Annotated in this window: 103 protein-coding genes and 4 tRNA genes (1 of these 107 running past the window's edge); 91 read left to right on the forward strand and 16 right to left on the reverse strand. The window is 65.5% G+C overall.

The genetic code is table 11. The features are described from left to right. Positions 1–131: 131 nt before the first annotated feature. The gene (locus GPA27_RS03550; protein ID WP_169137913.1) at positions 132–803 is read right to left on the reverse strand and encodes a GntR family transcriptional regulator; all 672 of its coding nucleotides are present in this window, start codon (positions 801–803) and stop codon (positions 132–134) included. 339 nt (positions 804–1,142) lie between these two features. Here GPA27_RS03550 and scpA point away from each other — a divergent pair, with 339 nt between their 5' ends. The 12 genes from scpA (at position 1,143) to ypfJ (ending at position 14,251) form a co-directional block, all read left to right on the forward strand. Continuing rightward, the gene (gene scpA / locus GPA27_RS03555; protein WP_169137915.1) at positions 1,143–3,302 is read left to right on the forward strand and encodes a methylmalonyl-CoA mutase; all 2,160 of its coding nucleotides are present in this window, start codon (positions 1,143–1,145) and stop codon (positions 3,300–3,302) included. 135 nt (positions 3,303–3,437) lie between these two features. Beyond that, complete coding sequence (gene meaB, locus GPA27_RS03560) at positions 3,438–4,445, forward strand: methylmalonyl Co-A mutase-associated GTPase MeaB (protein WP_169137917.1); 1,008 nt, start codon at positions 3,438–3,440, stop codon at positions 4,443–4,445. 178 nt (positions 4,446–4,623) lie between these two features. Further along, on the forward strand, positions 4,624–6,156 hold the full coding sequence (locus tag GPA27_RS03565) for an acyl-CoA carboxylase subunit beta (RefSeq protein WP_169137919.1): 1,533 nt from the start codon (positions 4,624–4,626) through the stop codon (positions 6,154–6,156). A gap of 255 nt (positions 6,157–6,411) precedes the next feature. Beyond that, positions 6,412–8,403, forward strand: coding sequence for an acetyl-CoA carboxylase biotin carboxylase subunit (accC, locus tag GPA27_RS03570; RefSeq protein ID WP_169137921.1), 1,992 nt, complete (start codon positions 6,412–6,414; stop codon positions 8,401–8,403). Between the two features lie 193 nt (positions 8,404–8,596). Then, complete coding sequence (locus GPA27_RS03575; protein ID WP_169137923.1) at positions 8,597–9,124, forward strand: GbsR/MarR family transcriptional regulator; 528 nt, start codon at positions 8,597–8,599, stop codon at positions 9,122–9,124. Between the two features lie 93 nt (positions 9,125–9,217). Beyond that, a complete protein-coding gene (locus GPA27_RS03580) occupies positions 9,218–9,574 on the forward strand; it encodes a hypothetical protein (RefSeq protein ID WP_169137925.1) in 357 nt (118 codons plus the stop codon). After that, entirely contained in the window at positions 9,571–9,822 is a 252-nt protein-coding gene (locus GPA27_RS03585) for an NAD-dependent epimerase/dehydratase family protein (RefSeq protein WP_169137927.1), read from the forward strand. The genes GPA27_RS03580 and GPA27_RS03585 overlap by 4 nt, the downstream gene beginning before the upstream one ends. Before the next feature lie 149 nt (positions 9,823–9,971). Continuing rightward, positions 9,972–10,835: an isoaspartyl peptidase/L-asparaginase family protein gene (locus tag GPA27_RS03590; RefSeq protein WP_169137929.1), complete on the forward strand. Its 864-nt coding sequence runs from the start codon at positions 9,972–9,974 to the stop codon at positions 10,833–10,835. A 186-nt stretch (positions 10,836–11,021) separates the two neighbouring features. Continuing rightward, complete coding sequence (locus GPA27_RS03595) at positions 11,022–11,828, forward strand: M48 family metalloprotease (RefSeq protein WP_169137931.1); 807 nt, start codon at positions 11,022–11,024, stop codon at positions 11,826–11,828. 84 nt (positions 11,829–11,912) lie between these two features. Continuing rightward, entirely contained in the window at positions 11,913–12,068 is a 156-nt protein-coding gene (locus tag GPA27_RS03600) for a hypothetical protein (RefSeq protein WP_169137933.1), read from the forward strand. Positions 12,069–12,107: 39 nt separating this feature from the next. Next, positions 12,108–13,274, forward strand: a complete 1,167-nt coding sequence (locus GPA27_RS03605) for a S1C family serine protease (protein WP_169137935.1) — start codon at positions 12,108–12,110, stop codon at positions 13,272–13,274. A 116-nt stretch (positions 13,275–13,390) separates the two neighbouring features. Further along, positions 13,391–14,251, forward strand: coding sequence for a KPN_02809 family neutral zinc metallopeptidase (gene ypfJ / locus GPA27_RS03610; protein WP_169137937.1), 861 nt, complete (start codon positions 13,391–13,393; stop codon positions 14,249–14,251). A gap of 8 nt (positions 14,252–14,259) precedes the next feature. Here the strand turns inward: ypfJ and GPA27_RS03615 are convergent, their stop codons facing one another. Then, positions 14,260–14,736, reverse strand: a complete 477-nt coding sequence (locus tag GPA27_RS03615) for a VOC family protein (protein WP_050417575.1) — start codon at positions 14,734–14,736, stop codon at positions 14,260–14,262. A 193-nt stretch (positions 14,737–14,929) separates the two neighbouring features. On the opposite strand from GPA27_RS03615, the gene GPA27_RS03620 reads away from it, so the two are divergent. Beyond that, a complete protein-coding gene (locus GPA27_RS03620) occupies positions 14,930–16,594 on the forward strand; it encodes a hypothetical protein (protein WP_169137939.1) in 1,665 nt (554 codons plus the stop codon). Between the two features lie 116 nt (positions 16,595–16,710). Here GPA27_RS03620 and GPA27_RS03625 read toward each other — a convergent pair whose 3' ends face one another. The 3 genes from GPA27_RS03625 to GPA27_RS03635 all read right to left on the reverse strand — a co-directional run bounded on the left by GPA27_RS03625 (position 16,711) and on the right by GPA27_RS03635 (position 20,758). Then, a complete protein-coding gene (locus tag GPA27_RS03625) occupies positions 16,711–17,445 on the reverse strand; it encodes a response regulator transcription factor (RefSeq protein ID WP_169137941.1) in 735 nt (244 codons plus the stop codon). Then, on the reverse strand, positions 17,442–19,553 hold the full coding sequence (locus GPA27_RS03630; protein ID WP_373322718.1) for a PAS-domain containing protein: 2,112 nt from the start codon (positions 19,551–19,553) through the stop codon (positions 17,442–17,444). The genes GPA27_RS03625 and GPA27_RS03630 overlap by 4 nt, the downstream gene beginning before the upstream one ends. Positions 19,554–19,663: 110 nt before the next feature. After that, complete coding sequence (locus tag GPA27_RS03635; protein ID WP_169137943.1) at positions 19,664–20,758, reverse strand: AraC family transcriptional regulator; 1,095 nt, start codon at positions 20,756–20,758, stop codon at positions 19,664–19,666. 150 nt (positions 20,759–20,908) lie between these two features. On the opposite strand from GPA27_RS03635, the gene icmF reads away from it, so the two are divergent. Together icmF and gdhA are read left to right on the forward strand one after the other, a co-directional pair. Then, entirely contained in the window at positions 20,909–24,187 is a 3,279-nt protein-coding gene (gene icmF, locus GPA27_RS03640) for a fused isobutyryl-CoA mutase/GTPase IcmF (protein ID WP_169137945.1), read from the forward strand. Between the two features lie 206 nt (positions 24,188–24,393). Then, the gene (gene gdhA / locus GPA27_RS03645; protein WP_169137947.1) at positions 24,394–25,737 is read left to right on the forward strand and encodes an NADP-specific glutamate dehydrogenase; all 1,344 of its coding nucleotides are present in this window, start codon (positions 24,394–24,396) and stop codon (positions 25,735–25,737) included. A 27-nt stretch (positions 25,738–25,764) separates the two neighbouring features. Here the strand turns inward: gdhA and GPA27_RS03650 are convergent, their stop codons facing one another. Next, positions 25,765–27,645 carry a putative bifunctional diguanylate cyclase/phosphodiesterase gene (locus GPA27_RS03650; RefSeq protein ID WP_169137949.1) on the reverse strand — a complete coding sequence of 627 codons (1,881 nt, stop codon included), beginning with the start codon at positions 27,643–27,645 and terminating at the stop codon, positions 25,765–25,767. 140 nt (positions 27,646–27,785) lie between these two features. Further along, complete coding sequence (locus tag GPA27_RS03655; RefSeq protein WP_169137951.1) at positions 27,786–28,427, reverse strand: DedA family protein; 642 nt, start codon at positions 28,425–28,427, stop codon at positions 27,786–27,788. A 257-nt stretch (positions 28,428–28,684) separates the two neighbouring features. Here GPA27_RS03655 and GPA27_RS03660 point away from each other — a divergent pair, with 257 nt between their 5' ends. From GPA27_RS03660 to GPA27_RS03730, 15 genes are all read left to right on the forward strand, one after another. Then, a complete protein-coding gene (locus tag GPA27_RS03660) occupies positions 28,685–30,706 on the forward strand; it encodes a PAS domain S-box protein (protein ID WP_169137953.1) in 2,022 nt (673 codons plus the stop codon). Between the two features lie 13 nt (positions 30,707–30,719). Continuing rightward, complete coding sequence (locus GPA27_RS03665) at positions 30,720–31,370, forward strand: response regulator (protein WP_169137955.1); 651 nt, start codon at positions 30,720–30,722, stop codon at positions 31,368–31,370. Between the two features lie 280 nt (positions 31,371–31,650). Then, positions 31,651–31,998 (forward strand): c-type cytochrome, encoded by a 348-nt coding sequence (locus GPA27_RS03670; RefSeq protein ID WP_169137957.1) that lies wholly within the window; start codon positions 31,651–31,653, stop codon positions 31,996–31,998. Between the two features lie 78 nt (positions 31,999–32,076). Beyond that, positions 32,077–33,075, forward strand: a complete 999-nt coding sequence (locus GPA27_RS03675) for a DmsE family decaheme c-type cytochrome (protein WP_169138089.1) — start codon at positions 32,077–32,079, stop codon at positions 33,073–33,075. A 17-nt stretch (positions 33,076–33,092) separates the two neighbouring features. Further along, entirely contained in the window at positions 33,093–35,258 is a 2,166-nt protein-coding gene (locus GPA27_RS03680) for an MtrB/PioB family decaheme-associated outer membrane protein (protein WP_169137959.1), read from the forward strand. Positions 35,259–35,437: 179 nt separating this feature from the next. Beyond that, positions 35,438–37,417, forward strand: coding sequence for a cytochrome C (locus GPA27_RS03685; protein WP_169137961.1), 1,980 nt, complete (start codon positions 35,438–35,440; stop codon positions 37,415–37,417). A 314-nt stretch (positions 37,418–37,731) separates the two neighbouring features. After that, the gene (locus GPA27_RS03690; protein ID WP_169137963.1) at positions 37,732–39,708 is read left to right on the forward strand and encodes an AMP-dependent synthetase/ligase; all 1,977 of its coding nucleotides are present in this window, start codon (positions 37,732–37,734) and stop codon (positions 39,706–39,708) included. An 11-nt stretch (positions 39,709–39,719) separates the two neighbouring features. Continuing rightward, positions 39,720–40,550, forward strand: a complete 831-nt coding sequence (locus GPA27_RS03695; RefSeq protein WP_169137965.1) for an ABC transporter ATP-binding protein — start codon at positions 39,720–39,722, stop codon at positions 40,548–40,550. Between the two features lie 14 nt (positions 40,551–40,564). Further along, entirely contained in the window at positions 40,565–41,494 is a 930-nt protein-coding gene (locus tag GPA27_RS03700; protein ID WP_169137967.1) for a branched-chain amino acid ABC transporter permease, read from the forward strand. A gap of 30 nt (positions 41,495–41,524) precedes the next feature. Continuing rightward, complete coding sequence (locus GPA27_RS03705; protein WP_169137969.1) at positions 41,525–42,589, forward strand: branched-chain amino acid ABC transporter permease; 1,065 nt, start codon at positions 41,525–41,527, stop codon at positions 42,587–42,589. A gap of 91 nt (positions 42,590–42,680) precedes the next feature. Continuing rightward, the gene (locus GPA27_RS03710) at positions 42,681–44,006 is read left to right on the forward strand and encodes an ABC transporter substrate-binding protein (protein ID WP_169137971.1); all 1,326 of its coding nucleotides are present in this window, start codon (positions 42,681–42,683) and stop codon (positions 44,004–44,006) included. Between the two features lie 114 nt (positions 44,007–44,120). Further along, on the forward strand, positions 44,121–44,930 hold the full coding sequence (locus GPA27_RS03715; RefSeq protein WP_169137973.1) for an ABC transporter ATP-binding protein: 810 nt from the start codon (positions 44,121–44,123) through the stop codon (positions 44,928–44,930). A gap of 241 nt (positions 44,931–45,171) precedes the next feature. After that, positions 45,172–46,404, forward strand: a complete 1,233-nt coding sequence (locus tag GPA27_RS03720; RefSeq protein ID WP_169137975.1) for a phenylacetate--CoA ligase family protein — start codon at positions 45,172–45,174, stop codon at positions 46,402–46,404. Between the two features lie 79 nt (positions 46,405–46,483). Further along, the gene (locus tag GPA27_RS03725) at positions 46,484–47,650 is read left to right on the forward strand and encodes a CaiB/BaiF CoA transferase family protein (protein ID WP_169137977.1); all 1,167 of its coding nucleotides are present in this window, start codon (positions 46,484–46,486) and stop codon (positions 47,648–47,650) included. Positions 47,651–47,724: 74 nt separating this feature from the next. Further along, positions 47,725–48,615, forward strand: a complete 891-nt coding sequence (locus tag GPA27_RS03730; RefSeq protein ID WP_169137979.1) for an AEC family transporter — start codon at positions 47,725–47,727, stop codon at positions 48,613–48,615. A gap of 52 nt (positions 48,616–48,667) precedes the next feature. Here GPA27_RS03730 and GPA27_RS03735 read toward each other — a convergent pair whose 3' ends face one another. The 3 genes from GPA27_RS03735 to GPA27_RS03745 all read right to left on the reverse strand — a co-directional run bounded on the left by GPA27_RS03735 (position 48,668) and on the right by GPA27_RS03745 (position 52,061). After that, positions 48,668–49,102: a PhaM family polyhydroxyalkanoate granule multifunctional regulatory protein gene (locus tag GPA27_RS03735; RefSeq protein WP_169137981.1), complete on the reverse strand. Its 435-nt coding sequence runs from the start codon at positions 49,100–49,102 to the stop codon at positions 48,668–48,670. Between the two features lie 89 nt (positions 49,103–49,191). Continuing rightward, entirely contained in the window at positions 49,192–51,084 is a 1,893-nt protein-coding gene (locus GPA27_RS03740) for a hybrid sensor histidine kinase/response regulator (RefSeq protein ID WP_169138091.1), read from the reverse strand. A 29-nt stretch (positions 51,085–51,113) separates the two neighbouring features. Then, positions 51,114–52,061 carry an ABC transporter substrate-binding protein gene (locus GPA27_RS03745; protein ID WP_169137983.1) on the reverse strand — a complete coding sequence of 316 codons (948 nt, stop codon included), beginning with the start codon at positions 52,059–52,061 and terminating at the stop codon, positions 51,114–51,116. Positions 52,062–52,408: 347 nt separating this feature from the next. Here GPA27_RS03745 and GPA27_RS03750 point away from each other — a divergent pair, with 347 nt between their 5' ends. Next, positions 52,409–53,038: a response regulator transcription factor gene (locus GPA27_RS03750; protein WP_169137985.1), complete on the forward strand. Its 630-nt coding sequence runs from the start codon at positions 52,409–52,411 to the stop codon at positions 53,036–53,038. Between the two features lie 54 nt (positions 53,039–53,092). Here GPA27_RS03750 and GPA27_RS03755 read toward each other — a convergent pair whose 3' ends face one another. From GPA27_RS03755 to GPA27_RS03770, 4 genes are all read right to left on the reverse strand, one after another. After that, complete coding sequence (locus GPA27_RS03755; RefSeq protein ID WP_169137987.1) at positions 53,093–53,806, reverse strand: P-loop NTPase family protein; 714 nt, start codon at positions 53,804–53,806, stop codon at positions 53,093–53,095. Between the two features lie 96 nt (positions 53,807–53,902). Then, entirely contained in the window at positions 53,903–54,658 is a 756-nt protein-coding gene (locus tag GPA27_RS03760) for a class I SAM-dependent methyltransferase (RefSeq protein ID WP_169137989.1), read from the reverse strand. An 84-nt stretch (positions 54,659–54,742) separates the two neighbouring features. After that, on the reverse strand, positions 54,743–58,315 hold the full coding sequence (locus GPA27_RS03765) for an indolepyruvate ferredoxin oxidoreductase family protein (RefSeq protein ID WP_169137991.1): 3,573 nt from the start codon (positions 58,313–58,315) through the stop codon (positions 54,743–54,745). A 108-nt stretch (positions 58,316–58,423) separates the two neighbouring features. Next, positions 58,424–59,830: an FAD-binding oxidoreductase gene (locus GPA27_RS03770; RefSeq protein ID WP_169137993.1), complete on the reverse strand. Its 1,407-nt coding sequence runs from the start codon at positions 59,828–59,830 to the stop codon at positions 58,424–58,426. A 172-nt stretch (positions 59,831–60,002) separates the two neighbouring features. Here GPA27_RS03770 and GPA27_RS03775 point away from each other — a divergent pair. From GPA27_RS03775 to galE, 47 genes are all read left to right on the forward strand, one after another. Beyond that, positions 60,003–60,087 (forward strand) — tRNA-Tyr (locus GPA27_RS03775). Positions 60,088–60,151: 64 nt separating this feature from the next. Next, positions 60,152–60,225: transfer RNA gene (locus GPA27_RS03780), tRNA-Gly, on the forward strand. Between the two features lie 27 nt (positions 60,226–60,252). Then, positions 60,253–60,327 (forward strand) — tRNA-Thr (locus GPA27_RS03785). Between the two features lie 68 nt (positions 60,328–60,395). Continuing rightward, positions 60,396–61,586, forward strand: coding sequence for an elongation factor Tu (tuf, locus tag GPA27_RS03790; RefSeq protein ID WP_169137995.1), 1,191 nt, complete (start codon positions 60,396–60,398; stop codon positions 61,584–61,586). Between the two features lie 74 nt (positions 61,587–61,660). Further along, a tRNA-Trp gene (locus GPA27_RS03795) sits at positions 61,661–61,736 on the forward strand. Positions 61,737–61,762: 26 nt separating this feature from the next. Next, positions 61,763–62,110: a preprotein translocase subunit SecE gene (gene secE / locus GPA27_RS03800; protein WP_169137997.1), complete on the forward strand. Its 348-nt coding sequence runs from the start codon at positions 61,763–61,765 to the stop codon at positions 62,108–62,110. Between the two features lie 2 nt (positions 62,111–62,112). Beyond that, complete coding sequence (nusG, locus tag GPA27_RS03805) at positions 62,113–62,646, forward strand: transcription termination/antitermination protein NusG (protein ID WP_169137999.1); 534 nt, start codon at positions 62,113–62,115, stop codon at positions 62,644–62,646. A 104-nt stretch (positions 62,647–62,750) separates the two neighbouring features. Then, complete coding sequence (gene rplK / locus GPA27_RS03810; protein ID WP_169138001.1) at positions 62,751–63,182, forward strand: 50S ribosomal protein L11; 432 nt, start codon at positions 62,751–62,753, stop codon at positions 63,180–63,182. A gap of 2 nt (positions 63,183–63,184) precedes the next feature. Further along, on the forward strand, positions 63,185–63,883 hold the full coding sequence (gene rplA / locus GPA27_RS03815; protein ID WP_169138003.1) for a 50S ribosomal protein L1: 699 nt from the start codon (positions 63,185–63,187) through the stop codon (positions 63,881–63,883). Between the two features lie 233 nt (positions 63,884–64,116). Further along, positions 64,117–64,617 carry a 50S ribosomal protein L10 gene (gene rplJ, locus GPA27_RS03820; RefSeq protein WP_050417541.1) on the forward strand — a complete coding sequence of 167 codons (501 nt, stop codon included), beginning with the start codon at positions 64,117–64,119 and terminating at the stop codon, positions 64,615–64,617. Between the two features lie 39 nt (positions 64,618–64,656). Continuing rightward, the gene (gene rplL / locus GPA27_RS03825; RefSeq protein ID WP_169138005.1) at positions 64,657–65,031 is read left to right on the forward strand and encodes a 50S ribosomal protein L7/L12; all 375 of its coding nucleotides are present in this window, start codon (positions 64,657–64,659) and stop codon (positions 65,029–65,031) included. A gap of 177 nt (positions 65,032–65,208) precedes the next feature. Then, on the forward strand, positions 65,209–69,342 hold the full coding sequence (gene rpoB / locus GPA27_RS03830; RefSeq protein ID WP_169138007.1) for a DNA-directed RNA polymerase subunit beta: 4,134 nt from the start codon (positions 65,209–65,211) through the stop codon (positions 69,340–69,342). Positions 69,343–69,383: 41 nt separating this feature from the next. Further along, positions 69,384–73,613 (forward strand): DNA-directed RNA polymerase subunit beta', encoded by a 4,230-nt coding sequence (rpoC, locus tag GPA27_RS03835; RefSeq protein ID WP_169138009.1) that lies wholly within the window; start codon positions 69,384–69,386, stop codon positions 73,611–73,613. A 131-nt stretch (positions 73,614–73,744) separates the two neighbouring features. After that, complete coding sequence (rpsL, locus tag GPA27_RS03840) at positions 73,745–74,122, forward strand: 30S ribosomal protein S12 (protein ID WP_018987817.1); 378 nt, start codon at positions 73,745–73,747, stop codon at positions 74,120–74,122. A gap of 32 nt (positions 74,123–74,154) precedes the next feature. Continuing rightward, positions 74,155–74,625 (forward strand): 30S ribosomal protein S7, encoded by a 471-nt coding sequence (gene rpsG, locus GPA27_RS03845; RefSeq protein ID WP_050417537.1) that lies wholly within the window; start codon positions 74,155–74,157, stop codon positions 74,623–74,625. 107 nt (positions 74,626–74,732) lie between these two features. After that, positions 74,733–76,832: an elongation factor G gene (gene fusA / locus GPA27_RS03850; RefSeq protein ID WP_169138011.1), complete on the forward strand. Its 2,100-nt coding sequence runs from the start codon at positions 74,733–74,735 to the stop codon at positions 76,830–76,832. Positions 76,833–76,857: 25 nt separating this feature from the next. Continuing rightward, positions 76,858–78,048 carry an elongation factor Tu gene (gene tuf, locus GPA27_RS03855; RefSeq protein ID WP_169137995.1) on the forward strand — a complete coding sequence of 397 codons (1,191 nt, stop codon included), beginning with the start codon at positions 76,858–76,860 and terminating at the stop codon, positions 78,046–78,048. A 63-nt stretch (positions 78,049–78,111) separates the two neighbouring features. Further along, on the forward strand, positions 78,112–78,423 hold the full coding sequence (gene rpsJ, locus GPA27_RS03860) for a 30S ribosomal protein S10 (protein WP_018987821.1): 312 nt from the start codon (positions 78,112–78,114) through the stop codon (positions 78,421–78,423). A gap of 115 nt (positions 78,424–78,538) precedes the next feature. Further along, positions 78,539–79,183, forward strand: a complete 645-nt coding sequence (gene rplC / locus GPA27_RS03865) for a 50S ribosomal protein L3 (protein WP_169138013.1) — start codon at positions 78,539–78,541, stop codon at positions 79,181–79,183. An 11-nt stretch (positions 79,184–79,194) separates the two neighbouring features. Beyond that, positions 79,195–79,815, forward strand: coding sequence for a 50S ribosomal protein L4 (rplD, locus tag GPA27_RS03870; RefSeq protein WP_169138015.1), 621 nt, complete (start codon positions 79,195–79,197; stop codon positions 79,813–79,815). Next, positions 79,812–80,117, forward strand: coding sequence for a 50S ribosomal protein L23 (gene rplW, locus GPA27_RS03875; RefSeq protein ID WP_169138017.1), 306 nt, complete (start codon positions 79,812–79,814; stop codon positions 80,115–80,117). The genes rplD and rplW overlap by 4 nt, the downstream gene beginning before the upstream one ends. Before the next feature lie 5 nt (positions 80,118–80,122). Further along, complete coding sequence (gene rplB, locus GPA27_RS03880) at positions 80,123–80,950, forward strand: 50S ribosomal protein L2 (protein ID WP_169138019.1); 828 nt, start codon at positions 80,123–80,125, stop codon at positions 80,948–80,950. Between the two features lie 10 nt (positions 80,951–80,960). Next, entirely contained in the window at positions 80,961–81,236 is a 276-nt protein-coding gene (gene rpsS / locus GPA27_RS03885) for a 30S ribosomal protein S19 (RefSeq protein WP_018987826.1), read from the forward strand. 9 nt (positions 81,237–81,245) lie between these two features. Further along, complete coding sequence (rplV, locus tag GPA27_RS03890; protein ID WP_018987827.1) at positions 81,246–81,575, forward strand: 50S ribosomal protein L22; 330 nt, start codon at positions 81,246–81,248, stop codon at positions 81,573–81,575. 9 nt (positions 81,576–81,584) lie between these two features. Then, positions 81,585–82,376: a 30S ribosomal protein S3 gene (gene rpsC, locus GPA27_RS03895; RefSeq protein WP_169138021.1), complete on the forward strand. Its 792-nt coding sequence runs from the start codon at positions 81,585–81,587 to the stop codon at positions 82,374–82,376. Next, positions 82,376–82,789 (forward strand): 50S ribosomal protein L16, encoded by a 414-nt coding sequence (gene rplP, locus GPA27_RS03900; RefSeq protein WP_050418483.1) that lies wholly within the window; start codon positions 82,376–82,378, stop codon positions 82,787–82,789. Before rpsC ends, rplP begins: the two co-directional genes overlap by 1 nt. Positions 82,790–82,791: 2 nt before the next feature. After that, positions 82,792–82,986 carry a 50S ribosomal protein L29 gene (rpmC, locus tag GPA27_RS03905; protein ID WP_050417529.1) on the forward strand — a complete coding sequence of 65 codons (195 nt, stop codon included), beginning with the start codon at positions 82,792–82,794 and terminating at the stop codon, positions 82,984–82,986. Next, positions 82,983–83,252 (forward strand): 30S ribosomal protein S17, encoded by a 270-nt coding sequence (rpsQ, locus tag GPA27_RS03910; RefSeq protein ID WP_076603148.1) that lies wholly within the window; start codon positions 82,983–82,985, stop codon positions 83,250–83,252. Before rpmC ends, rpsQ begins: the two co-directional genes overlap by 4 nt. A 148-nt stretch (positions 83,253–83,400) precedes the next feature. Next, positions 83,401–83,769, forward strand: coding sequence for a 50S ribosomal protein L14 (gene rplN / locus GPA27_RS03915; protein ID WP_018987832.1), 369 nt, complete (start codon positions 83,401–83,403; stop codon positions 83,767–83,769). A gap of 12 nt (positions 83,770–83,781) precedes the next feature. Next, entirely contained in the window at positions 83,782–84,099 is a 318-nt protein-coding gene (gene rplX, locus GPA27_RS03920; protein ID WP_169138023.1) for a 50S ribosomal protein L24, read from the forward strand. A gap of 9 nt (positions 84,100–84,108) precedes the next feature. Then, positions 84,109–84,648 (forward strand): 50S ribosomal protein L5, encoded by a 540-nt coding sequence (gene rplE, locus GPA27_RS03925; protein WP_169138025.1) that lies wholly within the window; start codon positions 84,109–84,111, stop codon positions 84,646–84,648. Positions 84,649–84,655: 7 nt separating this feature from the next. Then, a complete protein-coding gene (rpsN, locus tag GPA27_RS03930) occupies positions 84,656–84,961 on the forward strand; it encodes a 30S ribosomal protein S14 (protein WP_050417524.1) in 306 nt (101 codons plus the stop codon). 12 nt (positions 84,962–84,973) lie between these two features. Further along, positions 84,974–85,369 (forward strand): 30S ribosomal protein S8, encoded by a 396-nt coding sequence (gene rpsH, locus GPA27_RS03935; protein ID WP_076603152.1) that lies wholly within the window; start codon positions 84,974–84,976, stop codon positions 85,367–85,369. Between the two features lie 9 nt (positions 85,370–85,378). Next, on the forward strand, positions 85,379–85,912 hold the full coding sequence (gene rplF, locus GPA27_RS03940; RefSeq protein WP_169138027.1) for a 50S ribosomal protein L6: 534 nt from the start codon (positions 85,379–85,381) through the stop codon (positions 85,910–85,912). 12 nt (positions 85,913–85,924) lie between these two features. Further along, positions 85,925–86,278, forward strand: coding sequence for a 50S ribosomal protein L18 (gene rplR / locus GPA27_RS03945; RefSeq protein WP_169138029.1), 354 nt, complete (start codon positions 85,925–85,927; stop codon positions 86,276–86,278). Positions 86,279–86,290: 12 nt separating this feature from the next. Next, complete coding sequence (gene rpsE, locus GPA27_RS03950) at positions 86,291–86,815, forward strand: 30S ribosomal protein S5 (RefSeq protein WP_169138031.1); 525 nt, start codon at positions 86,291–86,293, stop codon at positions 86,813–86,815. A 3-nt stretch (positions 86,816–86,818) separates the two neighbouring features. Next, the gene (rpmD, locus tag GPA27_RS03955) at positions 86,819–87,001 is read left to right on the forward strand and encodes a 50S ribosomal protein L30 (RefSeq protein WP_015437566.1); all 183 of its coding nucleotides are present in this window, start codon (positions 86,819–86,821) and stop codon (positions 86,999–87,001) included. 1 nt (position 87,002) lies between these two features. Next, positions 87,003–87,440, forward strand: a complete 438-nt coding sequence (gene rplO / locus GPA27_RS03960; RefSeq protein WP_169138033.1) for a 50S ribosomal protein L15 — start codon at positions 87,003–87,005, stop codon at positions 87,438–87,440. 14 nt (positions 87,441–87,454) lie between these two features. Further along, positions 87,455–88,780 (forward strand): preprotein translocase subunit SecY, encoded by a 1,326-nt coding sequence (gene secY / locus GPA27_RS03965; RefSeq protein WP_169138035.1) that lies wholly within the window; start codon positions 87,455–87,457, stop codon positions 88,778–88,780. Between the two features lie 3 nt (positions 88,781–88,783). Next, positions 88,784–89,002 (forward strand): translation initiation factor IF-1, encoded by a 219-nt coding sequence (infA, locus tag GPA27_RS03970; RefSeq protein WP_015437563.1) that lies wholly within the window; start codon positions 88,784–88,786, stop codon positions 89,000–89,002. A 21-nt stretch (positions 89,003–89,023) separates the two neighbouring features. Then, positions 89,024–89,137, forward strand: coding sequence for a 50S ribosomal protein L36 (rpmJ, locus tag GPA27_RS03975; protein ID WP_076603157.1), 114 nt, complete (start codon positions 89,024–89,026; stop codon positions 89,135–89,137). 53 nt (positions 89,138–89,190) lie between these two features. Continuing rightward, on the forward strand, positions 89,191–89,553 hold the full coding sequence (gene rpsM / locus GPA27_RS03980) for a 30S ribosomal protein S13 (RefSeq protein ID WP_169127181.1): 363 nt from the start codon (positions 89,191–89,193) through the stop codon (positions 89,551–89,553). Positions 89,554–89,565: 12 nt separating this feature from the next. Further along, positions 89,566–89,955 carry a 30S ribosomal protein S11 gene (gene rpsK / locus GPA27_RS03985; protein ID WP_011237995.1) on the forward strand — a complete coding sequence of 130 codons (390 nt, stop codon included), beginning with the start codon at positions 89,566–89,568 and terminating at the stop codon, positions 89,953–89,955. Positions 89,956–89,969: 14 nt separating this feature from the next. Continuing rightward, positions 89,970–90,599 carry a 30S ribosomal protein S4 gene (rpsD, locus tag GPA27_RS03990; RefSeq protein ID WP_076603159.1) on the forward strand — a complete coding sequence of 210 codons (630 nt, stop codon included), beginning with the start codon at positions 89,970–89,972 and terminating at the stop codon, positions 90,597–90,599. A 39-nt stretch (positions 90,600–90,638) separates the two neighbouring features. Continuing rightward, on the forward strand, positions 90,639–91,619 hold the full coding sequence (locus tag GPA27_RS03995) for a DNA-directed RNA polymerase subunit alpha (protein ID WP_169138037.1): 981 nt from the start codon (positions 90,639–90,641) through the stop codon (positions 91,617–91,619). A 27-nt stretch (positions 91,620–91,646) separates the two neighbouring features. After that, a complete protein-coding gene (gene rplQ, locus GPA27_RS04000) occupies positions 91,647–92,051 on the forward strand; it encodes a 50S ribosomal protein L17 (protein WP_050417513.1) in 405 nt (134 codons plus the stop codon). A 104-nt stretch (positions 92,052–92,155) separates the two neighbouring features. Beyond that, complete coding sequence (gene galE / locus GPA27_RS04005; protein ID WP_169138039.1) at positions 92,156–93,175, forward strand: UDP-glucose 4-epimerase GalE; 1,020 nt, start codon at positions 92,156–92,158, stop codon at positions 93,173–93,175. A 40-nt stretch (positions 93,176–93,215) separates the two neighbouring features. On the opposite strand, the gene GPA27_RS04010 is transcribed toward galE, so the two are convergent. Together GPA27_RS04010 and uvrA are read right to left on the reverse strand one after the other, a co-directional pair. Continuing rightward, on the reverse strand, positions 93,216–93,515 hold the full coding sequence (locus GPA27_RS04010) for a hypothetical protein (protein ID WP_169138041.1): 300 nt from the start codon (positions 93,513–93,515) through the stop codon (positions 93,216–93,218). Positions 93,516–93,627: 112 nt separating this feature from the next. Beyond that, positions 93,628–96,462 (reverse strand): excinuclease ABC subunit UvrA, encoded by a 2,835-nt coding sequence (gene uvrA / locus GPA27_RS04015; protein ID WP_169138043.1) that lies wholly within the window; start codon positions 96,460–96,462, stop codon positions 93,628–93,630. Positions 96,463–96,596: 134 nt separating this feature from the next. Here uvrA and GPA27_RS04020 point away from each other — a divergent pair, with 134 nt between their 5' ends. The 13 genes from GPA27_RS04020 to GPA27_RS04080 all read left to right on the forward strand — a co-directional run. After that, positions 96,597–97,781: an MFS transporter gene (locus tag GPA27_RS04020; protein ID WP_169138045.1), complete on the forward strand. Its 1,185-nt coding sequence runs from the start codon at positions 96,597–96,599 to the stop codon at positions 97,779–97,781. A gap of 24 nt (positions 97,782–97,805) precedes the next feature. Further along, a complete protein-coding gene (gene ssb / locus GPA27_RS04025) occupies positions 97,806–98,300 on the forward strand; it encodes a single-stranded DNA-binding protein (RefSeq protein WP_169138047.1) in 495 nt (164 codons plus the stop codon). A gap of 443 nt (positions 98,301–98,743) precedes the next feature. Further along, positions 98,744–100,897, forward strand: a complete 2,154-nt coding sequence (locus GPA27_RS04030) for a hydantoinase/oxoprolinase family protein (protein WP_169138049.1) — start codon at positions 98,744–98,746, stop codon at positions 100,895–100,897. A 13-nt stretch (positions 100,898–100,910) separates the two neighbouring features. Then, on the forward strand, positions 100,911–103,235 hold the full coding sequence (locus GPA27_RS04035; RefSeq protein WP_169138051.1) for a hydantoinase B/oxoprolinase family protein: 2,325 nt from the start codon (positions 100,911–100,913) through the stop codon (positions 103,233–103,235). Between the two features lie 23 nt (positions 103,236–103,258). Then, positions 103,259–103,765, forward strand: coding sequence for an acetone carboxylase subunit gamma (locus tag GPA27_RS04040; protein WP_050417506.1), 507 nt, complete (start codon positions 103,259–103,261; stop codon positions 103,763–103,765). A gap of 193 nt (positions 103,766–103,958) precedes the next feature. Beyond that, the gene (locus tag GPA27_RS04045; RefSeq protein WP_169138053.1) at positions 103,959–104,978 is read left to right on the forward strand and encodes a WD40/YVTN/BNR-like repeat-containing protein; all 1,020 of its coding nucleotides are present in this window, start codon (positions 103,959–103,961) and stop codon (positions 104,976–104,978) included. 10 nt (positions 104,979–104,988) lie between these two features. After that, positions 104,989–107,364, forward strand: coding sequence for an efflux RND transporter permease subunit (locus tag GPA27_RS04050; protein WP_169138055.1), 2,376 nt, complete (start codon positions 104,989–104,991; stop codon positions 107,362–107,364). An 86-nt stretch (positions 107,365–107,450) separates the two neighbouring features. Next, positions 107,451–109,070 (forward strand): DUF1302 family protein, encoded by a 1,620-nt coding sequence (locus GPA27_RS04055; protein WP_169138057.1) that lies wholly within the window; start codon positions 107,451–107,453, stop codon positions 109,068–109,070. 18 nt (positions 109,071–109,088) lie between these two features. Then, positions 109,089–110,414 (forward strand): DUF1329 domain-containing protein, encoded by a 1,326-nt coding sequence (locus GPA27_RS04060; RefSeq protein WP_169138058.1) that lies wholly within the window; start codon positions 109,089–109,091, stop codon positions 110,412–110,414. A 133-nt stretch (positions 110,415–110,547) separates the two neighbouring features. After that, on the forward strand, positions 110,548–112,569 hold the full coding sequence (locus GPA27_RS04065) for an AMP-binding protein (RefSeq protein WP_169138060.1): 2,022 nt from the start codon (positions 110,548–110,550) through the stop codon (positions 112,567–112,569). Beyond that, positions 112,566–113,264 (forward strand): CoA transferase subunit A, encoded by a 699-nt coding sequence (locus GPA27_RS04070; protein WP_169138062.1) that lies wholly within the window; start codon positions 112,566–112,568, stop codon positions 113,262–113,264. The genes GPA27_RS04065 and GPA27_RS04070 overlap by 4 nt, the downstream gene beginning before the upstream one ends. Before the next feature lie 3 nt (positions 113,265–113,267). Continuing rightward, the gene (locus tag GPA27_RS04075) at positions 113,268–113,915 is read left to right on the forward strand and encodes a CoA transferase subunit B (protein WP_169138064.1); all 648 of its coding nucleotides are present in this window, start codon (positions 113,268–113,270) and stop codon (positions 113,913–113,915) included. Positions 113,916–114,278: 363 nt separating this feature from the next. Next, positions 114,279–115,343, forward strand: the 5' portion of a protein-coding gene (locus tag GPA27_RS04080; protein ID WP_169138066.1) for a sigma-54-dependent Fis family transcriptional regulator. Its footprint extends 981 nt past the window's final position; the window shows 1,065 of its 2,046 coding nt (coding positions 1–1,065); the start codon lies at positions 114,279–114,281; the stop codon falls past the right edge of the window.

The raw sequence follows: 115,343 nt of genomic DNA on the forward strand, positions 1-115,343 counted from the left end.
CCGCCGCAGCGGCGGAGCGAAGCGGAGACTCCCGGGTTGGGGTGGGGATGGGTTAAGTACGAGCGGTAGAAACCCATCCCCCTCCTGACCTCCCCCTTGAAGGGGGAGGAACAAGTGCCCTACGCCATCGTTCAGGCGACCTTGTTGCGTGCCTTGGCGATGCGTCCCAGGGCTGCGCGTCCGCTGCCGATGTGGGCTCGCATCAGCCGTTCCGCGTCGTCCGCACGGCGCGCGGTGAGCGCGGCGAGGATCTCGCGGTGTTCGGCGAGCGACTGCTCGAGGCGGCCTTCGCCGAACAGCGAGTGATGGCGCGACAGCTTGATCACGCGGCGCAGATCCTCGATCGCGTGCTGCAGCCAGCGGTTGTCCGCGATTTCCTGCAGCGCGAGGTGGAAGGCCTGGTTCGATTCGAAGAAGCCGTTGATGTCTTCCGCCGCTGCGGCCTTTTCCAGTCCGGCGTGTATCGCGCGCAGGCGGTCGAGGTCAGCGTCGGTGGCCTTCTGCGCCGTGGCCAGGGCGCACTGGCCTTCGAGCAGCGCCATCACGGCGAAGATCTCGTCGAGATCGCGCTCGGAGATCTCGGTGACGTAGCACCCGCGGCGCGGCTTCAGCGTGACGAGCCCTTCGGAGGCGAGCACCTTCAGCGCCTCGCGCAATGGCGTGCGCGAGATGCCGTAGTTGTCGGCGAGCGCCTGCTCGTCGACCCAGGTGCCGGGCGCCAGTTCGTGCGAGAAGATGAGCTGGCGCAGCCGCTCGGCGACTTCCTGGTACAGCGCGAGCGGGGCGATGCGGGTGGCGGTCATGGGTGCTGTTCGATGCGGAAATGTTGCGGGCCGGATTGTCGTCGAAATTTCGGCTCGCCGACAGTTGCATTCATAATTATGGATAAAGTATTATTCGCCTGACGGTACAAGTCAACTTCCCATGTGCGGCGTAGGATTGGGAGCTTGCGCTGGCGGACCCTTGGTCTGCTGCGCAGCGAGAGGGAGAGGGAGCTACGCCGAATGCATGGGAGCGCCGGCGACCGCCTGCAGTCTTCGGACTGCGGGCGGTCTCGTCGTCGCCAGCCAGCCGTTCAAACAGCAGTACGAGACAACGCTAACGCCGCCTGCCGCGGCCAATGGAATCGGAGAGGGTTTGTCATGCCGAACGACAAGATGCCGGCTTATCCCCAGTCGGACCTGGAAGCCTGGAACAAGGCGGCCGCGAAACATGCGCCGGGTGGCGACGTGGAGAAGCTCAACTGGGTGACGCCCGAAGGCATCGCGGTCAAGCCGCTGTATACCAAGGCGGACACGGCCGACCTGCAGCACACCGACACGCTGCCCGGCTTCGAGCCCTTCCTGCGCGGCCCGCAGCCGACGATGTACGCGGTCAAGCCGTGGACCATCCGCCAGTACGCCGGCTTCTCGACCGCCGAGGAGTCGAACGCCTTCTACCGCAAGGCGCTCGCGGCCGGCGGCCAGGGCGTCTCGGTCGCGTTTGATCTCGCGACGCACCGTGGCTACGACTCGGATCATCCGCGCGTCACCGGCGACGTCGGCAAGGCCGGCGTGGCGATCGACTCGGTCGAGGACATGAAGATCCTCTTCAACGAGATCCCGCTCGACAAGGTGTCGGTGTCGATGACGATGAACGGTGCCGTGCTGCCGATCCTCGCCGGTTACATCGTCGCCGCCGAAGAGCAGGGCGTCTCGCAGGACAAGCTGTCCGGGACCATCCAGAACGACATCCTCAAGGAGTTCATGGTCCGCAACACCTATATCTACCCGCCGACGCCGTCGATGAAGATCATCGCCGACATCTTCGGGTACACCGCGCAACACATGCCGAAGTTCAACTCGATCTCGATCTCCGGCTACCACATCCAGGAAGCGGGCGCGAACCAGGCGATCGAGCTCGCCTTTACGCTCGCCGACGGCCTCGAGTACGTGCGCACCGGCATCAACAGCGGCATGGACGTCGACACCTTCGCCGGCCGCCTGTCCTTCTTCTGGGCAGTCGGGATGAACTTCTACCTCGAGATCGCCAAGATGCGCGCGGCGCGCCTGCTGTGGTGGCGCATCATGAAGCAGTTCAACCCGAAGAGCGCGAAGTCGATGATGCTGCGCACGCACTCGCAGACCTCGGGCTGGTCGCTGACCGAGCAGGATCCGTACAACAACGTCGTGCGCACGACGATCGAGGCGATGGCCGCGGTTTTCGGCGGCACGCAGTCGCTGCACACCAACGCGCTCGACGAGGCGATCGCGCTGCCGACCGAGTTCTCGGCCCGCATCGCGCGCAACACCCAGATCATCATCCAGGAAGAGACGCACATCTGTAACGTCGTCGATCCGTGGGCCGGCTCCTACATGATGGAAAAGCTGACCCAGGACATGGTCGACAAGGCCTGGTCGCTGATCGAGGAGATCGAGGCGATGGGCGGCATGACCAAGGCGGTCGAGTCCGGCTGGGCCAAGATGAAGGTCGAGGAATGCGCGGCCGACAAGCAGGCGCGCATCGACTCGGGCAAGGACGTGATCGTCGGCGTGAACAAGTACAAGCTGGCGAAGGAGGATCCGATCGAGATCCTCGATATCGACAACCACGCGGTGCGCGAGTCGCAGATTGCCCGCCTCACCAAGATTCGTGCGACGCGCGACAGCGCTGCCGTGCAGGCGGCCCTCGACGCGCTGACGAAGTGCGCCGAGAGCGGCGAAGGCAATCTGCTCGACCTCGCCGTGAAGGCCGTGCGCCTGCGCGCGACCGTCGGCGAGATTTCCGACGCGCTGGAGAAGGTCTTCGGCCGCTACCGTGCCAATCCGCAAGCCGTGTCCGGCGTGTATGGAGCCGTCGTGGAGAACGATGCCGACTGGAAGGAACTGAAGGCCGACATCGAGGCTTTCGTCACCGAAGAGGGCCGTCGCCCGCGCATCATGATCGCGAAGCTCGGCCAGGACGGGCACGACCGCGGCGCGAAGGTGGTCGCCTCGGCGTTCGCCGACCTCGGCTTCGACATCGACATCGGCCCGCTCTTCCAGACGCCGGAAGAAGCCGCGCGCCACGCCGTCGAGAACGACGTGCATGCGGTGGGCTGCTCGAGCCTTGCCGCCGGTCACAAGACGCTGGTGCCGCAGATCGTGAACGAACTGAAGCGGCTCGGCGCGGACGACATCGTCGTCTTCGTTGGCGGCGTGATCCCGGCGCAGGACTACGATGCGCTGTATGCTGCCGGGGCAAAAGGCATCTTCGGGCCGGGCACGCCGATTCCGGCGGCCGCGCGCGAGGTGCTGAAGCAGATCCGCGCGGCGAAAGCTTGATTGGCGTGTAGGGCGGGAGGAGCAAAGCGCATCCCGCCACGCGGCGGCTGAGCCTGTTCTCACCGTTGGAATGGCGGGATACGCTGCGCTCCTCCCGCCCTACGTGAACTGCGAAGCCGTGCCATTGACGTTTCGATGCCGATGAACAAACCCGAACACTTGCCCGAACTCGACGCCGCCGACCACGCGTTGGTCGATGGCGTGCTCGCGCGCCAGCTGCGTCCGCTCGCCAAGACCATCACGCTGATCGAGTCAAAGCGCGAGGATCACAAGGCGCGCGCACGCCACGTGCTCGAAGCGCTGCTGCCGCACACCGGCGGCGCGATGCGCGTGGGCATCTCGGGCGTGCCGGGCGTCGGCAAGTCGACCTTCATCGAGGCGCTCGGCCTGTACCTGATCGAACAGGGTCTGCGTGTCGCGGTGCTGGCGGTCGATCCGTCGTCGTCCCTGACGGGCGGCTCGATCCTCGGCGACAAGACGCGCATGGAGCTGTTGAGCCAGAACCCGGCTGCCTTCATCCGCCCGAGCCCGTCCGCGGGCAGCCTCGGCGGCGTTGCCGAGAAGACGCGCGAGACGATGCTGGTGTGCGAGGCCGCCGGCTTCGACGTGATCATCATCGAGACCGTCGGCGTCGGCCAGAGCGAGACCGCGGTCGCCGGCATGAGCGACATCTTCTGCCTGCTGCAACTGCCCAACGCGGGTGACGACCTGCAGGCGATCAAGAAAGGCATCATGGAGATCGCCGACCTCATCGTCATCAACAAGGCCGACATCGACGCAGGTGCGGCGATGCGGGCGAAGTCGCAGATGAAGACGGCGCTGCATATGCTGCGGCCGGCGAGTCCGAACTGGACGGTGCCGGTGCTGACCTTGTCCGCGCTGCAGAAGCAGGGCATCGCGGACTTCTGGACGATGGTGACGGACTATCGCAAGGCGATGCAGGCCTCCGGCGAGTTCGAGGCCAAGCGGCGCCACCAGGCGCTGGCGTGGATGTGGGACCTGATCGACGCGGGGCTGCGCAGCCATTTCCGCAGCCATCCGCAGGTGAAGCACGAATTGCCCGGGCTCGCCCGCGCGGTGGAGGAGGGCACGACGACGCCCTCGGCTGCCGCGATGCGCCTGCTCGGTTATGTGGAGAAGTAGTTTCCGTAGGGCGGGAGTTGCGCAGCGCATCCCGCCACGCGGCGGTTGTAGCCGCCCCCCACCGATGGATTGGCGGGATACGCTGCGCTCCTCCCGCCCTACACGTGAAGCAGGATTTGGAGTTGAACGCCCGGTCGGCACAAGGCCGGGTCGGTAGAACAAGTCAAGGAGGTCATCAATGCAAGAGATCATTCGTCAGCTCGACGAAAAGCGCGCCAAGGCGCGGCTCGGCGGCGGGCAGAAGCGCATCGACGCGCAGCATTCCAAGGGCAAGCTCACCGCGCGCGAGCGCATCGAACTGCTGCTCGACGAAGGCAGCTTCGAAGAATGGGACATGTTCAAGGAGCACCGCTGCACCGAGTTCGGCATGGAAGCGGACCACACTCCGGGTGACGGCGTGGTGATCGGCTACGGCACGGTGAACGGCCGCCTGGTGTTCGTGTTCTCGCAGGACTTCACGGTGTTCGGCGGCTCGCTGTCCGAGACCCACGCCGAGAAGATCTGCAAGGTCATGGACCACGCGATGAAGGTCGGCGCGCCGGTGATCGGCCTCAACGACTCGGGCGGTGCGCGCATCCAGGAAGGCGTCGATTCGCTCGGCGGCTACGCCGACGTGTTCCAGCGCAACGTGATGGCCTCGGGCGTCGTGCCGCAGATCTCGCTGATCATGGGCCCGTGCGCCGGCGGCGCGGTGTATAGCCCGGCGATGACCGACTTCATCTTCATGGTGAAGGATTCCTCGTACATGTTCGTGACCGGTCCGGAAGTCGTGAAGACCGTGACCCACGAGGAAGTGACCGCCGAGGAGCTGGGCGGTGCGGTGACCCACAACACCAAGTCGGGTGTGGCCGATCTCGCGTTCGAGAACGACGTCGAGGCGCTGATGATGACGCGCCGCCTGATCGGCTTCATCCCGTCGAGCAACCGCGAGAAGGCGCCGACCGTGCCCGCGCTCGACGCGCCCGAGCGCCTCGACATGTCGCTCGACACGCTGGTGCCGAGCAACCCGAACCAGCCGTATGACATGAAGGAAGTCATCGTCAAGATGGTCGATGACGGCGACTTCTTCGAACTGCAGCCCGACTACGCCAAGAACATCATCATCGGCTTCGCGCGCATGGAAGGCGCGCCGATCGGCATCGTCGCGAACCAGCCGCTGGTGCTCGCCGGCTGCCTGGACATCAAGAGCTCGATCAAGGCCGCGCGCTTCGTGCGCTTCTGCGACGCGTTCAACATCCCGGTCGTGACGCTGGTCGACGTCCCCGGCTTCATGCCGGGTACCACCCAGGAATACGGCGGCATCATCAAACACGGCGCCAAGCTGCTCTACGCCTACGCCGAATGCACGGTGCCGAAGGTCACCATCATCACCCGCAAGGCCTACGGCGGCGCATATGACGTTATGTCGTCCAAGCACCTGCGCGGTGACGTGAACTTCGCGTGGCCGTCGGCCGAGATCGCGGTGATGGGCCCGAAGGGCGCGGTGGAGATCATCTTCCGCGGCGAGAAGGACGACCCAGCCAAGCTCGCCCAGCGCGAAGCCGAGTACAAGGCGCGTTTCGCCAACCCGTTCGTGGCCGGCGCGCGGGGCTTCATCGACGACGTGATCATGCCGCACGAGACGCGCAAGCGCGTGTGCCGCTCGCTGTCGATGCTGAAGAACAAGGAACTCGAGAATCCGTGGCGCAAGCACGGCAACATTCCTCTGTAAGCGCGCACGCGATCTCAACGTACCGTAAAGCTATGGCGAATCCCCTGTGCATTGCCGGCTGGAGTATTGCAGGCTGCCCGTTTTCGGTTCCTTCCCCTTCAAGGGGAAGGACAGGATGGGGATGGGTTTCGATAGGCGCGACCGCACGCCGGAAACCCATCCCCACCCCAGCCCTCCCCTTGAAGGGGAGGGAGCGGGCGGTGCAGTCTCTCGGTTCTGTGCGCAGGGCAAACGCCTAAGACAAGGAATTTCTTCATGTTTAAAAAGATCCTGATCGCAAACCGCGGTGAAATCGCCTGCCGCGTGATCAAGACCGCCCGCAAGATGGGCATCGCCACCGTCGCCGTGCATTCCGAGGCCGACAAGGACGCGCTCTTCGTCGAATTGGCCGACGAGGCCGTGTGCATCGGGCCGGCGGCGTCGAAAGAGTCCTACCTGCGCATGGACAAGATCATCGACGCCTGCAAGCAGACCGGCGCCGAGGCGGTCCATCCGGGCTACGGCTTCCTGTCGGAGAACGCCGAGTTCTCGCGCCGCCTGGAAGAGGAAGGCATCAAGTTCATCGGGCCGAAGCATTACTCGGTGGCCAAGATGGGCGACAAGATCGAGTCGAAGAAGCTCGCGATCGAAGCCGGCGTGAATACCATCCCCGGCTACAACGACGCCATCGCCGGCCCGGCCGAGGCGGTCGAGATCGCCAAGAAGATCGGCTACCCGGTGATGATCAAGGCGTCCGCCGGCGGTGGCGGCAAGGGCCTGCGCGTCGCGTACAACGACCAGGAGGCCTTCGAGGGCTTCTCCTCGTGCGTGAATGAGGCGAAGGCGTCGTTCGGCGACGACCGCGTGTTCATCGAGAAGTACGTCCTCGAGCCGCGCCACATCGAGATCCAGGTGCTCGGCGACTCGCACGGCAACTACGTGTACCTGAACGAGCGCGATTGCTCGATCCAGCGCCGTCACCAGAAGGTCATCGAGGAGGCGCCGAGCCCCTTCGTCGACCCCGACATGCGCAAGGCGATGGGCGAGCAGGCGGTGGCGCTGGCGCGCGCGGTGAACTACGAATCGGCCGGCACGGTCGAGTTCGTGGTCAGCGGGGCGACCAAGGAGTTCTACTTCCTCGAGATGAACACCCGCCTGCAGGTCGAGCATCCGGTCACCGAACTCATCACCGGCCTCGATCTGGTCGAGCAGATGATCCGCGTTGCCTATGGCGAGAAGCTCCCGCTCTCCCAGGCCGACGTGAAGATCAACGGCTGGTCGATGGAGTGCCGCATCAACGCCGAGGACCCGTTCCGCGGCTTCCTGCCCTCGACCGGTCGCCTGGTGAAGTTCCAGGCGCCGCAGGAGGTGCCGGGCCAGGTGCGCGTCGATACCGGCGTGTATGAAGGCGGCGAGATCTCGATGTTCTACGACTCGATGATCGCGAAACTGATCGTGCACGGCGCTAACCGCGAGCAGGCGATCGAGCGCATGCGCGACGCGCTGAACGCCTTCGTGATCCGCGGCATCAGCTCGAACATCCCGTTCCAGGCCGCGCTGCTGCAGCATCCGCGCTTCTGCTCGGGCGGCTTCAACACCGGCTTCATCGCCGAGGAATACCCGCAGGGCTTCGACGCGTCGATGGTGCCGCACGACGATCCCGCGCTGCTCGCGGCGGTCGCGACCTTCGCGCGCCTGCGCTACATCGGTCGCGCGGTGCAGATCGACGGTCAGCTCGCCGGCCACGGCCGCAGGGTCGGTACCGACTGGGTGGTCGTGATGGGCGGCAAGCAGTATCCGATGGCGGTGCAGGCTTCCGCCGACGGCTTCGACATCACCCATGCCGACAAGACCTACCGCATCGTCTCGGACTGGAGCTTCGGCGACCTGTTGTTCGAGGGCACCGTGAACGGCGCGCCGATCTGCCTGCAGATCGAGCGTCGCGGCCTGCGCTACCGCATCTCGCACTTCGGTCTGCAGGTCGAGCCGATCGTGATGACCGAGCGCGCCGCCGAGCTGCTGTCGATGATGCCGGAGAAGCTGCCGCCGGACATGTCCAAGTTCCTGCTGTCGCCGATGCCGGGCCTGCTGCGCGACATCTGCGTCACCGAAGGCCAGGAAGTGAAGGCGGGCGAGAAGCTCGCGATCATCGAGGCGATGAAGATGGAGAACGTGCTCAAGGCCGAGCAGGACGGCAAGGTCAGCAAGCTGGTCGCGAAGCCGGGCGCGAGTCTCTCGGTGGACGAAGTCATCATCGAGTTCGAGTGATCGGGACGGCCGCCGCCGCATCCGCGGCGGCGCCTGTCGGAACACCGAAAGGGCCTGCGCGAGCAGGCCCTTTCCTTTTTGAGGTGGGGCGCTGCAGTGGGGACGCTGTCGTCGCAGAGTTGGCTGCGCGGCTTTCGGTCCGCTCCGTTGATTTCTGCATTGACAGAAATAACAGAAGGTTTAGAGTTGCCCCATGGAACTCAAACCGATTGCCGAACGCTTCGTCCTCCACTGGGGGGAGATGGGATCCCGCTGGGGGGTCAATCGCACCGTTGCGCAGATCCATGCGCTGCTCTACCTCGCCGGGCGGCCGCTCGACGCCGAGGAGATCACCGAGACGCTGGGGGTCGCACGCTCGAACGTGAGCACCAGCCTCAAGGAACTGCAGGCGTGGAACCTCGCGCGCGTCGTGCACCTGAGGGGGGATCGCCGCGACCATTTCGAGACCTCGACCGACATCTGGGAACTCTTCAAGCTGATCGTCGCCGGGCGCCGTCAGCGCGAGATCGACCCGACGGCGGTCGCGCTGCGCGAATGTCTGGAGAATCCGGCAATCGCTGACGAGGACGAAGGGACGCGGCAGCGCATCGAGGAGACGCTGAAGTTCATCGAGATCATGTGCACGCTGTCGGACGAGATGTTGCGGATCAGGCCGGAAACCTTGATGAAGACGCTGGGTGTCAGCGCGAAGATCAGCAAGACGTTCCGGAAGAAGGGCTGAGCAGGCAAGCGGGACCGCGGGCTTCACCGCCCGTTTTTTTGCGGCGTGTATTTCTGTCTTTACTGAAACAACTGTCTTAAAAGGAGCGCAGCCATGGGTGTCGTGAATTTCCTCGTTGAAGTCTCCATTCCGGTCGTCATCGGGTTCGCGGTCAGCCGCTACCTGCAGGAAGTCACGACACGGCTGCTGTGCGACCTGTGCGGCACGTACGACCGGTCCGAGTTTTGGGTGCGCGTCAATGCGATCATGATCACGGGCATCCCGTTGATCCTCGCCCTCGCCTTCGGGCGCAGCAGCAATCCGGGCGTGGCGATCGAGGTGGTGGCCCGCCACGCGCTGATGATGACGGTGCTCGGAATCGTCGTGTCCGTCGCCCTCGTCGCGCGGATGATCATGCGCAACATCCCCGACCCGGCAGCGCGCAGCGAGCTGCTGGAGATCGCGCGATGAGGGTCCTCGTGTGCGGTGCCGCCGGCTTCATGGGGAAGGCGATCTGCGCACGCCTCGCGGCGGCCGGCCACGAGGTCGTCCGCGGCGTGAGGAAGCCCGTCCGGGCGGGGGGGTACCAGATTTCGATGGATCGGGTGGGGATCGCTACCCACGAGCGCGGGGATGCGCTGCCGCAGCGCTATTGGGCCTTTGCGAAACGTTGGGAACTGCTCGGCTACCCGGCGTTCGCGGCGATGATGGCGTTATGATCCTGATCGGCGTAAAGCCGCCCTGAGACATATTCCGGGTACGGTGCCGCATTGTCCGGGGGCAACGTCCGTCGCGTTCGGTCCGGTCCGCCGAGGCCCGTGGGGCGGGCTAAAATTGAAATCCCTACCCGATTTCGCCTGCCGGATCGATGAGCCGAACAACACGATTGGTTCTGCATGGTGGCGCGGGCGCAGCCGCCACCCGAGATGACAAACGTACCTGTGCGCATCTGTCAGCCTTGGGATCGCGCTGCGAGGCAATGCTCACGGGTGGCGCCGCTGCGCTGGACGTCGTCGCGTGCGCCGTCGCGGAGATGGAGGCGTCGGGGCTCTATATCGCGGGCCGCGGCAGCCGGCCCAATTGTGAAGGCGACTTCGAGATGGATGCGGCCATCATGGACGGCACCACGCGGCGGGCCGGTGCGGTGGCGTGCGTGCGCCGTGCGTTCTCGCCGATCGGGCTTGCGCTCCGCGTCATGCAGGACACCCCGCACGTTCTGCTTGCCGGTGACGGCGCCGACCGTTTCGCGTGCAAACTCGGACTGCGAACGATAGGGAGGCCAGCCGAGTACTTCGTGGCGCTTCCGGCCGCCGATGAGGAGGGATCGATGCACGGTACGGTCGGTGCTGTCGCCATTGACCTGAGCGGCGCGCTGGCGGCCGCGACATCGACGGGGGGAACGTCGGGTAAGCTCGTCGGCCGCATCGGCGACAGCGCACTGATCGGGGCCGGAACCTGGGCCGACGAGGCCGTGGCGGTCAGCTGTACCGGTGTCGGCGAATATTTCATCCGCGCCGCAGCGGCCCACGAGGTAGCTGCGCGGATCCGACTTGCGCGCATGCCGCTCGGGCAGGCGGTCGATGAGGTTCTTGCCGCGATCGCCGCTGACGGCGGAGCCGGAGGAATCATTGCTGTGTCCGCGCGCGGCGAGGCCGTTGCGCGCTGGAATACGCCCGGAATGAAGCACTACCTTGCGGAGACGGGAGAACGGCGCCATTTACCCGACAACTAGACACCGTTCGCGCTGAGTATGTTGACGCCTTGGGACGGGCATTCGATAGGCTCAGCGCGAACGGAATCGGTCGTTTCCTCTACCCGCTATGCCTCGCCGCGTGACTCGCGGATTCCCGAGATGGTCCTGGGCGATGTTCCTTGTGTATGCTGCGGGAATGAATTCGCGCATCGATTGCCCTTCCGCATGATGAACGTCGCTGCCCATGGTCGGACGTGTGCGCTGGCTTTGCTGTTGGCATTGGGGGGCGGCTGTGCGATGCAGCCGCCGGCAGGGCATCTGCCTGCTGAGAGCCCGCCGCAGCGGAGCACGGTGCCGCGCCACAACGGCCACGCGACGGCGTGGCCGCTGGCGGAGCTCGGTGCCGCTGAAGGGCGGCGGGTCGGCGTGCAGGTGCAGGGCGCCGTGCGCTGGTTCGACGCGCAGGCCTTGCGCGCGGCCTGGACGGCGGCGCGACGCGTGGGGGCAGCGACGCCGGGTGCGCGTCCTCAGTTCCTGCTGGTCGACGACCCCAGCGCCAACGCGTTCGCACTGCGCTCGGGCAAGGACGGCGTGATCGGCATCCACTCCGGCATGGTCGAGCTGCTCGGCGCGGACGAGGCCGCATGGGCGGCGCTGATCGGTCACGAGCTGGCGCACCTGAACCTGCGTCATTCGGAGCAGCGCCTGTCGCGCCGCAACGAAACCGGTGGCCTGGTGGCGATCGCGAGCGTGCTCCTGACGGTGGTGGGCTTCCCCCTGACGCCGATCTTCGCCGAACTCGCGTCCAACATGGCGGAGAATGGGTACAGCCGCGACGATGAGCGCGCCGCCGACGAGGCCGGTATCGCCTACATGCAGCGCGCGGGCTACGACCCCGCCGGGGCGGTGCGCTTCTTCGAGAAGCTCTCCACCAGCGGACAGCCGGAGCGCTTCGCCTTCCTCGGCACCCATCCGGACGGTGCCGAACGCATCGCGGCGGCACGCGCCCTGACGGAGCGCGCGCCGGACTGAAAACTTCCGCAACGCGTCCGCTCCGCAAGGCCGGGGCGCGGCTGCGCTATGATTGCGCCGCATTCCTGAACTTGTGGAGGTTACATGAAGCGCTTCTTTGCCCTGGTCGCGCTCGCGTCGCTCGTCGGCGCGTGCGCGGTGTATACGCCGGCCGGTTCGGTCGTGGTCGACCCGGGTCGCAACGGAGGCTCGGGTGGCGGTTTCTGTCCGCCGGGACAGGCGAAGAAGGGGAACTGCTGATCCCGGGCAGACCCCGAGCTCTCCTTCGTCGATGCGAACATGAGACCCGAGTACCGAGATCCTCACGCCGTGCCCGCGCGCGACCTCTTCCTGCGGCGCCTGCTCCTCGTGACCCTCGCCGTGGCTGCGCTGATGCTGTTGTGGCGGCTGCAGCCGGTCATCGAGGACTGGTTCAGCCCGAAGCTTGCAGCCGAGCGCACCGTCACGCCGCGCGGCGACCTGGCTGCCGACGAGAAGTCGACCATCGAACTGTTCGAGCACGCGCGTGATTCGGTGGTTTTCATTACCACGGCCCAGCTGGTGCGCGATGCGTGGACGCGCAATGTGATGCAGGTGCCGCGCGGCTCCGGCTCCGGCTTCATCTGGGATGACGCCGGTCACGTGGTGACGAACTTCCACGTGATCCGGGGCGCCTCGCAGGCCACCGTGAAGCTTGCCGACGGGCGCGACTACCAGGCCGCGCTGGTCGGGGCGAGTCCGGCGCATGACATCGCGGTGCTGCGGATAGGCGTAGGTTTCAAGCGGCCGCCGCCGGTGCCGATCGGCACGAGTGGCGACCTCAAGGTGGGGCAGAAGGTGTTCGCGATCGGCAATCCCTTCGGGCTGGACTGGACGCTCACGACCGGCATCGTGTCCGCGCTGGACCGCTCCCTGCCGGGCGAGGACGGCGAGACGACGATCGAGCACCTGATCCAGACCGACGCGGCGATCAATCCCGGCAATTCGGGCGGTCCGCTGCTGGATTCGAACGGGCGGCTGATCGGCATCAATACCGCGATCTACAGCCCCTCGGGGGCCTCGGCCGGCATTGGTTTCGCGGTTCCTGTCGATACGGTGATGCGCGTCGTGCCGCAGCTCATCAAGAACGGCCTGTACGTCCGTCCGGTGCTGGGCATCCAGATCGACGAGGACGTGAATGTCCGCCTGCTCGAAGAGCTCGAGCTCGACGTCGGCGGTGTCGTGGTGCTGCGCGTGATGCCCGGGTCGGCGGCGGACAAGGCCGGGCTGCGCGGCATCCGGCAGGAGCGCGACGGCAGCTTCTATCCGGGCGACATCATCGTGTCGCTGGACGGCCAGGCGGTCGATTCCGTCGCGAAGCTCACCGCCCGTCTCGACGACCACCGCGTGGGCGACACCGTGAAGCTCGGCGTGCTGCGCGAGGGCAAGGAAATGAGCCTGTCGGTGACGTTGCAGCCGGGCAACTAAGGGTGCGGGACGCGAGGCGTCCTGCCGCTCACGCCTCGTTACGCGCAGCAGGGGGCAACTGAGGTGCGCGGGTCCATAATGTAATTTTACGGGGCACTCAAAGGCGGGGACGACGCATGCTTTTTCGCAAGGGCCGCGAGAGCAACAACATCGAGGATCGCCGCGGCGCGGGAGGTTTCGGCGGCGGCCGCAGCATCGGCGTCGGCACCATCATTCTGGCGCTGGTGGCGATGTACTTCGGCATCGACCCAAGCGTGGTGCTGGACACTGCGAGCATCACGCAGCCGCCTGCGGCGGAATCCGCGCGCCCCGCAGCCCCCCGTTCGGCCGCGGAGGATGAGCTGGCACGCTTCACGTCGATGGTGCTGGCCGATACCGAGGACACCTGGGGGCCGATCTTCAGCGCTGGCGGCAAGCAGTACCGTGATCCGAGCATGGTCCTGTACACGGGGGCGACGCGCAGCGCCTGCGGTGTCGGCCAGTCGGAGATGGGGCCGTTCTACTGCCCGGCGGATCAGAAGGTCTATCTCGACCTGTCCTTCTTCACGGAACTGCAGCAGCGTTTCGGTGCGCCCGGCGACTTCGCGCAGGCCTACGTGATCGCACATGAGGTGGGCCACCACGTGCAGAACCTGCTGGGGATTTCGGAAAAGGTGCAGCAGGCGCGCGAGCGCGTGTCGGAGCGTGAAGGCAACCTGCTGTCGGTGCGCGTGGAACTGCAGGCGGACTGTCTGGCGGGTGTGTGGGCGCATCACGCCGATCGCAGTCGCCAGGTGCTGGAGGCGGGCGACGTCGAGGAAGCGCTGGGGGCCGCCACCGCGATCGGTGACGACCGCCTGCAAAAGCAGACGCAAGGGCAGGTGGTGCCCGACAGCTTCACACACGGCAGCTCCGAGCAGCGCGTGCGCTGGTTCCGCACCGGGCTGGAGAAGGGCACGCTGAAGGCCTGCGACACCTTCAGCGTCGCGCGACTGTAGGCGTCAGCTCAGCCCGCCAGCTTCGCGAAGGCCTCGACGACTTCCGCCGGGGCTTGCACCAGTTCCACCAGCACGCCTTCGCCACCGATCGGGAATTCGTCGTTGCCCTTCGGGTGCAGGAAGGTGATGTCGTAGCCCGCCGCGCCGCGGCGGATGCCACCCGGGGCGAAGCGCACGCCGTTGGCGGAAAGCCATTCCACCGCCTTCGGCAGGTCGTCCACCCACAGGCCGACGTGGTTCAGCGGCGTCGCATGCACGGCCGGCTTCTTCTCCGGGTCGAGCGGCTGCATCAGGTCGACCTCGACCTTGAACGGCCCCTTGCCCATCGCGCAGATGTCCTCGTCGACGTTCTCGCGCTCGCTGACGAAGTTGCCGGTCACTTCCAGGCCGAGCATGTCCACCCACAGGGTCTTGAGCTTGTCCTTGCTCGGACCGCCGATGGCGATCTGCTGGATGCCGAGAATCTTGAACGGGCGCTGCGTCATGGGAATATCTCCGCGGGTCGTTTGGATTAAGAATTCATAATTATGGCGGTTTCGCCCGTCTGCGTCGAGAGGGCAGCGGCGGGCGTGGCAAATGTCGCACCCGGTCGTCTGCGCTGGCGGGGCTGGTGGCCTGTATGCGTTGTCCGTGATTACACTGGCGCATCCGGCTCCTCCTCCGACAGGGTCCTCCGCGATGGCCAACAGTCAGGCTCACGATCCCGTTGTGCGGCACTTCAACCTGACGCTGCTGTGGCCGCTGCGGCTGCTGCCGGTCGAGGATCCGTCGGGAACCCGGCAGCGCCCGTGGTGGCTGCTGCAGCAGGCGGCCGCGACCTCGGCGTGGCGCGAGTACGCGCGCGAGCGGGAGCATTTCTCCGAGCGGCACTACAACGAATTCGTCACCTTCCTGCCATACGTCCAGCGCTTCCTGTACGGCGACGGGGTGTCCGGGCGCAGCGGGGAGGGCGGCTACGAGGAGTCCCCGATGCGCATCTTCGAGCGCAGCGACATCGTCGCGGCGCGCGTCGCGGTGCGCGACGGGGACGCACCGGTGCGGCTCGACCTCACGCAGATCCGGCTGCACTTCTTCTTCGATGTCGACGTCGTGCTCCTGAAGGTGGCGCTGCGGGCCGAGGATCTCCCGCTGTCGCTCGTCCAGGAACTGATGTACCGCTTCGGGCGCGCCTATCCATCCGGCTGGAATGCCGGCGGCCGACCGATGCACAGTCTCGCCCGCTTCGACTGGCTGGGCGCGGACGGCGCGGTGCTCGCGGCGTCCGACGAGCTTCGGCGCGACGATTTTCTCGGCCATGTCCGCCAGCACCGCGCGCCGCGCATCGCGGCCCACTGGGCCTACGTGCTGGAGCCGCTGGTGAGCGACCGCTCGGAGCGCGAGGGCGCCCTGCGCTACCGCCAGATCGAGTATTACCGCATGCCCCTGATGGCCTATCTCGCCGTCGACGAGCCTGCGGCCCTCGCCCGCAGCGATTTCATCCGCCTGGGGCTCGTGAGCGGACCCGCGCCGCGGGAGGATCCGCTCGCGCCCGACGGCGGCGAGCGCGATCTGTTCGCCGAGTCGGAGATCGCCGACTTCGAGCGGCGCTATTGCTACGACCGCTTCTGGAGCGACAGCGGCGCCGCGCCGTACACGCGCTACCTGTGCAGCGGTCACGCGATCGCGGTCGTCGGTGACGCGCGTTCGGCCTACTTCACGAGCCGCGAATACGGCGTGCTGGGGCAGTTCCGGCACCAGCACTTCCTGCTGTTCCTGATCGCGCATTTCCAGAAGGCGGCGCTGCTGATGTTCTCGGACCGCCTCGTCGAGGCGCTGAAGCGGCTCGATGTCGGCGATCCCGCCAGCGTGCGCCGCTTCAAGCGCGCGATCCGTGCAAGTTTCGAGGGTTTTCTGCGCTTCACGCACCGTTACTGGTTCCACGAGATCGCCGAGCAGACGCAGGCGCGTACGCTGTTCCGCATGACCGCCGCGCATCTGGAGCTCGATCCGCTGTACGCGGAGGTCAAGGAACGCATCGCCGACATGGACGACTACCTCGCCGCGGACAGCCTGCGGCGACAGGCGAACACCGTCGTGCGCCTGACGGTGGTCACGGTGTTCGGCCTGATCGGCTCGATCACCACGGGCTTCCTGGGCATGAACCTGCTGGCCGAGGCCGACGCGCCCATCGCGCAGCGGCTCGCGATGTTCGGCGTCGTCGGCACCGCCACGGCAGTGTTGACGCTGTACACGATGGCGAAGTCCAAGCGCCTGTCGGACTTCCTCGATGCGCTGTCGGACGATCGCCTTTCCGTGTGGCTGAAGGCGAAGGCGCTGGCTGCGGTGTGGCGGCGCGGCCCCTGATCTGGCAAGTCCGGCCAGCTCGGCGCCCTTCGCATCCGCCTGCCTCGTTCCGGTTACGTCGCAGCCGTCTGATTACGGCGCGCGGGCGGGCAGCATGCGCTTCCGCCCGTGCGCGACTACTCCCAATTCACCTGCGCGGCGAACAGGTAGCCCGCGCCGTACACCGTCTTGATCATCTTGGGACTGTGCGGGTCGTCGCCGAGCTTGCGGCGCAGGCGCGAGATGCGCACGTCGATGCTGCGGTCGAACGGGTCGACGTCGCGTTCGCCGAGCAGCTGCTCGCGGCTGAGGATCTTGTTCGGGCGTCGCACCAGCGTCAGGAGCAGGGCGGCTTCGGCCGACGACAGGGCGGTTTCGCTGCCGTCCGTGTGCACCAGCGAGTGGCGTCCGGTGTCGAAGCGCCAGTCGCCGAAGCGGGCGACGGTGCGTTCGGCGGGCGCATCGCTACTGGCCTCGGGCGTGGCCGAGCGCGCGTAGCGGCGCAGGATGGAACGCACGCGGGCGACCAGCTCGCGCGGCTCGAAGGGTTTGACGATGTAGTCGTCGGCGCCCAGCTCGAGGCCCAGCACGCGGTCGGTGACGTCGTTGCGGCCGGTGAGGATCAGCACCGCGCAGGGGCTGCCGTCCTGCAGTTCGCGCACGACCTGCATGCCGTCCATGTCGGGCAGCCCGAGGTCGACGATCACGAGATCGGGCGCGGTCTGGTGCGCACGCGCGAGCAGGTCGCGTCCGGTGCGCAGGTGTTCGCTGCGGAAGCCGTAGCCGGACAGCGCGCTGCAGATGATGCGCGCGATGTCGGGCTCGTCTTCCAGCACGAGGATCAGCGGCGACGAAGTCTCTTGTCCGGTCATCGGTCGGGGGCTTCCTCTCTCTGGATGGCTGCGGTTCCTGGGTGTTCGAGCAATTCGTCGAGCGCGGCGGCGAGCGTAGCCTGGTCGAAGGGCTTGCGCAGCACCGGCACGTCGAGCTCGGCGGTGCCGGCGAGGGCGTTGTCGCTCGCGTAACCGGTAATCATGAGGATGGGCATGTCGGGACGCAAGGCGCGCGTCCGCGTCACCAGTTCGCGCCCGCCGATGCCCCCGGGCATGATGGTGTCGGTGACGAGCATCGCGATGTCGGATACCGCCTCGAGCAGCAGCCACGCCTCGACACCGTCGGCCGCCTCGATCACCGTGTAGCCCAGCGCGGTGAGCTGCAGGCGGATGATACGCCGCACCTCGGGTTCGTCCTCGACCAGCAGGACCGGGCCGGACACGCTGCGACCCGCGCTCACCGCCGGGGGCGTGCCGTTCTCGTCGGCCGGCGCGGGAGCTTCCGCGCGCGGTAGCACGAAGGTGACCGTCGTGCCCTTGCCGGGCGCGCTGCGGATACGGATGTTGCCGCCGGACTGGCGCACGAAGCCATACACCATCGCCAGGCCCAGCCCGCTGCCGCGCCCGAAGGGCTTGGTCGTGAAGAAGGGTTCGAAGAGGCGCGGCAGCAGTTCCGGGTCGATGCCGCTGCCAGTGTCGGTGACGTCGATCTGCACGTAGTCGCCGGCCGGCAGTTCGGCGAGCGTGGCCACTCCTTCGTCGAGGTGGCGCTCGCCGATCGCGATCGTCAGGTCGCCGCCGTCGGGCATCGCGTCGCGCGCGTTGAGGGCGAGGTTGAGCAGCGCGTTCTCGAGCTGGTGGGCGTCGACGAAGGCGTGCAGCGGCGCGTCCGGCTGGTTCGTGTGCAGGCGCACGTTCTCGGTCAGCGAGCGCGCCAGCAGCTGCGCCATGTCCTGCACCAGCGCGCCGACCTCGACCGCGCGCGGTTCCAGCGCCTGGCCGCGCGAGAAAGTCAGCAGGCGCTTGATGAGTTCCGCGCCGCGGCGCGCGGCGTGCAGCGCCGGGTCGAGATGCTCGCTCAGGCTGCCGCCGGGCGCCTGCGTCTGCAGCGCCGACAGATTTCCGATGATGATCGTCAGCAGGTTGTTGAAGTCGTGCGCGAGGCCGCCGGTGAGCTGGCCCACGGCCTCCATCTTCTGCGCCTGGATCAGCGCGGCCTGGCTCGCCTTCTGCTCGGTGATGTCGGAAGACAGCACGAAATAGCCCTGCACCTCGCCCTGCGGCGACATCTCGGGGACGATGACGCTGCGCGCATGCACCGTCCGGCCGTTGGCGAGCTTGCGTGCGTATTCGTAGCTGACGCGCTCGCCGCGGTCCACGATCGCCAGCCGTTGCCGCACGAGCGGATAGAGCTCGGGGCCGAACACGCTCGCGATGGTGCGCCCGACGATCTCGTCCTTGTTCAGCCCGAACCACTCGGCATAGCCGCGATTGGCAAACTGATACACCTCGTTGCGGTCGACGTAGGCGATCAGCGCGGGGATCGAGTCGATGATGGTCTTGAGCTTTTCCTCGCTACGGCGCAGCGCGCCGGCGATCTCGTCGATCTCGGCGTTGGCGTGGGCGAGGCGGGCGTTGGCGTTCTCGAGTTCCTGCGTGCGCGCCTTCACGCGCGCTTCCAGCTCGAGGTTCTGCTGGTGGATCACCTCCTCGGCGCGGCGCTGCTCGGTGATGTCGGTCCACAGCGAGACGAAGCCGAGGTTGGGGATCGGCACGCCGCGGATCGCGAGGATCTTGCCGTTCGGGCGCTTGCGCTCGGCGTAGTGCGGCAGGAAGGCGCGCGCGGCCGCCATGCGCTCGGACACCAGCTTCTCCAGTTCGCCGTCGCCGTACTCGCCGCGTTCGGCGTTGAAGCGCACGAACTCCTCGAACGGGGTGCCGACGCGCACCATGCTCTCGGGAAAATCGAGCAGGCGCAGCATCGCCTTGTTCCAGGTGACGAGTTTGGGGGTCGCGTCGAACACGGCGATGGCCTGGTCGAGCAGGTCGAGGCCGGCGAGCAGCAGGTCGTAGCGCCGCAGCTCGTGCGAGGACATGCGGTGCGCAGCGGGTCTGGAGGGCTCGGGCGAGGGGGCGTTACGTAGCATCGGGCGGGTGTCTCGGCGGAGTCTGCACCATTCTAGAGCAGGTCGTGGATGTCGAAGCGGACTAGCGGAAGCGGACGAGCGCGCCCCCTCGACGCAAATGAGACGCCACCCTACGCGGGTCGGCTGCCACCCGGCTGCTGGTGCAGCTGCTGGCGGAAGCGCTCGGGCGAGAGCCCGGTCCACGCCACGCAGGCGCGGTAGAAGGCCGAGGTGTCGGCATAGCCGAGCTCGGCGGCGATGGTTGCGACCGGCAGTCGCGTCTTCGTCAGCCGCGACAAGGCGATATCGCGCCGCAGCGCGTCCTTGATCGAGCGGAAGGTCGCGCCCTCGTCCTCGAGGCGGCGGTGCAGCGTTCGCGGCGAAAGATGCAGGCGCACGGCGATGTCGTCCAGCGCGAGGCTCGCCGGCAGCGCGTCGCGCAGCAGGTCGCGCACGCGCAGCACCATGTCGCGGTCGCGCCGGTACAGCATCGTGATCTTGCCCGGCGCGCCGTCGAGGAAGGCGTTCAGCGCTGCTTCGTCGCGGCGCACCGGCAGGTCGAGCAGGTTGTCGCGCAGGCGCGCGACGAGCGTGCCGGCGTCGAAGAAGGAATGTTCCGTATAGACCAGCGCGTAGTCGTCGGCGTGGGCCGGGCGCGGGTAGGGGAAATGCACCGAGTCGAGCGCCAGGCCGCGGCCGACGAGCCAGCACGACACGGCGTGGATCAGCCGCAGCAGCCACTCGAACGCGAACACGCGTGCCGGGTCGCCGCGGTAGTCCGTGAGGCGACGCGTCTCCGAGATGCGCAGCTCGGCGCGCTCGTCGTCGGGGTCCGCGGCGCGGCGCACGCTCACCGCGAGGTCCGGCAGCACGATGCGCAGGAAGCGCGCCGCGCGGTCGAGCGCGTCGCCCAGCGTCGCGGCGCCGAGCATGCCGCGGCACAGGAACTCGAAGCTGCCGCTGCGCATCGGCTGCGCAAACAGCGCGAAGCCCTCGTCGTCGAGCGCGCGCGTGATGTCGTTGTAGAGCCGTGCGTAACGGTCGATCGGGACGCGCGTGGCGGGGTCTGCAAGGTCGATGCCGGCCGTGGCGAGAAAGGGCGCCGGATCTCGCCCCCGGCCCTGCAGGCCCGCGAGCATGCCGGTGACGAAACCCATGGCCACCGTGGCGCGCTTCGGGCGAAGCGGCGGCGCGTCGATACCGGGGGGCGGTAGGGGGACGGGCATGCGGAAGCGTCCGGAGGGTCGATGAGTGATTGGCGGATTTTGCACGATTGTCGTCGCTGCGCACAATGGCAAATACCTCTTCCGCCTTCTACCATTAAGCCCACAAACATGACCGAGCGCCGTCCGGGCGCCAACCAGAGGGAAGAAGGCATGACCAATCTCAGCGAAGCCAAGAAGCTCGTCACCTACAAGCCGCAGCACAAGGTGCGTTTCGTCACCGCCGCGGCGCTGTTCGACGGCCACGACGCATCGATCAACATCATGCGGCGGATTCTGCAATCGACCGGCTCCGAGGTCATCCACCTGGGCCACAACCGCTCGGTCGGCGAGATCGTCAACGCCGCGCTGCAGGAAGACGTGCAGGGCATCGCGATCACTTCCTACCAGGGTGGCCACGTCGAGTTCTTCAAGTACATGATCGACCTGCTGAAGGCCAACGGCGGCGAGAACATCAAGGTCTTCGGCGGCGGCGGCGGCGTGATCGTCCCGTCCGAGATCAAGGAGCTGCACGACTACGGCGTCACCCGCATCTACTCGCCCGAAGACGGCGCGATGATGGGCCTGCAGGGGATGATCAACGACCTCGTCGCGAACTCCGACTTCGACCTCACCAGCGCCGCGCCGGGTTCGGCCGACGCCGTCGTCAAGGCGCTCACCACCGGCGAGCGCAAGACGCAGCTGCGCAGCCTGTCGCGCATCATCACGGCGCTGGAGAACGGCGCCTATGGCGACGACGTCAAGAAGGCGCTCGTCGAGGCCGCCGCGAAGGTCAAGACTCCGACCCTCGGCATCACCGGCACCGGCGGCGCGGGCAAGAGCTCGCTCACCGACGAACTGGTGCGTCGCTTCCGCCTCGACCAGAACGACAAGCTGCGCGTCGGCATCGTCTCGATCGACCCCTCGCGCAAGCGCACCGGCGGCGCGTTGCTGGGCGACCGCATCCGCATGAACGCGATCGAGCACGAGAACATCTACATGCGCTCGCTGGCGACGCGCGACACCGGCTCCGAGATCTCCGCCGCGCTGCCCGAGGTCATCGCCGCCGCCAAGCTCGCCGGCTTCGACCTGGTTATCGTCGAGACCTCCGGTATCGGCCAGGGCAACGCTGCGATCGTGCCCTACGTCGACCTGTCGCTGTACGTGATGACCCCCGAATTCGGCGCCGCGAGCCAGCTCGAGAAAATCGACATGCTCGACTTCGCCGACTTCGTCGCGATCAACAAGTTCGACCGCAAGGGCGCCGAGGACGCGCTGCGCGACGTGCGCAAGCAGTACCAGAGGAACCGCGAGCTGTTCAGCACGCCGACCGACGAGATGCCGGTGTTCGGCACGATGGCCGCGCGCTTCAACGACGACGGCATCACCGCGCTGTACCAGGCGATCTTCCCGCGTCTGGTCGAGAAGGGCCTGAAAGCCAAGCCGGGCAACCTGCCCAAGGTCACGATCAAGGCCTCGAGCCGTGGGCGCGCGATCGTGCCGGCCGAGCGCGTGCGCTACCTCGCCGAGATCGCCGACAGCGTGCGCGACTATCACAAGCACGTGCAGCAGCAGGCCCGCGTCGCGCGCGAGCGCCAGTCGCTGAAGATCGCCAAGGCCTTGTTCGAGCAGTGCGGCAAGGATGCTGGCTCGTTCGCCGAGATGATCGACTGGAAGGATGGCGAGCTGACGCCGGCGGCGAAGAAGCTGCTCGACATGTGGCCGCGCACCAAGGAGCTGTACGCTGCCGACGAATACGTCGTGAAGATCCGCGACAAGGAGATCCGCACCAAGCTGACCTCCGACTCGCTGTCGGGCACGAAGATCCGCAAGGTCTCGCTGCCCAGCTTCGATGACGACGGCGAGTCGCTGAAATTCCTGATGAAGGAGAACGTCCCCGGCTCCTTCCCCTATACGGCCGGCGTGTTCGCATTCAAGCGCGAAGGCGAAGATCCCACCCGCATGTTCGCCGGCGAAGGCGATGCCTTCCGTACCAACCGCCGCTTCAAGCGCGTCTCCGAAGGCATGCCCGCGCACCGTCTGTCGACCGCGTTCGACTCGGTGACGCTGTATGGCTGCGATCCCGATCCGCGTCCGGACATCTACGGCAAGATCGGCAATTCGGGCGTGTCGATCGCGACGCTCGACGACATGAAGGTGCTGTACGACGGCTTCGACCTGTGCTGCCCGACGACCTCGGTGTCGATGACGATCAACGGCCCGGCGCCGATCATCCTCGCGTTCTTCTTCAACACCGCGATGGACCAGCAGGTCGCCAAGTTCCGCGCGGACAACGGCCGCGAGCCGACCGAGACCGAGTTCCAGAAGATCAAGGAATGGACGCTGTCCTCGGTGCGCGGCACCGTGCAGGCCGACATCCTGAAGGAAGACCAGGGCCAGAACACCTGCATCTTCTCGACTGAATTCGCGCTGAAGATGATGGGTGACATCCAGGAGTACTTCGTCCATCACAAGGTGCAGAACTTCTACTCGGTGTCGATCTCCGGCTACCACATCGCCGAAGCCGGTGCGAACCCGATCTCGCAGCTCGCCTTCACGCTGTCGAACGGCTTCACCTATGTCGAGTCCTACCTCGCGCGCGGCATGCATATCGACGACTTCGCGCCGAACCTGTCCTTCTTCTTCTCCAACGGCATGGACCCCGAGTACTCGGTGATCGGTCGCGTCGCCCGCCGCATCTGGGCCGTGGCGATGAAGAACAAGTACGGCGCGAACGAGCGCAGCCAGAAGCTGAAGTACCACGTGCAGACTTCGGGCCGCTCGCTGCATGCGCAGGAGATGGACTTCAACGACATCCGCACGACGCTGCAGGCGCTGATCGCGATCTACGACAACTGCAACTCGCTGCACACCAACGCCTACGACGAGGCGATAACGACGCCGACCGAGGAATCGGTGCGCCGCGCGATGGCGATCCAGCTGATCATCAACCGCGAATGGGGCCTGGCGAAGAACGAGAACCCGAACCAGGGCGCGTTCATCATCGACGAGCTCACCGATCTCGTCGAAGAAGCCGTGCTCAAGGAGTTCGAGGCCATCGCGTCGCGCGGCGGCGTGCTCGGCGCGATGGAAACCGGCTACCAGCGCGGCAAGATCCAGGAGGAGTCGCTCTACTACGAGCACAAGAAGCACGACGGCTCCTACCCAATCATCGGCGTGAACACCTTCCTCAACCCGAAGGGCCAGGCGCAGCAGGAAATCGAACTTGCCCGTTCGACCGAGGAAGAGAAGCAGGGCCAGCTCACGCGCCTCGCGGACTTCCACGCCCGCAACAAGGCCGAGGCGCCGAAGTGGCAGGCCAAGCTGCGCCAGACCGTGATCGAAAACGGCAACGTGTTCGAGGTGCTCGTCGATGCGGTGCGCTACTGCTCGCTCGGCCAGATCACGAGCGCGCTGTACGAGGTGGGCGGCCAGTATCGCCGCAGCATGTAAGCGGACTGCGCTCCGGTATCACGAAAGACGGCGCCCGCGGGCGCCGTTTTATTTGGTCGCAGCGCCGGATGGCGCGCGAGGCGCGCCACGGTGGGGCAAAAAGTTAATGAGAATCTAAAAAATCGTTGATTGCATGCCCAATAATGGTGCATAAATGCGGGCGAACTATCGCCGACTCGTCTGAATGCACCATTTGAGGGAATCCGATGAAATACCAGTCGCTCGAGAACTTTCTGGAACACGTCGCGGCACGCAACCCGGGCCAGCCGGAATTCCTGCAGGCCGTCACCGAGGTGATCGAAAGCCTGTGGCCCTTCATCTCCAGTCATCCGAAGTATGCCGAGCAGGGCCTGCTCGATCGCCTGGTCGAGCCCGAGCGCGTGATCATGTTCCGGGTGTCCTGGGTCGATGACCACGGCGACGTGCAGGTCAACCGCGGCTACCGCATCCAGCACAGCTCGGCGATCGGCCCCTACAAGGGCGGCATCCGCTTCCACCCCTCGGTGAACCTCTCGATCCTCAAGTTCCTCGCCTTCGAGCAGACCTTCAAGAACGCGCTCACCACGCTGCCGATGGGCGGCGGCAAGGGCGGCTCGGACTTCGACCCGAAGGGCAAGAGCCCGTCGGAAGTCATGCGCTTCTGCCAGGCCTTCGTGAGCGAGCTGTTCCGCCATGTGGGCTCGGACACCGACGTGCCGGCCGGCGACATCGGTGTCGGCGGGCGCGAAGTCGGCTTCATGGCCGGCATGATGAAGAAGTTGTCGAACCGCGCCGACTGCGTGTTCACCGGCAAGGGCCTGGCCTTCGGCGGCTCGCTGATCCGCCCCGAGGCGACCGGTTACGGCACCGTGTATTTCGCCGAGGAGATGCTCAAGCGCAAGGACATGTCCTTCGACGGCCTGCGCGTAAGTGTGTCGGGTTCGGGCAATGTCGCGCAGTACGCGGTCGAGAAGGCGATGGCGCTCGGCGCGAAGGTCGTCACGGTGTCCGATTCGAGCGGCACGGTCATCGACGAGGACGGCTTCACGACCGAGAAGCTCGCCGAGCTGATGGAAGTAAAGAACCACCTCTACGGCCGCGTCAGTGACTACGCGCAGCGCGTGAAGGCCAACTTCCTGCCCGACGTGTCGCCGTGGCACATTCCGGTCGACGTCGCGCTGCCGTGCGCGACGCAGAACGAGCTCGATGGCGAGGCCGCGCGCAAGCTGGTCAAGAACGGCGTCAAGTGCGTCGCCGAAGGCGCCAACATGCCCTCGACGGCGGAGGCGGTGCGTGTGTTCGAGGATGGCGGCGTGCTGTACGCCCCGGGCAAGGCCAGCAACGCCGGCGGGGTCGCGACCTCGGGCCTCGAGATGAGCCAGAACGCGATGCGCCTGTCGTGGCCGCGCGAAGAGGTCGATGCGCGCCTGCTCGGCATCATGCACAGCATCCACGACGCCTGCGTGCAGCATGGCCGCCGTGCGGACGGCTCGGTCAGCTACGTGGATGGCGCGAACGTCGCCGGTTTCGCGAAGGTCGCCGACGCTATGCTCGCGCAGGGCGTCATCTGACGCTCACGCACGGGCGGGGCGGCGCGCTCAGTGCAGCGCGACGTCGCCGCCCGGCGAACGGCTCCACGGCGCCTGCGCCTCCCATTCGTCGAACTGTTCGGTCGGGATCGGCCGGCCGACGAAGTGGCCCTGCGCGGTGTCGCAGTTCAGCTCCAGGAGCCGGTCCCACAGCGCCTCGCTCTCCACGCCCTCGGCGACCACGCCCAAGCCAAGGTTGTGCCCGAGTTCCACGGTCGAGTGCACGATGACCGCGGAACCCGCGTTGATCAGCATGCTGGTGACGAAGGAATGGTCGATCTTCAGTGAATCGACCGGCAGCTTCTGCAGGTAGCTCAGGCTGGAATAGCCGATGCCGAAGTCGTCGATGAAGAGTTCGACGCCGAGATCCTTGAGCTGGCCGAGCGTCTCCAGCGCGCCCGCCGGATCCTCCATCAGCGCGCTCTCCGTGAGCTCGAACTGCACCAGCTCGGGCGGCAGCGCCCAGGTCGCGAACAGGCCGCTGATGCGGTCGATCAGACGTGGATCGCGCAGGTCCTGCGCCGACAGGTTCACCGACAGCGGCCGTTTGATTCCCCGTTCGTGCCACGCATAGGACTGGCGGAAGGCGGCTTCCAGCACCCAGCGCGTGAGCGGCATGATCAGGCCGGCGTGTTCGGCGAGCGCGATGAATTCGCCGGTGGCGATCATGCCGTGCTGCGGGTGCTGCCAGCGCACCAACGCCTCCGCACCGCAGATCTCGCCGCTGCGGATGGCGACCTTCGGCTGGCAGTACAGCAGCAGCTCGTTGTGGTCGATCGCGCTGCGCAGCTCGCTCATCAGCTCCAGCCGGCGCGTGCTCTCGCGGTCTTCCGTGCCCTTGTACAGCGTGTATTTGCACGCCGTCCGGCGCGCCTGCACCGCGGCGATCTTCGCACGCCGCAGCAGTGCCTCGGGCGTATTGCCATGCCCGGGGTACAGCGAGATGCCGATATGGGCGTGCGGATCCATCGCCAGCCCGGCAAACATCACCGGGTCGCACACCTCGCGCATCGCATGGTGCGCGACGCGCATCGCCGCCTCCGCGCTCGAGCGCGGCATGATGAGCGCGAACTCGTCCTCGCCGACGCGCGCGACCGACTTGTTCGGCCCGGCGATGTGCTTCAGGCGCCCGGCCATCTCGACGATCAGGTGGTCGCCTTCCTGGTAGCCGAGCGTGTCGCTGATCTCCTGGAAGCGCCCGACCTTCAGCAGCAGCACCGCCATCGACTGGTTTTCCTGTTGCGCCTGGGCGATCTCCGCGGCGAGCGTCTCGCCCACCGAGCTGCGGTTGGGCAGGTCGGTCAACGCGTCGAAAAATGCCATGTGGCGGATCGTTTCCTCCGCTTCGCGATGGCGCTCGCGCATGCGCAGCGTCGCGATGCCGAAGGCGAGGTCGTCCGCCATCTCGGCCAGGAGCCCGGTCTCGCATTCATCGAACGCGTCCGCCTCGGCAGCGAAGATCGTCAGGTTGCCGATGGTTTCGCCCTTGATGATCAGCGGGAAGGCCGCGAGCGCCGCGTACCCGCGCCTGAAGGATTCATTGAGCGATATCGGCAGCTGTACGTCGGGGATGTTGTGAAGGTCCTGGATGACCACCGGCTTGCCGCTGCGGATCGCCTTGGCCGTCGGACCCCGCGCGTCGGGCGTGTCGCCTTCGGCCCAGCTGAAGTGGCCGAGCGTCAGGAATCCCTCCTCGACGCCGTGGTGCGCCATCGGGCGGATGGTCTGCTCCTCGTCGTGCTCGGCGTAGCCGACCCATGCCATGCGGTAGCCGCCGAGTTCGACGATCACCCGGCACATGTCGTGCAGCAGCGTTGGTTCGTCCTGCGCCCGCAACAGCGTGCGGTTGCCCGCGCTCAGCGTGCGCAGCGCGCGTTCGGCGTAGCTCATGACGCTCTCCTTTGCGCGTGCACCGCAACGGCGTCTGTCGGCCCGATCGCCGTGCCGGCGGCGCGCGCACGCGCCGCCGACAATTCATCCTAGTGCCCGGCGCGCGGCGGCGCAACGCTGCGCCGCCACTTACGTCACGCTCAGGATGCGGTCGAGCGCGCCTTCAATGCGCCGATCACCAGCGGCAGCAGCGACAGCACGATGATGCCGACGATCACCAGCGTGAGGTTCTGCTTGATCCACGGCATGTTGCCGAACCAGTAGCCGGCGAGCGTCAGCGACACGACCCAGGCCACCGCGCCGATCACGTTGAACAGCGTGAAGCGCGCGTAGCTCATGCTGCCGATGCCCGCGACGAAGGGCGCAAAGGTGCGGAACAGCGGCAGGAAGCGCGAGATCACGAGCGTCTTGCCGCCGTGTTTCTCGTAGTACAGGTGCGTCTTCATCAGCGCCGCCTTGTTGAAGAAGCGCGAGTTCTCCCAATGGAAGACCTTGGGGCCGAAGTAGCGGCCGATCGAGTAGTTGACGGTGTTGCCGAGTATCGCGGCGGCGGTCAGCGTCAGGATCAGCAGCGAGATGTCCATGTTGCCCAGCGCCGCGAGCGCGCCGGCGATGAACAGCAGCGAGTCGCCGGGCAGGAAGGGCGTCACGACGAAGCCGGTCTCGCTGAAGATCACCGCGAACAGGATCGCGTAGATCCAGATGCCGTAGGCGCTGACCAGCGCTTCGAGGTGCTTGTCGAGGTGAAGGACGATGTCGAGCAGCGGGGCGAGAAATTCCATGGACGGGTGCGCAGGTGGGAAAGGCGGGAATTCTACCCGACGCCCGGGCCGGCGACCGGAATGCCGGGCGGCGACGTCGCGGACGGATAGCGTAACCGCGCATTCTCGCAGGCGATTGTTGCAGGAAACGCCACGCTGAATTGTTTGTTTCAAACTTGCTGAGCACGGCCGCGCCTTCTATAGTCCGCCCGCACCGGCGGGCTGCGTCCGACCATCGGGTCGGAAGGGGCGTGCCGGCCTTGTCACGGGAATTCCGGATGTCAGGCCTGTTACGCAAGTTCTGGATCGAGCCGCCCGTGCGCGCGGTGATGCTGCTGACCGCGCTGATGCTGGCCGTGCTGGCCGGGGGCACCGCCTTCCTGCTGTATGACATGCGCCAGCGCGAGATCGAATACGCGCGCAGCGAGATCTCGACCCTGAGCCGCATCCTCGCCGAGCAGACCGCACGCACGCTCGACGGCGTCGCGATGGCGCTGCGCGGCGCCCAGGATCGGCTGTCCGACGGCATCGGGCTGCAGCTCGAACTCGACAGCTTCCCCGTTCAGGCGCTCCTCAAGGCCCGGGCCGAAGGCTTGCCGCAGTACTCGTCGATGTTCGTCGTCAATGCCAGCGGGGTCGTCATGAACTCGACCCTGCTGGGCTCGCGTCCCGGCTTCAACGAAGCGGACCGAGACTACTTCGCGAGTCTCGTGCGCAAGGACGAAGGGCTCTTCGTCAGCCAGATGTACCGCCGTCGCTTCGACGGCGAGTGGACCTTCTACCTCAGCGCGCGCCTCGTCGATGCCGGCGGCAATTTCCGTGGCGTCGTCGCTGCGGCGGTCGTCGCGAACTATTTCGAATCGTTCTACCGCGAGCTGGACCTGCGCTTCGGCAAGCAGATCCAGCTGATCAACGCGCGCGGCAACCTGGTCGCGAGCTTTCCCAGCGACATGGACAAGGTCGACCAGCCGGTCACGGGGCTGCCTGCGCTCACCAAGAAGGCCGCCGGCCCGACCGGCACGATCCTCGTCACCGAGACCCTCGCCGGCGAGAACCGCTTCGTCGCCTACCACCCCGTGCCGCGCTATCCCTTCCTGATCGGCGTCACCGTGGATCAGGATTCGGCGCTGGTGTCCTGGCCGATGACCGCGCGCCCCATCGTGGCGGGCGCCGGCATCGTCGCCGCGCTGCTGCTGGCGGCCTCCTGCGGTGTGGTGTGGAGCATGCGCCGGCGGGCGCTGATGGCGCGCGCGCTGCAGGACAGCGAGGAGCGCCTGCGCGAGATGGTCGAGTCGGTGATGGATGCGATCGTCACGATCGACGAGGACCTGTCCGTCGTGCTGTTCAACCGCGCGGCCGAGCACATGTTCGGCGTCCGCGCCGGCGACATGATCGGCGAGCCCTTCGACCGCCTGCTCGCGGGCGAGTCGCGCGGCGCCTATCACGCCATCGTCGGGCGGCGGCGCAACTCGGGCGAGCCGCGGCAGGCGCGCCGCGGCCGTGCCGAACTCACCGCACGCCACGCCGACGGCCGCGAATTTCCCGCCGACGCCACCTTCTCGTCCAGCGAGACCCAGGGGCAGCGCTTCGTCACCGTGGTCCTGCGCGACCTGACCGAGCGCAAGCGCATCGAGACTCACCTGCGTGAAACCAATCGCCAGCTACAGGAGTTGTCGACGGCGCTGCAGCGGGTGCGCGAAGACGAACGCGCCGGCATCGCACGCGAAATGCACGACGAACTCGGGCAGCGGCTCACCGCGATCAAGCTCGAGCTCTCCTGGCTGGGCAGCCGCCTGCCCGGCGAACGCGGCGACCTGCAGGACAAGGTCGGAGCCATCAAGGAACAGCTCAACCAGACGATCGCCTCGGTGCGGCGCATCACCTACGAGCTGCGGCCGCTGATCCTCGACGACCTCGGCCTGCGCGCCGCGATCTCGTGGCTCACCGACGATTTCTCCAAACGCACCGACATCGAACTGGTGCTGGATCTGGAAGAGGACGAACCCGAGCGGGGCAGCACGGAGGCGACGACGCTGTTCCGCGTGCTGCAGGAATCGCTCACCAACGTCACGAAGTACGCGCAGGCGAGTACCGTATGGGTGGCATTCCGGCGCGACGGCGACGACTGGCGCCTGACCGTGCGCGACGACGGCGTCGGCTTCGTGCTCGATGCGTCGAACCAGGCCGGATTCGGGCTGCTCGGCATGCGCGAGCGCATCCGCCTGGTGCAGGGAACCTTCGCGATCCATTCCACGCCCGGCGACGGCACGAGCATCGACGTCACCGTGCCCGTCAGGTAATGAGGAAAGCAAGATGGAAAAACTCAGGGTATTGCTCGCCGACGACCACGCGATCATCCGCGACGGCCTGAAGCAGATCCTCGCCGACACGGAAGACCTCGCGGTGTGCGGCGAGGCCGCCAACGGCAACGAGGCGCTGCAGCTCGTGCGCGAGCAGGAGTGGGACGTCATCGTGCTCGACATCTCGATGCCGGGGCGCAGCGGCCTCGACCTAATCCGCCTGATCCGCGACGAGAAGCCGAAGCTCCCCATCCTGATCCTGAGCATGCACCACGAGGAGCAGTACGCGGTGCGCGCGCTGCATGCCGGCGCGTCGGGCTACCTGACCAAGGAGAGCGACGCCGACCTCCTCGTGCAAGCGATCCGCCGCGTCGCGCGCGGCGGCGTGTACGTGAGCGACACCGTCGCCCAGCTAATCGCACGCGGCCTCATGCCCGCCGCGAGCGAGCTGCCGCACACCACCCTGTCGGACCGCGAATACCAGATCTTCCACCGCCTCGTGCTCGGGCAGGGCCTCACCGACATCGCCAACGAGCTGTCGCTCAGCGTCAAGACCATCAGCACGCACAAGACGCGCATCCTGCAGAAGATGGCGATGACCAACACCTCCGAGCTGATCCGCTATGCGGTCGCGCACCACCTGGTGAAGTCGACCGACGTGTAAGCCTGCGCCGCACCCGCGCGGCGCCTTCCGCTTTCTCCCCCCTATCCGGTCCCGCCGGAACGCTTGATGCACTGCCGTGCAGGCCGCGGCACGCCCGCGCGCGTCCTGCCGTTGCGTCGCAACGCGCGATCGCGGCCTGCGGTGCATTAGGAATTTTCCTACACGCAAATTAAACCCTGTCCGATATGGGGAATTGCGCGGATTCGTGACAATTCCGTCACGTCGAACCGTGCACTCGATGCGCGAAAGATGCCAGCCCAGCTTCAACAGGAGAGCCCAAATGAAATTCCGCCTCAACCGCGTGTCGCTGCTCGTTGCCGCCACCGCCGCGATCCTCGCCTCGTCCTCGTCCTATGCCGTCGATGCCGACGCCGCCAAGTCGCTCGCGAAGGACAACGACTGCTTCAAGTGCCACGCCATCGACAAGACCAAGAAAGGCCCCTCGTACAAGAAGATCGCCGCCAAGTACAAGGGCAAGGAAGTCGAAGGCTTCGAGAAGATGAAGAAGAACATCACCACCGGCCCGAAGGTGAAGCTCGAGGACGGTACCGAAGAAGAGCACAAGGTCATCAACACCAAGAACGAGGCCGAGCTCAAGAACCTGATGGAGTGGATTCTTTCGCAGTAAGCAGCGTGGCCGGAATCGCACCGCCCGGTCGGGTGGTGCGGCAATGACGTTTGGAAACAAGGGGGTAACATGAGAAAAATGCGAAGCTTGCTTGCAGTGCTGGCCTGTATCGGCAGCGTCTGCTCCGGGGCGGTGTACGCCGCGGATGCGCCCAGGGAGGCGCCCAAGGACATCGTCCTCGCCGGTGATGCGAAATGCACGTCCTGTCACGACGAGGCGGATGCCCCCGGCGTGCTGCACATCGGCAAGACCAAGCACGGCACGCGCGCCGACGGCCGCACCCCGACCTGTACCGACTGCCACGGCGACAGCGACAAGCACGTGAATCACAAGGGCAGCGACAAGCCGCCCAAGCCCGATCGCACCTTCGACAAGCAGTCCGCGACGCCCGTTGCCGAACGCAACGCCGCCTGTCTGTCCTGTCACCAGACCGATCCCAAGCGCCACCTGTGGGCCGGCAGCACGCACGAGCGCCGCGACGTCGCCTGCAGTTCCTGCCACGACACGCACGCCGCCGATGACAAGGTCCGCGACAAGCGCACCCAGGCCGAAGTGTGCTTCGCCTGCCACAAGGAGCAGCGCGCGCAGGTCAACCGTCCGTCGCACCACCCGATTCCCGAAGGCAAGATGAGCTGCTCGGACTGCCATAACCCGCACGGCACCACCGGCCCGAAGCTGCTCGTGAAGGACAGCACCAACGCGACCTGCTACACCTGCCACGCGGAGAAGCGCGGTCCCTTCGTGCATAACCACGCCCCGGTCAGCGAAGACTGCAGCAACTGCCACAACCCGCACGGCACCGTCGCTGATGCGATGCTCAAGACCCGTCCGCCCTTCCTGTGCCAGCAGTGCCATGACCCTGCCAACCACCTCGGCACGATTCCGGGCGTCGCGGCCAACACCGATCTCAGCCGCAACGTGAATGGCGTTGTCATTCCTGGTCAAGCAGCAGTGCAGAACAATGCCCTCAACTCGGTCGGCATCACCCAGGGCCGTGCTTGCCTGAACTGCCATACCGAGATCCATGGCAGCAACAGTCCGGCGAACGCCTCCAAGGCGTTGCGCTTCTGGCGTTAAGAGTCAGGGAGAGAGAAATGGACAACAATCGCATTTTCAAGCGGACCGTGCTCGCGCTGGCGGTGTCGATGGCCTTCCCCGTCTCGTCCGCCCTTGCCCAGGAAGACGTCGCCGAGCTGATCAGCCCGAACACCGCCGAGGCGAGCGTCAAGCTGCAATACCTCAACGACGTCAATCCGCTCTATCGGCAGTACTACGGCATCAATGACGATGGCGTGAATGCGAGTGCCGACCTGAAGGTCATCCGCCGTTCCGACGAGGGTCGCTGGCTGCGTATCGAGGGGCGCGACCTCGGCCTGCGCACGCAGGAGTTCGGGGCGTCGCTGGAGCAGCAGGGCGACTGGAAGATCGGCATCGATTACAACCAGATCCCGCGCTTCGCTCCGTTCGAGGTCTCTACGCGTGTGACCGGCATCGGTCACGACACGCTCAACCTCGGCACCCGCTTTGACGACAAGGACCTGAAGACCGAGCGCACCGCGACCTCGCTCACCGCCACCAAGTTCATCAGCAAGAACCTGCAGGCGAGCGTCACCTTCAAGAACGAGGACAAGAAGGGCGAGCGCCTGTTCGGCGCCAACGCCAGCGCGAACGGATTCGTCGGCCAGTTGTTCGCGCCCGAGCCGATCGACTCGAACCACAAGCAGATCGAGGCCTCGCTCGATTACGCCACCGAGAAGTTCTATGTCTCGGGCGGGTATTACGGCAGCTTCTTCGAGAACAAGGCCGGCAAGGGGCTGTTCGTCAATTACGGCACGCCGGGCGGGCTCTTCGGCGGCAGTCCGGTCGCGACCTCTGCGACCCCGACGCAGATGAGTCCGCTGTCGCTCGCGCCGGACAACCAGGCGCACCAGTTCCACCTTGCGGGCGGCTACAACTGGAGCCGCGACACGCGCGCGAACCTGAAGATCAGTAAATCCTTCGCGACGCAGGATGACAGCTTCCTGCCGAATTCCGCGCGCGTGCCGTACTACCCGGGCATGAAGCGCTCGGACCTGGGGGGCAAGGTCGATACGACCAACGTGTTCGGGTCGCTGACCTCGCGCGTCACGGACAAGCTCGGCCTGCTGGCATCGTGGGCGTACGAGGACCGCGACGACCGCACACCGCAGGTCGACTACCTGGTCGACGTGGGCCATGGCGGCGCGATCCTGCAGAACAACCCCGAGTCGCAGAAGACGCATCGCGGCAAGTTCGAGGCGAGCTACCGCCTGCCGCAGGGCTTCAACATTACCGCCGGCTACGACTATGACTTCAAGAAGTACGAAGGCATGGACGAGCTGTTCCGCGACGAGATCACCGAGAACACCTACCGGGTCGATGTGCGCAAGTCCCTCGGTGACACGGTCAACGGCAGCGTGACGCTCGCGCACAGTGAGCGTGACGGCTCGAGCTGGGGCACCACGCCGAATATGGTGAAAGATGGTTTCCACGCAGTCGGCCTGCACTGGACCGCACCGACGCAGTTCTCCGACCGTGAGCGCGACAAGCTCAAGCTGATGGTCGACTGGATGCCCATCGATCCGCTGTCCGTGCAATTCGCCTACGAGTACGCGCTCGACGACTACAAGACGCGCATGCTCGACGTCGGTCTGAACGAGGGGCGCTCCGAGCTGTTTTCGCTCGATGCGTCCTACCGCTTCAATGACCGCTGGAAGGCGAACATGTGGTACTCGCATGGCACCAACGACATCGAGCAGAAGTCCTTGAACAGCACGTTCAATTCGCTGTGCGACGGAACCTCGATTTCCAACACCTGTGTGCCGTGGGGCGCCGACCTCAAGCTGAGTTCGAATGCCTTCGGCGCCGGCTTCGACGGGCAGATCAGTTCCAAACTGTCGGTGGGCGGGCAATACCTCTACAGCCGCGACGAGAACAAGTACGACATCTCGTACGCGGATGGGGGAGCGTTCGCGTCGCCCCGCGTCGGTCCGGGAATCTCGTCGATCCGCCAGGGCGCCGGGGTACTCCCCGACACCGAGTACACCCTGAATACCCTGCGGCTATTCGCGAAGTACGCAGTGACCAAAGCCACGGCTATTCGATTAGACTATGTCTGGGATCGGCGCGAGCTGGACGACTACACGTGGTCGAGCTGGACCTACTCGGACGGGACGAAGGTCCTCGTGAATCCTGATCAGATAACGCGCGTGATTGCGGTGACGCTCTCGCACGCATTCTGATTCACGGCAGCAACGACCGGGCCGCGATCGGCCCGGTCTCGTCCGGGGACTGGGAGTCGCCGGGCAGGGGGCCCACGAGCACATATGACGCTTGCGCGTCTGAAGATTGGCGTGCGACGTGCCGGCCCCCTCATTTTGTCTGCGGCGCGCTGACTGCGCCGAGAAAAGGGAGCAATAACGTGAAAATACGCAACATTCGGGGCCTGCTGGCGGCGGTCGCGTCTGCCGCGCTGCTGTGGCCTTTGGCGGGCCAGGCGGCCGGCAGCGACGCGCCAGCCGCGCTCGATAACGCGACCTGTCTGAACTGCCACGCCGCGGGCAAGCCGGAGATCAAGGTCGAGGATTCGGAAGGGGAAGAGGTCGTTCTTCCCGCCATCGATGCGGCCAAGGTCGCGAAGGGTGTGCACGCGAAACTCGACTGCGTCGCCTGTCACACCGACATCGTCGACGCGAAGGAAAAGCACGAGAAGGCGGCCAGTGCCGCGAAGCCCGACTGCGCCGGCTGCCACGAGAAGCTGTGGGACGAGGCGAAGAAGAACAACCAGACCGCCGGTAAGGAGCGCCTGGGGGTCGTCGTCGAGAACATCGCAGCCTACAAGGAGTCGTACCACGCCCGCCCGGACGCGGATTATCCCGACCGACCGAAGGCCGCGTGCAGCCAGTGCCATGCGACGCACGACTTCGCCGTGCCGCCCGCCGGCACGCCCGAGCGCGACCTGTGGCGCCTGACGATCCCCGAGACCTGTGGCACGTCCTGTCACGAGGACCACATGGAGGATCTGGCGGACTCCGTGCACGGCCAGCTCACTGCCAAGGGCGACCCCAAGGGCGCCGTGTGCATCGACTGCCACACCACGCACGAGATCCGCAGTTCGTCGTCGGAGCTGTTCAAGCTCAAGAACGTGATCGCCTGCGGCGACTGCCACAAGGAAGAGCTGCACAGCTATCGTGACACCTACCACGGGCAGGTGAACCGCCTCGGCTTCGTGTATACGGCCAAGTGTGCCGACTGCCACGGCAGCCACAACATCAAGGCGGGCGACGATCCGAAGTCGCGCGTGCATCCGGACAACCGCCTGAAGACCTGCCAGAAGTGCCACGACGACAAGAAGCCGGGCATGGTCAAGGCCACGGCCGGCTTCGTCACCTTCGGTCCGCACGCCAACACGCACGACTTCGAGAAGTATCCGATGATGTGGATCGCCGGCACGTTCATGACGGCGCTGCTGATCGGCGTGTTCGCGTTCTTCTGGCTGCACAGCGGCCTGTGGTACTACCGCGAATGGCAGGAGCGCAAGGAACGCAGAGCCGTGCCGCATGTGCGCACCGGCGAACTGGGCCTCCATGAAGGCAAGCACTTCGTGCGCTTCGCCAGCGGCTGGCGCATCGCGCACCTGACTTTCGCGCTGGTGACGATGACCCTGGTGCTGACCGGCACGACCGTGATGTTCGCCGACAGCGCGTGGGCGCCCACGGTTGCCGCGGCGCTGGGCGGGCCGAAGGTGATGGGCATCATCCACCGTATGGCCGCCGTGCTCTTCGTCGGCATCTTCATGATCCACTTCGTGTATGTGATGTCGCGCCTGCTGCGCGACCGCAACTTCCGTTGGTTCGGGCCGGATTCGCTGATCCCGAACTGGAAGGACCTCGCCGACTGCGTGGGCATGTTCAAGTGGTTCTTCGGGAAGGGGCCGAAGCCGAAGTTCGACCGCTGGACCTACTTCGAGAAGTTCGACTACTGGGCCGTGTTCTGGGGTGTGAACATCATCGGCTGGAGCGGCCTGATGCTGGCCTTCCCGCATGTCACGGCAAGCTTCCTGCCGGGCTGGGTGTTCAACGTCGGCACGCTGGTGCACGGCGAGGAAGCCTTCCTCGCGGCAGTGTTCCTCTTCACGGTGCACTTCTTCAACAACCACTTCCGTCCCGACAAGCTGCCGCCGCCGGACGTGGTGATGTTCACCGGCACGCAGACGCTGGAGGAGTTCCAGCGCGAGCATCCGGCGCACTACCAGCGCCTGGTCGCGTCGGGCGAGCTGGAGAAGTACCTGGTCGATGCGCCGTCGCGCCAGCTGCATGTCGGCTCGGTGATCCTCGGCCTCACGCTGATCACCGTCGGCCTCGTGCTGCTGGTGATGGTGGTGACCGGATTCTTCAGCTGATCGCAGCCTGAAGGCGTAACGAAGAAGGGGAGGGCGACCTCCCCTTTTTTTCGTCCACGGCCCGGCGCGCAAGGCGCCGCGGTACGGCGTCCGGGCGGTTGCGGAGGCGTTCCGGACGACTGCAACAATTCACTACATTTCACAAACAGTTGCGCAAACTTGCCTTGCGAGACTGCACGCACACAAAAGCGCGAGCGGCAACCACGATGCTGCCGCCGACGCTGCGGCGCACATGATTGCGCCGAACCCCGGACCCGAGAACGACAAGTCCGGCCGGGCGGAGACGCAGGATGAAAACCAAAGGAGGAGATGGTATGTCCGACAGGAACGGGCTGGCCGATCAAGCGGCCGCCCTGGACACCTTTCCGCGGCTGCTGATGCGGCATGCGGCGGTGCGACCCGACCGGCCGGCGATGCGCGAGAAGGAGTTCGGCATCTGGCAGACCTACAGCTGGGCCGAAGTCGCGCGCAACGTGCGCGCCATCGCCTGCGGGCTGGCGGAGCTGGGTTTCAAGCGCGGCGACCGGCTCGCGATCATCGGCGACAACCGCCCGCGCCTGTACTGGTCGGTGGCGGCCTGCCAGTGTCTCGGCGGTATTCCCGTGATGCTGTATCAGGACGCGGTGGCCGCGGAGATGACCTACGTGCTGCAGGACGCCGAGATCCGCTTCGCGGTGGTCGAGGATCAGGAGCAGGTCGACAAGATGCTCGAGATCCTTCCCGAGGTACCCATCCTCGAGCACGTGATCTACGACGACCCGCGCGGCCTGCGCCACTATAGCCAGCCGATGCTGAAGGGCCTCGACGAGCTGCAGGAGATGGGCGCCATCCACGATCGCAACCACACCGATTTCCTCGACGCGGAGATCGACAAGGGGGCGAGCGACGACATCTCGGTGATGCTGTACACCTCGGGGACGACCGGCAAGCCCAAGGGCGTATGCCAGACCCATGCGGCCTTCATCGCCGCGGCGACCGGCGCGATGGGCTTCGACAAGCTCACCGAGCAGGAAGACATCCTCTCTTACCTGCCGATGGCCTGGGTGGGCGACCACCTGTTCTCCTTCGCGCAGGCGATGGTCGCGGGCTTCACGATCAACTGCCCGGAATCCGGCGACACCGTGATGACGGACCTGCGCGAGATCGGCCCGACCTACTACTTCGCGCCGCCGCGCGTGTTCGAGAACCTGCTCACGCAGGTGATGATCCGCATGGAGGATGCGAGCGCGCTCAAGCGCAAACTCTTCGCGCATTTCATGGACGTCGCCCGCCGCTGCGGCGCCGACATCCTCGACGGCAAGTCGGTGTCCACGGGCGACCGCCTGCAGTACGCGCTCGGCAACCTGTTGATCTACGGCCCGCTGAAGAACGTGCTGGGCATGAGTCGTATCCGCGTGGCCTACACCGCGGGCGCGGCGATCGGGCCGGATCTCTTCCGCTTCTACCGCTCCATCGGCGTGAACCTCAAGCAGCTGTACGGCCAGACGGAGACCTGCGCGTACGTGTGCCTGCAGCCGGACGGCCAGATCAAGCTCGACTCGGTCGGCAAGCCGGCGCCCTTCGTCGAGGTGAAACTCGCCGACAACGGCGAAATCCTGGTCAAGGGGCCGATGCTGCTGAAGGCCTACTACAAGCGCCCGGACGCCACCGCCGAATCGATCAACGCCGAGGGCTACTTCATGACCGGCGATGCGGGCTACTTCGACGAGGACGGCCACCTGAAGATCATCGATCGCGCCAAGGACGTCGGCAAGCTCAGGGGCGGCTCGATGTTCGCGCCCAACTATATCGAGAACAAGCTCAAGTTCTTCCAGCACATCAAGGAAGCGGTCACCTTCGGCAACGACCGTGACTGCGTCACCGCCTTCATCAACATCGACCTCGAGGCGGTCGGCAACTGGGCCGAGCGGCGCGGTCTGGGGTATTCGGGCTACACCGACCTCGCGGCGCAGCCGGCGGTGTATGAGCTGATCCGCGACTGCGTCGAGAAGGTGAATGCCGACCTCGCCGCCGATCCGCAGATGAGCGGCTCGCAGGTCAAGCGCTTCCTGATCCTGCACAAGGAGCTCGACGCCGACGACGGCGAGCTGACCCGCACGCGCAAGGTGCGCCGCAACTTCATCGCGGAACGCTATGCGGAGCTGATCGAGGCGCTGTTCGAGGGCAAGCAGACGCAGCACATCGAGACCGTCGTGAAGTACGAGGACGGGCGCGAGGGACGCGTCAGCGCCGACCTGCGCATCGAGGAAGTGAAGACCTTCGCGCCGCTGGCGGCGAAGCAGGCGGCGTGAGGGGGAGGGCGATGATGATGAACGACATGCCGCAGGCAGTGCAGGAACAAACACAGGGCACGGGGCGCCGCATCGGCGACGTGGTCCTGGACTTGCAGAACATTTCGCTGTCCTTTGGCGGAGTGAAGGCGCTGACCGACATCAGCTTCAACGTGCGCGAGCATGAGATCCGCTCGATCATCGGTCCGAACGGTGCCGGCAAGAGCTCGATGCTGAACGTGATCAACGGCGTCTACCACCCGCAGGAGGGGCGCATCCTGTTCCGCGGCGAGGAGCGCCGCAGGATGGAGCCGCACATGGCGGCCGAGCAGGGCATCGCGCGCACCTTCCAGAACATCGCGCTGTTCAAGGGCATGAGCGTGCTCGACAACATCATGACCGGGCGCAACCTGAAGATGAAGTCGGGCCTGCTCGCGAACGCGTTGTACTGGGGGCGTGCGCAGAAGGAGGAGATCGAGCACCGCGTGAAGGTCGAGGAGATCATCGACTTCCTCGAGATCCAGGACATCCGCAAGACGCCGGTGGGCGCGCTGCCCTACGGCCTGCAGAAGCGCGTCGAGCTCGGCCGTGCGCTCGCCGCCGAGCCCAGCCTGCTGCTGCTCGACGAACCGATGGCGGGCATGAACGTCGAGGAAAAGCAGGACATGTGCCGCTTCATCCTCGATGTGAATGACCAGTTCGGCACGACCATCGTGTTGATCGAGCACGACATGGGGGTCGTGATGGACATCTCCGACCGCGTCGTGGTGCTCGACTACGGCAAGAAGATCGGCGACGGCGTACCCGAAGAGGTGCGCGCCAACGAAGACGTCATTCGTGCCTATCTCGGCACGTCGCACTGAGCGGGGAGCTTCACATGGGATTCTTTCTTGAAACCTTGTTCGGCGGCTTGATGGCCGGCATGCTGTATTCGCTGATCGCGCTCGGCTTCGTGCTGATCTACAAGGCCTCGGGCGTGTTCAATTTCGCGCAGGGCGCGATGGTGCTGTTCGCGGCGCTGGCGATGGCGCGCTTCGCGGAGTGGATTCCGAAGTGGCTGGGCTTCGAGAGCCTGCTGCTGGCGAACCTGCTCGCGTTCATCGTCGCGATGGCGCTGATGGTCGTGCTGGCGTGGGTGATCGAGCGCCTGTGCCTGTCGAAGCTGGTGAACCAGGAAGGCATCACGCTGCTGATGGCCACATTGGGCATCAGCTACTTCCTTGACGGCCTCGGCCAGACGCTGTTCGGCAACGACATCTACAGCATCAACGTCGGCATGCCCAAGGATCCGGCGATGATCCTCGAGGGCACGTTCGAGGGCGGCCTGCTGATCAGCAAGGAGGACCTCGTCGCCGCGCTCATCTCCGCGGCGCTGGTGGCGGCGCTGGCGCTGTTCTTCCAGAAGACCGCGACCGGCCGGGCGCTGCGCGCGGTGGCGGACGACCATCAGGCGGCCCAGTCGATCGGCATCCCGCTGAACCGCATCTGGGTGATCGTGTGGTCGGTCGCGGGCTTCGCGGCGCTGGTCGCCGGCATCATCTGGGGCTCCAAGCTCGGGGTGCAGTTCTCGCTCTCGCTGGTCGCGCTGAAGGCGTTGCCGGTGGTGATCCTGGGCGGCCTGACCTCGGTGCCGGGCGCGATCCTCGGCGGCCTGATCATCGGCGTCGGCGAGAAACTGTCCGAGATCTACCTCGGCTCCTTCTTCGGCGGCGGCATCGAGATCTGGTTCGCCTACGTCCTGGCGCTGGGCTTCCTGTTGGTGCGTCCGCAGGGCCTGTTCGGCGAAAAAATCATCGACCGCGTCTGACGCGGCGGCACATCCCGGGAGAGTTCTTAAATGCTCTACAGAGAAAACGGCCAGTTCAAGACGAGCTACGCGGCCGACCAGCAGATCTTCCCGATCACCCAGGACCGCCTGGCGATCGGCCTGCTGCTCCTCGTCGCCTTCGTCGTGATGCCGATGGCCGGTTCGGAATACCTGTTCCGTGCCGTGCTGATCCCCTTCCTGATCCTCGCGCTCGCCGCGCTGGGGCTGAACATCCTGGTCGGCTACTGCGGCCAGATCTCGCTCGGCACCGGCGCCTTCATGGCGGTGGGCGCCTACGCGGCGTACAACTTCCTGGTGCGCATCGACGGCATGCCGCTGATCGTCGCGATGCTGCTCGGGGGCCTGACCGCGACCGTGGTCGGGGTGCTGTTCGGCATCCCCTCGCTGCGCATCAAGGGCCTGTACCTCGCGGTCGCGACGCTCGCGGCGCAGTTCTTCACCGACTGGGCCTTCCTGCGCATCAGCTGGTTCACGAACAACTCGACCTCGGGTTCGGTGAGCGTCGCCGGCCTCAACGTCTTCGGCCTGCCGATCGAGTCGCCGGTCGCGAAGTACCTGTTCTGCCTCACCGTCGTGTGCGTGTTCGCGCTCGCGGCCAAGAACCTCACGCGCAGCGCCACCGGCCGGCAGTGGATGGCGATCCGCGACATGGACGTCGCCGCCGCGGTGATCGGCATCCGTCCGGTGTATGCCAAGCTGACCGCCTTCGCGGTGAGCTCCTTCATCGTCGGCGTCGCCGGCGTGCTGTGGGCCTTCGTGCATCTGGGGGCGTGGGAACCGGCGGCGTTCAGCATCGACCGCTCCTTCCAGCTGCTCTTCATGGTCATCATCGGCGGGCTGGGTTCGATCATGGGCGCCTTCTTCGGCGCGGCCTTCATCGTGGTCCTGCCCATCATCCTCGACCAGGTGCCGCACTGGTTCGGCATCCCGCTCTCCACCGCGACGACCTCGCACCTCGTGCACATGATCTTCGGGGCGCTGATCGTGTTCTTCCTGATCGCCGAGCCGCACGGGCTGGCGAAGCTGTGGAGCATCGGCAAGCAGAAGATGCGGCTGTGGCCTTTCCCGCACTGACAGGGCTCGTCATCGGTTCAATGTAGTTGTGGTTCGGCAAAAGAACGGCAGGCACGCCGCAAGTGCCATCGAAAATAAAGGAGGAGACACCATGAATCGCAAAGCTTTCGCGCTCGTCGCCGCACTGGCGGCCTTCGGGGCCGGCACCCTGTCCGCACCCGTCGCGGCGCAGCAGGACACCGAGCAGTTCTTCCCGCTGCTCGTGTATCGCACCGGCGCATACGCCCCGAACGGCACCCCCTGGGCGAACGGCAAGCAGGATTACGTCAAGTACGTGAATGCCACCGGCGGCATCAACGGCGTGAAGATCGCGTGGGAGGAGTGCGAGACCGGCTACGCCACCGACAAGGGCGTCGAGTGCTACGAGCGCCTGAAGAGCAAGAAGCCCTCGGTGATCGACCCGCAGGCCACCGGCATCACCTTCGCGCTCACCGACAAGGCGCCGGTCGACAAGATCCCGCTGATCACGCTGGGTTACGGCCTCGCCGCCTCGCAGGATGGCGGCGTGTTCAAGTGGAACTTCCCGCTGATGGGCAGCTACTGGACCGCGGCCGACGCACTCATCCAGCACCTCGCCAAGAAGGAAGGCGGCCTCGACAAGCTCAAGGGCAAGAAGATCGCGCTCGTCTATCACGACTCGCCCTTCGGCAAGGAGCCGATCCCGCTGCTGCAGAAACGTGCGCAGATGCACGGCTTCGAACTCGTGCTGCTGCCGGTCACGGCGCCCGGCGTCGAACAGAAGGCGACCTGGCTGCAGGTGCGCCAGCAGCGCCCCGACTACACGCTGCTGTGGGGCTGGGGCGTGATGAACTCGACGGCGCTGAAGGAAGCCGTCGCGACCGGCTATCCGCGCGAGAAGCTGCTCGGCGTGTGGTGGTCGGGCTCGGAGCCGGACGTCAAGGACGTCGGCGCCAATGCCAAGGGCTACAGCGCGCTCGCGCTGAATCCGCACGGCACGGACTCCGTGCTCGTCAAGGACATCCTCAAGAAGGTGCACGACGCCGGCAACGGCAGCGGCCCGCGGGAGGAAGTCGGCTCGGTGCTGTACATGCGCGGCCTGCTGATCCAGATGCTGGCGGTCGAAGCGGTGCGCACGGCGCAGGCGAAGTTCGGCAAGGGCAAGGTCATGACCGGCGAGCAGGTGCGCTGGGGCCTCGAGAACCTCAACGTCGATGAGAAGCGTATCGGCGAGCTGGGCCTGGCCGGCCTGATCCGCCCGATCAAGACGAGCTGCACCGACCACATGGGTTCGACCTCGGTGCGCATCCACTCGTGGGACGGCGCGACCTGGAAGATGCAGCCGGACTGGTACGAGGCGGACAAGAGCGTGATCGACCCGCTGGTGAAGGAGGCTGCCGACAAGTACGCGACCGACAAGCAGCTCAAGCGGCGCGACGCGAGCGACTGCGCGGCCTGATCGGCGCAAGCGCGTGCGGCAGACCGGCTTCGGCCGCCTGCGGCACGCGCGCCTTCCGCGGAACCGGCCGTGCCTGTGCATGGCCCGAGCGAAAACGACTTACCGGATGAACCGATGGATACGTCGAACCTCCTCCTCAATGTGAATGGCATCGAGGTGATCTACAACCACGTCGCGCTGGTGCTGAAGGGCGTGTCGCTGCAGGTCCCCGAAGGCCGCATCGTCGCGATCCTGGGCGGCAACGGCGCGGGCAAGACGACGACGCTGCGCGCGGTGTCGAACCTGCTCAAGGGCGAGCGCGGCGAGGTCACGAAGGGCACGATCGAGCTCAAGGGCGAACGCGTCGAGAGCCTGTCGCCGTCCGATCTGGTGCGCCGCGGCGTCGTGCAGGTGATGGAGGGCCGGCACTGCTTCGCCCACCTGACGATCGAGGAAAATCTCCTCGCCGGCTCCTACACGCGCAAGGACAAGGGCGAGATCGCCGCCAACCTCGACAAGGTCTACACGTATTTCCCGCGTCTGAAGACCCGTCGCACCAGCCAGGCCGCCTACACCTCGGGCGGCGAACAGCAGATGTGCGCGATCGGCCGCGCGCTGATGTCGAACCCGCGCATGGTGCTCCTCGACGAGCCCTCGATGGGCCTCGCGCCGCAGATCGTCGAAGAAGTGTTCGAGATCGTGAAGGACCTGAACGTAAAGGAAAAGGTGAGCTTCCTGCTCGCCGAGCAGAACACCATGGTCGCGCTGCGCTACTCGGACTTCGGCTACATCGTCGAAAACGGCCGCATCGTGATGGAAGGCGAGGCGAAGAGCCTGGCCGATAACGAGGACGTCAAGGAGTTCTACCTCGGCATCTCGGGGGAGGGGAGGAAGAGCTTCCGCGACGTGAAGCACTATCGCCGCCGCAAGCGCTGGCTCTCCTGAGGACGGGCGATTGCGGCGCGATGCGGCGTTGCTCGGGTGCTTGTGTGCTTCAGCACACGGCGCGCCCTCGCGCCTTGCCTCGCACCACACTTGCCCGTCCTCGATCACGGCATAACGCAGTCCCCGGCCGGGCGTGTTTCGCGCCGAGGCGTCCGCCCCGGCGGGGGGCGGGCAGTCACCATTGCAGCCAACAACAACCCAGATCGCCCGGTTGGCCCTGTATTGCACCTAGGATCAAGCGATGACCTACTACGACGCCAGAGAAACCCGTGACCCCGCCGAGCGCGAGCGGGAGCTGATGGCCCGCCTGCCGGCCCAGATCGCCCATGCGAAGGCGAATGCGCCGGCCTTTGCGGGGCTGCTCGAAGGCGTCGATCCGGCCACGATCGCGAGCCGCGAAGCGCTCGCCCGCCTGCCGGTCACGCGCAAGTCGGAACTGCTCGAACGCCAGAAGGCCGCGCGCCCGTTCGGCGGCTTTGCCGCGACGACCTGGGGTGCCGGCTGCCGCCGCGTGTTCGCTTCGCCGGGCCCGCTCTACGAACCGGAAAGCGCCCGGCCGGACTACTACCGCCTTGCCCGAGCCTTCTTCGCTGCCGGTTTCCGCGAAGGCGACCTCGTGCACAACACCTTCTCCTACCACTTCACGCCGGCCGGCTCGATGATGGAGACGGCGGCGCACGCGCTCGGCTGCACGGTCTTCCCGGCGGGCGTCGGGCAGACCGAGCAGCAGGTCGCCGCGGTCGCCGACCTGCGCCCGAACGCCTACGTCGGCACGCCGTCCTTCCTGCGCATCATCCTCGACAAGGCCGAGGAACTGGGCATCGCGCCCAGCTTCACGAAGGCCTTCGTCTCCGGCGAAGCCTTCCCGCCCGCGCTGCGCGACGCGTTCGCCGCGCGCGGCATTGCCGCCTTCCAGGCCTATGCGACCGCGGACATCGGCCTCATCGCTTACGAGACGCCGGCACGCGAGGGCATGGTGCTCGACGAGGACGTGATCCTCGAGATCGTGCGCCCCGGCACCGGCGACCCGGTCGCTGCAGGCGAAGTCGGCGAGGTCGTCGTGACGACCTTCAACCCGGACTACCCGTTGATCCGCTTCGGCACCGGCGACCTCTCGGCGGTGATGCCCGGCGCCTCGCCCTGCGGCCGTACGAACGTGCGCATCAAGGGCTGGATGGGGCGTGCGGACCAGACGACCAAGGTCAAGGGCATGTTCGTGCATCCCGGTCAGATCGCGGAGGTGGCGCGGCGCCATCCCGAGATCGTGCGCGCGCGCCTCGTCGTCGACAATCCGGACCTCAACGACCGCATGACCCTGCACTGCGAGACGGCACAACCCGCCGAGGTGCTGGCCGGCGCGATCGCGGCGAGCATCCGCGAACTTACGAAGCTGCGCGGCGAAGTCAGCTTCTGCACCCCCGGCAGCCTCGTCAACGACGGCAAGGTCATCGACGACGTGCGCAAGTACGACTGAAGGCCGCGCGGGCATCGTTCCGGGCCGTCGCGCCGCGCGGACGGTAGAATCGCGCGTCCCCACCTCCGATAACGACAGCATGAGACAGAAGCCCCTCGCGAACCTGCGCGTCCTCGACCTCACGCGCCTCCTGCCCGGCCCCCTCGCGACCCAGCACCTCGCCGACTATGGCGCCGAAGTCATCAAGATCGAGGACACTGGTGCTGGTGACTACGCGCGCACGATGGGTGCGATGAACGGCGACACGAGCTTCTTCTACCAGGTGTGCAACCGCGGCAAGAAGAGCGTGCGCCTCGACCTCAAGCAGGCTGAAGGCCGCGAGCTGTTCCTGCGCCTCGTGGACACCGCCGACGTGGTCGTCGAGGGCTTCCGCCCCGGCGTGATGGACAAGCTCGGCCTCGGCTACGACGCGCTGTCGGAACGGAAACCCAGGATCGTCGTGTGCAGCATCTCCGGCTACGGACAGACCGGCCCCTACGCGCTGCGCGCCGGCCACGACATCAACTACATCGGCTACGCCGGGGTGCTCGACCAGATCGGCACCGCGGGCGGCGCGCCGGCGCTCTCGAACCTGCAGGTCGGTGACCTCCTCGGCGGCACGATGTCCGCGTTGTTCGGCCTACTCGTCGCCGTGCTGGACGCGCGCGCGAGCGGGCAGGGCCGGCATGTCGACGTCTCGATGACTGACGCCGCGCTGGCACATGCGATCTTCCCGCTCGCCGAAGTCCTCGCGCACGGCGGCGTGAAGCCGCGCGGCGAGGATCTCCTGACCGGCGGCGTGCCCTGCTACGGCGTGTACGAGACCGCCGACGGACGCCACATGGCGGTCGGTTCGCTGGAGGAGAAGTTCTGGCACCTCGTGTGCGACACCCTCGGTCGGCCTGACCTCAAGCCCGCGCATCTTGCGACCGGCGACGAGGGCGCTCGCGCGCGCGCCGAGGTCGCCGCGATCTTCCGCAGCCGCACGCAGGTCGAATGGACGGCGGTCTTCGACGGCGTGGACTGCTGCGTGACCCCCATCCTGCGCGTCGAGGAAAGCCTGGAGAACCCGCAGCTGCTCGCGCGAGGCATGGTCACCACGGTCGACGGCGTGCGCCAGTTCGGCCCGCCGGTGCGCCTGTCCGGCTTCGAGCCCGGCCCCTTCCAGCCCGCGCCGCAGGCGGGTGCCGACAATGACGCGGTGCTGGAGTCGCTCGGCCTCGACGCCGCGGAGATTGCTCGCCTGCGCGGCGCCGGCGTGATCTGATCCGCCGCGGGGACCAGGAGCAGGGGGTAGAAGCCGCAGTCGCGGCGCGGCCGGCCGCGCGATAAGCTTCACCGATGCAAAGCCTGCTCCTGCTGCTTCCCGATTTCTCGCTGATCCTCCTCGGCGCGGCCCTTCGCCGCCACCTCGTCGACGGCGAAGCCTTCTGGGCCGGCGTCGAGAGGCTGGTCTACTTCGTGCTATTTCCCGCGCTGCTGTTCAACGCGCTCGCGACCGCCGACATCGATCCCGGTCGCGCGTTGCCGCTCTTCCTGTCCGGGTTCGGCACGATGGTCGCAGGCTTCGCGCTCGGCTGGCTCGGGCGCGGCCTCATGGGGCTCGATGCAATGGGCTTCGCCTCGCGCCTGCAATGCGCCTATCGCTTCAACACCTACATCGGCATCGCGATCGCCGGCAAACTGCATGGCGCTGCGGGCATCGCGCTGATGGGCGGGCTGTGCGGCGCGATGGTGCCGTTCGCGAACGTGATGGCGGTCGGCATGCTTGCGCGCCACGGGCAGGGCCGCCTGCTGCGCGAGCTGTCGCGCAACCCGCTGGTGCTCGCGACGCTTGTCGGTCTGCTGTTCAATCTTGCCGGGCTCGATCTGCCCGGCCCGCTGACGTCCTTCCTCAAGCGCCTCGGCGATGCCGCGGTGGCGCTGGGGCTGCTTGCGGTCGGTGCCGCGCTGCGCTGGGAAATGGTGGGCGGACGCTGGACGGGCGCTGCGTGGATCGTCGCGGTGAAGCTGCTGTTCCTGCCTGCAGTGGCCTGGCAGGTCGGTCGCGCGCTGGGGGTCGAGGGCGTCGCCTTCGATACGCTGGTGCTGTTCGCCGCGCTGCCGAGCGCGAGTTCCGCCTACATCCTCGCGATGCGCATGGGGGGCGATGGCGCCGGCGTCGCGTGGCTGATCTCGGCGACCACGCTCCTCGCCGTACCCTCGCTGACACTCTGGCTGCATCTCCTGTGAAAGGCAGCGCAGCGCAAGGGGGCGGCGCCGTGGCGTCCGCCCCCGAGACGGCTTACTTCTTTTCCGCTGCAGACTTGCGCGGACCCGCGGCCGGATCGGCGCCGGCCGCGGCGGACTTCGCTGCGCCCGCCTGCGCGCCCGGAGCCTGGGCCCCGGCCATTGCTGTCCACGGCCACATCGCCGCCGACGCGAAGGGATTGGCCTGTGCTTCGGCCTGCCCCTGAGCGCCCGCCTCGCGCGCCTGCTGGCCCATCGCCTGCACGGCCGCAATCGCCGCGCGCTGCATCTCCAGCCCCTGCGTCGTCATCTGCAGCATGTTGAGGTTCAGCTTGAGCCAGTTCTCCACCGCCTTCAGGTCGGCGATGCGTTTGTCCAGTTCGCCGACGTCCAGCGTCGGCGTGATCATGCCGGGCAGAGAGAAACCCATGCTGCTCCACATGCCACGCACGAATTCGAGCGGATCTTTCGCCGAGTTGTCATTCGCCATGCCGCTCCCCCTCAAGTGAATACATTTTCATCTTACTCCTCCCGCGTATCGACCGGACGGCGACGACCCATCATCCGGCTGCGCCGCGCCTAGTCGTGGCTTCCCGGCAGCCGATTCAACAAGGCGCGCAGGCGTGCCGGGCGCACCGGCTTGTGCAGCAGGGGCAGGCCCTCTTCCTGAGCCTGACGAAGCGTGTCCGGCCCGGTGTCGCCCGTTACGAGTACTGCCGGAATCTCCGTGCCCTGCCATGCACGCAGACTGCGGATCACCTCGATGCCGTTGCAGCTGCCGTCCAGACGGAAGTCGCTGATGATCAGTTCCGGAATGGCGTCTTCCCGGTTCAGCTGGTCGACGAGCGATTCGGCGTCGCCGGCTGCTGCGACCTTGCAGCCCCATGACGTGAGCAGGCTCTGCATGCTGCCGCGTGCCAGCGGATCGTCGTCGATCAATGCCACGTGCAAGCCGCCCAGATCGCCGGGCATGCGTCCCGCCTCGCTGCCGCCCGGGGTGGCCTCGGGCTGCGCGAGCGGGACTTCGATCGCGAACACCGAGCCCCGTCCGGGGCTGGAGCGCAGCGTCAGGTGGTGACCGAGCAGTTCGGTCAGGCGCCGCACGATGGGCAGGCCGAGACCCAGGCCCTTGTCGCGGGAGCGCTCGGGGTTATGCAGCTGCACGAATTCCTGGAAGATCGCCTCGTGCGATTCCGCCGGGATGCCGACGCCGTTGTCGCGGACCTCGATGCGCAGCCGGTCGCCGCGCCTGCGGCACGCCACCAGCACGCGCCCCTTGCGCGTGTAGCGCACCGCATTGCTCACGAGGTTGCTGAGGATGCGCTCGAACAGCACGGGGTCGCTGCTGATCCACGCATCCGTCGGCCGCGCCTTCAGTTCGAGGTCGCGGGCGTCGGCCCCGGGGCGCTCGTCGGCCGCGATGCGGTCGAGCAGGGGCTGCAGCGGGAAGGCGCGCACGTTCGGGTGCACGACATTCGCGTCGAGGCGCGAGATGTCCAGCAGGCTGTCGAGCAGATTCTCCATCGCCGCCGCCGATGCGGCGATGCGCTCGACCAGTCGTTGCGCGTCCGCGGCGTGTTCGTGCTGCGCCAGCTCCGCGATGAAGAGGCCCAGCGCATGCATCGGTTGGCGCAAGTCATGGCTCGCCGCCGCCAGGAAGCGCGACTTCGACAACGTCGCCCGCTCCGCCTCGTCCTTGCTCTCGCGCAGCTCCGCCGTCGCGTCCGCGATCTGGCGGCTCATGTCGTCATGAGCGCTCGCGAGCTGCGCCGCCATCTGGTTCACGCCATCCGTCAGCGTGCGCAACGTGCCGCCGCCGACCGGTGGAACGCGGGCGGAGAACTGCCCCCTGCCGATGCGCTCAACCGTCACCGCGACCTGGCGGATCGGGCCGGTCACGCCCCGACTCATGTAATTGGCCAATACCATGCTGCCCAGGAGCACGAGCACGATCGCAACGCTTCCGGTCAGCAGCAGTTCGCGCTGGCGGTCGTCGAGGCGTGCGCGCGACATGTCGACCACCACCGCCCCCAGCATCGGTGGCGGAGCGGCTGCCTGCGCGGTGCCCGGCGAGTGTCCTGACAGGTCGTCATCGAGATCGACCGTGCTGGGAAGGACCGGCTCGATGATGCGCAGCGTCTTCGGCGTGTCGAGCAGGCGTCGCGAGGGCGTCAGATGGGAGAGCACGGGCAGCGACTCGTCCAGATACCCGCTGCGCGCCAGCACTTCGCCGCCGCGGTCAACGATCAGCACGCCGGTCACGTCGTCTTCGGCGAGCATCGCGGTTGCCAGGCGATGCAGCGTGTCGCGGTTGCCCGAAAACAGCGCGTACTCGCTCGCTGCCGCGAGCTGTCTGGCGAAGGCCTGGCCACGGGCGCGATACGCCTCCTCGTGATCGGCGACGCGCGAGCGGGTGTAGAAGGCCGTGAGCACGATGGCCAGCACCAGCATCGGCAGTACGGCCACCAGCATGACCCGTGCGCGGACTCCCCAGGTGTCGATCACGGCCTCACCTCCGGGCGTCCTTCGCGCTGGCGCAGGCGGGCGGTGATGCGCTCCGCGGATTCCAGCTCGATCGCCAGCGAGCGTGCGACATTGGGGTTCGTTGCGATCTCGAACTCGCGCGGCGCCTGCGGCGGGGGCAAGCCTCCCCCCGCGAGCACCTGGCGCACCGCATCGGCGGCCTGACGGGCGATCTGCGCCGGGGTCGAATACAGCGCCAGCAATGCTCCCGCGCGTACATAGGCGGGCGAGAATCCGACCAGCGGCGCGCGGTGGCGGTAGCTCGTCAGCAGCACGTTCTGGATCGTGTAGCTGTTGAACAGCGTGTTGTCGGGCAGAGCCAACAGGACAGCGGGTTCGGCCAGCAGGCGCTCCAGCGCGGGGTAGATCTCGTCCGCGGTGGAAATCTTCTCGACGATCGCCCGCAGTTGCTGCTCCCGCGCGACCGATGCCAGCCGGCGCGCCAGATCGTCCGAAGCAGGGCTTGCGAGCAGGGCCACGTTGGGCTTGTGCGGAAGGGCGATGTTCAGCAGCGCGATCTGCCGGTGCACGGGCTGGTCGAGGAAGATCGCCGAATACCGGTCGGCATGCGGCCCGTACTGGATGAGGTCGAACGCGTCGCGGGGAATGAGCGTGTGCAGCACGGGCACTGCCGGCATGCGGATGCCGACGGCTTTGGCCGCCTGCGTGCCTATCGTGACGACGATGCGCGCATCGGCCAGCGCCGCACGGTCGAGGTCGCGCACGCCGAACACCGCCACGTCGCCATCGGGGACGTCCGGAGCAAGCGCATTGCGCAGCGCGACGAGGGTTTCCTCGTGGGCGCCGCTGCGCTCGGCCGTGACCACCACGACGCGCGGCCCGGCGAATGCGGGCCCGCAACAGGCTGCAAGGACGGTAAGCGCCAGCAACAAGGCGCGCAGAAGGCGATGGTCGAACTGCGGCATCGGCGCGTCAGCGGGGCCACACCGTGAGCGTGCCGCCGGCTGCGCGATCATGCGCAGGCGCCGGCAATCGACGGGCTCCGTCTCCTCGCGCGGCTGTCGCGGCAGGTGTCGGCCAAAGCCCGGCCGGATGCGGAACTCGTATGCTCATCGAGTGATAATAGTTTCCGGACCCCCGTCATGACAATGCGTGATGTCCGTGTTGCGGTTGTTATGATGGGATGTCCGAATATAACAGGGCCATTTTCCCCGATTTTTTGCCGGCGAGGGGGGAGTTTGCTCCTATCATTTGCGACAGGCCCCGCATGCTATCCTCACGTCTTTAGAATTGCAGCATTGCGGAGCGCGTCGTGACCCGGATTCTCATCGTCGAAGACCACGCCCTTGTTCGTGAAGCCATGGCGCAGACCCTTGCGCGCCTCGAGCCGGACGTCGAGTGCGTGGAGGCAAAGGGTTCCGAGGATGCGCTCGCCAAACTCGAGGCCAACCCTGACTGGGATCTGGCCGTGATCGACCTGATGCTGCCCGACCTGAACGGCTTCTCGCTGCTGGGCGTGCTCGCGAAGCGCTTCCCGGACGTGCCCACGATCGTTGTTTCCGCCCTTGACGACGCGGCGTCGATCCGGCGTGCGATGAAGGGCGGTGCGTCGGGCTTCGTGTCCAAGGCGGATTCGGGTGCCACGCTGCGCGAAGCGGTGCGGTGCGTGCTCGATGGCGGCGTCTATGCGCCCGACATCGCCAACGACCCCGCCGCCAAGCGCTCCGGCGCGCCCGTGAGCGAACGCTTCGGCCTGACCGCCGGCCAGACCCGCGTGCTGGAACTCCTCGCCCAGGGAAAGACCAACCGCGAGATCGCCGACCTGCTCGGTCTCTCCGAAGGCACCGTGAAGGTGCACATGTCGGCGATCTTCCGCGCGCTCAACGTCAGCAGCCGCGCCCAGGCGCTGATCGTCATCGCCCGCCACGGCTCGCGGCTCTGATCCGCGAGGCCGGCGCAGCCCGGCCGCGCCAGTGGGTGCCGCAGCAAAGCCGCGTCAGTGGGGGCGCCGATTCGCCTGCAGGCGCATCGGCATGTCCGCCGGCGACAGCCGGCCGCTCAACTGCGGCTCGTCCTCGTCGTCCGCTGCGGTCCTCGGCTCCGCGTGTTCGATGTCCATGAGATCGAGAACCTGCCGCGCCAGCGCACGGCACGCATTCGCGACGGCCGTCGGCAGATGCTCCGGAAACTGCTTCTGCAGCAGCAGCTTGGTGCCCGACAGCGCCAGCACGGGATGCAGGATGCGGTGGCGGTACGCGCCCATCAACTGCGCGACGCTGCGATCGACCGCCTCGCGCTGCCATGCGTTGGTCGGCCACTGCGTCGGTACCGCATAGGCGCGCGGGAACATCTCCAGGTCGCGCACGACGGTGCGGATGTCCTCATGCGACTCGCGGAAGGGCAGCAGCACGATGTCCGACAACGCGTACAGCTTGCGGTCCATCTCGGTGCGATTGCCGCCGCCGTCGATCACCCCCAGCCAGCCGTCGAGCGAGCGCAGCTTGTCGACGACCTTGGTGAGCGCCTCGCGCGTGCGTGCATCGGCTGTGATGTAGCGGCGCCCCGCGGGGCTCAGCGGTTCGCGCGACGTGTCGGTCAGCACGCATGCGGCGCGGTGGCCCAACAGGCCCAGTCCCTGCGACAGCATGTGCGACAGGGTGGTCTTGCCTGTGCCGCCCTTGTTACCGATCACACAGATGATTTCAGCCATGCCGGTGTTCCTCACTCGCGGCCCCCACGCCGCACGATTGCATTATCGGCGCGGGAGGCAGCGCGCAAGGGGCAAAAAAGCGCCCGGATAAGCCCGCTATTTCGACGCCCGCGCGTCCGCCACCCGATACACGTACAGCCGCGTCGCCCGCCTGTCGCCGACCTCCACGACCTCGTCCGGTTTACGGCCGGGAATCGGAAAACTGTTGCTTACGACGAGCGCGCCGGGCGCGAGTTCCTGCTGCGCCTTGCTCCACACGCGTGCCATCGGCACCGGCGACAGGAAGGCATAGACGACGTCGTAGGGGGCCCACGACTGCGCAAAGAAGTCACCGCGCCGCACGGCGACCCGGCCCGCCGTGCGGGCGAGCAGGCGGCTCAGCAGCCACGGCGCGGGTGCCGCTTCGACGCCCTCGAAGCGGCAATCCGGGCGCAGGCGCGCCAGCCCCCGCAGCAGCGACCCCGTGCCGCTGCCCAGGTCCAGCACGCGCACCGGCCGTCCCGCCGGCAACAGGGTTGCCACCGCGCCAATGGTTGCACGGTTCGACAGGTAGAGCGGAACCTGCGTGCGAAAGCTCGTCCAATACACGACGAGCAGCAGCGCAAACACGGCGAGATACCACGCCGGAGCGATGTCCGCCCGCCCGGCGACGACCAGCAGCGGCGCGAACACCGCATGGATCGCCAGCCACCAGCGCGCGCTGCGCATCGCCGCCGCCGCGGCCGTCGCGCACAGCGCCTGCATGCCGGCCAGCGGCCAGATGCCCGACGGCAGCCATCCGCCGCCCGCGAGCAGCAGGGCGCAGGCCCAGCCGGCAATCTGGGCGAACAGGGCTTTGAGTGCAGGCGGCATCCGGGAATGGGGAAGGGCAGGGGAGCGCGATCATACCGCGCCCCCGCGCCCCCGGGGCCTCCGAGCCTCCGAGCCTCCGAGCCGTCAGGCCGCCGCGGAGGCGCCCGCCTGCCCCGCGCCGACGGGCGCGCGCCAGGCGGCCAGCAGTTCGGCCCGCCGTGTCGCCGCCTCCTCCATGTTGCGTGCCTTGATGTGACCGTAGCCGCGGATCTGCTCGGGCAGTCTTGCGATCTCGACCGCCGCCGGCAGGCGCAGGAATGACAGCGTCTCCAGCAGCTCGAGCACGTCGCGTTCGTACTGCGCGATCAGCGCCCGCTCGGCGCGTCGCTCGGTGCTGTAGCCGAAGACGTCCCAGGCCGTGCCGCGCAGGCGCCGCAGCCGCGCGAGCCAGCGGAACGCCTTCAGCATGCGCGGGCCGTAGGCCTTCTTGCGCAGCTTCCCCGTGTTCGGATCCGGGCGCGCGAGCAGCGGCGGCGCGAGATGGAAGCGCACCTCGTAGTCCCCTTCGAAGCTCGCCTCGACGCGCTCCCAGAATGCCGGATCGGTGTACAGTCGCGCGACCTCGTACTCGTCCTTGTACGCCAACAACTTGAAATAATTGCGCGCCACCGCGTCCGCGAGGCGCAGCGTCGCGCCGGTCCCGGCAATGCGAGTCTCCGCTTCCCTGACCCGTTCGACGAGACGGCGGTATCGCGCCGCGTATGCCGCGTCCTGGTATGCCGTCAGCGTCGCCTCGTGCAATGCGATCAGCCCGTCCAGCGTTTCCGCGCGGATCGGGACGACCTTCGCGGGTTCCAGCACCCGCGCAATCGCGTCGGGCTCGACCGCTGCGCGCCGCCCCCATTCGAAGGCTTTGGCATTCATCGCGACCGCCACCGCATTGAGCTCGATCGCCTGCAGCAGCGCCGCGCGCGTCACCGGCACCATGCCCCGCTGCCACGCATAGCCGAGCAGGAAGGCGTTCGTCGCGATGGCGTCGCCCATCAGCGCCGTCGCCATCCGCTGCGCGTCGATGAAATCGGCCGCATGCAGTGCCGGCCCGTCACCGACCGCCTCGCGGATCGCGCGCTCCATGCGCCCGATCGGGAAGCTCCAGTCGGGATTGCGCGCGAACTCCGAGGTCGGCGTCTCCGCGGTATTCACGATCGCCCGCGTACGCCCGGCCGCCATCTTCGCCAGTGCCTCGACGCTCGCCGTGACGACGAGATCGCCGCCGATCACCGCCTGCGCCTCGCCCGCCGCGATGCGCACCGCGTGCAGGTCCTCGGGGCGATCGGCGACGCGGATGTGGCTGAACACCGAGCCGCCCTTCTGCGCGAGCCCGGTCATGTCCAGCACCGTCACGCCCTTGCCGTCGATGTGCGCGCCCATGCCGATCAGCGCGCCGATCGTCACCACCCCGGTCCCGCCCACACCGGTCACGAGGATGCCGAAGGGCGCGGTCGTCCCCGGCAGCTCCGGTTCGGGCAGCGTGGCGATCCACGCGTCGTCGGCCGCCTGCGCGCCGCCCTTGCGCAAACGCCCGCCCTCGATCGTGATGAAGCTCGGGCAGAAGCCCTTGAGGCACGAGAAATCCTTGTTGCATGCCGACTGGTCGATCTGGCGCTTGCGCCCGAAAGGCGTCTCGACGGGAACCACCGCCATGCAGTTCGACTGCACGCCGCAATCGCCGCAGCCCTCGCACACCGCCTCGTTGATGAACACCCGCCGCGCCGGATCGGGGTAGGTGCCGCGCTTCCTGCGCCGGCGCTTCTCGGCCGCGCAGGTCTGGTCATAGATCAGCGCCGTGACGCCCGGCGACGCGCGCAGCTCGCGCTGCACCGCGTCCAGCTCGTCACGATGCCGCACCGGGACGTGCGGGATGTCCGACGGGCCGTAATGGCGATCGGTGCCGTCGGTCACGACGACGATGTTGCTCACGCCCTCGGCCTGCAGCTGGCGCACGATCTTCGGCACCGTCAGCCCGCCGTCCAGCGGCTGCCCGCCCGTCATCGCCACCGCGTCGTTGAACAGGATCTTGTACGTGATGTTCACCCCAGCCGTGACCGCCTGGCGGATCGCCAGCAGGCCCGAGTGGAAGTACGTGCCGTCACCGAGGTTCGCGAATACATGCTGTTCGTGCGTGAACGGCGCCTGCCCGACCCACGGCACGCCCTCGCCGCCCATCTGCGTGAAGGCGCCGGTGCGCCGTTCTGGCATCCACGTCGCCATGTAGTGACAGCCGATGCCGGCCACCGCCCGACTGCCCTCCGGCACGTGCGTCGACGTGTTGTGCGGACAGCCGGGGCAGAAGGTCGGCACGCGGTCGATCGCGAAGAAGCGCTCCGACAGCGCCTTCTCTTTTTCCTGCAGGAAGGCGAGCCGCGTCTCGATGCGTGCCGACGTGAAGTAGCGCCCGACGCGGGATGCGATCACCCGTGCAATCATCGCCGGCGTCAGCTCTCCCGCCGCCGGCAGCAGCCATTCGCCGTGATCGACGCCCCCGCCTGCCTGCGGGATCATCGCCCACTCGCCCTTCTCGTCGAACTTCCCGACCACGCGCGGGCGGACATCCTCGCGCCAGTTGTACAGCTCTTCCTTCAACTGGTACTCCAGCAACTGGCGCTTCTCCTCGATCACGAGGATCTCGTCCAGCCCCTCCGCGAAGCGCCGCACCCCCTCGGCCTCCAGCGGCCACACCATGCCTACCTTGTACAGCCGGATGCCGATCTCGGCCGCGAGCGCCTCGTCGATGCCCAGGTCGTCGAGGGCCTGGCGCACGTCGAGATAGGACTTGCCGCAGGTGATGATCCCCAGTCGCGGTGCCGGCGAGTCGATCACGATGCGGTTGAGCCCGTTGGCGCGGCAGTACGCCAGCGCCGCGTACAGCTTGTAGTGCAGCAGGCGCTTCTCCTGCACCAGCGGCGGATCCGGCCAGCGGATGTTCAGCCCGTCGGGCGGCAGCGCGAAGTCGGTCGGGGTTACGACCTCCACGCGGCGTGGATCGACATCCACCGACGCCGAGGTCTCCACCGTGTCGGCGAGCGCCTTGAACGCCACCCAGCAGCCCGAATAGCGCGACAGCGCAAAGCCATGCACGCCGAAGTCGATGTACTCCTGCACGCCCGCCGGTGCCAGCACCGGCATCATCATGGCCTTGAAGAAATGATCCGTCTGGTGCGGCAAGGTCGAGGATTTCGCCGCGTGGTCGTCGCCCGCCACCACCAGTACGCCGCCATGCGGCGATGTCCCGGCCGCGTTCGCGTGGCGGAACACGTCGCCGCTGCGATCGACGCCCGGCCCCTTGCCGTACCACAGCGCGAATACGCCGTCGTACTTCGCCTGCGGTGAAAGATTGACCTGCTGCGAGCCCCACACCGCGGTGGCCGCGAGATCCTCGTTCACGCCCGGCTGGAACACGATGTCGTGGCTGGAGAGATGCGTGTGCGCCTTCCACAGCGTCTGGTCCAGCCCGCCCAGCGGGGAGCCGCGGTAGCCCGACACGAAGCCGGCGGTATTCAGCCCCGCCGCACGGTCGCGCTCCTTCTGGATCATCAGCAGGCGCACCAGCGCCTGATACCCGGTTAGATACACGCGCCCCGATGCCTGCGTGTACTTGTCCTCGAGGCTGACGTTCCTCACCGTCGATGCATCGCTGCGGGGATCGGCTTCGGCCATGGCGACTCCTTGCGCAAGAACTGCGTTTCCGGAACACCGCGCGGACAGGTCGCCGCGAGCGGAGTCAGCCTAGCCCCTCGCGCCGGGCATCGCAATGGGGGGCGGCGTTCAGTCCGCGCGGACGACCTTGCCCGGATTCATCAGGTTGTGCGGATCCAGCGACAGCTTCAGCGCCCGCATCGCGTTTACGGCGGCGTCCCCGTGTTCGGCGACGAGAAAATCCTGCTTGCCGAAGCCGATCCCGTGTTCGCCCGTGCAGGTCCCGTCCATTGCCAGTGCCCGCTCGACGATCCTGCGATTGAGCGCCTCTGCGCGTGCGATCTCGTCGGGGCTTTCCGGATCGACCAGGATCACCGTATGGAAGTTGCCGTCGCCGACGTGGCCGACGATGGGCGCGATGAATCCGCTCGCCGCGATGTCCTCGCGCGCCCCGGCGATGCAGTCCGCGAGGCGTGAGATCGGCACGCACACGTCGGTGGTGACGCCGCGGCAGCCCGGCCGCAGGTTGATCGACGCGAAATACACGTCATGGCGCGCTGCCCACAGCCGGCTGCGGTCCTCCGGGTGCGTCGCCCATTCGAAGCCCTCGCCGCCGTTCTCGCGCGCGATCTCCTGCACGGTCTGCGCCTGTTCCTCCACGCCCGCCGCCGAGCCGTGGAACTCGAAGAACAGCATCGGCGCCTCGCGCAGGCTCGTCTTGCTGTAGCGGTTGATCGCCTGCACGGTCAGCGTGTCCAGCAACTCGATGCGCGCCACCGGCACGCCGAGCTGGATCGTCTGGATCACGGTGCGCACCGCGTCGTCGACGTCCGGGAAGGCGCACACCGCTGCGGACACCGCCTCCGGCAGCGGGTGAAGCCGCACCGTCAGTTCCGTGATAAGCCCCAGCGTGCCTTCCGAGCCGACCATCAGCGCGGTGAGATCGTAGCCCGCCGAGGACTTGCGCGCCCGTCCGCCGGTGCGGATCACGCGCCCGTCCGCGAGCACCACCTCGAGCGCCATCACGTTGTCGCGCATCGTCCCGTAGCGCACCGCATTCGTCCCCGAGGCGCGCGTCGAAGCCATCCCCCCGAGGCTCGCATCGGCGCCCGGATCGACCGGAAAGAACAGTCCCGTGCCGTGCAGCGCTGCGTTGAGCTGCTTGCGCGTGATGCCCGGCTGGATCACCGCATCCATGTCGTCGCCGTGGACCGCGAGCACCCGGTTCATTTGCGAGAAGTCCACGCTCAGGCCGCCATGCAGCGCGAGCACATGCCCCTCCAGCGAACTGCCGACCCCGAAGGGCACAATGGGGACGCCATGCGCATGGCACGCGCGCGCGATCTCCGCCACCTCGGCGGTCGTGTGCGGCCATACGACTGCGTCCGGCAGCATGTCCGGGAAGTGCGATTCATCGTGCCCGTGATGCGCACGCACGGCCTCCGCCGTCGAAAAGCGTTCGCCGAAGCGGGCACGCAGCGCATCGATAAAGGCAGCGGGAAGCGGCACGCGCGAGCCGGGGGCTGGGACCGTCATTGCATCGACTCCGTGAGAAATCGCGCCATCTTCGCCCATTTCCATCCCGCCGACACGCCGCGCCGCCGCATGGCCGCCCGTGCCAAAGTGCGGAAAATTCGCCCTTCTGAAAAAAGTTAAACTGGTGTTTGACACGCGCGAAATGATCCCCTATAGTGCGCGTCTCCCGATTGGAGGGGTTCCCGAGCGGTCAAAGGGATCAGACTGTAAATCTGACGGCACTGCCTTCGAAGGTTCGAATCCTTCCCCCTCCACCAAGTTTCTGCGACCGGCTCGATTTTCGAGGGGGTCAGGGTGTAAAGCGTTTCGTCTGCGTTGTATGCGGGTGTAGCTCAATGGTAGAGCAGAAGCCTTCCAAGCTTATGACGAGGGTTCGATTCCCTTCACCCGCTCCAGGCTTGGCGCGCTTAGGTTTTTACGGAGCCCATGTAGCTCAGTGGTAGAGCACTCCCTTGGTAAGGGAGAGGCCACGTGTTCAATCCACGTCATGGGCACCACGGTTTTTCGTGTTGTTGTGGTCGATCTGTTCGGTCCGGTTTTCTGAATCTGTCAAAGAGGTACTGGCATGGCTAAGGGTAAGTTTGAGCGGACGAAACCGCACGTAAACGTTGGGACGATCGGCCACGTTGACCATGGCAAGACGACCCTGACTGCAGCGATCACGACGATCCTGTCGACGAAGTTCGGCGGCGAGGCGAAGGCCTACGACCAGATCGACGCGGCGCCGGAAGAAAAGGCGCGCGGCATCACGATCAACACGGCGCACGTTGAATACGAGACGGCCAACCGTCACTACGCGCACGTTGATTGCCCGGGTCACGCCGACTACGTCAAGAACATGATTACCGGCGCTGCCCAGATGGACGGCGCGATCCTGGTGTGCTCGGCCGCTGACGGCCCGATGCCGCAGACGCGCGAGCACATCCTGCTGGCCCGCCAGGTCGGCGTGCCGTACATCATCGTCTTCCTGAACAAGTGCGACATGGTCGACGACGAAGAGCTGCTCGAGCTGGTTGAGATGGAAGTGCGCGAGCTGCTGTCGAAGTACGACTTCCCGGGTGACGACATCCCCATCATCAAGGGTTCGGCGCTGAAGGCCATCGAAGGCGACAAGGGCGAGCTGGGCGAAGGCGCCATCATGAAGCTGGCCGAGGCCCTCGACAGCTACATCCCGACCCCGGAACGCGCGATCGACAAGCCCTTCCTGCTGCCGATCGAAGATGTGTTCTCGATCTCCGGCCGCGGCACCGTGGTCACCGGTCGTGTCGAGCGTGGCATCGTCAAAGTGGGTGAAGAAGTCGAAATCGTCGGCATCAAGCCCACGGTCAAGACCATCTGCACCGGCGTCGAAATGTTCCGCAAGCTGCTCGACCAAGGTCAGGCGGGCGACAACGTCGGCGTGCTGCTGCGCGGCACCAAGCGTGAAGACGTCGAGCGTGGTCAGGTCCTGTGCAAGCCGGGTTCGATCAAGCCGCACACCCACTTCACCGGTGAAGTGTACGTGCTGTCGAAGGAAGAGGGTGGCCGTCATACCCCGTTCTTCAACAACTATCGTCCGCAGTTCTACTTCCGTACCACCGACGTGACCGGTTCGATCGCACTGCCGGAAGGCACCGAGATGGTCATGCCGGGCGACAACGTGTCGATCACCGTCAAGCTGATGGCTCCGATCGCCATGGAAGAAGGCCTGCGCTTCGCGATCCGCGAAGGTGGTCGTACCGTTGGCGCCGGCGTCGTCGCCAAGATCATCGAGTAATTGCGGCTGAAAACCGAAGCAATTGCCTGATCGAAGGCGCCTCGCAAGCCGGGGCGCCTTGTAGTCTCTGCTGCAGGGGTATAGCTCAATTGGCAGAGCGTCGGTCTCCAAAACCGAAGGTTGGGGGTTCGATTCCCTCTGCCCCTGCCACTCAATTCCGGGTTTTTAATATCTAGATGGCCGATAAGTTCAAGTTCGCGCTGGCTCTCGCCCTGCTTGCAGCCGGCGTAGTCGGCTTCTACCAGCTTTCCGAGCAAGCGCTGGTGTTGCGCGTGCTGTCGGTGGTCGCCGGTGTTGCGGCTGGCGTCGCGGTCGCGTGGCAATCCGAGCCGGGCCGCCGTTTCGTCGAGTTCGCGCGCGAAGCGATCACCGAGGCGAAGAAGGTCGTGTGGCCTTCGCGCAAGGAAACGATGCAGACGACCGGAATGGTGTTCGCCTTCGCCGTGGTGATGGCGGTTTTTCTGTGGTTGACCGACAAGAGCCTCGAGTGGGTTCTCTACGACCTCATCTTGGGCTGGAAGTGATCATGACGAAGCGCTGGTACGTGGTGCATGCCTATTCGGGGTTCGAGAAGTCCGTCCAACGCGCGCTCGTCGAGCGCATCGCGCGCGCGGGAATGCAGGATTCCTTCGGGCAGATCCTCGTGCCCGTCGAAGAAGTCATCGAGATGAAGAGCGGCCAGAAGAGCATTTCCGAACGGAAGTTCTTCCCTGGTTACGTGCTCGTCGAGATGGACATGAATGACGAGAGCTGGCATCTGGTCAAGTCCACGCCCAAGGTCACCGGCTTTGTCGGCGGTACCGCCAACAAGCCCACCCCGATTTCCGAGAAGGAAGTCGAGAAGATCATGCAGCAGATGCAGGAGGGTGTCGAAAAGCCGCGCCCGAAGGTGCTGTGGGAGATGGGCGAGGTCGTGCGCGTCAAGGAAGGTCCGTTTACCGACTTCCACGGCTCCGTGGAAGACGTCAATTACGACAAGAGCAAGCTGCGCGTGATGGTCACGATCTTCGGGCGTGCCACGCCGGTCGAACTGGATTTCAGTCAGGTCGAAAAGACCTGATGCAGGCGGGCCGTATGGCCCGGACATGCCCGCCTCGCGCGGGCACAAGCGAGGAGCGCCGGCCGATGCCGGCGCGTTTGTACTCATAACAGGAGCTAGCCGCGATGGCGAAGAAAATCATCGGCTATATCAAGCTGCAAGTGCCAGCTGGTAAAGCCAACCCCAGTCCCCCGATCGGCCCCGCGCTTGGTCAGCGTGGTCTGAACATCATGGAATTCTGCAAGGCGTTCAACGCCAAGACCCAGGGCATGGAGCCCGGTCTGCCGATTCCGGTGGTGATCACGGCGTTTGCCGACAAGAGCTTCACCTTCATCATGAAGACCCCGCCCGCGACGGTCCTCATCAAGAAGGCGGCCGGCATCAAGTCGGGTTCGGCCAAGCCGCACACCGACAAGGTCGGTTCGATTACGCGTGCTCAGGTCGAAGAAATCGCCAAGGCCAAGATGCCTGACCTGACCGCCTCGAACATGGACGCCGCCGTGCGTACCATCGCCGGTTCCGCGCGCAGCATGGGCATCACGGTGGAGGGTCTCTGATCATGGCGAAGCTTTCGAAACGAGTTCAGGCGCTGCGCGCCAAGGTTGACAGCAATCGCGTCTACACCGTCGCCGAGGCGCTCGCCTTGGTGAAGGAGTGCGCGACCGCCAAGTTCGACGAATCGGTCGATATCGCCGTTAATCTCGGCGTCGATGCACGCAAGTCCGACCAGGTCGTGCGCGGCTCCGTCGTGCTGCCGGCCGGAACCGGCAAGACCGTGCGCGTGGCCGTGTTCGCCCAGGGCGACAAGGCCGAAGCCGCCCGCGCCGCCGGCGCCGATGTCGTCGGTTTCGATGACCTCGCCGAGCAGGTCAAGGCTGGCAACATCGACTTCGACCTCTGCATCGCCACGCCGGACGCCATGCGCGTCGTCGGTCAGCTGGGCCAGATCCTCGGTCCGCGCGGCCTGATGCCGAACCCGAAGGTCGGTACCGTGACCATGGATGTCACCACCGCCGTCAAGAACGCCAAGGCCGGTCAGGTCCAGTACCGCACCGACAAGGCCGGCATCGTGCATGCCACGATCGGCCGCGCCTCGTTCTCGGTCGAGGCGCTGCAGCAGAACCTCGGCGCGCTCGTCGAAGCGCTGCAGAAGGCGAAGCCCGCCGCCTCGAAGGGCGTGTACCTTCGCCGCGTCGCCGTGTCGAGCACTATGGGTGCCGGCGTGCGCGTCGAGCCGTCGAGCATCAACGCAGCCTGAACAGGCTGTAAATAGAACTTTGGGACGCTCCGCGCGCAAGTGCGGAGCGGATCGTCAAAGACCGCAGGTGTGGTCGCCCCGGCGACTGCTTAAGCATCCTCGGATGGCCTGCGCAGACGGTGTGCCCAGAACAGGATTCTGGCCGATTCGTCGGCCGCGCTCCTGATCCAGGTCGCCGTGGGTGCGAGCCGCGAAATGCGGTTCGCGTGTGGACTTGAAAGGAGGAAAGACCCGTGGGTCTCAATCTTGATGACAAGAAAGCCGTAGTGGCAGAGGTGTCGGCACGCGTGGCCAACGCTCAGACCATCGCGGTGGCCGAGTATCGCGGCATTGAAGTGGGTGATCTCACTGTGCTGCGTGCGAAGGCCCGCGAAGCTGGCGTGTACCTGCGTGTGCTGAAGAACACCCTGGTGCGCCGTGCGATCGCCGAAACCCCGTTCGCCGGGTTGTCGGATCAGCTGACTGGTCCGCTGATCTATGGCATTTCGGAAGATCCGGTTGCCGCAGCCAAGGTGCTGAACGACTTCGCCAAGGGCAACGACAAGCTGGTGCTGAAAGCCGGTTCCTATGCGGGCAATACGCTCGACAAGGCCGGCGTGCAGGCGCTCGCGTCGATCCCGAGCCGCGAAGAGTTGCTCGCCAAACTGCTGGGCGTCATGCAGGCGCCGGTTACCGGCTTTGCTTGCACGCTGGCCGCCCTCGCCAAGAAGCGCGAGGAAGAGGCAGCTGCCTGACCGTTTTCCGAAAAAGTTTCGATTTAGGAGTGATTTGACATGGCTATCAGCAAAGAAGACATCCTCGAAGCCGTTGGCTCGATGACCGTGATGGAACTGAACGACCTCGTGAAGGCGTTCGAAGAGAAGTTCGGCGTTTCCGCTGCCTCGATGGCGGTTGCAGCCCCGGGCGCAGGCGCCGCAGCTGCGGTCGTTGAAGAGAAGACCGAATTCGACGTCGTCCTGCTTGCAGCCGGCGAGAAGAAGGTTGAAGTGATCAAGGTCGTCCGCGCTGCCACGGGCCTGGGCCTGAAGGAAGCGAAAGACCTGGTCGATGGCGCGCCGAAGACCGTCAAGGAAGGCGCTCCGAAGGCCGACGCCGATGCGCTCAAGAAGCAGCTCGAAGACGCTGGCGCGAAGGTCGAGATCAAGTAATACCGAGTTGTCTCTCGGGGCTGGCGCTCATCCGGGCGCCAGCCCTTTCGTGCTTTGTAAATCCAAGAAGCCAGAACCCAGCGCGAGATAAGGTGTCCAACAACTTATCGCCTGGCCCGATCTCTTCGGGACGCTGTGTTCTGTCTCTTTGACGTCCGACCTCTACCCGGAGCATCCATGGCGTATTCCTACACCGAAAAGAAACGTATCCGCAAGAGCTTCGCCAAGCGCGCGGCAGTGCTGAACGTACCTTTCCTCCTCGCCACCCAGATCGAGTCGTTCGCCTCGTTCCTGCAGGCCGAAACGCCGCCGCTGACGCGCCTGAATCAGGGCCTGCAGGCCGCCTTCACGTCGATCTTCCCGATCGCGAGCCACAGCGGCAATGCACGGCTCGAATTCGTGCAATACATGCTCGGCGAGCCGGCGTTCGACGTGAAGGAATGCCAGCAGCGCGGCCTGACCTTCGCGTCGCCGTTGCGCGCGCGGGTGCGCCTGGTGATCCTTGATCGCGACGCGCCGAAGGAGACGGTGAAGGAAGTCAAGGAGCAGGAAGTGTACATGGGCGAGATTCCGCTCATGACCTCGACCGGTTCGTTTGTCATCAACGGCACCGAACGCGTGATCGTGTCGCAGCTGCACCGCTCGCCCGGCGTGTTTTTCGAGCACGACCGCGGCAAGACGCACTCGTCGGGCAAGCTGCTGTTCTCGGCCCGCATCATCCCCTATCGCGGTTCCTGGCTCGACTTTGAGTTCGATCCGAAGGACTGCCTGTTCTTCCGCGTGGACCGTCGCCGCAAGATGCCCGCGACGATCCTGCTGCGTGCCATCGGCATGACGCCGGAGCAGATCCTCGAGACCTTCCACGACTTCGATACGTTCCAACTCCGGGGTGAAGAGGTCGCCTTCGAACTGGTTCCGGATCGCCTGCGCGGCGACGTGGCCAAGTTCGACATTACCGACGGTGACGGCAAGATCATCGTCGCGCGCGACAAGCGCATCACGGCGAAGCACATCCGCGAGCTCGAGCAGGCCGGCATCAAGACCATGGTCGTGCCTGACGATTTCGTGCTGGGCCGCATCGTTGCCCGCAACGTCGTCGACCCCGAGACCGGTGAGCTGATCGCGCGCGCCAACGACGAGATCACGGAAGACCTCCTTGGCAAGCTGCGCGACGCCGGCGTCAAGGACCTGCAGACCCTGTACGTCAACGACCTCGATCGCGGTCCGTACATCTCGCAGACGCTGCGCATCGACGAGACGGCCGACCAGTGGGCCGCGCGCGTCGCGATCTACCGCATGATGCGCCCGGGCGAGCCGCCCACCGAGGAAGCCGTCGAGGCGCTGTTCCAGGGCCTCTTCTATTCGGAAGAGCGCTACGACCTGTCGTCGGTTGGCCGCATGAAGTTCAACCGCCGCGCGTATCCCGAGAAGATCGAGGACAAGGCGCCGGGTTGGCTCAAGCGCTTCTACGAGGTCGTCGGTGCCCGCGGTGAAGAGGGTCCCGCGACCCTCTCGAACGAGGACATCCTCGCCGTGATGAGCGTGCTGGTCGAGTTGCGCAACGGCCGCGGCGAGATCGACGACATCGACCACCTCGGCAACCGCCGCGTGCGTTCGGTCGGCGAGCTGGCCGAGAACCAGTTCCGCGCCGGGCTGGTGCGCGTCGAGCGCGCCGTCAAGGAGCGCCTGTCGCAGGCGGAATCCGACAACCTGATGCCGCACGACCTGATCAATGCGAAGCCGATTTCGGCAGCGATCAAGGAGTTCTTCGGCTCCAGCCAGTTGTCGCAGTTCATGGACCAGACCAACCCGCTGTCCGAGATCACGCACAAGCGCCGCGTCTCGGCTCTTGGCCCGGGTGGTCTGACACGCGAGCGTGCCGGCTTCGAGGTGCGCGACGTGCATCCGACGCACTACGGCCGCGTGTGCCCGATCGAGACGCCGGAAGGTCCGAACATCGGCCTGATCAACTCGCTGGCCGTGTATGCGCAGACCAACCGCCACGGCTTCCTCGAGACGCCGTACCGCAAGGTTGTCGACGGCAAGGTCACCGACCAGATCGATTTCCTGTCGGCGATCGAGGAAGGTCAGTACGTGATCGCTCAGGCGAACGCCGATATCGGCGACGACGGCACCCTGCAGGGCGACCTGGTGTCGTGCCGTCACAAGGGCGAATTCACGCTGGCGATGGCCGACCAGGTCCAGTACATGGACGTCGCGCCGGGCCAGATCGTGTCGGTTGCGGCCTCGCTGATTCCGTTCCTCGAGCACGACGACGCGAACCGTGCGCTGATGGGCGCGAACATGCAGCGTCAGGCGGTTCCCTGCCTGCGCCCTGAAAAGCCGCTGGTCGGTACCGGTATCGAGCGTACCGTCGCGGTCGACTCGGGCACCGCCGTGCAGGCGATGCGTGGCGGCGTGGTCGACTATGTCGACGCAAACCGGATCGTGGTGCGTGTCAATGACGACGAAACCCTCGCGGGCGAAGTCGGCGTCGACATCTACAACATGATCAAGTACACGCGCTCGAACCAGAACACGAACATCAACCAGCGCCCGATCGTGAAGGTCGGCGACCTCATCGGCAAGGGTGACGTGATCGCCGACGGCGCCTCGACCGACCTCGGTGAGCTCGCTCTCGGCCAGAACATGCTGGTCGCCTTCATGCCGTGGAACGGCTACAACTTCGAGGACTCGATCCTCATCTCCGAGCGCGTCGTCGCCGAGGACCGCTTCACCTCGATCCACATCGAGGAGCTGACGGTCGTTGCGCGCGACACCAAACTCGGGCCCGAGGAAATCACGCGCGACATCGCTTCCCTGGGTGAAGCGCAGCTGTCGCGACTCGACGAGTCGGGCATCGTGTACATCGGTGCGGAAGTGGATGCCGGCGACGTGCTCGTCGGCAAGGTCACGCCGAAGGGCGAGACCCAGCTCACTCCCGAAGAGAAGTTGCTGCGCGCGATCTTCGGCGAGAAGGCGTCCGACGTTAAGGACACCTCGCTGCGCGTGCCGTCCGGCATGAACGGCACCGTCATCGACGTGCAGGTGTTCACCCGCGAGGGTATCGAGCGCGACAAGCGTGCCCAGTCGATCATCGACGACATGCTGCGCAGCTTCAAGACCGACCTCGCCGACCAGATGCGCATCGTCGAGCGTGACGCCTTCGCGCGTATCCGTCGCCTGATCACCGGCCAGAAGGCCAACGGCGGACCGAAGAAGCTGGCGAAGGGTGCCGAGATCACCGCCGACTACCTCGACTCGCTCGAGTTCTATCACTGGTTCGACATCCGCATGGCGGAAGAAGAACTGGCGACCCAGCTCGAGGCGGTCCGCGAAGGTCTGGAAAAGACCCGCAAGGACTTCGAGCAGGCCTTCGAGATCAAGAAGAAGAAGCTCACCCAGGGCGACGAACTGCCCCCGGGCGTGCAGAAAATGGTGAAAGTCTACCTCGCCGTGAAGCGCCGCCTGCAGCCGGGCGACAAGATGGCCGGTCGTCACGGCAACAAGGGTGTCGTCTCGCGCATCGTTCCGGTGGAGGACATGCCGCACATGGCGGACGGGACCCCGGTGGACATCGTGCTGAACCCGCTGGGCGTGCCGTCGCGTATGAACATCGGCCAGATCCTCGAGACTCATCTCGGCTGGGCGGCGAAGGCGCTCGGCAACCGGATCGGACAGATGGTCCGCGCGAACACCGCGGCGGCTGAAATCCGCGACCTGCTCGAGCAGATCTACAACACGAAGGGGCACCCCGAGGATCTCGCGAGCCTCAACGACAAGGAAGTCGTGGAGCTCGCTTCCAACCTGAGCAAGGGCGTGCCGTTTGCGACGCCGGTGTTCGACGGCGCGAAGGAAGAGGAGATCGAGGCCATGTTCGCTCTGGCGGGCATCGAGTCCGGCGGGCAGGTTACGTTGTTCGACGGCCGGACCGGCGAGGCCTTCGACCGCAAGGTCACGGTCGGCTACAAGCACGTGCTGAAGCTGCACCACCTGGTCGATGACAAGATGCACGCCCGTTCGACCGGCCCGTACTCCCTCGTCACCCAGCAGCCGCTGGGCGGCAAGGCGCAGTTCGGTGGCCAGCGCTTCGGTGAAATGGAAGTGTGGGCGCTCGAGGCCTACGGCGCAGCCTATACGCTGCAGGAAATGCTCACCGTGAAGTCCGACGACGTAACTGGCCGTACCAAAGTGTACGAAAGCATCGTCAAGGGCGAGCACAAGATCGACGCGGGCATGCCCGAGTCCTTCAACGTGCTGGTGAAGGAAATCCGCTCGCTCGCGATCGACATCGATCTGGACACGTACTGAACCGGGTGAATGCCCACGAAGCCACCCGGACGGAGTGATTTATGAAAAGCCTGCTCGCTGACCTGTTCAAGCAAACCCTGCCGAACGAAGACCAGTTCGACGCGATCACGATCGGCCTCGCATCGCCGGACAAGATCCGCTCGTGGTCGTACGGCGAGGTCAAGAAGCCTGAGACCATCAACTACCGCACCTTCAAACCTGAGCGCGACGGCCTGTTCTGCGCCAAGATCTTCGGGCCGGTGAAGGATTACGAATGCCTGTGCGGCAAGTACAAGCGTCTCAAGCACCGCGGCGTGATCTGCGAGAAGTGCGGCGTCGAGGTGACGCTGTCGAAGGTGCGCCGCGAACGCATGGCGCACATCGAACTCGCGAGCCCCACCGCGCACATCTGGTTCCTCAAGAGCCTGCCCAGCCGCCTCGGCATGGTGCTCGACATGACCCTGCGCGACATCGAGCGCGTGCTGTATTTCGAAGCCTTCGTCGTGGTCGAGCCTGGCATGACTCCGCTCAACCGCGCCCAGCTGCTTACCGAGGACGACTACCTCGCGAAGGTCGAGGAGTACGGTGACGAGTTCGACGCGCTGATGGGCGCCGAGGGTATCCGCGGCCTGCTGCGCACCCTCGATGTCCAGCTCGAGATCGAGAAGCTGCGCGGCGACCTCGAGACAACCAACTCGGAAGCCAAGATCAAGAAGTTCTCCAAGCGCCTGAAGGTGCTCGAGGCCTTCCAGCAGTCCGGCATCAAGCCCGAGTGGATGATCCTCGAGGTCCTGCCGGTGTTGCCGCCGGACCTGCGTCCGCTGGTGCCGCTGGACGGTGGTCGTTTCGCGACCTCCGACCTCAACGACCTCTATCGTCGGGTCATCAACCGGAACAACCGCCTCAAGCGCCTGCTCGAGCTCAAGGCGCCCGAGATCATCGTGCGCAACGAAAAGCGCATGCTGCAGGAAGCGGTCGACTCGCTGCTCGACAACGGTCGCCGCGGCAAGGCGATGACCGGTGCGAACAAGCGGCCGCTGAAGTCGCTCGCGGACATGATCAAGGGCAAGGGCGGTCGCTTCCGTCAGAACCTGCTCGGCAAGCGCGTCGACTACTCGGGCCGTTCGGTCATCGTCGTCGGTCCGCAGCTCAAGCTGCACCAGTGCGGCCTGCCCAAACTGATGGCGCTCGAGCTGTTCAAGCCCTTCATCTTCAACAAGCTCGAACTGATGGGGCTTGCGACGACCATCAAGCAGGCGAAGAAGATGGTCGAGAGTCAGGAGCCGGTGGTGTGGGACATCCTCGAAGAGGTGATCCGCGAGCATCCGGTCATGCTGAACCGTGCGCCGACCCTGCACCGTCTCGGTATCCAGGCCTTCGAACCCGTGCTGATCGAAGGCAAGGCGATCCAGCTGCACCCGCTCGTCTGCGTCGCGTTCAACGCCGACTTCGACGGTGACCAGATGGCTGTTCACGTGCCGCTGTCGCTCGAAGCGCAGATGGAAGCGCGCACGCTGATGCTGGCGTCGAACAACGTGCTCTCGCCCGCCAACGGCGAACCGATCATCGTCCCTTCGCAGGACATCGTTCTCGGCTTGTACTACGCGACCCGCGAGGGCGTGAACGCGCTCGGCGAGGGCATGGCGTTGTCGGACGTTGGTGAGCTCAAGCGCGCCTACGAGTCGAAGCAACTGTCGCTCCACGCCCGTGTGTCGGTCCGCCTGAAGGAGATCGAAGTCGGCGCAGATGGCGAGCGCCGCGAGAAGATCACCCGTTACAACACGACGGCCGGCCGCGCGATGCTGTCCGAGATCCTGCCGCCGGGGCTTCCTTTCAGCGTGATTGACAAGCCGCTGAAGAAGAAGGAAATCTCCAAGCTGATCAACGCCTCGTTCCGTCGCTGCGGGCTGAAGGAAACGGTCGTGTTCGCGGACAAGCTGATGCAGTTCGGCTTCCGGCTCGCGACGCGCGCCGGTATCTCGATCGCCGTGAAGGACATGCTGGTCCCGACGCTGAAGGACTCGCTAATCCATGCGGCGGAGCAGGAGGTCAAGGAGATTGCGCGTCAATACACGTCCGGTCTGGTGACCGACGGCGAGCGCTACAACAAGGTCGTCGATATCTGGGGTCGTGCCGGTGACCAGGTCGCGAAGGCGATGATGGACCAGCTCGGCCAGGAAGATGTCGTTAATCGCAAGGGCGACACGGTCAAGCAGGAGTCGTTCAACTCCATCTACATGATGGCCGACTCCGGTGCGCGTGGTTCCGCTGCGCAGATCCGTCAGCTCGCCGGCATGCGCGGCCTGATGGCGAAGCCGGACGGCTCCATCATCGAGACGCCGATCACGACAAACTTCCGCGAAGGCCTGAACGTTCTGCAGTACTTCATCTCGACGCACGGTGCCCGTAAGGGTCTGGCCGATACGGCGCTGAAGACCGCGAACTCCGGTTACCTGACCCGCCGTCTAGTCGACGTGACGCAGGATCTGGTCGTGACCGAGGACGATTGCGGCACGCGCGGCGGTTTCGTGATGAAGGCTCTCATCGAGGGCGGCGAAGTCATCGAACCGCTGCGCGAGCGGATCCTCGGCCGTGTCTGCGCCGAAGATGTCGTCAATCCGGACTCCCAGGAAACGGTGATCGAGGCCGGCACGCTGCTCGACGAGAATGCCGTCGATCTGATCGAAAGCCTCGGCATCGACGAAGTGAAGGTCCGCACTGCGCTTACCTGCGAAACGCGCTACGGCCTGTGCGGCAAGTGCTACGGGCGCGATCTCGGCCGCGGCAGCCAGGTGAACGTCGGCGAAGCGGTCGGCGTCATCGCCGCGCAGTCGATCGGCGAGCCGGGCACGCAGCTCACCATGCGTACCTTCCACGTCGGTGGTGCGGCGTCGCGGGCGGCCGCTGCGAGCGGCGTCGAGTCGAAGTCGGCCGGTACCATCCGCTTCGCCGGCAACATGCGTTATGTGTCGAATGCGAAGGGTGAGAAAGTCATCATTGCGCGTTCGGCCGAGATCGTCGTCGCCGACGACATGGGCCGCGAGCGTGAGCGTCACAAGCTGCCGTACGGCGCAACCCTGCTGGTCGATGACGGCGCGCCGATCAAGGCCGGCGTCATGCTCGCGACGTGGGATCCGCACGCCCGTCCGATCGTCACGGAATACTCCGGGACCGTGAAGTTCGAGAACGTCGAGGAAGGCGTCACCGTCGCGAAGCAGATCGACGAAGTGACCGGCCTTTCGACCCTCGTCGTTATCGACGGCAAGCGCCGCACCACGGGTTCGTCGTCGAAGGGCGTGCGCCCGCAAGTGAAGCTGCTCGACGAGAACGGCGAGGAAGTGAAGATCGCCGGCACCGATCACTCGGTGGCGATCACCTTCCAGGTCGGGTCACTCATCACCGTGAAGGACGGCCAGGTCATCGGCGTCGGCGACATCCTCGCGCGTATTCCTCAGGAGTCGGCGAAGACTCGCGACATTACCGGCGGTCTGCCGCGCGTTGCGGAACTGTTCGAAGCCCGTCCGCCGAAGGATGCGGGCGTGCTCGCCGAATACACCGGCACCGTATCGTTCGGAAAGGACACCAAGGGCAAGCAGCGTCTGGTGATCACCGAGTCCGACGGCACGGTGCACGAGTTCCTGATCCCGAAGGACAAGCACGTCATGGTGCACGACGGACAGGTCGTGAACAAGGGCGAGCTGATCGTCGACGGTCCTGCAGACCCGCATGACATCCTGCGTCTGCAGGGTATCGAGGCGCTCGCCCGCTACATCATCGACGAAGTGCAGGACGTGTACCGTCTGCAGGGCGTCAAAATCAACGACAAGCATATCGAGGTGATCGTTCGCCAGATGCTGCGTCGCGTGGTCATCATGGACGCCGGTGACACCAAGTTCATCCGCGAGGAGCAGGTCGAGCGTTCGGAAGTGCTCGATGAGAACGATCGTATCGACGCCGAGAACAAGCTGCCGGCTCAATACCAGAACGTCCTGCTCGGCATCACGAAGGCATCGCTTTCGACCGATTCGTTCATCTCCGCCGCATCCTTCCAGGAGACGACGCGCGTGCTGACCGAAGCGGCCATCATGGGCAAGCGCGACGAACTGCGCGGGCTCAAGGAAAACGTCATTGTCGGCCGGCTTATTCCTGCCGGTACTGGCATGGCGTACCACCGCAACCGCCGGGCGCAGTCGGCGGGCGAGGATCTCGCAGCCGAGCATGCATGGGCGGCGATGCAGGAACAACCGTCGGAAGTACCCGACGGCGTCTCGCAAGATGTGCAGGCCGGTTGACTTTTGCCGGCTTGTCGGGATAACATCCGGCCTCTTTTTGTGGACTGACCAATCGTAGTCAGCCTCTGCCGGAATCAACCGCCCGGGGCGGCCTCAAGGGCTGTCCCGGTATAATGGAAAATTCTCAAGCTATGCCAACAATTAATCAGCTCGTCCGCAAGCCCCGGCAACTTGCAGTCGTCAAGAGCAAAGTGCCGGCGCTCGATGCTTGCCCGCAGAAGCGTGGCGTGTGCACTCGCGTCTACACCACGACGCCGAAGAAGCCGAACTCCGCGTTGCGTAAGGTCGCGAAGGTTCGTCTGACGAACGGCTTCGAAGTGATCTCGTACATCGGTGGCGAAGGCCACAACCTTCAGGAGCACTCGGTGGTCCTGATTCGCGGTGGTCGTGTGAAAGACTTGCCGGGTGTGCGCTACCACATCGTGCGCGGTTCGCTCGACCTGCAGGGCGTGAAGGATCGTAAGCAGTCGCGCTCGAAGTACGGCGCCAAGCGTCCGAAGAAATCCTAATTGTCGGCATTCAGAAATAGCTAGAGGTTGTCATGCCCCGTCGTCGCGAAGTACCTAAGCGTGAAATCCTGCCGGATCCGAAATTCGGTTCCCAGGATGTTTCCAAGTTCATCAACGTGATCATGCAGGCCGGCAAGAAGTCGGTTGCCGAGCGCATCGTCTACGGCGCGTTCGCGCACATCTCCGGCAAGGCCGGGAAGGACCCGCTCGAGGTCTTCTCGTCTGCGGTGGCGAACGTCAAGCCGGTGGTCGAGGTCAAGAGCCGCCGCGTTGGTGGTGCCAACTACCAGGTCCCGGTCGAAGTGCGCCCGTCGCGCCGCATGGCGCTGTCGATGCGCTGGCTGCGCGAGGCCGCTCGCAAGCGCGCCGAGAAGTCGATGGCCCAGCGCCTCGCCGGCGAGCTGCTCGAAGCCGCTGAAGGCCGTGGTGCCGCGATGAAGAAGCGCGAAGAAGTGCACCGTATGGCCGAGGCGAACAAGGCGTTCTCGCACTACCGCTTCTAAGCGGCTTCGGACAGCGGTTAATCGGGCCCTGGCAAGGGCTCGATTGTTTTGTAACAAGACACTTGGACTTTCGCGCCTGGCGCGAATTCTGGAAGGCAGGATAAACCGTGGCTCGCAAGACTCCCATTGAGCGCTACCGCAATATCGGTATTTCCGCTCACATCGACGCCGGCAAGACAACGACGACCGAGCGCATTCTTTTCTACACCGGTGTGAATCACAAGATCGGTGAAGTTCATGATGGCGCCGCGACCATGGACTGGATGGAGCAGGAGCAGGAGCGGGGTATCACCATTACCTCGGCCGCGACGACCTGCTTCTGGAAGGGCATGGACCTGTCGTTCCCCGAGCACCGCTTCAACATCATCGATACCCCGGGACACGTGGACTTCACGATCGAGGTCGAGCGCTCGATGCGCGTCCTCGATGGCGCGTGCATGGTGTACTGCGCGGTCGGTGGCGTTCAGCCCCAGTCCGAAACCGTGTGGCGTCAGGCGACCAAGTACAAGGTGCCGCGTCTCGCCTTCGTGAACAAGATGGACCGCCAGGGCGCTAACTTCTTCAAGGTGTACGAGCAGATGCGCACCCGCCTGAAGGCGAACCCGGTGCCCATCGTGATCCCGATCGGTGCCGAAGAATCGTTCGTCGGCGTGGTCGACCTGGTCCGCATGAAGGCGATCTACTGGGACGAAGCCAGTCAGGGCATGAAGTTCGAGTACCGCGACATTCCCTCTGAACTGGAGGCGGACGCGCAGGAGTGGCGCGAGAAAATGATCGAAGCGGCTGCCGAAGCCAGCGAGGAGCTCATGAACGAGTACCTCGAGAACGGCGACCTGTCTATCGAGAAGATCAACGCCGGTCTGCGCCAGCGCACCATCGCGTGCGAGATCCAGCCGATGCTGTGCGGTACTGCGTTCAAGAACAAGGGCGTGCAGCGCATGCTCGACGCCGTCATCGAGTTGCTCCCTTCGCCGGTGGACATTCCGCCGGTCGCGGGTACCGATGACGACGAAAAGCCCGTTTCTCGTCGGGCGGACGACTCCGAAAAGTTCTCGGCGCTGGCGTTCAAGCTGATGACGGACCCGTTCGTCGGTCAGCTCACGTTCGTGCGCGTGTACTCGGGCGTCCTGCAATCCGGCGAAACCGTGCTGAACTCGGTCAAGGGCAAGAAGGAGCGTATCGGCCGCATCCTGCAGATGCATGCCAACGAGCGTCACGAGATCAAGGAAGTTCTCGCCGGCGACATCGCCGCGTGCGTGGGTCTCAAGGAAGTGACGACGGGCGAGACGCTGTGCGACCCGAGCGCGCCGATCATCCTCGAACGCATGGTCTTCCCTGATCCCGTGATCCACGTCGCGGTAGAGCCGAAGACCAAGAGCGACCAGGAAAAGATGGGCATCGCGCTCAGTCGTCTGGCGGCCGAAGACCCGTCCTTCCGTGTGCGCACTGACGAGGAGTCGGGGCAGACGATCATCTCGGGTATGGGTGAACTGCACCTGGAGATCATCGTCGACCGCATGAAGCGCGAGTTCAACGTCGAAGCAAACGTTGGCGCGCCGCAGGTTGCCTATCGTGAGGCGATCCGCAAGGCGGTCGAGCAGGAAGGCAAGTTCGTCAAGCAATCCGGCGGTCGCGGCCAGTTCGGTCACGTCTGGATCAAGCTTGAGCCGAACGAGGCCGGCAAGGGCTACGAATTCGTCGATGCGATCAAGGGGGGTACGGTGCCGCGCGAGTACATCCCCGCGGTCGACAAGGGGCTCCAGGAGACGCTGCCGAACGGCGTGCTCGCCGGCTTCCCGGTTGTTGATGTCAAGGTCACGCTGTTCGACGGTTCCTACCACGACGTCGACTCGAACGAGAACGCGTTCAAGATGGCGGCCTCGATGGCATTCAAGGACGCGATGCGCAAGGCCAGTCCGGTTCTGCTCGAGCCGATGATGGCGGTTGTCGTCGAGACGCCTGAAGACTACATGGGCAACGTCATGGGTGACCTGTCCGGTCGTCGCGGTATCGTCCAGGGTATGGATGACCTGCCTGGCGGCATGAAGGAAGTGAAGGCGGAGGTGCCGCTGGCCGAGATGTTCGGCTATGCGACCCAGTTGCGTTCGCTGTCGCAGGGACGCGCCACCTACTCGATGGAATTCAAGCACTACTCCGAAGCGCCCAAGAGCGTTGCGGAGGCGGTGATCAGCAATCGTAGCAAGTAACAGAACTCAAGCGAGGATTCTCACAATGGCTAAAGGCAAGTTTGAGCGGACGAAACCGCACGTAAACGTTGGGACGATCGGCCACGTTGACCATGGCAAGACGACCCTGACTGCAGCGATCACGACGATCCTGTCGACGAAGTTCGGCGGCGAGGCGAAGGCCTACGACCAGATCGACGCGGCGCCGGAAGAAAAGGCGCGCGGCATCACGATCAACACGGCGCACGTTGAATACGAGACGGCCAACCGTCACTACGCGCACGTTGATTGCCCGGGTCACGCCGACTACGTCAAGAACATGATTACCGGCGCTGCCCAGATGGACGGCGCGATCCTGGTGTGCTCGGCCGCTGACGGCCCGATGCCGCAGACGCGCGAGCACATCCTGCTGGCCCGCCAGGTCGGCGTGCCGTACATCATCGTCTTCCTGAACAAGTGCGACATGGTCGACGACGAAGAGCTGCTCGAGCTGGTTGAGATGGAAGTGCGCGAGCTGCTGTCGAAGTACGACTTCCCGGGCGACGACATCCCCATCATCAAGGGTTCGGCGCTGAAGGCCATCGAAGGCGACAAGGGCGAGCTGGGCGAAGGCGCCATCATGAAGCTGGCCGAGGCCCTCGACAGCTACATCCCGACCCCGGAACGCGCGATCGACAAGCCCTTCCTGCTGCCGATCGAAGATGTGTTCTCGATCTCCGGCCGCGGCACCGTGGTCACCGGTCGTGTCGAGCGTGGCATCGTCAAAGTGGGTGAAGAAGTCGAAATCGTCGGCATCAAGCCCACGGTCAAGACCATCTGCACCGGCGTCGAAATGTTCCGCAAGCTGCTCGACCAAGGTCAGGCGGGCGACAACGTCGGCGTGCTGCTGCGCGGCACCAAGCGTGAAGACGTCGAGCGGGGTCAGGTCCTGTGCAAGCCGGGTTCGATCAAGCCGCACACCCACTTCACCGGTGAAGTGTATGTGCTGTCGAAGGAAGAGGGTGGCCGTCATACTCCGTTCTTCAACAACTATCGTCCGCAGTTCTACTTCCGTACCACCGACGTGACCGGTTCGATCGCACTGCCGGAAGGCACCGAGATGGTCATGCCGGGCGACAACGTGTCGATCACCGTCAAGCTGATGGCTCCGATCGCCATGGAAGAAGGCCTGCGCTTCGCGATCCGCGAAGGTGGTCGTACCGTTGGCGCCGGCGTCGTCGCCAAGATCATCGAGTAATTGCATCTTTCAATGCCCCTGGGGTAGTTGCCCCGGGGTTTTTGCTCTTTTAAGGACTGCAACATGCAAAACCAGAAGATTCGTATCCGTCTGAAGGCCTTCGACTACCGTCTGATCGATCAGTCGGCGCTGGAGATTGTCGATACTGCCAAGCGTACTGGCGCCGTCGTTCGCGGTCCCGTCCCGCTGCCGACCCGGATCGAGCGCTTCGACCTTCTGCGTTCGCCGCACGTCAACAAGACCTCGCGCGACCAGTTCGAGATCCGCACCCACCAGCGTCTGATGGATATCATCGATCCGACCGACAAGACGGTCGATGCGCTGATGAAGCTGGACCTGCCGGCTGGCGTCGACGTCGAGATCAAGCTGCAGTAAGTCATCCGCGCTTGCGGAGTTTGAAAAAAGGCCGGTATAATCCGGCCTTTGCGTCTTTTGGCGCAATTCATGTGATAGGGCCCGGTCAATCGTAACCGGGGATCAGGAGAAAAAAATGAGTCTAGGCCTTGTAGGACGCAAGGTTGGCATGACTCGCATTTTCGCCGAGGACGGTCGTAGCGTCCCGGTGACGGTGCTTGACGTTGCCAATAACCGCGTTACCCAAGTCAAGACGCCTGAAAGCGACGGCTATGCCGCGGTTCAGGTGGCTTTCGGCAAGCGCCGTGCGAGTCGCGTCAATAAGGCGCTCGCCGGGCATCTCGCCAAGGCTGGCGTTGAAGCCGGTCATACCCTCCGCGAATTCACTGTCGAGCCGGCGCAGCTGGCTGGCCTGAAGGCTGGTGACGTGATCAGCGTGGAGCTCTTTGCGGTTGGGCAGAAGGTCGATGTGACCGGTACCTCGATCGGCAAGGGCTTCTCGGGCGTCATCAAGCGTCATAACTTCTCGTCGAACCGTGCTTCGCACGGTAACTCGGTGTCGCATAACAGCCCGGGTTCGATCGGTATGGCGCAGGATCCGGGTCGCGTGTTCCCGGGTAAGCGTATGGCTGGGCAATACGGCAATGTGACCCGCACGACGCAGAGTCTCGAAGTGGTTCGCGTTGATGTTGAGCGTCAGTTGCTCCTGGTCAAGGGGGCTGTGCCGGGTTCGAAGGGCGGCGACGTTATCGTCCGTCCCGCGGTCAAGGCCCGTGGCTGAGCGAGGACGTGATGGAACTTAAAGTATTGAACGATCAGGGTGTGCAGGCGGCGACGCTGCAGGCTTCTGACGCGCTTTTCGGGCGCGACTACAACGAGGCGCTGATTCACCAGGTCGTCGTTGCCTACATGGCCAACGCTCGCTCGGGTAATCGTGCGCAGAAGGGACGTTCCGAGGTCGCCAAGTCGACCCGCAAGCCGTGGCGCCAGAAGGGTACGGGTCGTGCCCGTGCCGGTATGGCCTCGAGCCCGCTGTGGCGTGGTGGTGGTCGGATCTTCCCGAATTCGCCGGAAGAGAACTTTTCGCAGAAGCTGAACCGCAAGATGTACCGCGCGGGCGTTGCGTCGATCCTGTCGCAACTGGCGCGCGAAGACCGTCTCGCGGTGGTCGAGAACTTCAGCGTCGAGGCGCCGAAGACCAAGCTTCTGTCGCAGAAGCTGAAGGGCATGGGGCTGGATTCCGTGCTCGTGATCACTGATCAGTTCGATGAGAACCTGTTCCTGTCGTCGCGCAACCTGCACAAGGTGCTGGTGCTCGAAGTCAGCGAGACGGATCCGGTGGCTCTGGTGCATTACGATCGCGTGATCGTGACCAAGGGCGCGCTGGCCAAGATGGAGGAGGCCTGGCAATGAGCGGATTTAGCCAAGAGCGTCTGATGCAGGTGCTGCTCGCGCCCCAGATCTCCGAAAAGGCGACATTTATCGCCGACAAGAACGAGCAGGTCGTGTTCAAGGTCGCGTCGTGTGCGACGAAGCCTGAAGTCAAGGCGGCTGTCGAGCTGCTGTTCAAGGTCGAGGTCAAGTCGGTCCAGATCGCGAACGTGAAGGGCAAGGTCAAGCGCTTCGGCAAGATGACCGGTCGTCGCAAGGGCTGGAAGAAGGCCTTCGTGTGCCTGAAGCCGGGTCAGGAAATCAACTTCGCGGCCGGGGAGTAAGAGTCATGGCACTGGTAAAACTCAAGCCTACGTCTGCCGGCCGTCGCGCGATGGTCAAGGTGGTGAATGCCGATCTCTATAAGGGTCGTCCGCTCGCCGCTCTCGTCGAGAAGCAGTCGAAGAATGCCGGTCGTAACAACAACGGCCACATCACCGTCCGCCACAAGGGTGGCGGCCACAAGCAGCACTACCGTCTGGTCGATTTTCGTCGCAACAAGGACGGGATCGTGGCGCGTGTCGAGCGCATCGAGTATGACCCGAACCGCTCGGCGAACATCGCGCTCGTCTGCTATGCCGATGGCGAGCGTGCATACATCATCGCCCCGAAGGGCCTGGAAGTCGGCGCTCAGGTGATGAGCGGTGCCGAAGCTCCGATCAAGCCGGGCAACGTTCTGCCGATCCGCAATATTCCGGTCGGTTCGACGATCCACTGCGTCGAGATGATGCCCGGCAAGGGTGCGCAGATCGCGCGCGCCGCCGGCACCTCGGTGCAGCTCCTGGCGCGTGAAGGCGCGTATGCCCAGATTCGTCTGCGCTCCGGCGAAGTGCGTCGCGTGCACGTCGAGTGTCGCGCTGCGATCGGGGTTGTGGGTAATGAAGAGCATGGTCTGCGCAAGATCGGCAAGGCCGGTGCAAACCGCTGGCGTGGTATCCGCCCGACCGTTCGCGGCGTGGCGATGAACCCGGTCGATCACCCTCACGGTGGCGGCGAAGGCCGTACCGGTGAGGGTGGCGTGCCGCGTAGCCCGTGGGGTCAGCCGGCCAAGGGTTATCGTACGCGCAGCAACAAGCGCACCGATACCATGATCGTGCAGCGTCGTCACAAGCGTTAAGGGGTAACAGATGGCACGTTCAATCAAAAAAGGCCCGTTTGTCGACGCGCACCTCCTGAAGAAGGTCGACGCCGTGCGGGTGAGCAACGACAAGCGTCCGATCAAGACGTGGTCGCGCCGGTCCACGGTGCTGCCCGACTTCGTCGGTCTCACGATCGCGGTGCATAACGGCCGCCAGCATGTTCCGGTGTTTGTGTCCGAGAACATGGTCGGCCACAAGCTGGGCGAGTTCGCGCTGACCCGTACGTTCAAGGGTCATGCGGCGAGCAAGAAGGCGAAGAGGTAAGGAGTCACCATGGAAACCAAAGCAATCCTCCGCGGTGTTCGCCTGTCGGCCCAGAAGGGCCGGCTGGTTGCGGACCAGGTGCGGGGCAAGCCGGTTGATCAGGCCCTGAACATTCTCGCCTTCTCGCCGAAGAAGGGCGCGCAGATCATCCGCAAGGTCGTCGAGTCGGCGATCGCGAATGCCGAACACAACGATGGCGCAGACATCGACACCCTCAAGGTGAAGACGATCTACGTCGAGGAAGGCACGTCGCTGAAGCGGTTTACGGCGCGCGCGAAAGGGCGCGGCAACCGCATCCTGAAGCCGACCTGCCATGTCTACGTGACCGTCGGGGAGTAAGGGGTAAATATGGGTCAGAAAATTCATCCGACCGGATTCCGTCTCGCGGTCACCCGTGACTGGAGCTCGCGTTGGTTCGCTTCGAGCCGCGACTACTCCAAGATGCTGCACGAGGACATCAAGGTCCGGGACTTCCTGAAGAAGAAGCTCGCGCACGCCTCGGTCGGTCGCATCATCATCGAGCGTCCGGCCAAGAACGCGCGCATCACGCTGTTCAGCGCGCGTCCCGGTGTCGTGATCGGCAAGAAGGGCGAAGACATCGAACTGCTGAAGCGCGAGCTCCAGAAGATCATGGGCGTGCCGGTTCACGTCAACATCGAGGAAGTGCGCAAGCCGGAAGTCGACGCGAAGCTGATCGCCGACTCGATCGCTCAGCAGCTCGAGAAGCGCATCATGTTCCGCCGCGCCATGAAGCGCGCGATGCAGAACGCGATGCGTCTGGGCGCCCAAGGCATCAAGATCATGAGCGCCGGTCGCCTCAACGGCGCCGAAATCGCACGCACGGAGTGGTACCGCGAAGGTCGCGTGCCGCTGCATACCCTGCGTGCCGACATTGATTACGGGGTCTCGGAAGCAAGCACGACCTACGGCATCATCGGCATCAAGGTTTGGGTCTATAAGGGCGACATGCTCGGCCGCAATGAGCGTCCGGCAGTCGTCGAGAACGAGAATGAGGCTCGTCGTGGCCGACGCGGCGCGCCGCGCGGTGCCGAGGGCGAAGGTCGTCCCGGTCGCCGTCCCGCCCGCCGTGGTGGTGCTGAAGGGCAGGCCAAGCAGCCGCAAGAAAGCAGGGGTGAATGATGCTTCAGCCGACGAGAAGGAAATATCGAAAGGAGCAGAAGGGCCGTAACACCGGAGTGGCAACGCGCGGTGCGAAGGTTAGCTTCGGCGAATTCGGCCTCAAGGCAATTGGACGTGGTCGCCTGACGGCTCGCCAGATCGAATCTGCCCGTCGCGCAATGACGCGGCATATCAAGCGCGGCGGCCGTATCTGGATCCGGATCTTCCCGGACAAGCCGATCTCGAAGAAGCCTGCCGAAGTCCGTATGGGTAACGGCAAGGGCAACCCCGAGTACTGGGTTGCCGAGATCCAGCCGGGCAAGGTTCTGTACGAGATGGATGGTGTCGACGAGGCGCTGGCGCGTGAAGCGTTCCGTCTTGCAGCCGCTAAGCTGCCGCTCGAGACCGTGTTTGTTCACCGTCAACTGGGGTAATCATGAAAGCGAGTGAACTCCGCGCGAAAAGCGCCGGTGAATTGAATCAGGAATTGCTTGAGCTGCTGAAGGCGCAGTTCTCGCTGCGCATGCAGCTTGCGACGCAGCAGCTCGGCAACACGAGCCAACTCGGAAAGGTTCGCCACGACATCGCGCGTGTGCGTACCGTTCTGCGTGAAAAGGCAGGGCAGAAATGAGCGAACAAATCGAAAAGGTGCGTCGCGCCCTCGTCGGCCGTGTAGTCAGCGACAAGATGCAGAACACGGTCACCGTGCTGGTCGAGCGTCGCGTCAAGCACGAGCTGTACGGAAAGGTGATCACGCGCTCGGCGAAGTATCATGCGCATGTCGAAGGTGGCGTCGCTGCCGCTGGCGACCTGGTTGAGATCGAGGAGTGCCGTCCGATTTCCAAAACCAAGTCCTGGCGCGTTGCGAAGGTGCTCGAGAAGGCGCGCGTAATCTAAGCAGAGTACGGGCTACTGCTGTGGACAGCTTGGCAGGCGACTGCCAGGCTGTTATAATTTTCTTTCTTTGCTTTTCGCTCTTCGGGGCTCCCTACCCGTACGGGTTCCAAGACTGACCGCTGTAGCGGGGCAAGTTGGAGATAAATTCATGATTCAAATGCAGTCCATTCTGGACGTCGCCGACAACACCGGCGCGCGTTCGGTGATGTGCATCAAGGTCCTTGGTGGTTCCAAGCGTCGCTATGCCAGCATCGGCGACATCATCAAGGTGACCGTGAAGGATGCCGCGCCGAGGGGTCGCGTCAAGAAAGGCGACATCTATAGTGCCGTGGTGGTGCGTACCGCGAAGGGCGTGCGTCGTCCGGACGGTTCGTTGGTAAGGTTCGATGGCAATGCGGCCGTCCTGCTGAATAACAAGCTCGAGCCGATCGGCACGCGTATCTTCGGGCCGGTGACGCGCGAGCTGCGTACCGAGCGGTTCATGAAGATCGTCTCGCTGGCGCCTGAAGTGCTCTAAGGAGTTATCGAGATGAACAAGATCCGCAAGGGTGATGAGGTCGTTGTCCTGACGGGCAAGGACCGTGGTCGTCGCGGTGTCGTGCTGCGTCGGGTCGGCGAGGAGCATCTGGTGGTTGAGGGTGTGAATCGCGCGAAGAAGCATGTGCGTCCGAATCCGCTCAAAGGGGAAGTGGGTGGCATCGTCGAGAAAGAGATGCCGCTGCACGTTTCGAATGTTGCGCTGTTCAACTCCGCGACCCAGAAGGGTGATCGCGTGGGTATTCGTGTGCTTGAGGATGGTCGCAAGGTGCGCTTCTTCAAGTCGAATGGCGAACTGGTGAACGCGTAAGGAGTGGTGATGGCGCGCTTGCAGCAGTACTACAAGGAAACGATTGCTCCCGATCTGCTGAAGCAGTTCGGGTACAAGTCCGTGATGGAAGTGCCTCGTGTTACGAAGATCACGCTGAACATGGGTGTCGGCGAGGCGGTTGGCGACAAGAAGATCCTCGAGCATGCCGTTGGCGACATGCAGAAGATCGCTGGTCAGAAGCCGGTTGTGACCAAGGCACGCAAGTCGATCGCGGGTTTCAAGATTCGTGACGGTTATCCGATCGGCTGCATGGTGACCTTGCGTGGCGAGAAGATGTTCGAATTCCTGGATCGTCTGGTGACGATCGCCATGCCGCGTATTCGCGATTTTCGCGGTATTGCCGGCAAGGGCTTCGACGGTCGCGGCAACTACAACCTGGGCGTGAAAGAGCAGATCATTTTTCCCGAAATCGAGTACGACAAGATCGATGCTCTGCGGGGTATGAACATCAGCATCACGACGACGGCCAAGACCGATCAGGAAGCTCGCGCTCTGCTCGCGGCGTTCAAGTTCCCGTTCAAGAATTGAGGGTGTTATGGCAAAACTGGCTCTGATCAATCGAGAAGAGAAGCGTCGCAAGCTCGTGGCGAAGTTCGCCGCGAAGCGTGCCGCGCTGATCGCTCAGATCAACGATTTCAAGTTGCCTGAAGAAGAGCGCATGGCTGCTCGTCTGAAGCTGCAGCAGCTTCCCCGCAACGCAAGCCCCGTTCGCGAGCGCAATCGCTGCGCCCTGACGGGTCGTCCGCGCGGCGTGTTCCGCAAATTTGGGCTGTGCCGCAACAAGCTGCGCGATCTCGCGTTCCGCGGCGAAGTTCCGGGCATGACCAAGGCGAGCTGGTAAGGAGATTATCGAATGAGTATGTCCGATCCGATCGCCGATATGCTGACCCGCATCCGTAACGGTCAGCAGGCTCAGAAGCAGAGCGTGTCGATGCCCAGCTCCAAGCTGAAAGTTGCGATCGCCAAGGTCCTGCAGGATGAAGGTTACATCGACGGCTATGCAGTCCGCGATGCCGAAGGCAAGGCGCAGCTCGATGTGGTTCTGAAGTACTACGCCGGTCGTCCGGTCATTGAGCGCATCGAGCGTGTCAGCCGTCCCGGTCTGCGTGTCTACAAGGGCAGCGACGATCTGCCGCGTGTCATGAACGGTCTCGGCGTCGCGATCGTGTCGACGCCGCGTGGCGTCATGACCGATCGTGCGGCACGTGCCGGACGCGTGGGCGGCGAAGTCATCTGTTACGTCGCTTAAGGGGGTCTCATGTCTCGTGTAGCTAAGAATCCGGTGGCAATCCCCCAGGGCGTCGATGTGAACGTCGCGGCTGGCGAGGTTTCCGTGAAGGGGCCGCTGGGTACCGTCAAGCAGTACATCGGCAGTTCCGTCTCCGTCCAGCGCGAAGGCGATGTGCTCGTGTTCGCCGCTGTTGCCGGTGCCGCGAACGGTCGTGCGATGTCGGGTACCGTGCGCGCGCTCGTGAATAACATGGTCACCGGCGTGACGAAGGGTTTCGAGCGCAAGCTGAACCTCGTGGGCGTCGGTTATCGTGCGCAGGCGCAGGGCGACAAGCTGAATCTGACGCTCGGTTTCTCGCATCCTGTCGTGCATCAGATGCCGGCGGGCGTGAAGGTGGAAACCCCGACTCAGACGGAAATCGTCATCAAGGGCATCGACAAGCAGCAGGTTGGTCAAGTCGCTGCCGAAGTGCGTGCATACCGCGCTCCCGAGCCCTATAAGGGCAAGGGCGTCCGCTACGCGGACGAGGTGGTCGTGCTCAAGGAAACCAAGAAGAAGTAAGGGCGGTTCGATATGAACAAGAAAGTGGTTCGTCTGCGTCGTGCTCGTAAAACCCGAGCCAAAATCGCGGAACTGAAGGCGGTTCGTCTGACTGTGTTCCGTTCCAATTCCCACATCTACGCCCAGATCATCGATGGTTCCGGCGCGCGCGTGCTCGCGGCTGCCTCGACGGTCGAGACGGACGTGCGTTCGCAACTGTCGCACGGCGGCAACAAGGCCGCTGCAGCGATCGTCGGCAAGCTGATCGCCGAGCGTGCGAAGGCCGCGGGTATCGAGTCCGTCGCGTTCGATCGTGCCGGCTTCCAGTATCACGGTCGCGTCAAGGCGCTGGCCGAGGCCGCCCGCGAAGGCGGTCTCAAGTTCTAAGCGAGGAATCGTATGGCTAAGCAACAAAGCAAGCGTCCGCAGGCTTCCGAGGAGCGTGACGACGGCCTGCGCGAGAAGATGGTTGCCATCAACCGCGTGACCAAGGTCGTGAAGGGCGGTCGTATCCTCGGTTTTGCGGCGCTGACGGTGGTTGGCGATGGCGATGGCGGCATCGGCATGGGCAAGGGCAAGTCCCGTGAAGTGCCCGTCGCCGTGCAGAAGGCTATGGACGAAGCGCGTCGCAAGATGGTCAAGGTCTCGCTGAAGAACGGCACGCTGCAGCATTCGGTGGTCGGCAAGCATGGCGCTTCGTCGGTGTTGATGCAGCCGGCGCCGAGCGGCACCGGCATTATTGCCGGCGGCCCGATGCGCGCGGTTTTCGAAGTCATGGGTGTGACCGACGTGACCTGCAAGTGCATCGGTTCGTCGAATCCGTACAACGTCGTGCGTGCAACGCTGAACGGTCTCCTGGCGGTCAACACGCCGGCGGAGATTGCCGCGAAGCGTGGCAAGAGCGTCGAAGAAATTCTGGGGTAAGCCATGGCCGAGAAAACGATCAAGGTTACGCTGGTCAAGAGCGTGATCGGTACCAAGCAGTCGCACCGTGCGACGGTGCGCGGGCTCGGCTTGCGTCGCCTGAACCATACCGTCGAACTTCAGGACACGCCTGAGGTTCGGGGCATGGTGAACAAGGTGTCCTACCTGGTGAAGTGTGAGGGTTGAGATGCGTCTGAATACGATTAAACCCGCGGCTGGTTCGAAGTCGAACGCCAAGCGCGTCGGGCGCGGCATCGGCAGCGGTCTGGGCAAGACCTGCGGCCGCGGTCACAAGGGACAAAAGTCCCGTGCCGGCGGCTTCCACAAGGTCGGTTTCGAAGGCGGTCAGATGCCGCTGCAGCGTCGACTGCCGAAGCGGGGCTTCGTCTCGCTGACCGGGTCGCGCAATGCCGAAGTTCGCCTCTCGGAGCTGGACAAGCTGCCGGTGGATGAGATCGATCTGCTCGTGCTGAAGCAGGCTGGTGTGGTCGCTGCCGATGCGCTTTCCGCGAAGGTGGTGCTCTCCGGCAGCATCGGCCGCAAGGTCACGCTGCGCGGCGTCGGTGCAACGAAGGGCGCGCTCGCGGCCATTCAGGCGGCCGGCGGTTCGGTCGTCACCGAGTAAGCGGGAATCCAGCTGTGGCCAATCCCGCTGCCACCTTGGGAACGCCCGGTCGGTTTGGCGATCTGAAGCGCCGCCTGATGTTTCTTGTCGGTGCTCTGATCGTCTATCGGATCGGTGCGCACATTCCTGTGCCCGGAATCGATCCCAGTCGGCTGGCTGAGCTGTTCCAGTCGCAGTCGGGGGGGATTCTCGGCGTCTTCAACCTGTTCTCGGGTGGCGCGCTGTCGCGTTTCACGATCTTTGCGCTGGGGATCATGCCGTACATCTCGGCATCGATCATCATGCAGCTGATGACCGTGGCAGTGCCGTCGCTGGAAGCCCTGAAGAAGGAGGGCGAGGCCGGACGGCGCAAGATCACGCAGTATACGCGCGCCGGTACGCTGGTTCTGGCGTTGGCCCAGTCGCTCGGTATCGCGATCGCGCTCGAAGGGCAGGCCGGTCTGGTGCTGGATCCGGGGCTCACCTTCCGTTTCGTGACGGTGGCGACGCTTGTGACGGGCACGATGTTCCTGATGTGGCTCGGTGAGCAGATCACTGAACGCGGGTTGGGCAACGGTATCTCCCTCATCATCTTCGCCGGCATTGCGGCGGGGCTGCCGAGTTCGATCGCCGGTCTGTTCGAGCTCGTCCGCACGGGTGCAATGCATCCCTTCACGGCGCTGCTGATCTGCGTGCTGGTGGTCCTTGTCACGGCGTTCGTGGTGTTCGTCGAACGCGGGCAGCGCAAGATCCTGGTGAACTACGCAAAGCGCCAGGTCGGCAACAAGGTCTACGGCGGGCAGAGTTCGCATCTGCCGCTGAAGCTCAACATGGCCGGGGTAATTCCGCCGATCTTCGCGTCCAGCATCATCCTCTTCCCTGCGACGCTGGGACAGTGGTTCGGTTCGTCGGAGAGCATGATATGGCTGCGGGATCTTTCGGCGAAGCTGGCGCCCGGGCAGCCGGTCTACGTGATGCTCTATGCCGTCGCGATCGTGTTCTTCTGCTTCTTCTACACCGCGCTCGTGTTCAACGCACGGGAAACCGCGGATAACCTGAAGAAGAGCGGGGCGTTCGTGCCGGGTATCCGGCCGGGTGATCAGACAGCGCGTTACATCGACAAGATCTTGACGCGCCTGACGCTGGTGGGTGCTGTGTATATCACGCTGGTGTGCCTGCTGCCCGAGTTCCTGATCCTGAAGTGGAATGTTCCGTTCTACTTCGGCGGGACATCGCTGCTGATCATCGTGGTGGTGACGATGGACTTCATGGCGCAGGTTCAGGCTTACGTGATGTCTCACCAGTACGAGAGTCTGCTGAAGAAGGCGAACTTCAAGGGGGCGGGCCTTCCGATCCGGTAAGTTATGGCGAAGGAAGACGTTATCGAGATGCAGGGCGAGGTTACCGAGAATCTCCCCAACGCAACGTTTCGCGTCCGACTCGAAAACGGACACATGGTCCTCGGGTACATCTCCGGGAAGATGCGTATGCACTACATCCGCATTCTTCCTGGCGACAAGGTCACCGTGCAGTTGACGCCCTATGACCTGACCAAGGCCCGGATCGTATTCCGGACCAAGTAATCAAGAAACAGGAGCAAGGAAATGAGAGTTCAGGCATCGGTTAAGCGGCTCTGCCGCAATTGCAAGATCGTTCGCCGTAAGGGTGTTGTTCGTGTCATCTGCGCGGACCCGCGGCATAAGCAGCGCCAGGGTTGATCTTAGGGCGCTCAGGGATTAACATTTAATGTTTAGCTTTTTGGGGTAATCGAATGGCCCGTATTGCTGGGGTAAACATTCCCAATCACAAGCATGCCGAGATTGCGCTGACCGCCATCTATGGAATTGGCCGTTCGCGTGCTCAGAAAATCTGTGATTCCGCTAACGTTGCGCGTTCCGTCAAGGTGAAGGATCTCACCGAGTCGGACATGGAGCGTCTGCGTGACGAGGTTGGAAAGTTTGTCGTCGAAGGCGATCTTCGCCGTGAAGTGACGATGAATATCAAGCGCCTGATGGACTTGGGTTGCTATCGTGGTGTCCGTCATCGTCGCGGCCTTCCGCTGCGCGGTCAGAGGACCCGGACTAACGCCCGCACCCGCAAGGGACCGCGCAAGGCGATCGCCGGCAAGAAGTGATAAGGACTGATAATGGCTAAAACTGCTGCGAAAGTTCGCAAGAAAGTTAAAAAGAACGTTGCCGAGGGTATCGCGCACGTTCATGCGAGCTTCAATAACACGATCATCACGATTACCGATCGTCAGGGCAACGCCCTGTCGTGGGCAACGTCGGGCGGCGCGGGCTTCAAGGGTTCGCGCAAGAGCACGCCGTTTGCCGCCCAGGTTGCCGCCGAAGCCGCTGGCAAGGCCGCGCAGGAATGCGGCGTGAAGAACCTGGAAGTGCGTATCAAGGGGCCCGGTCCGGGCCGCGAATCCGCTGTTCGCGCCCTGAACGCGCTGGGTATGAAGATCTCCAGCATTACCGACATCACGCCGATTCCGCATAACGGCTGCCGTCCGCCGAAAAAGCGTCGTATCTGACAAGGAGTTGAAACGTGGCTCGTAATCTGGATCCCAAGTGCCGTCAGTGCCGTCGCGAAGGCGAGAAGCTGTTCCTGAAGGCCGAGAAGTGCTTCACCGACAAGTGCGCGATCGAGCGCCGCTCGTATGCTCCTGGCCAGCATGGCCAGCGTTCTGGACAGCGTCTGTCCGGCTATGGCGTTCAGCTGCGTGAAAAGCAGAAGATCCGCCGTCTGTATGGCGTCCTCGAGGCGCAGTTCCGCAAGGTGTACGCCGAAGCTGACCGCCGTCGCGGCCAGACCGGCGAGAACCTGCTGCAACTGCTGGAAGGTCGCCTTGATTCGGTGGTCTACCGCATGGGTTTTGGCGGCTCGCGTGCCGAGGCCCGTCAGCTGGTCCGTCACAACGGCATTCTCGTGAATGGCAAGCGCGTCAACATCCCGTCGTATGTCGTGCGTCCGGGTGAGACGGTCGAGCTCACCGAGGGTGCGCGCGGCCAGCTCCGCGTCAAGGCCGCGCTCGAAGCCGCTGCCGCGCGTGGTTTCCCGGAGTGGCTGGAAGTCGATGCCAAGGCCGGCAAGGGCGTGTTCAAGGCGTACCCGCAGCGTTCCGAGCTGCCGCCGACGATCAACGAAGGTCTCGTCGTCGAACTGTACTCCCGCTAACGGGCTCGCCTGAAGACTCAAAGATCCGAGGAACTGCTGATGCAAAGCAATTCACTGCTGAAACCCCGCATCATCGACGTCCAGTCCGTGTCGCCCGTCCAGGCGCGCGTGACGATGGAGCCGTTCGAGCGTGGTTTCGGTCATACCCTGGGGAATGCGCTGCGGCGCATCCTCCTTTCCTCGCTGCCGGGCTATGCGCCGACGGAAGTCTCGATTGAGGGCGTGCTGCACGAGTACTCGACTCTGGACGGGGTGCGCGAGGACATCGTCGACCTGTTGCTGAACCTGAAGGGCGTGGTGCTGAAGCTGCACAACCGCGGTGAGGCAACGCTGCGTCTGTCGAAATCGGGCGACGGAGTTGTCACCGCGCGCGACATCGAGGCCGGCCACGACGTCGAGATCATCAACCCCGATCATGTTATTGCGCATCTGGCACCGGGCGGCAAGCTCGACATGCAGATCAAGGTCGAGGAAGGTCGCGGTTACGTGCCGGGCAACGTGCGGCCGGTCGCCGGCGAGAGCAAGAGCATCGGTCATGTCGTGCTGGACGCGTCGTTCAGCCCGGTTCGCCGGGTGAGCTACCTGGTCGAGAGTGCTCGTGTCGAGCAGCGTACCGACCTAGATCGCCTGGTGATCGATATCGAGACCAACGGTGCGGTCGACCCCGAAGAGGCTATCCGTTACGCCGCGCGCGTGCTGATGGATCAGCTGTCGGTGTTCGCGGATCTGGAAGGTACGGCGCCGGTCGCGGAAGTGACCGCAACGCAGGTGATCGATCCGGTGCTGCTGCGTCCGGTCGATGACCTCGAGCTGACCGTGCGCTCGGCCAACTGCCTGAAGGCCGAGAACATTTACTACATCGGCGATCTGATCCAGCGTACGGAAACCGAGCTGCTGAAGACCCCGAACCTCGGCCGCAAGTCGCTGAACGAAATCAAGGAAGTGTTGGCCTCGCGTGGGCTTACGCTCGGCATGAAACTGGAAAACTGGCCGCCGGCCGGGCTCGAGAAGCTCGGTTGAGTCGGCGCAGTTGAGTGAGGAATAAAAATGCGTCACCGCAACGGTCTTCGCAAGCTTAACCGTACCAGCGCGCATCGTCAGGCGATGTTCCGCAACATGGCCAATTCGCTGCTGCGTCACGAAGTGATCAAGACGACCCTGCCCAAGGCCAAGGAATTGCGCCGTGTGGTCGAGCCGCTGATCACCCTGGGCAAGAAGCCCAGCCTCTCGAACCGTCGCCTGGCGTTCAACCGCCTGCGCGACCGCGACATGGTCGTCAAACTGTTCGACGAGCTGGGCCCGCGCTTCGCTGCCCGTAATGGCGGCTACCTGCGTATCCTGAAGTTCGGTTTCCGCGACGGCGACAACGCGCCGATGGCGCTGGTCGAGCTGCTGGATCGTCCGGCCGAGGGCGAGGTCGCAGCAGACGTGCAGGAAGCTGCCGCTGCGTAAGAAATCGCTTCGCGATCGCGTGTCATGGAAAATGGGCCGTTTTACGGCCCATTTTTTTTGCGCTTGGGGCGAGCTCGATTGAAGCTTGATACGGAGGTGGGGTCTTGAGTACGGTACTCGTGACGGGCGGGGCGGGATACATCGGTTCGCATAACTGCGTGGCCCTGCTGGAAGCGGGGCACGATGTCGTCGTGGTGGATAATCTGTGCAACAGCAAACCGGCGGCGCTCGAACGGGTCGAGGAGATTGCCGGCAGAAAGCTGCGCCGCTTCTATCGGGCCGACGTACGCGATGTGTCGAAGTTGATGGAGGTGTTTGCCGATCATCGCGTCGATGCGGTGATCCACTTCGCGGCGCTGAAGGCGGTGGGCGAGTCCGTGGCGCAGCCGCTGGCGTATTACGAGAACAACCTTGGCGGGCTATTTTCGCTCCTCAAGGCGATGGACGGGGCCGACGTGCGGCGGATGGTGTTCAGTTCGTCGGCGACGGTGTACGGTGATCCGGCGAGTGTGCCGATCCGCGAGAATTTTCCGACTGCGGCGACGAATCCGTACGGGCGTACGAAGCTGATGTGCGAGGAGGTGCTGCGTGACCTCGTTGCAGCCGATGCGCGCTGGAATGTCGCCTTGCTGCGCTATTTCAATCCGGTCGGGGCGCATGCCAGCGGATTGATCGGCGAGGATCCGAACGGGATCCCGAACAATCTCATGCCGTACGTGAGCCAGGTGGCGGTCGGGAGACTGAAGGAGCTGCAGGTGTTCGGCGGGGATTATGCGACTCCGGACGGGACGGGGGTCCGGGACTATATCCATGTGGTGGATCTCGCCGCCGGGCACGTTGCAGCAGTCGAGCGCATGGACGACCTGCCGGGCGTGACGTGTGTGAATCTCGGAACCGGGCGCGGGTACAGCGTGCTGGACGTCGCCCGGGCGTTCGAGCGCGCCTCGGGGCGGGAGGTGCCGTACCGTATCGTTGCGCGCCGGCCCGGTGACGTGGCGGCGTGCTGGGCGGACGCGGGTCTGGCGCACAAGGTGCTGGGGTGGCAGCCGCGGTTCGATCTGGATGTGATGTGCCGCGATGCGTGGCGGTGGCAGTCGCAGAACCCGGACGGTTATCCGGATTGATGGCTTCGGCTGCGCGCCGCAGGCGGGGCGCAGCTGGCAGTCACCACGACTTGCGCACGCGGTTGCGGTACTGGACGTCGTGCGGAAGGACCTTCTGCATTGCGTCCAGGTGGCCCGCGACAATTTCATAGGCCTTCGCGAGGGTTTCGGGTCTGAGCTGGGGCAGCTCGCTCGAGCGGGCCGTCATGCGCACGACCTGCTCGATCGCACGTTTGCGCTGCAGTTCCTCGGTGGCCTGATACACGCCCAGGCCGGCATCCAGCAGGGTCTTGAGGATCTTGACGCGACGCTCGATGCGGTCGAGGAAGACGCTCTGGACGTCGCTCGGGACTTCGGGCATGAGGTTCTCCTGAATTCTGTTGGCGGTGCTGTGCGCTGGCCGCCGTATTGTCCGGAATACTCGAAGGTGGTCCGCTTCAAATTGTAAGCGCGATTGCCTGCATTTTCCTGCATTACCCGCTCGTGGCCGGCGTGAGCATGCGTTTCAGGTAGCGGCCGGTGTGGCTGTCGGGATGCGCGGCGATGAGTTCGGGTGGGCCGCTGCACAGGATGCGGCCGCCGCGGTCGCCGCCCTCGGGGCCGAGGTCGATGAGCCAGTCGGCAGTCTTGATGACGTCGAGGTTGTGCTCGATGACGACGATGGTGTTGCCGTGGTCGCGCAGGCGGTGGAGTACGCCGAGCAGGAGCTCGATGTCGCGGAAGTGCAGGCCGGTAGTGGGTTCGTCGAGGATGTAGAGGGTGCGGCCGGTGTCGCGTTTGGACAGCTCCAGCGCGAGCTTCACGCGCTGGGCTTCGCCGCCGGAGAGCGTGGTTGCGCTCTGGCCGAGGCGGATATAGCCGAGGCCGACGTCCATCAGGGTTTCGAGCTTGCGTGCGACGGCGGGGACGGCGCGGAAGAATTCGAGGGCGTTCTCGACGGTCATGTCGAGGACTTCGTAGATGGTTCTGCCCTTGTAGCGGATTTCCAGCGTTTCGCGGTTATAGCGCTTGCCGTGGCACACGTCGCAGGGGACGTACATGTCGGGCAGGAAGTGCATTTCCACCTTGATCATGCCGTCGCCCTGACAGGCTTCGCAGCGGCCGCCCTTGACGTTGAAGGAGAAGCGACCGGGGCCGTAGCCGCGCGCACGCGCATCGGGGACGCCGGCGAAGAGTTCGCGCACCGGCGTCAGCATCCCGGTGTAGGTCGCGGGGTTGGAGCGCGGGGTGCGGCCGATGGGGCTCTGGTCGACGTTGATGACCTTGTCGAAGTGGTCAAGGCCGTGCACGGCCGCGAACGGGGCGGGCTCGGTCGTAGAGCCGTAGAGGTGTTTGGCGGCGAGGGCGTACAGCGTGTCGTTGATGAGCGTCGACTTGCCCGAGCCTGATACGCCGGTGATGCAGGTGAGGAGGCCGACGGGGAGCGTGAGTTCGACGTTCTTGAGATTGTTGCCGGTGCAGCCTTCGAGGTGCAGGTGGCGCTCCGGGTCCGGCGCGGAGCGTCGCGTCGGCACGGGAATGGTGTAGCGGCCGGCGAGGTAGGCGCCGGTGAGCGACGCCTCGCTGGCGACGATGTCGGCGGGGGTGCCGCGCGCGACGATTTCTCCGCCGTGCACGCCCGCGCCGGGGCCCATGTCCACGACGTAGTCGGCACAGCGGATCGCGTCTTCGTCGTGCTCGACGACAATCACGGTGTTGCCGAGGTCGCGCAGCTGGCGCAGCGTGCCGAGGAGGCGGTCGTTGTCGCGCTGGTGCAGGCCGATGGAGGGTTCGTCGAGGACGTACATGACGCCGGTGAGGCCGGAGCCGATCTGGCTGGCAAGGCGGATGCGCTGCGCTTCGCCGCCCGAGAGGGTGTCGGCGGAGCGGTCAAGCGAGAGGTAGTCGAGGCCGACGTTGATCAGGAAGCTCAGGCGGTCGGAGATTTCCTTGACGATCTTGGCCGCGACCAGGCCGCGGTGGCCGGTGAGGGCGAGGCCGTCGAAGAAGGCCTTGCATTCGCCCAGCGGCATGCGGCTGACTTCGTGCAGCGAGCGGTCGCCGATGAGGACGTTGCGTGCCTCGGTGCGCAGGCGGGTACCGCGGCAGCTCGGGCAGGCCTGGGTCGCCCGCAGCTTGGTGAGTTCCTCGCGCACGGCGGTGGAGTCGGTCTCGCGGAAGCGGCGCTCGAGGTTGGGGATGATGCCTTCGAAGGGGTGTTCCTTGGCGACCATGCGTCCGCCGTCGGAGAGGTAGCGGAAGGCAATCTTGTGGCGGCCGGAGCCGTGCAGGACGACCTCGCGGACCTCGTCGGGCAATTCGCCGAACGAGGTATCAATGTCGAAGCCGTAGTGGTCGGCGAGGCTCGCGAGCATCTGGAAGTAGAACTGGTTGCGCCGGTCCCAGCCGCGGATCGCGCCGGCGGCGAGCGAGAGTTCCGGGTGGGCGACGACGCGTGTGGGGTCGAAGAATTCGACCTGGCCGAGGCCGTCGCATTTGGGGCAGGCGCCGGCCGGATTGTTGAACGAGAACAGGCGCGGTTCGAGCTCGGCGAGCGCGTAGCTGCAGACGGGACAGGCGAAGCGGGCGGAGAAGAGGTGTTCGGTGCCGGTGTCCATCTCGACCGCGACGGCGCGGCCGTCGGCGTGGGTCAGCGCCGTCTCGAAGGATTCGGCGATGCGGCCGCGCTGGTCGGCGCGCACCTTGAGGCGGTCGATGACGACTTCGACGGTGTGGCGGCGGCCCTTCTCGAGCGCGGGCATCGCGTCGAGCTCCGCGATCCGGCCATCGACGCGCACGCGCACGAAGCCCTGCGCGCGCAGGTCGGAGAAGAGGTCGCTCTGTTCGCCCTTGCGGTGGGCGACGACGGGCGCGAGGATCATCAGGCGCGTGTCTTCCGGCAGCGCGAGGACGTGGTCCACCATCTGCGAGACGGTCTGCGCCTCGAGCGGGCGTTCGGGGTGGTCGGGGCAATGCGGGGTGCCGGCGCGCGCATAGAGCAGGCGCAGGTAGTCGTGGATTTCGGTGATCGTGCCGACCGTCGAGCGCGGGTTGTGGCTGGTGGCTTTCTGTTCGATCGAGATCGCCGGTGACAGGCCCTCGATGAGGTCGACGTCGGGCTTTTCCATCAGCTGCAGGAACTGGCGCGCATACGCCGACAGCGATTCGACGTAGCGCCGCTGGCCTTCCGCGTAGAGCGTGTCGAAGGCCAGCGATGACTTGCCGGAGCCGGACAGGCCGGTGATCACGGTGAGCCGGTTGCGCGGCAACTCGAGGCTGACGTTCTTGAGATTGTGGGTGCGGGCGCCGCGAATGCGGATTTCGTCCATGGGGCGGGCTGACGAAGGGTAACGTGCCACTATACGAGAGAACGCCGACGCAAGCCAAACCGGCGCGCCGCGGGTGCTAGAATCGCCGTTTTGTTCCAGCCCCGAGACCGATGGCCCGACCCGAGCACGATCCGATGACCCCCGCAGAACGCCGGGCGGGCGCGAGCCTTGCCGCGATCTTCGCGCTGCGCATGCTCGGATTGTTCCTGATCCTGCCGGTGTTCGCCGTGCACGCGCACACGCTCCCCGGGGGTGACAACCTGACCCTGGTGGGGCTGGCAATCGGTGCCTACGGGCTGACGCAGGCCTTCCTGCAGATGGCCTACGGGGCGGCGTCGGATCGTTTCGGGCGCAAGCCGGTGATCGTGTTCGGATTGGTGGTGTTCGTGATCGGGAGCGCCGTGGCGGCGCTGGCCAGCGACATCGGGACGGTGATCGCGGGGCGCGCGCTGCAGGGCGCGGGGGCGATCTCGGCGGCGGTGACGGCGCTCGCGGCGGACCTGACGCGCGACCAGCATCGCACCAAGGTGATGGCGATGATCGGTTCGAGCATCGGGCTGGTGTTCGCGCTGTCGATGGTGGCGGCGCCGCTCCTGTATGATGCGATCGGCATGAGCGGGATCTTCTGGCTGACGGCCGTGCTCGCGGCGGCGGCGATCGGCGTGGTGCTGTACGTCGTGCCGGCTGCGCCGCCGGTGCCGCGCGCACCGACCGGGCTGTTCGGCGAGGTGTTCCGCGACGGCCAGCTGATGCGCCTGAACGTCGGCGTGTTCGTGCTGCACCTGATCCAGACGGCGATGTGGGTGATGGTGCCGGCTGCGCTGGTGAGCGGGGCGAACCTGCCGCTGCCCGAGCACTGGAAGGTCTACCTGCCCGCGGTCGTGCTGTCGTTCGCGGTGATGGTGCCGGCGGTGATCGCGGCAGAGCGGCACAATCGCATGAAGCGGGTGTTCGGCGCTGCGGTCGCGTTGCTGGTGGTCGTACAGGCGGGGCTCTTCGTTTTCGGCGAGAGCGTCGTGACGCTGGGCCTGTGGCTGACGCTGTTCTTTGTCGCCTTCAACGTGCTCGAGGCGATCCTGCCGTCGTGGATCTCGAAGGTGGCGCCGGCGCATGCGAAAGGCACGGCGCTCGGCCTGTACAACACGCTGCAGTCGGCCGGACTGTTCCTCGGCGGCATGCTGGGGGGCTGGCTGGCCGAACACTTCGGCAGCGGCGCCGTGAATCTCGTGTGCGGCGTGCTCGCCATGATCTGGCTGCTGCTGGCAGCCTCTATGAATCCGCCCGCCCGCCGCGTGACGCCGGCGTCGGCGGCGCACTAACCTGAAACATCCGAGGAGAACCTCATGGCTTCGTTGAACAAAGTCATCCTGATCGGCAATCTGGGCCGCGATCCGGAAACCCGCTATGCGCCGAGCGGCGACGCGATCTGCAACATCACCGTGGCGACCACCGAGACGTGGAAGGACAAGGCGACCGGCGAGCGCAAGGAAGCGACCGAGTGGCACCGCGTGGTGTTCTTCGGCCGTCTGGCCGAGATCGCTGCGCAGTACCTGCGCAAGGGCAGCCAGATCTACGTCGAAGGGCGTCTGCAGACGCGCAAGTGGCAGGACAAGGACGGCCAGGATCGCTATACGACCGAGATCCGCGGCGACGAGATGAAGATGCTGGGTTCGCGTCAGGGCGGCGGCGGTGGCGATGCGCCGATGGGCGGTGGCTACGATGCCCCGGCTGCGGCGCCCGCGCGCCAGGCCCCGCAGCAGGCGCCGGCGCAGAAGTCGCCGAGCCAGTCGGGCGGTGGCGGCGGGTTCGGGGACTTCGACGACGACATCCCGTTCTGACGAAGAAATCTTCTCCGTTGTAGACAACGAATGCGAAGCCTCATGGCTTCGCATTTTCGTTTGTGCCGTACGCAACGGCACGTGGGGCTCCGTGCCCCGCCCGGTTGCGCGCCCTCGCGGTGCGCTCCATGCCGGCCGTGCTGACACGGACGGTTTCTGCCTCCTCCCGTTTGTCCCGTTTCTTCCGGTTCGCATCGTCCGGACGCCCTGAGCGGTGACCGGCGCGTCCGTTCGACTTCCGGACGATCATCCATTTTCAGGTCGTACGCCGCGCGCAGCGCTTCTTGTTGCGGTGCATGAGGCGCGCGGCGCTTCTCCGTCATTTCCGGGTTCATCGGTCTGCTGCGTTGCAGCGGCCGGAATCTGGCACGTCCGCTGCAACAGGTCTTGCGGGGGCCGGCAGCATCGGCGACTCGACAATCCAGGAGATGATGGAGACAAACATGGAAGTCCAACAGGCAGCATCACAAGTACAGGTGATGGGCATCGACGCCGGCGGCACGATGACCGATACCTTCTTCGTGCGCGCCGACGGTCGTTTCGTCGTCGGCAAGGCTCAGAGCAACCCCGGGGACGAATCGCTGGCGATCTTCAACTCGTCGCAGGACGCGCTGGCCCACTGGGGCCGCGAGGTCGACGACGTGTATCCCGAACTCGTCACCTGTGTGTATTCCGGCACCGCGATGCTGAACCGCATCCTGATGCGCAAGGGCCTCGACGTGGGCCTGATCTGCAACCGCGGTTTCGAGCAGATCCATTCGATGGGGCGCGCGCTGCAGAGCTACCTCGGCTACGCGCTGGAAGACCGCATCCACCTCAACACCCACCGCTACGACGAGCCGCTGGTGCCGGTGTCGCGCACCCGCGGCGTCGCCGAGCGCACCGACGTGCAGGGCAGGATCGTGATTCCGCTGCGCGAGGACGAGGTGCGTCAGGCGACCCGCGAACTGGTCGAAGCCGGCTCGCAGGCGATCGTGATCTGCCTTCTTCAGTCGCACAAGAATGAAACGAGCGAGCAGCGGGCGCGTGACCTCGTCAAGGACGAGCTGCAGAAGCTGAAGGTGGATATTCCGGTGTTCGCGTCGGTGGATTACTACCCGTCGCGCAAGGAAAGCCACCGCATGAATACGACGATCCTCGAGGCCTACGGCGCCGAGCCGTCGCGCCAGACGCTGAAGAAGGTCAGCGACCGCTTCAAGAAGCATGGCGCGAAGTTCGACCTGCGCGTGATGGCGACGCATGGCGGCACGATCTCGTGGAAGGCGAAGGAGCTCGCGCGCACCATCGTTTCCGGCCCGATCGGCGGCGTGATCGGTTCGAAACTGCTGGGCGAGTACCTGGGTGACGAGAACATCGCGTGCTCGGACATCGGCGGCACCTCGTTCGACGTGGCGCTGATCACCAAGGGCAGCTTCGCGATCAAGTCGGACCCGGACATGGCGCGGCTGGTGCTGTCGCTGCCGCTGGTGGCGATGGACTCGGTCGGTGCGGGCGCGGGCAGCTTCGTGCGCCTCGATCCGTACAGCAAGTCGATCAAGCTCGGGCCCGACAGCGCCGGCTACCGCGTCGGCACCTGCTGGCCGGAAAGCGGACTGGATACGGTGTCGGTGTCCGACTGCCACGTCGTGCTGGGTTACCTCAACCCGGACAACTTCCTTGGCGGCGCGATCAAGCTCGACGTGCAGCGTGCACGCGACCACATCAAGGCGCAGATCGCCGATCCGCTGGGGCTGTCGGTCGAGGATGCGGCGGCCGGCGTGATCGAGCTGCTGGATCTGACGCTGTCCGAGTACCTGCGCGCCAACATCAGCGCGAAGGGCTACAACCCGGCGGAGTTCACGTGCTTCTCGTACGGCGGCGCGGGGCCGGTGCATACCTACGGCTACACGGAAGGCGTCGGCTTCAAGGATGTCGTCGTGCCCGCGTGGGCGGCCGGCTTCTCGGCCTTCGGCTGCGCGTGCGCCGACTTCGAGTATCGCTACGACAAGTCGGTGGACCTCGGCGTCGCCCAGTTCGCGGCCGACGCGGACAAGGCGGCGGCCTGCGCGAGCCTGCAGGAAGCGTGGGAAGAGCTGGCGGTGAAGGTCATCGACGAGTTCGTCATCAACGGCTACAAGCCGGAAGACGTGCTGCTGATCCCCGGCTACAAGATGCAGTACATGGGCCAGCTCAACGACCTCGAGATCGTGTCGCCGGTGTCCACCGCGGCGACCGCGGCGGACTGGGACCAGATCATCGACGCCTTCGAGAACACCTACGGCCGCGTCTATGCGAACTCGGCGCGTTCGCCGGAACTGGGCTTCTCGGTCACCGGCGCGATCCTGCGCGGCATGGTGGTGACGCAGAAGCCGGTGCTGCCGGAAGACGTCGACTGCGGCCCGACGCCGCCGAAGGAGGCTTATCTCGGCACCCGTCCGTTCTACCGCCACAAGAGGTGGGTCGAGGCCGCGCTGTGGAAGATGGAATCGCTCAAGGCCGGCAACCACATCGTCGGGCCCGCGATCATCGAATCGGACGCCACGACCTTCGTCGTGCCTGACGGCTTCGAGACCACGGTCGACAAGCATCGCCTGTTCCATCTCAAAGAAGTGAAGTAACGAGGAGACCGCCATGAACATGATGACAAACAAGGAACTCGGCTTCGCCGACCTGCTGAAGAACGGCCAGACGCTGAAGCAGTTCCGCGACGGCATCATCGAGCGCACCAAGGCCAGCGGTTACTACAACGGCCAGGAGAAGCTCGAATTCCGCGACAGCGACCCGATCGGCTACGAGAAGCTGTTCTCCAAGCTGCGCGGCGGCCTGGTGCATGCCCGCGAGACCGCCAAGAAGATCGCCGCCAGCCCGATCGTGGAGCAGGAAGGCGAGCTGTGCTTCACGCTGTACAACGCCGCGGGCGACTGCGTGCTGACCTCGACCGGCATCATCATCCACGTCGGCACGATGGGCGCGGCGATCAAGTACATGATCGAGAACAATTGGGAAGGCAACCCCGGCATCAATCCCGGTGACATGTTCACGACCAACGACTGCGCGATCGGCAACGTGCACCCGTGCGACATCGCGACGATCGTGCCGATCTTCTGGGAAGGGCGGCTGATCGGCTGGGTGGGCGGCGTCACGCACGTGATCGACACCGGCGCGGTGACGCCGGGCTCGATGTCGACCGGCCAGACGCAGCGCTTCGGCGACGGCTACATGATCACCTGCCGCAAGACCGGGGTGAACGACGAGCCGCTGCGCGACTGGCTGCACGAGTCGCAGCGCTCGGTGCGCACGCCGAAGTACTGGATCCTCGACGAGAAGACCCGCATCGCCGGCTGCCACATGATCCGCGAGCTGGTCGAGGAGGTGATCCGCGCCGACGGCATCGAGGCGTACGAGAAGTTCGCCTTCGAGGTCATCGAGGAGGGCCGCCGCGGCCTGATGAGCCGCATCAAGGCGATGACGCTGCCGGGCAAGTACCGCAAGGTGTCCTTCGTCGATGTGCCGTACAAGCACGAGGACGTGCAGGTCTCCAACGCCTTCGCCAAGCTCGACTCGATCATGCACTCGCCGTGCGAGATGACGATCAAGCCGGATGGGAAGTGGAGGCTGGACTTCGAGGGCGCGAGCCGCTGGGGCTGGCACACCTTCAACGCCCACCAGGTGGCCTTCACGTCCGGCATCTGGGTGATGATGTGCCAGACCCTGGTGCCGACGCAGCGCATCAACGACGGCGCCTACTACGCCACCGAGTTCCGCCTGCCCAAGGGGACGTGGTGCAACCCGGACGACCGCCGCACCGGTCACGCCTACGCCTGGCACTTCCTCGTCTCCGGCTGGGCGGCGCTGTGGCGCGGCCTTTCGCAGTCCTACTTCAGCCGCGGCTATCTGGAAGAGGTGAACGCCGGCAACGCCAACACCTCCAACTGGCTGCAGGGCGGCGGCATCAACCAGGACGGCGAGATCCACGCCGTCAACAGCTTCGAAGCCTCGAGCTGCGGTACCGGTGCGTGCGCGGTGAAGGACGGCCTGAACCACGCCGCGGCGATCTGGAACCCGGAAGGCGACATGGGCGACATCGAGATCTGGGAGATGGCCGAGCCGCTCCTGTATCTCGGGCGCAACGTCAAGGCCAACTCCGGCGGCTACGGCAAGTATCGCGGCGGCTGCGGCTTCGAGACGCTGCGCATGGTGTGGAACGCCCAGGACTGGACGATGTTCTTCATGGGCAACGGCTTCATGAACAGCGACTGGGGAATGATGGGCGGCTACCCGTCGGCGACCGGCTATCGCTTCGAGGCGCACAAGACGGGTCTGGAGCAACGCATCGCGATCGGCGACTCGCTGCCCCTGGGCGGTGACCTCGACCCGACGCGTCCCGACTACGAGCGCCACATTGACGCGACCGCCGTGGTCAAGCGCGACAAGCAGTGCATGACCACCGAGGACTGCTACGACAACCACGACCTGTACCTGAACTACCTGCGCGGCGGCCCCGGCTTCGGCGACCCGATCGATCGCGAGCCGAAGGCGATCGAGAACGACCTGAACCAGAAGTTCCTGCTGCCGGAATACGCGCAGAAGGTCTATGGCGCGGTGTTCACGCAGGACGCGAAGGGTGTGTTCGCGGTGGATGTCGCGAAGACCGCGGCGCGGCGTGCCGAGATGCGCAAGGAGCGGCTCGCCCGCGCCCTGCCGACGCGCGAGTGGATGAAGGAGGAGCGCGAACGGATCATCAACAAGCACGCGGCCGTGCAGGTGCAGCACATGTTCGCGACGAGCTTCTCGCTGTCGGAGAAGTTCACGAAGGAGTTCAAGGCCTTCTGGAGCTTGCCGGAAAGCTGGCAGCTGCTGGAGACCGAGCTCGGCGTGCCGACCTACGGCTCCAAGCACCGCATGGACCTGTCGCTGCTGCCGGACGTCACCACCGTCGTCCAGGTCGAAGAGTAATCATCGAATCGAGGAGTTGGAAAATGTCTACCTACACCAATGAACAGGTCGCCCACCTCGTCGAAGGCTCGCTCGACTGGGAAACCACCTTCCGCATGCTGTCGATGCCCAAGGACAACAGCCGCTTCGAGCAGTACCTGAAGGCGCTGCAGGCCAAGGTCACGTTCCCGGACAAGATCGTGCTGCCGCTCGGGCCCCACCTCTACATCGTGCAGTCGGCGAAGACCAAGCAGTGGGTCACGATGTGCGACTGCGGCCACGAGTTCGGCGATTACCGCGAGAACTGGAAGTTGAACGCGGCGATCTACGTGCGCGACACCGAGGAGGCGATGACCGAGGTGTATCCCAAGCTGATGGCGCCGGATACCCAGTGGCAGGTGTACCGCGAGTACTACTGCCCGACCTGCGGCACGATGCACGACGTCGAGGCGCCGACCCCGTGGTATCCGGTGATCCACGACTTCGAGCCGGACATCGAGGCGTTCTACAAGGAATGGGTCGGCATGCCGATCCCTGAAAAGGCGGCCTGAGCCGTCCTCGCCGGGCGCTAGCCCGGCGCCTGCGGGCCGGCGCCTCCTTCGCGGGGCGCCGGCCGGGGCCCTCCGCGGGCCCGATCGAAATCCCGCATCAACCGACACCCATGTGGGGCGCGAGCCCTGCAGGGCCTCGGCTGCGCAAAAAAACGAAAGTCACGCGCCGTGCCCCGGCGTGGAGGAGAGAGTGATGCTGCGTCGATTGAGGAAATATGGAGGCGGCGCCCGCGGCGTCGTCACGTTGATGACGTCGTCCGCGCCGCTGGTGATCGTCGGCGGGCTGCTGTACGCCGGCCTGTTCGTGAAGGCCGAGGCGGTCGTGCAGAAGGTCGAGCCGCCGGCGATCGAGCGGCGCGACAGCTTCTACGCGGTCGCTGCCCCCGACGAGCGCGTGGTGTGGGCGGTCGGCTCCGGCGGCAAGATCGTGCGCAGCGAGGACGGCGGCCAGTCGTGGGTGCGCCAGGCCTCCGGCACCGACGTCAATCTGCAGGGCATCGCGGCGTGGGACGAGCAGGCGGCGATCGCGGTCGGCAACGACGGCGTGGTCGTCGTGACCGGCGATGCGGGGCGCGCCTGGACGCGCGCGGAGATCCCCGCCAGCAGCAATCCGAACAAGCTCTTCCGGGTGCGCATCGCCAACGGCACGGCCTGGGCGGTCGGTGAATTCGGCGCGCTGCTGCGCTCGGACGACCGCGGCGTGACCTGGGCGCGCGCGCTGCCCGAGAAGGACCGGGCGTGGAACGACATCGCCTTCGTCGGCGATGCAGGTTGGCTGGTGGGCGAGTTCGGCGCGCTGATGAAGAGCAGCGACGGCGGCGCGAACTGGGATCCGGTCGCCACGCCGAACAAGGTCAGCCTGATGGGCGTGGCCTTCCGCGATGCGCAGCATGGCGTCGCCGTCGGCCTGGCGGGCGCGCTGCTCGTGACGGCGGACGGCGGTGCGTCGTGGCAGCAGGTGCCGGCCTTCACGCGTGAGCACTTCTACAGCGTGATGTGGGACGAGGGGCGCTGGCTGGCGGTGGGCGACAAGGGCGTGATGGCGACCGCCCAGGCCGATGCCGGTCAGTGGCAGCTCGGCCGCGTCGCGGAAGGCGACGTGTCGTGGCGCACCCAGGTCGCACGCGCCGGTTCGCGCTATTTCCTCGCCGGCAGCAATCTCGCCGTGCTCGACGACGGCGCGCTGCGCGTCGCCGGCCACCAGCGCATGTGAGGGGGCGAGGATGAAGAACACGACATTCGGCAAGGTCGACGCGGCCTTCGCCTTCCTCATCCGCTTCCGCGCGCTGGTCGTCGTCGCGGTGGCGCTCGTGACGCTGGTGATGGGCTACCTGGCGAGCCAGATCGAGGTGAAGACCGTCTTCAGCGATCTGCTGCCGCGCAACCATCCCTACGTCGAGGTGAACCAGCGCTTCAAGCAGACCTTCGGCGGCTCGAACATGGTCAGCATCATGCTGGAGACGGAGCAGGGGGACATCTTCAACCCCGTCGTGCTCGGCAAGGTGCAGAAGCTCACCGTCGACCTGCAGCAGGTCGAGGGCGTCGATACCTACCAGATCATTTCGCTCGCGTCGAAGAAGATCAAGGAGGTGCGCGCCTCGACCGAGGGCGTGGAGTCGCGGCCGCTGATGTGGCCCGACCTGCCGCAGGGTGACGCCGAACTCGCGGCGCTGAAGGCGTCCGTGCTGAACAACCCGCTGGTCTACGGCCCCTATGTGTCGACGGACCTGAAGGCGACGCTCGTCACGCTCGACTTCAGCGACGGCAACATGAACTACACGAGGGCCTTCAACCAGCTGATGAAGCTGGCGGACGAGGCGGAGGGTGACGGCGTCCAGGTGCGCATCGTCGGCGAGCCGGTGCTCTACGGCTGGGTGAATCACTACCTGCACGAGACGCTGACGATCTTCTTCATTGCGGTGGCGGCGCTGGTCGTGCTGCTGTGCCTGATCACGCGCACCTGGCACGGCACGGTGCTGCCGTTGCTCGCCGGGCTGGTGAGCGCGGTGTGGGCGCTGGGGGCCGCGCGCCTGATGGGCTTCCACCTCGATCCGCTGGTCGTCGTCGTCGCCTTCCTGATCACCGCGCAGGCGATCTCGAACTCGGTGCAGCTCATCGCGCGCTTCGACGACGAGACGCGGCAGGGCACGCCCAGCGCCGCGGCGGCCGCAAGGGCCAGCGCGCGCAACCTGTTCAAGCCGAGCATGCTGGCGATCGTCGCCGATGCCGGCTGTGTGCTGGTCGTCGCGCTGACGCCGATCCCGCTGCTGCAGAAGATCTCCTTCATCGGCACGGTGTGGGTGCTGACGATCGCGGTGAGCGCGCTGGTCCTGACGCCGGTGATGCTGTCGTGGTTCGGCGCGCATCAGCGCTTCATCCACCCGGTGAACATCAATCCGCTGCTGATGCGCATCCTCGGGCTGTGCTCGGCGATCGTCACGACGCGCTGGCGCTACGCGGTGCTCGGGATGGCCGGTGTGGTGTTCGTCGTGTCGGGGCTGTACGCGTTCAACCTCAAGGTCGGCGACGCGAACCCCGGATCGCCGATCCTGTGGCCGGACTCGAGCTACAACCGCGACGCGGCGCAGATCAACCGCCAGTTCCAGGGCTCCGACCGGATGTTCGTCGTCGTCGCCGGCAAGGAGCCGGGGGCGCTGCGCGAGCCCGAGGTGCTCTCGAGCATGACGCGCTTCCAGAAGTACATGGAAGCGCAGCCGGAGGTCGGCGGCAGCATCTCGCTCGCGGACATCCTGCCGCAGGTGAACCGGGTGCTGCGCGAAGGCAACCCGATGTACCAGGAGCTCGGGAAGAGCGCCGACGAGAACAGCGAGCTGATGTACATGTTCGTGTCCGGCTCGGACCCGGGCGACATGGACCGCTACGCCGATGCCGACGCGAAGAACGGCGCGGTGACGCTGTTCTTCCGCGACCATCAGGGCGAGACGATCCGCACCGCGGTGGCGCGCGTGCGCGACTACGTCGAGCAGCATCCGGTGAAGAACGCCGAGTACCTGCTTGCGGGCGGCCTCGTCGGCGTGCTGGCGGCGGTGAACGAGGTGATCCTCGCCGGGCAGATCGAGGCCATCGCGCTCGCGCTGCTGGTGCTGGTGGTGTGCTGCACGATCACCTACCGCTCCACGGTCGCGGGCGTGTTCTTCATGATCCCCGTGCTGCTGTCGAACACGATCACCTTCAGCTACATGGCGTGGCAGGGCATCGGCATGAACATCAACACGCTGCCGGTGGTCGCGCTCGGCATCGGGCTGGGCGTCGATTACACCTTCTACATCGTCGATGGCATCCGCGAGAACCTGCACCGCTCGCACAACGTCGAGCGCGCGATCGTCAATGCGCTGACGGGCCCCGGCAAGGGCGTGCTGATCACGGCGATGACGCTGATCACCAGTGTCGTGCTGTGGCACTTCTCCTCCTTGCGCCTGCAGGCCGACATGGGCGTGCTGATCGCGCTGTGGCTGTTCATCTCGGCGTTCAGCGCGCTCTTCATCATGCCGGCCCTGGTCTATGTGTTCCGTCCGGAATTCATCGTCGGCAGCAAGCGCCGTCCCATCGAGCAGGCCGAGCCCGTGCTGGTCGGCTGACCCACCCCCGGCGGACGCGACGGGCAAGCTGCCGCGTCCGCCCGTGACCCCTTCAGAGCAGTGACAAAACGAAAAGGAGCGAGGAGATGAGGAGCAAGGGAGTATCGAAGATCAGGGCGTCGGTGCTGGCGGTGGCCGCCGCCCTGGCCGGGTTCGCAGGCGGGTCCGCACACGGTGCGGAGCTGACGGCGAACTATGAGGTCGCGGCTTTGCAGTCGGGCGACGCAGCCGTGAAGTCGTGGGCCGCCGACGACTTCAGTTTCAACCTGTCGGGCTATGCGCGCGGCTGGGTGTCGGTGAACCTCGAGGATCAGCCGGAGCTCAAGGCGATCGGCGAGAAGAGCAAGGGCAAGTTGTCGATGGTGCGCGGCTCGCTGCTGCTCGACGCCGACGCGAAGACCGGTGCGGTCAAGTGGAAGGCGATCGGCCGCGTCGATCGCGAATACAAGACCGACTACCTGAAGGACCTCGAGCGCCTGCGCGAAACGAACGGCACGGACCAGGGCGGCCACGCGAACAGCATCCTCGACAACTACAACCGCGGCGAGATCCGCGAGTTCTGGGCCGAGATCCCGTTGGGCGAGCGCGTCACCGTCAAGGCCGGCAAGCAGCAGCTGGTGTGGGGCGAGTCGGACTTCTTCCACGCGATGGACCTGGTGCACGGCTACGACCTGTCGTGGCGCCTGTTCTTCGAGGGCGAGAACGAGGAGTGGCGCAAGCCGCTGACGCTGATCTCGACCAAGATCCGCGTGCCCGAGGCCGACGGCATGCTGGCGGCCTACATCCGCCCCGGCGTCGACCGCTGCCAGGACATCGGCAACACCTACGATATCCAGGGCGGGCGCTGGTTCTTCCAGCCCTACCGCGGCTTCGACCTCACGGCGGTCACCGACAAGGACTGTGACCACCCGTCGGGCGACTACCGCGACGTCACGGGCGGCGTGCGCTGGTCGGGCGAGGCCTTCGGCCTGAACTACTCCTTGGCGTGGCTCACGACCTTCTCGGCCGACCCGGTCGCGAACTCGGCGTTCAGGCCCTACAAGAAGGCGCCCGAAGGCGCGGTGTTCGACCGCATCCACCCGCAGATCGACGTCTACGGCATGACCGTCAGCGGCTACAGCGCGACGCTCGACGCCGTGCTCAGCGCCGAGATGGCCTACACCAAGGATCAGCCCTACAACATCGGGACGGGCGCGTTCCTCGATCCGGTGGTGCCCGGCAACGTCGGCATCGGCCTCGGCGGCGTGAAGCTCAAGGACACGCTGACGACGATGCTGCGCATCGACAAGGACCTCGACCTGCAAGGGATCTTCGGCACGTCGCGGCCCTCGTTCTCGTCGATCCAGCTGTTCGACACGCAGGTGCTGAACTTCAAGGAGTCGGACGACCTCGTGCGTCTCTTTGCGTACGGCACGCCGCTCACCGAGCACAACACCATCCTCACCGCCTTCACGACGCTGAACTACCGCAACGACACGATCAACCCGGGTTTCGCGATCGGCTTCGACCTCAGCCACGGCGGCGGCTTCGCGATCCCCAGCCTGTCGCTGACGCTCAACGACGAATGGCTCGCGCGCATCGAGGCGGACATCTTCTGGAGCGGCAACCGTTCGAACAAGGTGGCCTTCAGCGGCCAGCGCTCGCAGCTCTTCGGCTACTTCGACAACGCCAGCCAGCTCGTTTTCCGCTTGACCCGGCAGTTCTGAAAAAAGAGGAGACACACCATGCACAAGCAACTCCGACCCGCCGCCCGTCCCTCGGTGCGGCAACTCGCGACCGGCGGCACCCTCGGCCTGATGCTCCTGCTCGGCGCCCACGGCGCGCACGCCAAGGTGCTCGAGCCCGGCTTCATCATCACCAAGGACAACCTCGCGAGCGTCAAGAACGACACCTTCGAGGGCAAGACCATAGCCAGCATGATCCCCGAGAAGCTCGAGTGGATGATCACGAACTATGGTCTGACGATCAAGATCGCGAACTCGAAGAAGATCGAGATGGACCCGAAGTACGTCGAGGCGACGAAGAAGTGGTCGAAGGAGGTCAAGTTCAATCCCGCCGACCGCACGATCAGCGGCTGGAAGGCGGGCATGCCGTTCCCGCCCGAGACGATCAAGATGGACGACCCGAACGCGGGCGACAAGGTGATCTGGAACCTGCGCGCGGCGACCTACGGGGCGACGATGGATCTGCGTGACATCGCCTGGGTGTTCCTCGACGCGAAGAAGGGCTACGAGCGCGTGCAGGCTTTCCAGTCGCGCCGCTACTACATGGAAGGGCGGCTCGACGGTGGGCCGATCTCGGTCGGCGACGGCGACATCTCGCAGAAGACCTATTTCGTCGCCCACTACCCGCAGGACATCCGCGGCCTGGGGACCTTCTCGGTGCGCTACAACCAGCCCGACTCGGCCAAGCCGGACGACTCGTACGCCTACCTGAAGTCGGTGCGGCGCACGCGGCGCCTCTCGGGCGGCGCGTGGATGGACCCGATCGGCGGCACCGACCAGCTCTACGACGACTGGGACATCTGGGACGCGTGGCCGACCAAGTACACGCAGAACAAACTCGTCGAGAAGCGCTGGGTGCTCGCGATCGCGCACAGCCCGGAGGTCAGCGTCGACACCACGCAGCCATGGAGCGAACCGCAGAAGCGCTTCCCGCGCATCAACATGGCCGAGCCGCCGTTCGCCAATCCGGCGAAGGACGTCGAGTGGGAGCCGCGCGAGGTGTACGTCGTGGAAGGCACGCCGCCCGCCGAGCATCCGTACAGCAAGAAGGTCGCGTACATCGAGGTCGATTTCCCGCGCCCCTACCTGGGCTACGCGCTCGACCGCAAGGGCGAGTTCTGGAAGATGTTCATCTTCCAGAATCGGCCTGACACGGGCGACGACGGCTACAAGGCGGTGATGCCGGTCGTCGGCCACATCATCGACGTCAAGCGCGGCCATGCGACCAACTGGTCGTCGAACATGAAATCGAATCCGAAAGGCGTGAAGGACACCGACGTGTCGCTGAACGTCCTCGAGGAAGTCGCGACCGGGACGGGTCGCTGACCGCGTCGCCGCGAGGCGCGCCGAAACCGCAGTCTCCCCTTTGGTCCGCCCCAATCACGTTCGGGGCGGACACTTTTCGCGGGGAAGGACGGCGCACATCGCGGCAGCGACATCGACCAGGGAGGACCCTGCCATGAACACCTATACCGCGACGGGCTGCGACTGGGCCGACACGCAGCTCGCACGCTTCATCCGCCGCCACGGCGACCGCGACCTCGACGCACTGCGCGAGCGCGCGGCCTGCGAGCCGGCGCGCTTCTGGGACCAGGTGCTCGACGCGATCGACCTGCGCTGGGTGACGCCGTACCGGCAGACGCTCGATCTTTCGGGCGGCGTCATGTGGCCCAAGTGGTTCGTCGGCGGGCGGCTCGACCTCGTCGACAACCTTGTCGGCAGGCACGCCCGCGCGACGCCGACGAAGATCGCGATCCGCTGGGAAGGCGACCGCGGCGAACTGCGCACGATCAGCTACGCGGAGCTCGCGGCCGAGGTCGAGCGCGTCGCCGCCGGCCTGCGCGCGCTCGGCGTAGGCGAGGGCGACCGCATCGCGCTCTACCTGCCGATGATCCCCGAGGCGGCCGTGATGATGCTCGCGGCGACGCGCATCGGCGCGATCTTCATCCCGTTCTTCTCCGGTTACGGCGCGGATTCGGTGGCACAGCGCGTGCAGGACTGCGACGCGCGGCTGCTCGTGTGCGCGAACGGCTACTACCGCCGCGGCAAGCGCGTCGACATGCTCGCGGATGCCCGCGCCGCGGTCAGGGAATGCCCCTCGCTGCGCCAGCTCATCGTCGTCGACCGTCTCGGCTCCGGCCTCAGCGCCGAGGTAGGCGGGAGGGGGGGCGCGAGCGGCGACTGCATCGAGTTCGACTTCCGGCGGCTGCCCGTGTCGGTGTCCACCTGCCCGCTGACGGCCTTTCCCGCCGAGCAGACCCTGATGCTGATCTACACCTCCGGCACCACCGGCAAGCCCAAGGGCGTCGTGCACACGCACGCCGGCTTCCCGGTGAAGGCGGCGCAGGACCTGCAGATGGCCTTCGACCTGCGCGCCGACGACACGCTGATGTGGGTCACCGACATGGGCTGGCTGATGGGGCCGTGGATGGTCTACGGCGGCCTGATGCTCGGCGCGACCCTCGTGTTCTACGAAGGCACGCCCGACTACCCCGATGCGGGCCGCCTGTGGGAGGTCGTCGAACGCCACGGCGTCACGCATTTCGGCCTGTCGCCGACGCTCGTGCGCCTGCTGATGGCGCATGAAGGCAGCATTCCGGCGCCGCACTCGATCGCGACGCTGCGGGTGTTCGGCTCGACCGGCGAGGCGTGGAACGAGGCGCCGTGGCTGTGGCTGTTCGAGCAGGTCGGCCGCTCGCGCCGGCCGATCATCAACTACTCGGGCGGCACCGAGATCGGCGGCGGCATCCTCGCGTGTTTCCCCGGCCTGTCGCAGAAGCCCGGTTCGTTCAACGGGGCCATCCCCGGCGTCGCCGCCGACGTGCTCGACGCCGAAGGCCGCCCGGTGCGCGGCAGCGTCGGCGAGCTCGCGATCAGGCAACCCTGGCCCGGCATGACCAACGGCTTCTGGCGCGACCCCGACCGCTACCGCGACGCGTACTGGTCGGTGTGGCCCGACGTGTGGGTGCATGGCGACTGGGCGCGCATTGACGAGGACGGCCACTGGTTCGTGCATGGGCGCAGCGACGACACCATCAAGGTCGCCGGCAAGCGCGTCGGGCCCGCCGATTTCGAATCGGCGCTGGTGTCGCATCCGCTGGTCGTCGAGGCGGTCGCGGTCGGCGTGCCCGACGCGATCAAGGGCGAGGCCGTCGTGTGCTTCGTCACCGTCGCGGACCGCGATCTGGCCGGTCGTCCTTGGGACGAGGTGGAAGCCGAGCTCGTCGAGCACGTCGGGCGTCAGCTCGGCAAGCCGCTGCGCCCCGCCCGCGTGCATCGCGTCGACGCGATCCCCAAGACCCGCAACGGCAAGACGGTGCGACGCGTGATGCGCGGCGCCTACCTCGGCACCGGGCTCGGCGACCTGTCCTCCATCGAGAACCCCGACGCAATCGAAGCCGTCGGCGCGCTGGGCCGGGCCCCCGCCCGGTTGCGGCCGATGCGCTGCCAACCTGATTCACACACGAGGAGAACATCATGAGCAAGCTTTACCCCGATGCGCAGGCCGCGCTGGCGGAAGTCGTGCGCGACGGCCAGACCGTCGCCGTCGGCGGCTTCGGCCTGTGCGGCATCCCCGAGATGCTGATCCACGGCCTGCGCGACGCGAAGGTCAAGGACCTGACCGTGATCAGCAACAACGCCGGCGTGGACGGCGTCGGTCTCGGCCTGCTGCTCGCGACGCGGCAGATCCGCAAGATGGTCGCGTCCTACGTCGGCGAGAACGCCGAATTCGAGCGCCAGCTCCTGTCCGGCGAGCTGGAGGTCGAGCTCACGCCGCAGGGCACGCTCGCCGAGAAGCTGCGCGCGGGCGGTGCCGGCATCCCGGCCTTCTACACCCGCACCGGCGTCGGCACGCTGGTGGCCGAAGGCAAGGAGGAGCGCGACATCGACGGCAAGCGCTACCTGCTGGAGCGCTCGCTCACCGCCGACATCGCGCTGGTGAAGGCGTGGAAGGCGGACCGCGCGGGCAACCTCGTGTATCGCAAGACCGCGCGCAACTTCAACCCGGTCGTCGCGACCGCCGGCCGCATCACCGTCGCCGAAGTCGAGGAGCTGGTCGAGAACGGCACCCTCGACCCCGACCACATCCACACCCCCGGCGTCTTCGTCCAGCGCATCGTCGTCAATCCGCGCCCGGCGAAGCACATCGAACAACGCACGACACGGCAGGAGTAAGTCATGGCCTGGACACGCAACGACATGGCGCGCCGCGCCGCGCAGGAACTGCGCAGCGGCTTCTACGTGAACCTCGGCATCGGCATGCCGACCCTGGTCGCGAACCACATCCCGCCCGGCATGGACGTGTGGCTGCAGTCTGAAAACGGCCTGCTCGGCATCGGCCCGTTCCCGACCGAATCCGAGGTCGACGCCGATCTCATCAACGCCGGCAAGCAGACCGTCACGACGCTCGCCGGCAGCAGCATCTTCAGCAGCGCCGACTCCTTCGCGATGATCCGCGGCGGCCACATCGACCTCGCGATCCTCGGCGCGATGCAGGTCAGCGAGCACGGCGACCTCGCCAACTGGATGATCCCCGGCAAGCTCGTGAAGGGCATGGGCGGCGCGATGGACCTCGTCGCCGGCGTGCGGCGCGTGATCGTGATGATGGAGCACTGCAGCAAGGACGGCGCGCCGAAGATCCTGCGCCACTGCGAGCTGCCGCTCACCGGCGTCGGCGTCGTGAACCGCATCATCACCGACCTGTGCGTGCTCGACGTCACCCCGACCGGCCTGCGCCTCGTCGAAACCGCGCCGGGCGTCGATGTCGGCGACGTCCTCGCCTGCACCGGCGCACCGATCGAACCCGGCGAGCTCATGCCCGCCTGATCCGTCCGGCCGACCGTACGATTTTCGAACGCCGTTCGGACGGAAGCGTCCGGAAATCGTACGGTCGCCCCTCGCGGAAGGCCACCGCGGCGAGCAGGGCTGCGCGAAGGGCGTTGGGCCATTTCCCCCGCGAAAGGGTTCCGCGGCGCGAGCGAAAAACAGTTTAAGCAAATCCTGTTTCTGGCATCTCCTTTGCTATGATTTCTAGACGCGAGCACCTCGTTGCACGCGCTTTCGCCGGAGACTTCACGCACCGCAAAACACACACAACGCGCTTTCGCCTGCAGAACTTACAGGACCCGGTCCAACTGGCCGCGCACGACGCGGCTCGCGGCGGAGAGCGCTTACCGGAGGAGAGACTTGATGACACGGGTGCCCGAAGGGCAGATGTTTTCCGACCCGGGTAGCGACGCCGCCGTGATGGCAGCGTGGGAGCGCTTTCTCGACGGCGAGAGCCGTCCGTCCGATTCCTTGCGCACGCTCGTCGACCGTTCGTGGCAGCGTTGCCAGCAGCACAACGTCGATCCCGACAAGCGCAGCGCACCGCCTCCGGTCGAAGAGTCGATGCTGGCTTCGATGAAGGAACACCACGGCGAGCTGTTGCTGGCCAGCGCCCCGATCATGGCCTGTGCGCGCGATTTCCTCGCCGAAACCGGCACCGTGATGGCGCTGGCCGACACGAGCTGCACGATCCTGACGATGGAGGGCGACAATCCGACCATCGGGACCGCCGAGAGCATCCACCTGCTGCCGGGGGTCTCGTGGAGCGAACGCATCTGCGGCACGAACGCGATCGGCACCGCGCTGGCAGTCGGTGAACCGGTGCAGATCCACTCCGCCGAGCACTATTGCGCGGGAATCAAGCGCTGGACCTGTTCGGCGACGGTGATCCGCCACCCGCACGACGGCGAGATCATCGGCGTGGTCGACGTCTCCGGCCTGTCCGAAACCTACAACCGCCAGAGCCTGGCGCTGGTCGTCACGACCGCGAGCCGCATCGAGAACAAGATCGCGATGCGCGAGATGGAGCGGCGCTACCACCTCCTCGAAGCCTCGCTGCAGCGCTGGACCAACGGCACCGACGGCCTCGTGCTGTTCGACCGCCGCGGCTATCCGGTGCGCGCCAACGAGATCGCGCAGGCGGCGATGACCGCGCTCGGTGCCGACCTCGACCTATCCGCGCCGCGCCGCATCATGGCGTTGGCGGTCGGCGACAACGGCGAACTCGTGCGCACGCCGGCGCTTCCCGTTTGGCTGCAGCCCGACTGGCTGGAGCCGGTATATGGCGCACAGGGGCAGCGCCTCGGCACCCTGCTCGTGCTGCCGCTGCCGCGCATCGGGCGCGCCATCTCCGGGGAAGGCGCACGCCGCCTCGCCCGCGAGTCGGCGGTGGCCGCGAACGACATGCCCTCCGGTTTCACCGCCATC

The sequence above is a fragment of the Aromatoleum toluolicum genome (assembly GCF_012911005.2).
GTDB classification, from domain to species: domain Bacteria; phylum Pseudomonadota; class Gammaproteobacteria; order Burkholderiales; family Rhodocyclaceae; genus Aromatoleum; species Aromatoleum toluolicum.

Coding starts and splice junctions, on each gene's coding strand:
- GPA27_RS03550 (WP_169137913.1), bottom strand. CDS start 803: ATGACCGCCACCCGCATCGCCCCGCTCGCGCTGTACCAGGAAGTCGCC.
- scpA (WP_169137915.1), top strand. CDS start 1,143: ATGCCGAACGACAAGATGCCGGCTTATCCCCAGTCGGACCTGGAAGCC.
- meaB (WP_169137917.1), top strand. CDS start 3,438: ATGCCGATGAACAAACCCGAACACTTGCCCGAACTCGACGCCGCCGAC.
- GPA27_RS03565 (WP_169137919.1), top strand. CDS start 4,624: ATGCAAGAGATCATTCGTCAGCTCGACGAAAAGCGCGCCAAGGCGCGG.
- accC (WP_169137921.1), top strand. CDS start 6,412: ATGTTTAAAAAGATCCTGATCGCAAACCGCGGTGAAATCGCCTGCCGC.
- GPA27_RS03575 (WP_169137923.1), top strand. CDS start 8,597: ATGGAACTCAAACCGATTGCCGAACGCTTCGTCCTCCACTGGGGGGAG.
- GPA27_RS03580 (WP_169137925.1), top strand. CDS start 9,218: ATGGGTGTCGTGAATTTCCTCGTTGAAGTCTCCATTCCGGTCGTCATC.
- GPA27_RS03585 (WP_169137927.1), top strand. CDS start 9,571: ATGAGGGTCCTCGTGTGCGGTGCCGCCGGCTTCATGGGGAAGGCGATC.
- GPA27_RS03590 (WP_169137929.1), top strand. CDS start 9,972: ATGAGCCGAACAACACGATTGGTTCTGCATGGTGGCGCGGGCGCAGCC.
- GPA27_RS03595 (WP_169137931.1), top strand. CDS start 11,022: ATGATGAACGTCGCTGCCCATGGTCGGACGTGTGCGCTGGCTTTGCTG.
- GPA27_RS03600 (WP_169137933.1), top strand. CDS start 11,913: ATGAAGCGCTTCTTTGCCCTGGTCGCGCTCGCGTCGCTCGTCGGCGCG.
- GPA27_RS03605 (WP_169137935.1), top strand. CDS start 12,108: ATGAGACCCGAGTACCGAGATCCTCACGCCGTGCCCGCGCGCGACCTC.
- ypfJ (WP_169137937.1), top strand. CDS start 13,391: ATGCTTTTTCGCAAGGGCCGCGAGAGCAACAACATCGAGGATCGCCGC.
- GPA27_RS03615 (WP_050417575.1), bottom strand. CDS start 14,736: ATGACGCAGCGCCCGTTCAAGATTCTCGGCATCCAGCAGATCGCCATC.
- GPA27_RS03620 (WP_169137939.1), top strand. CDS start 14,930: ATGGCCAACAGTCAGGCTCACGATCCCGTTGTGCGGCACTTCAACCTG.
- GPA27_RS03625 (WP_169137941.1), bottom strand. CDS start 17,445: ATGACCGGACAAGAGACTTCGTCGCCGCTGATCCTCGTGCTGGAAGAC.
- GPA27_RS03630 (WP_373322718.1), bottom strand. CDS start 19,553: ATGCTACGTAACGCCCCCTCGCCCGAGCCCTCCAGACCCGCTGCGCAC.
- GPA27_RS03635 (WP_169137943.1), bottom strand. CDS start 20,758: ATGCCCGTCCCCCTACCGCCCCCCGGTATCGACGCGCCGCCGCTTCGC.
- icmF (WP_169137945.1), top strand. CDS start 20,909: ATGACCAATCTCAGCGAAGCCAAGAAGCTCGTCACCTACAAGCCGCAG.
- gdhA (WP_169137947.1), top strand. CDS start 24,394: ATGAAATACCAGTCGCTCGAGAACTTTCTGGAACACGTCGCGGCACGC.
- GPA27_RS03650 (WP_169137949.1), bottom strand. CDS start 27,645: ATGAGCTACGCCGAACGCGCGCTGCGCACGCTGAGCGCGGGCAACCGC.
- GPA27_RS03655 (WP_169137951.1), bottom strand. CDS start 28,427: ATGGAATTTCTCGCCCCGCTGCTCGACATCGTCCTTCACCTCGACAAG.
- GPA27_RS03660 (WP_169137953.1), top strand. CDS start 28,685: ATGTCAGGCCTGTTACGCAAGTTCTGGATCGAGCCGCCCGTGCGCGCG.
- GPA27_RS03665 (WP_169137955.1), top strand. CDS start 30,720: ATGGAAAAACTCAGGGTATTGCTCGCCGACGACCACGCGATCATCCGC.
- GPA27_RS03670 (WP_169137957.1), top strand. CDS start 31,651: ATGAAATTCCGCCTCAACCGCGTGTCGCTGCTCGTTGCCGCCACCGCC.
- GPA27_RS03675 (WP_169138089.1), top strand. CDS start 32,077: ATGCGAAGCTTGCTTGCAGTGCTGGCCTGTATCGGCAGCGTCTGCTCC.
- GPA27_RS03680 (WP_169137959.1), top strand. CDS start 33,093: ATGGACAACAATCGCATTTTCAAGCGGACCGTGCTCGCGCTGGCGGTG.
- GPA27_RS03690 (WP_169137963.1), top strand. CDS start 37,732: ATGTCCGACAGGAACGGGCTGGCCGATCAAGCGGCCGCCCTGGACACC.
- GPA27_RS03695 (WP_169137965.1), top strand. CDS start 39,720: ATGATGATGAACGACATGCCGCAGGCAGTGCAGGAACAAACACAGGGC.
- GPA27_RS03700 (WP_169137967.1), top strand. CDS start 40,565: ATGGGATTCTTTCTTGAAACCTTGTTCGGCGGCTTGATGGCCGGCATG.
- GPA27_RS03705 (WP_169137969.1), top strand. CDS start 41,525: ATGCTCTACAGAGAAAACGGCCAGTTCAAGACGAGCTACGCGGCCGAC.
- GPA27_RS03710 (WP_169137971.1), top strand. CDS start 42,681: ATGAATCGCAAAGCTTTCGCGCTCGTCGCCGCACTGGCGGCCTTCGGG.
- GPA27_RS03715 (WP_169137973.1), top strand. CDS start 44,121: ATGGATACGTCGAACCTCCTCCTCAATGTGAATGGCATCGAGGTGATC.
- GPA27_RS03720 (WP_169137975.1), top strand. CDS start 45,172: ATGACCTACTACGACGCCAGAGAAACCCGTGACCCCGCCGAGCGCGAG.
- GPA27_RS03725 (WP_169137977.1), top strand. CDS start 46,484: ATGAGACAGAAGCCCCTCGCGAACCTGCGCGTCCTCGACCTCACGCGC.
- GPA27_RS03730 (WP_169137979.1), top strand. CDS start 47,725: ATGCAAAGCCTGCTCCTGCTGCTTCCCGATTTCTCGCTGATCCTCCTC.
- GPA27_RS03735 (WP_169137981.1), bottom strand. CDS start 49,102: ATGGCGAATGACAACTCGGCGAAAGATCCGCTCGAATTCGTGCGTGGC.
- GPA27_RS03740 (WP_169138091.1), bottom strand. CDS start 51,084: ATGCTGGTGGCCGTACTGCCGATGCTGGTGCTGGCCATCGTGCTCACG.
- GPA27_RS03745 (WP_169137983.1), bottom strand. CDS start 52,061: ATGCCGCAGTTCGACCATCGCCTTCTGCGCGCCTTGTTGCTGGCGCTT.
- GPA27_RS03755 (WP_169137987.1), bottom strand. CDS start 53,806: ATGGCTGAAATCATCTGTGTGATCGGTAACAAGGGCGGCACAGGCAAG.
- GPA27_RS03760 (WP_169137989.1), bottom strand. CDS start 54,658: ATGCCGCCTGCACTCAAAGCCCTGTTCGCCCAGATTGCCGGCTGGGCC.
- GPA27_RS03765 (WP_169137991.1), bottom strand. CDS start 58,315: ATGGCCGAAGCCGATCCCCGCAGCGATGCATCGACGGTGAGGAACGTC.
- GPA27_RS03770 (WP_169137993.1), bottom strand. CDS start 59,830: ATGACGGTCCCAGCCCCCGGCTCGCGCGTGCCGCTTCCCGCTGCCTTT.
- tuf (WP_169137995.1), top strand. CDS start 60,396: ATGGCTAAGGGTAAGTTTGAGCGGACGAAACCGCACGTAAACGTTGGG.
- secE (WP_169137997.1), top strand. CDS start 61,763: ATGGCCGATAAGTTCAAGTTCGCGCTGGCTCTCGCCCTGCTTGCAGCC.
- nusG (WP_169137999.1), top strand. CDS start 62,113: ATGACGAAGCGCTGGTACGTGGTGCATGCCTATTCGGGGTTCGAGAAG.
- rplK (WP_169138001.1), top strand. CDS start 62,751: ATGGCGAAGAAAATCATCGGCTATATCAAGCTGCAAGTGCCAGCTGGT.
- rplA (WP_169138003.1), top strand. CDS start 63,185: ATGGCGAAGCTTTCGAAACGAGTTCAGGCGCTGCGCGCCAAGGTTGAC.
- rplL (WP_169138005.1), top strand. CDS start 64,657: ATGGCTATCAGCAAAGAAGACATCCTCGAAGCCGTTGGCTCGATGACC.
- rpoB (WP_169138007.1), top strand. CDS start 65,209: ATGGCGTATTCCTACACCGAAAAGAAACGTATCCGCAAGAGCTTCGCC.
- rpoC (WP_169138009.1), top strand. CDS start 69,384: ATGAAAAGCCTGCTCGCTGACCTGTTCAAGCAAACCCTGCCGAACGAA.
- rpsL (WP_018987817.1), top strand. CDS start 73,745: ATGCCAACAATTAATCAGCTCGTCCGCAAGCCCCGGCAACTTGCAGTC.
- rpsG (WP_050417537.1), top strand. CDS start 74,155: ATGCCCCGTCGTCGCGAAGTACCTAAGCGTGAAATCCTGCCGGATCCG.
- tuf (WP_169137995.1), top strand. CDS start 76,858: ATGGCTAAAGGCAAGTTTGAGCGGACGAAACCGCACGTAAACGTTGGG.
- rpsJ (WP_018987821.1), top strand. CDS start 78,112: ATGCAAAACCAGAAGATTCGTATCCGTCTGAAGGCCTTCGACTACCGT.
- rplC (WP_169138013.1), top strand. CDS start 78,539: ATGAGTCTAGGCCTTGTAGGACGCAAGGTTGGCATGACTCGCATTTTC.
- rplD (WP_169138015.1), top strand. CDS start 79,195: ATGGAACTTAAAGTATTGAACGATCAGGGTGTGCAGGCGGCGACGCTG.
- rplW (WP_169138017.1), top strand. CDS start 79,812: ATGAGCGGATTTAGCCAAGAGCGTCTGATGCAGGTGCTGCTCGCGCCC.
- rplB (WP_169138019.1), top strand. CDS start 80,123: ATGGCACTGGTAAAACTCAAGCCTACGTCTGCCGGCCGTCGCGCGATG.
- rpsS (WP_018987826.1), top strand. CDS start 80,961: ATGGCACGTTCAATCAAAAAAGGCCCGTTTGTCGACGCGCACCTCCTG.
- rplV (WP_018987827.1), top strand. CDS start 81,246: ATGGAAACCAAAGCAATCCTCCGCGGTGTTCGCCTGTCGGCCCAGAAG.
- rpsC (WP_169138021.1), top strand. CDS start 81,585: ATGGGTCAGAAAATTCATCCGACCGGATTCCGTCTCGCGGTCACCCGT.
- rplP (WP_050418483.1), top strand. CDS start 82,376: ATGCTTCAGCCGACGAGAAGGAAATATCGAAAGGAGCAGAAGGGCCGT.
- rpmC (WP_050417529.1), top strand. CDS start 82,792: ATGAAAGCGAGTGAACTCCGCGCGAAAAGCGCCGGTGAATTGAATCAG.
- rpsQ (WP_076603148.1), top strand. CDS start 82,983: ATGAGCGAACAAATCGAAAAGGTGCGTCGCGCCCTCGTCGGCCGTGTA.
- rplN (WP_018987832.1), top strand. CDS start 83,401: ATGATTCAAATGCAGTCCATTCTGGACGTCGCCGACAACACCGGCGCG.
- rplX (WP_169138023.1), top strand. CDS start 83,782: ATGAACAAGATCCGCAAGGGTGATGAGGTCGTTGTCCTGACGGGCAAG.
- rplE (WP_169138025.1), top strand. CDS start 84,109: ATGGCGCGCTTGCAGCAGTACTACAAGGAAACGATTGCTCCCGATCTG.
- rpsN (WP_050417524.1), top strand. CDS start 84,656: ATGGCAAAACTGGCTCTGATCAATCGAGAAGAGAAGCGTCGCAAGCTC.
- rpsH (WP_076603152.1), top strand. CDS start 84,974: ATGAGTATGTCCGATCCGATCGCCGATATGCTGACCCGCATCCGTAAC.
- rplF (WP_169138027.1), top strand. CDS start 85,379: ATGTCTCGTGTAGCTAAGAATCCGGTGGCAATCCCCCAGGGCGTCGAT.
- rplR (WP_169138029.1), top strand. CDS start 85,925: ATGAACAAGAAAGTGGTTCGTCTGCGTCGTGCTCGTAAAACCCGAGCC.
- rpsE (WP_169138031.1), top strand. CDS start 86,291: ATGGCTAAGCAACAAAGCAAGCGTCCGCAGGCTTCCGAGGAGCGTGAC.
- rpmD (WP_015437566.1), top strand. CDS start 86,819: ATGGCCGAGAAAACGATCAAGGTTACGCTGGTCAAGAGCGTGATCGGT.
- rplO (WP_169138033.1), top strand. CDS start 87,003: ATGCGTCTGAATACGATTAAACCCGCGGCTGGTTCGAAGTCGAACGCC.
- infA (WP_015437563.1), top strand. CDS start 88,784: ATGGCGAAGGAAGACGTTATCGAGATGCAGGGCGAGGTTACCGAGAAT.
- rpmJ (WP_076603157.1), top strand. CDS start 89,024: ATGAGAGTTCAGGCATCGGTTAAGCGGCTCTGCCGCAATTGCAAGATC.
- rpsM (WP_169127181.1), top strand. CDS start 89,191: ATGGCCCGTATTGCTGGGGTAAACATTCCCAATCACAAGCATGCCGAG.
- rpsK (WP_011237995.1), top strand. CDS start 89,566: ATGGCTAAAACTGCTGCGAAAGTTCGCAAGAAAGTTAAAAAGAACGTT.
- GPA27_RS03995 (WP_169138037.1), top strand. CDS start 90,639: ATGCAAAGCAATTCACTGCTGAAACCCCGCATCATCGACGTCCAGTCC.
- rplQ (WP_050417513.1), top strand. CDS start 91,647: ATGCGTCACCGCAACGGTCTTCGCAAGCTTAACCGTACCAGCGCGCAT.
- GPA27_RS04010 (WP_169138041.1), bottom strand. CDS start 93,515: ATGCCCGAAGTCCCGAGCGACGTCCAGAGCGTCTTCCTCGACCGCATC.
- uvrA (WP_169138043.1), bottom strand. CDS start 96,462: ATGGACGAAATCCGCATTCGCGGCGCCCGCACCCACAATCTCAAGAAC.
- GPA27_RS04020 (WP_169138045.1), top strand. CDS start 96,597: ATGACCCCCGCAGAACGCCGGGCGGGCGCGAGCCTTGCCGCGATCTTC.
- ssb (WP_169138047.1), top strand. CDS start 97,806: ATGGCTTCGTTGAACAAAGTCATCCTGATCGGCAATCTGGGCCGCGAT.
- GPA27_RS04030 (WP_169138049.1), top strand. CDS start 98,744: ATGGAAGTCCAACAGGCAGCATCACAAGTACAGGTGATGGGCATCGAC.
- GPA27_RS04035 (WP_169138051.1), top strand. CDS start 100,911: ATGAACATGATGACAAACAAGGAACTCGGCTTCGCCGACCTGCTGAAG.
- GPA27_RS04040 (WP_050417506.1), top strand. CDS start 103,259: ATGTCTACCTACACCAATGAACAGGTCGCCCACCTCGTCGAAGGCTCG.
- GPA27_RS04045 (WP_169138053.1), top strand. CDS start 103,959: ATGCTGCGTCGATTGAGGAAATATGGAGGCGGCGCCCGCGGCGTCGTC.
- GPA27_RS04050 (WP_169138055.1), top strand. CDS start 104,989: ATGAAGAACACGACATTCGGCAAGGTCGACGCGGCCTTCGCCTTCCTC.
- GPA27_RS04055 (WP_169138057.1), top strand. CDS start 107,451: ATGAGGAGCAAGGGAGTATCGAAGATCAGGGCGTCGGTGCTGGCGGTG.
- GPA27_RS04060 (WP_169138058.1), top strand. CDS start 109,089: ATGCACAAGCAACTCCGACCCGCCGCCCGTCCCTCGGTGCGGCAACTC.
- GPA27_RS04065 (WP_169138060.1), top strand. CDS start 110,548: ATGAACACCTATACCGCGACGGGCTGCGACTGGGCCGACACGCAGCTC.
- GPA27_RS04070 (WP_169138062.1), top strand. CDS start 112,566: ATGAGCAAGCTTTACCCCGATGCGCAGGCCGCGCTGGCGGAAGTCGTG.
- GPA27_RS04075 (WP_169138064.1), top strand. CDS start 113,268: ATGGCCTGGACACGCAACGACATGGCGCGCCGCGCCGCGCAGGAACTG.